This is a genomic window from Vallitalea maricola, from assembly GCF_036985595.1.
Taxonomy (GTDB): Bacteria; Bacillota; Clostridia; order Lachnospirales; family Vallitaleaceae; genus Vallitalea; species Vallitalea maricola.
This window is the reverse complement of record NZ_BTPU01000002.1, coordinates 1-115,343: the sequence shown is the minus strand read 5'-3', so window position 1 is coordinate 115,343 and position 115,343 is coordinate 1. Positions and strand designations below refer to the sequence as shown.

The 115,343-nt window shown below is 30.5% G+C and carries 93 protein-coding genes (1 of these 93 running past the window's edge); 15 read left to right on the top strand and 78 right to left on the bottom strand.

Annotated elements, in window-relative coordinates:
• The 3 genes from AACQ14_RS01000 to AACQ14_RS00990 all read right to left on the bottom strand — a co-directional run.
• Positions 1–820: the beginning of a sensor histidine kinase gene (locus AACQ14_RS01000; protein ID WP_339361701.1), read on the bottom strand. 941 nt of this gene lie to the left of the window's left edge; only the first 820 of its 1,761 coding nucleotides appear in the window; it begins with the start codon at positions 818–820; its stop codon lies beyond the left edge, outside the window.
• Complete coding sequence (locus AACQ14_RS00995; RefSeq protein WP_339361700.1) at positions 821–1,507, bottom strand: response regulator transcription factor; 687 nt, start codon at positions 1,505–1,507, stop codon at positions 821–823.
• A gap of 96 nt (positions 1,508–1,603) precedes the next feature.
• Positions 1,604–3,049 carry a tetratricopeptide repeat protein gene (locus tag AACQ14_RS00990; protein ID WP_339361699.1) on the bottom strand — a complete coding sequence of 482 codons (1,446 nt, stop codon included), beginning with the start codon at positions 3,047–3,049 and terminating at the stop codon, positions 1,604–1,606.
• 294 nt (positions 3,050–3,343) lie between these two features.
• Between AACQ14_RS00990 and AACQ14_RS00985 the strand changes: the two genes are divergently transcribed.
• Together AACQ14_RS00985 and AACQ14_RS00980 are read left to right on the top strand one after the other, a co-directional pair.
• Entirely contained in the window at positions 3,344–4,225 is an 882-nt protein-coding gene (locus AACQ14_RS00985; protein ID WP_339361698.1) for an AraC family transcriptional regulator, read from the top strand.
• A 119-nt stretch (positions 4,226–4,344) separates the two neighbouring features.
• Complete coding sequence (locus AACQ14_RS00980) at positions 4,345–5,094, top strand: sugar phosphate isomerase/epimerase family protein (RefSeq protein ID WP_339361697.1); 750 nt, start codon at positions 4,345–4,347, stop codon at positions 5,092–5,094.
• Positions 5,095–5,308: 214 nt separating this feature from the next.
• Here AACQ14_RS00980 and AACQ14_RS00975 read toward each other — a convergent pair whose 3' ends face one another.
• The 12 genes from AACQ14_RS00975 to AACQ14_RS00920 all read right to left on the bottom strand — a co-directional run bounded on the left by AACQ14_RS00975 (position 5,309) and on the right by AACQ14_RS00920 (position 20,767).
• Positions 5,309–6,604, bottom strand: a complete 1,296-nt coding sequence (locus AACQ14_RS00975; RefSeq protein WP_339361696.1) for a hypothetical protein — start codon at positions 6,602–6,604, stop codon at positions 5,309–5,311.
• Between the two features lie 85 nt (positions 6,605–6,689).
• The gene (locus tag AACQ14_RS00970; RefSeq protein WP_339361695.1) at positions 6,690–8,867 is read right to left on the bottom strand and encodes a S41 family peptidase; all 2,178 of its coding nucleotides are present in this window, start codon (positions 8,865–8,867) and stop codon (positions 6,690–6,692) included.
• A gap of 135 nt (positions 8,868–9,002) precedes the next feature.
• Positions 9,003–10,499 (bottom strand): M23/M56 family metallopeptidase, encoded by a 1,497-nt coding sequence (locus AACQ14_RS00965; RefSeq protein ID WP_339361694.1) that lies wholly within the window; start codon positions 10,497–10,499, stop codon positions 9,003–9,005.
• A 6-nt stretch (positions 10,500–10,505) separates the two neighbouring features.
• Positions 10,506–10,868 carry a BlaI/MecI/CopY family transcriptional regulator gene (locus AACQ14_RS00960; RefSeq protein ID WP_339361693.1) on the bottom strand — a complete coding sequence of 121 codons (363 nt, stop codon included), beginning with the start codon at positions 10,866–10,868 and terminating at the stop codon, positions 10,506–10,508.
• A 112-nt stretch (positions 10,869–10,980) separates the two neighbouring features.
• Complete coding sequence (locus tag AACQ14_RS00955; protein ID WP_339361692.1) at positions 10,981–11,652, bottom strand: PHP domain-containing protein; 672 nt, start codon at positions 11,650–11,652, stop codon at positions 10,981–10,983.
• A gap of 43 nt (positions 11,653–11,695) precedes the next feature.
• Positions 11,696–12,571, bottom strand: coding sequence for an MBL fold metallo-hydrolase (locus AACQ14_RS00950; RefSeq protein WP_339361691.1), 876 nt, complete (start codon positions 12,569–12,571; stop codon positions 11,696–11,698).
• A 43-nt stretch (positions 12,572–12,614) separates the two neighbouring features.
• Positions 12,615–14,885: a glycoside hydrolase family 65 protein gene (locus tag AACQ14_RS00945; RefSeq protein ID WP_339361690.1), complete on the bottom strand. Its 2,271-nt coding sequence runs from the start codon at positions 14,883–14,885 to the stop codon at positions 12,615–12,617.
• 21 nt (positions 14,886–14,906) lie between these two features.
• Positions 14,907–15,758, bottom strand: coding sequence for a carbohydrate ABC transporter permease (locus AACQ14_RS00940; protein ID WP_339361689.1), 852 nt, complete (start codon positions 15,756–15,758; stop codon positions 14,907–14,909).
• Positions 15,758–16,636, bottom strand: coding sequence for a carbohydrate ABC transporter permease (locus AACQ14_RS00935; RefSeq protein WP_339361688.1), 879 nt, complete (start codon positions 16,634–16,636; stop codon positions 15,758–15,760). The genes AACQ14_RS00940 and AACQ14_RS00935 overlap by 1 nt, the downstream gene beginning before the upstream one ends.
• Positions 16,637–16,739: 103 nt before the next feature.
• On the bottom strand, positions 16,740–17,975 hold the full coding sequence (locus tag AACQ14_RS00930; RefSeq protein WP_339361687.1) for an ABC transporter substrate-binding protein: 1,236 nt from the start codon (positions 17,973–17,975) through the stop codon (positions 16,740–16,742).
• 205 nt (positions 17,976–18,180) lie between these two features.
• Entirely contained in the window at positions 18,181–19,152 is a 972-nt protein-coding gene (locus AACQ14_RS00925) for a LacI family DNA-binding transcriptional regulator (RefSeq protein WP_339361686.1), read from the bottom strand.
• Between the two features lie 136 nt (positions 19,153–19,288).
• Positions 19,289–20,767 (bottom strand): sensor domain-containing diguanylate cyclase, encoded by a 1,479-nt coding sequence (locus AACQ14_RS00920; protein ID WP_339361685.1) that lies wholly within the window; start codon positions 20,765–20,767, stop codon positions 19,289–19,291.
• Positions 20,768–21,046: 279 nt separating this feature from the next.
• Between AACQ14_RS00920 and AACQ14_RS00915 the strand changes: the two genes are divergently transcribed.
• Positions 21,047–21,577: a hypothetical protein gene (locus AACQ14_RS00915; RefSeq protein ID WP_339361684.1), complete on the top strand. Its 531-nt coding sequence runs from the start codon at positions 21,047–21,049 to the stop codon at positions 21,575–21,577.
• 182 nt (positions 21,578–21,759) lie between these two features.
• On the opposite strand, the gene AACQ14_RS00910 is transcribed toward AACQ14_RS00915, so the two are convergent.
• The 8 genes from AACQ14_RS00910 to AACQ14_RS00875 all read right to left on the bottom strand — a co-directional run bounded on the left by AACQ14_RS00910 (position 21,760) and on the right by AACQ14_RS00875 (position 32,888).
• On the bottom strand, positions 21,760–22,575 hold the full coding sequence (locus tag AACQ14_RS00910) for an exodeoxyribonuclease III (protein WP_339361683.1): 816 nt from the start codon (positions 22,573–22,575) through the stop codon (positions 21,760–21,762).
• A gap of 161 nt (positions 22,576–22,736) precedes the next feature.
• On the bottom strand, positions 22,737–23,894 hold the full coding sequence (locus tag AACQ14_RS00905; RefSeq protein ID WP_339361682.1) for an ABC transporter permease: 1,158 nt from the start codon (positions 23,892–23,894) through the stop codon (positions 22,737–22,739).
• Positions 23,895–25,235 carry an ABC transporter permease gene (locus AACQ14_RS00900; RefSeq protein WP_339361681.1) on the bottom strand — a complete coding sequence of 447 codons (1,341 nt, stop codon included), beginning with the start codon at positions 25,233–25,235 and terminating at the stop codon, positions 23,895–23,897.
• A gap of 15 nt (positions 25,236–25,250) precedes the next feature.
• The gene (locus tag AACQ14_RS00895; RefSeq protein ID WP_339361680.1) at positions 25,251–26,186 is read right to left on the bottom strand and encodes an ABC transporter ATP-binding protein; all 936 of its coding nucleotides are present in this window, start codon (positions 26,184–26,186) and stop codon (positions 25,251–25,253) included.
• 58 nt (positions 26,187–26,244) lie between these two features.
• On the bottom strand, positions 26,245–27,189 hold the full coding sequence (locus tag AACQ14_RS00890) for a hypothetical protein (RefSeq protein WP_339361679.1): 945 nt from the start codon (positions 27,187–27,189) through the stop codon (positions 26,245–26,247).
• 150 nt (positions 27,190–27,339) lie between these two features.
• A complete protein-coding gene (locus tag AACQ14_RS00885) occupies positions 27,340–27,987 on the bottom strand; it encodes a response regulator transcription factor (protein WP_339361678.1) in 648 nt (215 codons plus the stop codon).
• Positions 27,988–28,214: 227 nt separating this feature from the next.
• Entirely contained in the window at positions 28,215–28,961 is a 747-nt protein-coding gene (locus tag AACQ14_RS00880) for a sensor histidine kinase (RefSeq protein WP_339361677.1), read from the bottom strand.
• Between the two features lie 729 nt (positions 28,962–29,690).
• Positions 29,691–32,888: a S8 family serine peptidase gene (locus tag AACQ14_RS00875; RefSeq protein WP_339361676.1), complete on the bottom strand. Its 3,198-nt coding sequence runs from the start codon at positions 32,886–32,888 to the stop codon at positions 29,691–29,693.
• A 600-nt stretch (positions 32,889–33,488) separates the two neighbouring features.
• On the opposite strand from AACQ14_RS00875, the gene pyrB reads away from it, so the two are divergent.
• Entirely contained in the window at positions 33,489–34,418 is a 930-nt protein-coding gene (pyrB, locus tag AACQ14_RS00870; RefSeq protein ID WP_339361675.1) for an aspartate carbamoyltransferase, read from the top strand.
• Positions 34,405–34,827, top strand: coding sequence for an aspartate carbamoyltransferase regulatory subunit (locus AACQ14_RS00865; protein ID WP_339361674.1), 423 nt, complete (start codon positions 34,405–34,407; stop codon positions 34,825–34,827). The genes pyrB and AACQ14_RS00865 overlap by 14 nt, the downstream gene beginning before the upstream one ends.
• Before the next feature lie 150 nt (positions 34,828–34,977).
• Here the strand turns inward: AACQ14_RS00865 and AACQ14_RS00860 are convergent, their stop codons facing one another.
• The 9 genes from AACQ14_RS00860 to asnA form a co-directional block, all read right to left on the bottom strand.
• Positions 34,978–36,618 (bottom strand): amidohydrolase, encoded by a 1,641-nt coding sequence (locus AACQ14_RS00860; protein WP_339361673.1) that lies wholly within the window; start codon positions 36,616–36,618, stop codon positions 34,978–34,980.
• Between the two features lie 22 nt (positions 36,619–36,640).
• The gene (locus AACQ14_RS00855; RefSeq protein ID WP_339361672.1) at positions 36,641–37,594 is read right to left on the bottom strand and encodes a DegV family protein; all 954 of its coding nucleotides are present in this window, start codon (positions 37,592–37,594) and stop codon (positions 36,641–36,643) included.
• A gap of 224 nt (positions 37,595–37,818) precedes the next feature.
• Positions 37,819–38,697: a DUF2935 domain-containing protein gene (locus AACQ14_RS00850; RefSeq protein ID WP_339361671.1), complete on the bottom strand. Its 879-nt coding sequence runs from the start codon at positions 38,695–38,697 to the stop codon at positions 37,819–37,821.
• Positions 38,698–38,767: 70 nt separating this feature from the next.
• Positions 38,768–39,493 carry a MerR family transcriptional regulator gene (locus AACQ14_RS00845; RefSeq protein WP_339361670.1) on the bottom strand — a complete coding sequence of 242 codons (726 nt, stop codon included), beginning with the start codon at positions 39,491–39,493 and terminating at the stop codon, positions 38,768–38,770.
• Between the two features lie 233 nt (positions 39,494–39,726).
• A complete protein-coding gene (locus tag AACQ14_RS00840; RefSeq protein ID WP_339361669.1) occupies positions 39,727–41,295 on the bottom strand; it encodes a ClC family H(+)/Cl(-) exchange transporter in 1,569 nt (522 codons plus the stop codon).
• A 12-nt stretch (positions 41,296–41,307) separates the two neighbouring features.
• Positions 41,308–41,631: a hypothetical protein gene (locus AACQ14_RS00835; protein ID WP_339361668.1), complete on the bottom strand. Its 324-nt coding sequence runs from the start codon at positions 41,629–41,631 to the stop codon at positions 41,308–41,310.
• A 23-nt stretch (positions 41,632–41,654) separates the two neighbouring features.
• Complete coding sequence (locus AACQ14_RS00830) at positions 41,655–42,848, bottom strand: cation:proton antiporter (protein WP_339361667.1); 1,194 nt, start codon at positions 42,846–42,848, stop codon at positions 41,655–41,657.
• Between the two features lie 127 nt (positions 42,849–42,975).
• Entirely contained in the window at positions 42,976–43,341 is a 366-nt protein-coding gene (locus AACQ14_RS00825; RefSeq protein ID WP_339361666.1) for a Na-translocating system protein MpsC family protein, read from the bottom strand.
• 368 nt (positions 43,342–43,709) lie between these two features.
• Positions 43,710–44,717 carry an aspartate--ammonia ligase gene (asnA, locus tag AACQ14_RS00820; RefSeq protein WP_339361665.1) on the bottom strand — a complete coding sequence of 336 codons (1,008 nt, stop codon included), beginning with the start codon at positions 44,715–44,717 and terminating at the stop codon, positions 43,710–43,712.
• A 246-nt stretch (positions 44,718–44,963) separates the two neighbouring features.
• Between asnA and AACQ14_RS00815 the strand changes: the two genes are divergently transcribed.
• On the top strand, positions 44,964–45,557 hold the full coding sequence (locus AACQ14_RS00815) for an SPOR domain-containing protein (protein WP_339361664.1): 594 nt from the start codon (positions 44,964–44,966) through the stop codon (positions 45,555–45,557).
• Positions 45,558–45,683: 126 nt separating this feature from the next.
• Here AACQ14_RS00815 and AACQ14_RS00810 read toward each other — a convergent pair whose 3' ends face one another.
• The 14 genes from AACQ14_RS00810 to AACQ14_RS00745 all read right to left on the bottom strand — a co-directional run bounded on the left by AACQ14_RS00810 (position 45,684) and on the right by AACQ14_RS00745 (position 67,981).
• Positions 45,684–46,163 carry a methylated-DNA--[protein]-cysteine S-methyltransferase gene (locus AACQ14_RS00810; protein ID WP_339361663.1) on the bottom strand — a complete coding sequence of 160 codons (480 nt, stop codon included), beginning with the start codon at positions 46,161–46,163 and terminating at the stop codon, positions 45,684–45,686.
• Positions 46,164–46,176: 13 nt separating this feature from the next.
• Complete coding sequence (locus AACQ14_RS00805; RefSeq protein ID WP_339361662.1) at positions 46,177–46,848, bottom strand: YukJ family protein; 672 nt, start codon at positions 46,846–46,848, stop codon at positions 46,177–46,179.
• Between the two features lie 64 nt (positions 46,849–46,912).
• Positions 46,913–48,709 carry a MutS-related protein gene (locus tag AACQ14_RS00800; protein WP_339361661.1) on the bottom strand — a complete coding sequence of 599 codons (1,797 nt, stop codon included), beginning with the start codon at positions 48,707–48,709 and terminating at the stop codon, positions 46,913–46,915.
• Between the two features lie 186 nt (positions 48,710–48,895).
• Positions 48,896–49,342 (bottom strand): Hsp20/alpha crystallin family protein, encoded by a 447-nt coding sequence (locus AACQ14_RS00795; protein ID WP_339361660.1) that lies wholly within the window; start codon positions 49,340–49,342, stop codon positions 48,896–48,898.
• A 244-nt stretch (positions 49,343–49,586) separates the two neighbouring features.
• Positions 49,587–50,969, bottom strand: a complete 1,383-nt coding sequence (locus AACQ14_RS00790) for an MATE family efflux transporter (protein WP_339361659.1) — start codon at positions 50,967–50,969, stop codon at positions 49,587–49,589.
• Between the two features lie 43 nt (positions 50,970–51,012).
• A complete protein-coding gene (locus tag AACQ14_RS00785) occupies positions 51,013–52,287 on the bottom strand; it encodes an MDR family MFS transporter (RefSeq protein ID WP_339361658.1) in 1,275 nt (424 codons plus the stop codon).
• Positions 52,288–53,004: 717 nt separating this feature from the next.
• Positions 53,005–54,171, bottom strand: coding sequence for a glycoside hydrolase family 88 protein (locus tag AACQ14_RS00780; RefSeq protein ID WP_339361657.1), 1,167 nt, complete (start codon positions 54,169–54,171; stop codon positions 53,005–53,007).
• Entirely contained in the window at positions 54,164–55,549 is a 1,386-nt protein-coding gene (locus AACQ14_RS00775) for a sulfatase family protein (RefSeq protein ID WP_339361656.1), read from the bottom strand. The genes AACQ14_RS00780 and AACQ14_RS00775 overlap by 8 nt, the downstream gene beginning before the upstream one ends.
• A 21-nt stretch (positions 55,550–55,570) precedes the next feature.
• Positions 55,571–57,826, bottom strand: a complete 2,256-nt coding sequence (locus AACQ14_RS00770; RefSeq protein ID WP_339361655.1) for a glycosyl hydrolase family 95 catalytic domain-containing protein — start codon at positions 57,824–57,826, stop codon at positions 55,571–55,573.
• A gap of 23 nt (positions 57,827–57,849) precedes the next feature.
• Positions 57,850–59,472 (bottom strand): extracellular solute-binding protein, encoded by a 1,623-nt coding sequence (locus tag AACQ14_RS00765; RefSeq protein ID WP_339361654.1) that lies wholly within the window; start codon positions 59,470–59,472, stop codon positions 57,850–57,852.
• A 95-nt stretch (positions 59,473–59,567) separates the two neighbouring features.
• Positions 59,568–60,455, bottom strand: coding sequence for a carbohydrate ABC transporter permease (locus AACQ14_RS00760; RefSeq protein WP_339361653.1), 888 nt, complete (start codon positions 60,453–60,455; stop codon positions 59,568–59,570).
• A 15-nt stretch (positions 60,456–60,470) separates the two neighbouring features.
• Entirely contained in the window at positions 60,471–61,430 is a 960-nt protein-coding gene (locus tag AACQ14_RS00755) for an ABC transporter permease (protein ID WP_339361652.1), read from the bottom strand.
• A 421-nt stretch (positions 61,431–61,851) separates the two neighbouring features.
• Entirely contained in the window at positions 61,852–64,044 is a 2,193-nt protein-coding gene (locus tag AACQ14_RS00750) for an AraC family transcriptional regulator (RefSeq protein WP_339361651.1), read from the bottom strand.
• A 292-nt stretch (positions 64,045–64,336) separates the two neighbouring features.
• The gene (locus tag AACQ14_RS00745; protein ID WP_339361650.1) at positions 64,337–67,981 is read right to left on the bottom strand and encodes a chondroitinase family polysaccharide lyase; all 3,645 of its coding nucleotides are present in this window, start codon (positions 67,979–67,981) and stop codon (positions 64,337–64,339) included.
• A 762-nt stretch (positions 67,982–68,743) separates the two neighbouring features.
• Here AACQ14_RS00745 and AACQ14_RS00740 point away from each other — a divergent pair.
• From AACQ14_RS00740 to AACQ14_RS00725, 4 genes are all read left to right on the top strand, one after another.
• The gene (locus AACQ14_RS00740) at positions 68,744–69,064 is read left to right on the top strand and encodes a helix-turn-helix domain-containing protein (RefSeq protein WP_339361649.1); all 321 of its coding nucleotides are present in this window, start codon (positions 68,744–68,746) and stop codon (positions 69,062–69,064) included.
• A gap of 170 nt (positions 69,065–69,234) precedes the next feature.
• The gene (locus AACQ14_RS00735; RefSeq protein WP_339361648.1) at positions 69,235–69,474 is read left to right on the top strand and encodes a hypothetical protein; all 240 of its coding nucleotides are present in this window, start codon (positions 69,235–69,237) and stop codon (positions 69,472–69,474) included.
• Positions 69,456–69,725 (top strand): hypothetical protein, encoded by a 270-nt coding sequence (locus tag AACQ14_RS00730; protein ID WP_339361647.1) that lies wholly within the window; start codon positions 69,456–69,458, stop codon positions 69,723–69,725. Before AACQ14_RS00735 ends, AACQ14_RS00730 begins: the two co-directional genes overlap by 19 nt.
• A gap of 17 nt (positions 69,726–69,742) precedes the next feature.
• Positions 69,743–70,429: a TolB-like translocation protein gene (locus AACQ14_RS00725; RefSeq protein ID WP_339361646.1), complete on the top strand. Its 687-nt coding sequence runs from the start codon at positions 69,743–69,745 to the stop codon at positions 70,427–70,429.
• 173 nt (positions 70,430–70,602) lie between these two features.
• Here AACQ14_RS00725 and AACQ14_RS00720 read toward each other — a convergent pair whose 3' ends face one another.
• Entirely contained in the window at positions 70,603–72,015 is a 1,413-nt protein-coding gene (locus tag AACQ14_RS00720) for a sulfatase family protein (protein ID WP_339361645.1), read from the bottom strand.
• 251 nt (positions 72,016–72,266) lie between these two features.
• Positions 72,267–73,313 carry a substrate-binding domain-containing protein gene (locus tag AACQ14_RS00715; RefSeq protein WP_339361644.1) on the bottom strand — a complete coding sequence of 349 codons (1,047 nt, stop codon included), beginning with the start codon at positions 73,311–73,313 and terminating at the stop codon, positions 72,267–72,269.
• A gap of 456 nt (positions 73,314–73,769) precedes the next feature.
• Between AACQ14_RS00715 and AACQ14_RS00710 the strand changes: the two genes are divergently transcribed.
• The 4 genes from AACQ14_RS00710 to AACQ14_RS00695 all read left to right on the top strand — a co-directional run bounded on the left by AACQ14_RS00710 (position 73,770) and on the right by AACQ14_RS00695 (position 78,428).
• Positions 73,770–74,744 (top strand): ABC transporter permease, encoded by a 975-nt coding sequence (locus AACQ14_RS00710; RefSeq protein ID WP_339361643.1) that lies wholly within the window; start codon positions 73,770–73,772, stop codon positions 74,742–74,744.
• Between the two features lie 18 nt (positions 74,745–74,762).
• Entirely contained in the window at positions 74,763–75,689 is a 927-nt protein-coding gene (locus AACQ14_RS00705; RefSeq protein ID WP_339361642.1) for a carbohydrate ABC transporter permease, read from the top strand.
• Between the two features lie 112 nt (positions 75,690–75,801).
• Positions 75,802–77,277 carry an ABC transporter substrate-binding protein gene (locus tag AACQ14_RS00700; protein WP_339361641.1) on the top strand — a complete coding sequence of 492 codons (1,476 nt, stop codon included), beginning with the start codon at positions 75,802–75,804 and terminating at the stop codon, positions 77,275–77,277.
• Between the two features lie 161 nt (positions 77,278–77,438).
• A complete protein-coding gene (locus AACQ14_RS00695) occupies positions 77,439–78,428 on the top strand; it encodes a glycoside hydrolase family 130 protein (RefSeq protein WP_339361640.1) in 990 nt (329 codons plus the stop codon).
• Positions 78,429–78,635: 207 nt separating this feature from the next.
• On the opposite strand, the gene AACQ14_RS00690 is transcribed toward AACQ14_RS00695, so the two are convergent.
• From AACQ14_RS00690 to AACQ14_RS00625, 14 genes are all read right to left on the bottom strand, one after another.
• Positions 78,636–79,784, bottom strand: coding sequence for an exo-beta-N-acetylmuramidase NamZ family protein (locus AACQ14_RS00690; protein ID WP_339361639.1), 1,149 nt, complete (start codon positions 79,782–79,784; stop codon positions 78,636–78,638).
• Positions 79,785–79,802: 18 nt separating this feature from the next.
• Entirely contained in the window at positions 79,803–80,696 is an 894-nt protein-coding gene (locus AACQ14_RS00685; RefSeq protein WP_339361638.1) for an N-acetylglucosamine kinase, read from the bottom strand.
• Between the two features lie 184 nt (positions 80,697–80,880).
• Positions 80,881–81,723: a MurR/RpiR family transcriptional regulator gene (locus AACQ14_RS00680; protein ID WP_339361637.1), complete on the bottom strand. Its 843-nt coding sequence runs from the start codon at positions 81,721–81,723 to the stop codon at positions 80,881–80,883.
• 377 nt (positions 81,724–82,100) lie between these two features.
• Positions 82,101–83,072: a C39 family peptidase gene (locus AACQ14_RS00675; protein WP_339361636.1), complete on the bottom strand. Its 972-nt coding sequence runs from the start codon at positions 83,070–83,072 to the stop codon at positions 82,101–82,103.
• Between the two features lie 87 nt (positions 83,073–83,159).
• Positions 83,160–83,906, bottom strand: coding sequence for a nickel pincer cofactor biosynthesis protein LarB (larB, locus tag AACQ14_RS00670; protein ID WP_339361635.1), 747 nt, complete (start codon positions 83,904–83,906; stop codon positions 83,160–83,162).
• Complete coding sequence (larE, locus tag AACQ14_RS00665) at positions 83,899–84,711, bottom strand: ATP-dependent sacrificial sulfur transferase LarE (RefSeq protein WP_339361634.1); 813 nt, start codon at positions 84,709–84,711, stop codon at positions 83,899–83,901. Before larE ends, larB begins: the two co-directional genes overlap by 8 nt.
• Positions 84,712–84,724: 13 nt before the next feature.
• Entirely contained in the window at positions 84,725–85,945 is a 1,221-nt protein-coding gene (larC, locus tag AACQ14_RS00660) for a nickel pincer cofactor biosynthesis protein LarC (protein WP_339361633.1), read from the bottom strand.
• A 53-nt stretch (positions 85,946–85,998) separates the two neighbouring features.
• Positions 85,999–87,108, bottom strand: coding sequence for an iron ABC transporter substrate-binding protein (locus tag AACQ14_RS00655; protein ID WP_339361632.1), 1,110 nt, complete (start codon positions 87,106–87,108; stop codon positions 85,999–86,001).
• A 33-nt stretch (positions 87,109–87,141) separates the two neighbouring features.
• Positions 87,142–87,894, bottom strand: coding sequence for an ABC transporter ATP-binding protein (locus AACQ14_RS00650; RefSeq protein WP_339361631.1), 753 nt, complete (start codon positions 87,892–87,894; stop codon positions 87,142–87,144).
• Positions 87,891–88,988: a FecCD family ABC transporter permease gene (locus tag AACQ14_RS00645; protein ID WP_339361630.1), complete on the bottom strand. Its 1,098-nt coding sequence runs from the start codon at positions 88,986–88,988 to the stop codon at positions 87,891–87,893. Before AACQ14_RS00645 ends, AACQ14_RS00650 begins: the two co-directional genes overlap by 4 nt.
• Positions 88,989–88,999: 11 nt before the next feature.
• Positions 89,000–89,524 (bottom strand): FmdE family protein, encoded by a 525-nt coding sequence (locus AACQ14_RS00640; protein ID WP_339361629.1) that lies wholly within the window; start codon positions 89,522–89,524, stop codon positions 89,000–89,002.
• A gap of 696 nt (positions 89,525–90,220) precedes the next feature.
• Positions 90,221–91,009 carry a carbohydrate-binding protein gene (locus AACQ14_RS00635; RefSeq protein WP_423247980.1) on the bottom strand — a complete coding sequence of 263 codons (789 nt, stop codon included), beginning with the start codon at positions 91,007–91,009 and terminating at the stop codon, positions 90,221–90,223.
• A gap of 140 nt (positions 91,010–91,149) precedes the next feature.
• Entirely contained in the window at positions 91,150–91,872 is a 723-nt protein-coding gene (locus tag AACQ14_RS00630) for an NAD-dependent protein deacylase (RefSeq protein WP_339361627.1), read from the bottom strand.
• A gap of 10 nt (positions 91,873–91,882) precedes the next feature.
• Positions 91,883–92,578 carry an RluA family pseudouridine synthase gene (locus AACQ14_RS00625; protein WP_339361626.1) on the bottom strand — a complete coding sequence of 232 codons (696 nt, stop codon included), beginning with the start codon at positions 92,576–92,578 and terminating at the stop codon, positions 91,883–91,885.
• 228 nt (positions 92,579–92,806) lie between these two features.
• Here AACQ14_RS00625 and AACQ14_RS00620 point away from each other — a divergent pair, with 228 nt between their 5' ends.
• Positions 92,807–93,817, top strand: coding sequence for an SPL family radical SAM protein (locus AACQ14_RS00620; protein ID WP_339361625.1), 1,011 nt, complete (start codon positions 92,807–92,809; stop codon positions 93,815–93,817).
• A gap of 4 nt (positions 93,818–93,821) precedes the next feature.
• Here the strand turns inward: AACQ14_RS00620 and AACQ14_RS00615 are convergent, their stop codons facing one another.
• The 16 genes from AACQ14_RS00615 to AACQ14_RS00540 all read right to left on the bottom strand — a co-directional run.
• Positions 93,822–94,295: an HD domain-containing protein gene (locus tag AACQ14_RS00615; RefSeq protein ID WP_339361624.1), complete on the bottom strand. Its 474-nt coding sequence runs from the start codon at positions 94,293–94,295 to the stop codon at positions 93,822–93,824.
• Positions 94,246–94,968: a putative ABC transporter permease gene (locus AACQ14_RS00610; RefSeq protein WP_339361623.1), complete on the bottom strand. Its 723-nt coding sequence runs from the start codon at positions 94,966–94,968 to the stop codon at positions 94,246–94,248. The genes AACQ14_RS00615 and AACQ14_RS00610 overlap by 50 nt, the downstream gene beginning before the upstream one ends.
• Positions 94,969–95,011: 43 nt before the next feature.
• Positions 95,012–95,590 (bottom strand): TetR/AcrR family transcriptional regulator, encoded by a 579-nt coding sequence (locus AACQ14_RS00605; protein WP_339361622.1) that lies wholly within the window; start codon positions 95,588–95,590, stop codon positions 95,012–95,014.
• An 89-nt stretch (positions 95,591–95,679) separates the two neighbouring features.
• Positions 95,680–96,336 carry a phage head-tail adapter protein gene (locus tag AACQ14_RS00600; RefSeq protein ID WP_339361621.1) on the bottom strand — a complete coding sequence of 219 codons (657 nt, stop codon included), beginning with the start codon at positions 96,334–96,336 and terminating at the stop codon, positions 95,680–95,682.
• A 24-nt stretch (positions 96,337–96,360) separates the two neighbouring features.
• Entirely contained in the window at positions 96,361–97,407 is a 1,047-nt protein-coding gene (locus tag AACQ14_RS00595; protein ID WP_339361620.1) for a hypothetical protein, read from the bottom strand.
• Positions 97,408–97,576: 169 nt separating this feature from the next.
• Positions 97,577–98,737 carry an iron-containing alcohol dehydrogenase gene (locus tag AACQ14_RS00590; protein WP_339361619.1) on the bottom strand — a complete coding sequence of 387 codons (1,161 nt, stop codon included), beginning with the start codon at positions 98,735–98,737 and terminating at the stop codon, positions 97,577–97,579.
• A gap of 21 nt (positions 98,738–98,758) precedes the next feature.
• The gene (locus tag AACQ14_RS00585; protein WP_339361618.1) at positions 98,759–99,877 is read right to left on the bottom strand and encodes a C45 family peptidase; all 1,119 of its coding nucleotides are present in this window, start codon (positions 99,875–99,877) and stop codon (positions 98,759–98,761) included.
• A gap of 41 nt (positions 99,878–99,918) precedes the next feature.
• A complete protein-coding gene (locus AACQ14_RS00580; protein WP_339361617.1) occupies positions 99,919–101,049 on the bottom strand; it encodes a hypothetical protein in 1,131 nt (376 codons plus the stop codon).
• Positions 101,050–101,081: 32 nt separating this feature from the next.
• Complete coding sequence (gene cuyB / locus AACQ14_RS00575) at positions 101,082–101,798, bottom strand: cysteate racemase (RefSeq protein WP_339361706.1); 717 nt, start codon at positions 101,796–101,798, stop codon at positions 101,082–101,084.
• Positions 101,799–101,814: 16 nt separating this feature from the next.
• Positions 101,815–102,057 (bottom strand): acyl carrier protein, encoded by a 243-nt coding sequence (locus AACQ14_RS00570; RefSeq protein ID WP_339361616.1) that lies wholly within the window; start codon positions 102,055–102,057, stop codon positions 101,815–101,817.
• Between the two features lie 23 nt (positions 102,058–102,080).
• Positions 102,081–103,757, bottom strand: coding sequence for an AMP-dependent synthetase/ligase (locus tag AACQ14_RS00565; protein WP_339361615.1), 1,677 nt, complete (start codon positions 103,755–103,757; stop codon positions 102,081–102,083).
• Between the two features lie 32 nt (positions 103,758–103,789).
• The gene (locus AACQ14_RS00560) at positions 103,790–108,265 is read right to left on the bottom strand and encodes an amino acid adenylation domain-containing protein (protein WP_339361614.1); all 4,476 of its coding nucleotides are present in this window, start codon (positions 108,263–108,265) and stop codon (positions 103,790–103,792) included.
• A 273-nt stretch (positions 108,266–108,538) separates the two neighbouring features.
• Positions 108,539–108,790: an acyl carrier protein gene (locus AACQ14_RS00555; protein WP_339361613.1), complete on the bottom strand. Its 252-nt coding sequence runs from the start codon at positions 108,788–108,790 to the stop codon at positions 108,539–108,541.
• Between the two features lie 29 nt (positions 108,791–108,819).
• Positions 108,820–112,215: a condensation domain-containing protein gene (locus AACQ14_RS00550; RefSeq protein ID WP_339361612.1), complete on the bottom strand. Its 3,396-nt coding sequence runs from the start codon at positions 112,213–112,215 to the stop codon at positions 108,820–108,822.
• Between the two features lie 18 nt (positions 112,216–112,233).
• Positions 112,234–113,721, bottom strand: a complete 1,488-nt coding sequence (locus AACQ14_RS00545) for a condensation domain-containing protein (RefSeq protein ID WP_339361611.1) — start codon at positions 113,719–113,721, stop codon at positions 112,234–112,236.
• A gap of 34 nt (positions 113,722–113,755) precedes the next feature.
• On the bottom strand, positions 113,756–115,343 hold a 1,588-nt coding region (locus AACQ14_RS00540), incomplete at its 5' end, for a condensation domain-containing protein (protein WP_339361610.1).

The following is a 115,343-nucleotide window of genomic DNA, read 5'->3' as shown; positions in this document are numbered from 1 at the left end:
TATAGTAGTCACTTAATATACTCATAACCTCACCAACTGGTTGTAATGAGGCAGTAGCATTAATAGATGTTTCTTTTCCGTTATCCATATCTATTGTTTTAACAAAATCAACTTGTTTTACATTAATAAATGGCATCTCATTGATTAGGTAGTACACATCATCTTTTTTATTATACTGTAGAGTCAAATCTTTTGTATTTGCATAACCAATGACATTTACACCGTCTGCTACCTGTATATCTGTACCAGAAGCTATTGTTATATTATCCATCACATTACCAATATGTAAAAGAGTAACATAACCTTCTAAATAACCATAATTCTCTTCACCCAATACATTATACATCTCATAATCATTTATTATAAGAGGGGTCAAAATTTCTGAATTATAGAATACTAATGCTTTCAGATAAAATTTCTTATATTGGGTAGGCATCTCTCCGTCAAATGCTTTTAATAAATCATCTTTGGAAATATACATATCATAATATTTATTAGTATCTATCTGTAATGTTAGAATATACTCTTCAACTTGCATATCACTATAGCTCAATCCATTAACTGTCAAAGTAGCATTATTATTACCTTCAAACTTATTAATCTGTCTTGCAAGTTCATCAAAACTCCATTTTTCTTGTTTATACTGTTTGCTAAAATTATTTATGTTTTTGATAATATTATCTATTTTTTTCGTACTGTAGTATTTATTAATAAACAAACTTTGCACAAGAAAAATTATTGTAATAAGACTCATTACAGAAACAAATGTTATAATGAACATTTTAAAAACAATAGACTTGGTCTTTTTAATTTTTTTCATTTATTGAACCACCTCAAATTTATAGCCTACGCCAACAACTGTATTTATATATTTTGAAGCTTCTCCAAGTTTTTTTCTTATGGTTTTGATATTTGTATCCACAACTCGTCCATCACCATAATAATCATATCCCCAGATATTATTAATAATCCTGTCCCTACTCATAACTATACCTTCATTTTCAATCAAAAAAACTAATAGGTCATATTCTTTTCTTGTAAATATAATTTCTTCACCTTCTACTTTTATAGAATAAGCATTTTTATCTATAAGTATCTCTTTTCTAGAAATCATATTGTTTTTTATCTGCTCACCATTAGTTTCATTAAACCTACTAAGCAATGTCTTAACTCTTGCTACTAATACTTTTGGGCTGAAAGGTTTTGTAACATATTCATCAGCTCCCAATTCAAATCCTAATAATTTGTCATCTTCATCACTACGAGCACTTAATATGATAATAAGCACATTGGATTTTTTTCTTATTCTTCTACACACTGACCAACCATCAAGGCCAGGCATCATAATATCCAGCAATACTAAATCAATATTATTATTTTCAAATACATTCATTGCTTCTATTCCATTATCTGCCTGAAAAACTGTAAAACCATCCATTTCCAGATAATCACATATGATTTCACGCATTCTTTGTTCATCTTCAACAACTAAAATATTCTTATTCATAGTAAACTCCTTATATCAGCAAATGGTATACTTATGATAAGTATACCATTTTTCATATAAATATAATAGGTGGTTATATCTAGGTTAATTAGACTCTTAGATTTCTTTTTCAGTACTTGATTCCATAGTACTTAACTCTTTAGTACTGACTTCAAAAATATCCATTTTATAGATTTCATCCCACACTTTTCTCGCTTCTTTTTCTTTTGCAGTAGCTTTTTCAAAAAGCTCTTTTGCTTTTTCTATAACTTCTGGTTTCAAATCTTTTTTGAATCCTTTTGAGAATTCTTCAAATGTTAATTCCTGCATACCACCTACTATGACTGCTGAATCCAAAAATATATCTTCATCCATATTAACTATTTCAGCATTACCTGCTTTATCAGTGATAATATGACCATTGATTCCCATAGCACCAGTACCATTTATTTTATCTAAATTTACATCTCCCTCAAATGTAATTACATCTGCAACAGCTTCTCCAATTTCTATATGTTTAATTGCTCCCGTTTCATCAAAAAGGTTCATTTCAAATAACTGAATCCATACTTTCACTGCTTCGTCATATTTTTTATCTTTATCAAGTTGTACTGCTTTTTCATATAATTCTTTTGCTTTTTTCTTATCTTCTTCCTTTACATCTTTCTTGAAATTCTTTGAAAATTCTTCAAATGAAGTATTGTTTATTTCTATAATAACATCACCAGGCATTTCAGCAATAGAAAATGATTCTGTACCTATTTTATCAAAACCTACTTCATCATCAAAAGTAATTACTTTTGCAGCATCTTCTCCAATTTCTATATTCTTAATTTCTCCCATCTCATCAAAAAGGTTCATTTCAAATAATTGATCCCATACTTTTACTGCCTCGTCATATTTTTTATCTTTATCAAGTTGTACTGCTTTTTCAAATAATTTCTTAGCTTTCTTTTTATCTTCTTCTTTTAAATCTTTTTTAAAACTCTTTGCAAATTCTTCAAATGACATATTTTCCATTGTTGATGTACCCATAACGATATTATTTGTTTCATCATATAACTCCAATGAATCTAGTTCTTTCCATAATTCCATTGTTTCATCAAATTTTCCTTCTTTTTCAAGCTTTATTATTTTATTATATATTTCTTTAGCCTTATTTTTAGTTTCTGTTGTTATATCTTTCTTGAACATTTTAGAAAATTCTTCAAAAGGCATTGGCTCTACATTACCTAACAATACAGATGTATCAAATAAATCAAGTTTATATAGTTCATCCCAATATTCAGATGCATCATCTTCTAACTTAATAGCTTTATTAAATAGATTCTCTGCTTTTTTATAATCTTCTTGTGATACATTCTCTTTAAACTCTTTACTGAACTCTTTGAAATTAAAATCAAAATTGCTATCAATCGTACATTCAGTTGCATTTGAAGTACATATAGCTATATTTGATTTACCCTTATTTACTACAGGGCCTTTTGCATAAACGCTTGTTAGTGCTGTCATACTAATGGTGGTTACCATTAATCCTGCTAATAATCCTTTTTTAATATTCATACTAATTCCTCCATGTAATTTATTTATTTTTGTTTCATGAGTAAAGTATAGTATCTCTATGTGAAAAACGTGTGAAATGTATTTGAGAATCATGTGTTTTTTAATTAATATCAAATATGTAAAGCTTTATATAAAAAAATGTTGTAAAATCTCCTTATATGATATAAAGTAAAGTAGCAAATAAATAATCATTATAAACCAACAACAATTTATATAATTATTAACAATCAAAGTAGTATTTTAAAAAGTTATCAACAATAGATAATGAATTATTAACAATAAGTAGGTGTATAGATGATACTTTATGAAAGTAATAATACTAGAATAAACGGAAAATATACATTAGATTTTTCATCTCATACCATAGAAGGGGAACGGAGATTAGAAGATGTAATTGATGTTCACAGCAAATTGGAATTATCTATTGTAGGTTATGGAACAGGTAAATATTACATTGGTGATAAAATCTATGATATGCAAAAGAACGATGTTTTTATTATAAGCAATACCGATAAACATGCTTTGGTTATGAATAAAGATGAAACCCTTAAAAATATTGTCATCCATTTTGAACCCAGATTCATTTGGTCAGATAATAATAATTTTGATTATAGATATCTAAAGATTTTCTTCAATAGAAGTAAAAACTTTTGTCATAGGTTAGATAGGCATAATGAGGCAACAGAAAAAATAATATCATTATTTTATGAAATAGAAGATGAATTTAATAATAAGCCTCTAGAGTATGAGTTGATGGCTAAGGTTAAATTGATGAATATATTGGTTTTATTATTGCGACATTATAATTATGTATACGAAGATAAGGATCATTATCAATTCAAGAAAGAAGTACAATCTATAAACAAAGTTACAGATTATATTCATGAAAACTTTGATAAGAAAATAAAGTTAGAAGATTTGGCAGCTATAGTCCATATGAACACAAGTTATTTTTCAACTTTTTTTAAGAAATTCAATGGTCTTGCTCCATCAGAATATATATCACGAATACGGATATCAAAAGCAATGAAATTATTGGAAACAACTGATAAAAATATTATTGAAATATGTGGAATGTGCGGATTCAATAGTACAGCCAGTTTCAATAAAATGTTCAAGAAAATAAAACATCAAACTCCTAGCGAATATAAAAGACAATATTTTAACCAAAAATAGTTTGTATTTATATAAAAATAGCTGAGGAAATATCAGAAATAAACTATTATAATTGATTTAATTAGAGTAAAGTAATTTTATTAAAACACATTTAAGATGTTTATTAGGAGGGTATTAATATGGATAATATAAAAATAGCTTTACAACTCTACACAGTAAGAGAAGAATGTGAAAATGATTTTATTGGTACATTAGAAAAAGTTTCAGATCTTGGTTATGAAGGTGTGGAATTAGCTGGAGTTCATGGTCTTTCAGCCGAACAATTAAAAAAAGAATTGGATAGACTTAATCTGAAAGTTGTCGGAAGTCATATTGGTCTAGATGAACTGGAAAAAGATTTAGATAAAATAATAGATTATAATAAAACAATTGATAATTCAATAATTGTCTGCCCTTATGCAAAATGGGAAAGCAAAGAGGAATTAGATAAATTAGCTTGTAAACTAAATGCAATCAGCAATAAATTGAATAATGCAGGATTACAATTATTATATCACAATCATTCCCATGAATTTGAGGAAATACAAGGTTCGTATGGACTTGATTTGCTATATACTCTTACTAAAAAATCAAATATGTTAATGGAATTGGATACACACTGGGTAAAAAGAGCTGATAAAGATGTTATTGATTATATGAATCAAAATAAAGATATACTCAAGTTAGTGCATATCAAAGATATGAAAGAAATTGATGGAGAAAAGACATTTGCTGCCATTGGTGAAGGAATAATGGACATTCAAGCTATAATTAATAAGGCTGCTGAATTAGGCTGTTCATGGGTAATCGTTGAAAACGACCAACCAGAACCAAATGGAATAAAAAATGTCACTGTTAGTATTAGCAATCTTAAAAAGATGTTTAATTAATCTCAAAATAAATTCTATGAATCTTAGCTTGACATTTATATAAGATATAATAATAGAGATAAAAAAGGCTGTCGTATAATACATTTTTAACGTTAATATCAAGGAATATAGACTAGATTTTAGCATCTTCTTAAAAATGTGTTATAGACAGCCCTTTATTATTTTATAAAGAATTAGTTAATAAAGTTTATATTATTATTTTTATTAATATGTATTATTTAAAGTATACAGTTGATTTTATGCTTCCTTTTCCTTTGCAGGCTTCCCAGAAATTATATATCTCATCATCATATTCCCCTTCATAACATAATAATTTAATTTGGTTATTCATTGATTCTATTTCTTTTTCTGTCATATCATCATAATCAATATTTACAAAAAGTATATTAAACTGTTTTTTTGAATCCTTATAACTTGGTATTCGTTCTCCAATATTTGCTTTTTGATTTTTATTACTGAGAGCACCGCCGATAATCTGATCAATAGTGTATGTTATAGTTTTAATCTTTCCATCTACAGTAATATTTTCTCCATCTATTCTATTCCAATCTGTTTCATTAATAATTCTTGAGGAATAATCCTCTGTAACAGTTATATCCGGAACTTCTTCCTTAGGTATTAAACCCATGAGATATAATTCAAAAGGCGCATATGAACCTTCCCAATAGCGTTTATGTTTTATAATTATAGACCTGCCATCATTTTCTACTATTTTATCATAACCACCTAATCTACCATATATATTTGAATTACCCCAATGACACATTCCATAATCAGAATCCAATATATAATTACCCCATCTATGCATAAATTCATGTAAAATAGGCCCATCGTATAATACATCATTATGAGTTATGTAGATGATACCTTGAAGTTTGCTATTAGAGTCACCATATAGATCTGCGTAATTGAATAATGGCTTCCCAAATCCTCCAGTTCCTATTCCTACAATATCGTTTTGAATAGCTTGATAATACCCGTTCATTGGCAACTTATCTGGTCTAGAATCATTATTCAGAACATAAACGATAAAATCATATTCAGCATTTACAATGTTATAAATAAAGTTGCTCCATTCTTGTGAAATAACCATTCCATGATTTTCCTGATTGGGCATCTTGGAGTAATAATCATTTTTTATAAAAGTATCCCATTGAGTTCTTGGAATTGTTAGACTAACAAAATCATTTCTATCACAATAATTCAATATGTATTTTTTATCTTCTGATTGTTCAGTTATACTTATAGGTTCTTTTGCAATAATACTATCAGATACTTTTTCTCCTTTTTTATCAGCATGGTTATTCTTTTCTGAATCATTATTTTCTACTGTTTCGGATTTATCTACTTTTATAGCTTTAGCATTATCATTTTTGTTATCTTTATGATTATTTATTGGTTCGTTATGTACAATGTTAATATCTTTATTATCATTATCTTTTATATTATTCTGACATGCAGTTAACAACATCAATACTAATATAATCAACCACATTATACTTTTTCTCATACTATGCCTCATATTTTATTTAGTAACCCCAATTATAAAGGGTTTTCTCCTCTCTTAGTTGCTATAAGTAATAACTCAATAAATACTATTTCATAAATTTATCAAAGGGATTAAATATTTGGGTTATAGGTTTTCTATCTATCTTATCATATAAATCCATAATCATATGGCAAAATTCTTCTCTTGTAATGTAGTCCCTAAGATTATCAAACAACTTAAGTATAATTAAATTTTTACTTACAGATTCTTTGATTTCTGACAAAGCCCATTTACTAACTATATTTCCCTGTAATTCACCATCCGTAACATAAGAAACCACGTTCTTCAAAAATATATCTTCATCTGATAATATATCTTCAATGCTTATTGACACAGATATATCAGGTATTACCCCTCTTCCGTAAGGTATATCCTTTGCCTGATTAGCACTTATTGTCTTAACAAGAGGTATCCTTAGCTGTAATCCTGTGTTAGGTAGGACTACATATGCAAACTCAAGACCACACATCATATGATATCCTCCAGCACCTTCTTTTCCAATGATTGTTCCTCTTCTTTTTTCATGAAAAAGACTGGCAAATGATGAAGCCGCAGACCCAGTAAACTCAGAAGTAAGCACATAAACATTACCTTCATAAATGCCCTCAGCATTTGGTTTATAGGTCTTGAATCCATTATCTGAAGTTTCCCCATCTAAGTAATAACAATCTTTATCTTTATCATATATATATTGGGGAAATTTACTGCTATCAGGAATCATATTTTCTGCGTACTCAAAAAAATCGTATTTACCATTGCTTTTTACTTCAAAACGCTTGTCTACGGAGAATTCTTCTTTTGCAAAAAGTGAAAATAATCTTTGAATATTTTTGGCTTCTCCTCCTGGATTTTTACGTATATCCAATATTAAATTTTGTGCTTCTGTAGTTAATAAAAGTTTTTCAATATCTGATAAAACTCTATCATCTAAACTCATTCCATTTATTCTTAGGTAAAGGATATTATTTGTTAACATTTTGCTTTCCCAAGGTATCCATTTTCTTTTTCCTGTATTCTTAATAATGTTTTCTTTTTTCAATACCCATTGAATTTTTTTACCATTAGCAAGGGTCATATCCAAATGTTCTCCAGCATTAGGCATATACACTATATCATATAGAGTTTCAAATCCACTACCATAAGCTTTTGACTCTGTTAACAGATATCTTTCACTAAAAGTTTGAATCAGCCCATCACCTTTACCGGTAGCCTTTTTCAAGTCATTTATAATCTTGTCTATAGACCTTTCATTAATGGCAGTAACCTGATCACCTACATGTAGATTATCAATATCTATATACTCTTTAAGAACATAACATTTCCCATTAACAACACCCAATTGAATTGGAAAATCATAAGGCTTATTGTATAACTTGGTATCATCAGCTAAATAAGTCTTTGTTATATAAGTATGATTATCGCTAATTAAATGAATTATATCATTAAGAATGACAAAAAACTCATTGGCTGTCATTGGTTTTACCAGCTTACTTTCAACTTTATCAAAACTCTTTTCTAATGTGTCTCTATCTACATATGCTGTTAATGCAGGATGACCTTCGTACAATGAATCTTTAAATATTTGAAAAGCTTTATGCTGATCCTCAATTGATATTTTATGGTTTCTGTAATCTTTCTCTTTCAATATGTTATTTACCTTGTTATTTTTATTATTCATCATAGGTTTAATTAATTTATTTTTTGATTCATAAGAAATAATGAGGCTGCATTTTTCTATCTCTTTTGAAGAATGTCCCATCTTTCCTAATAAATCACCAACTTGTATTTTATCGCCTTTTTTAATTTTCTCTGTTCCTGGTTCAATACCTGTATAATATACTTTTACACCCGAACCAATGTTGACACATATTCCCATGGTCAAGAACTTATTGTCAATATTGTGTTTTTCCATGATTTTAATACCTTCTTTTAGAGTATCATATTGGTAACTAGTATAAAAATTAGGATTAAATACAGGTTTTACATATTCAACAACACCTGATTCAACAGCTATTATCTCAGAATTCTCATCTCCAACGATAGCATATTGTAAAAACTTCTCATCCTTTTTCAAGTATTTGTTATAAACCTTATCTTCTGGTCCATATAAAACATTTTCTCCAAAAGCCTTATCTTTAATTGGCCAATTACTTCCTTGTGCATTTAACTTAATCTGAAATACCATTAATAAAAACATGGTTATTATAAATATTCTATTTCTCATTGCTCCTCCTCAAAACTTTTTGTTAGTCATAGTTACATAAGTATTTCTTGTTAATAAAAAAGTCTATTGCAATAAACCTAGAATAAGTTTACTACAATAGACCTTTCTTGTCAACAAATTATATTTATATATTTTTTATTGGAATTCAACATCCATATATTCTTTTGGATTAAGGAATTCCCCTTTATGTATAATAGAAAAATGCAAATGAGGACCCGTTCCTTCACTACCAATTACCGCGATTGGTTCCCCCTTAACAATTTCTTCAGTTTCTTTAACTTTTACCTCCTTACAATTTCCATACCAAGTCTCATAACCGTTACCATGGTCAATCTTTATCAAACATTTAAAACTTCCTGCTTCACCAACAAATGATACTCGTCCACTTTCTACAGCTGTTATCATTTCCCCTTCATATGCTAGTATATCAATACCTACATGATTATCTACATCATAATCTTTTGAAATGACTTTCATACTTACTGGATTATCATATTTAGGTTCTTTAACTTCTAATGCTTCTATCTTGGAACCTTTGTAGAAATAATCTTCGTAGATATCACTCCATTGAGTATAACTACCCTTCCAGTCTTGTGTAATTTTTTTAGCTTGACTCATTGAAGGATTCGTTATAAGACAAAATCCTATTCCAACTACAAACATAGTTACTAAGATTTTCTCAGATATTGACCGCTTCCTAAATTTTAATATATGATTGATTCTCACCACCAAATGACTCTTACCAAAAGATGGATATAAGCCAAAAAAAGCCACCTTTTTTTTGATACCAAAGGAAAGTAAGGTATGAGAATATTCCTTTATGGTATTTTCACCTGATATACTAATAACTTTTTCATCACATGCCATTTCAATATCTTGATTAAATAGTTTTATTGCTACCCACACTAATGGATTAAACCAGTGCATAATAAGTAATAGATATGAAAAAGGTTTTATTATATAATCTTTTCGTTTAATATGTACACATTCATGTGTCAAAATATATGGAAACTGACATTCATCAATACTTACTGGTATATATATTCTCGGAGTCAGGATACCACATACAAAAGGACTATCAATCATATCAGTTTCATATATTTTTATATCTCTCTTTATCTTAAGTACTTTCTTTATATCATTTATGATTGGTACTCTACAAATAGTTGCTGTACGAATATGTGATAATGTTTTTATATATGAAATCATATTATACACAACCAAAACCACTATACCTAATAACCAAACGATACTCGCTATAAGTATTATATTAAAATTCCAATCAATATCTGCGTTATCTATTATATGACTATCTGGTGTGATTGAGTCATAACTAATATCTGAGTGGAATACCATTTTTGTTAATGGCATTGTTGAGATATTATCATGTAAGTAACTAATTGATATATCTTCTTCCATTGCTGGCTTAGCTATATTCATTAAGCTAAAATTATTTGTCATTGAAACAGGACTGATTAATCTAAATAATAAAATCCACCACAAAAAGCATACATAGAACTTTGGCAATCTCTTTAATAATAATAACCTTATGGATATAACAATAACAGCAACAAAAGTTGCTGTTAAACTCATATTAAGGACAAACAAAAAAATATCTTTTATAGTTCCCATAGTATGTTAACCCCTACTCTCATCAATGATACGCTTTAATTCTTCTGCCTCTTCATCTGTAATTTTCTTGTCATTGAGAAAGGTTGCTAAAAACTTTGGCAAAGAACTATTGAATGCTTTATCCAAAAGTTGTTCACTTTCATATTTTCTTACTTCATTAAATTTAACCAACGAAGTTACAATTGCCTTTTCATTTTGCAATATATTACGATTTTGCAATTTTTTTAGTACCGTATACGTGGTAGATTTTTTCCAACCAAGCTCTTCATTACAAAGTTTAACTAATTGAGTTGAATTAATAGGCTCATTCTCCCATATTATTAACATGAATTTGTATTCCGCATCAAATAATTTATATTGTTCATTCATTATTATTGCCTCCTAATTAAATCTATTACAATAGACCTACAAGAAGTTTATCACACCACATTTATATTGTCAAATTACGAGTAAAGTTATTATCAATTTTTATATAATAATATTAATAGTATAACTCATATTCACTATTTCTTAACACTCTTAGCAAATCTTCATTTGTCCTAATACGTTTTGGAGTAATAATCCCTCCATTACTTTCATCACCCAATTCATGATAATCAGAACCTGATGTCATTTTTAGATTATTTTCTTCAGCAATCTTTTGTATCTCATCATTATGGGAATCATGTCTAGGATTACCATTATGTACTTCCACTCCATCCAAAAGATTAATATCAACCAATCTACAATTTTTCCTTAGGGGATGAGCTTGATATAACAGTAATCCATTTTCACGACAAAACTCACTAAGTCCCTCTATTCCTAGTTCTAAAAGATTAGGCATTTCTTTAAGTATTTTTTCCGTAATACCATAAACTAAATAATCATTTCCTGGTTCATCATATTCCATAAAAGCTATTTCCATACCTAAGAGAACATCCATTGATTGTTTCTTACCTTCTTCTTTTGCAGCTCTATATCCTTTTAGAAAATCATCAACTTTTTCTTCCCAAGTATTACCTTCACTGTTTTTAAAAAAGAATTTCTTGAAGTGGTCAGTAATAACAACTCCTTGATATCCTTCACTTTTATATATTTTTATCATATCAGAAGCAGAAACTCTTGCACAAGAACTTGTTTCACTGGTATGAATATGCAAATCATATTTAAACAATTTTTCATCTTCTTTCTATGTATTCGTCAAATTTTAGCCTACGTTATTCTTTTATTGACATACCATCGTATGCAACATTAATTTCACATGGTAAATCAGTATTATTAAATATTTCTACTAAATCTTCATGAGTGGACAAGTGGCAATGATTAATATGTGTCAGATATATCTTAGTATCTTCATCAATGGTATGTTGCTCTAATAGCTTCTTGAAAACTAATTTGCAGCTTTCTACGTCCAAATGTCCATCAGGTTTTAATCCTCTGCCTTTTGCAGTACCAAATGTACATTCACTAATATAATAATCAATATGATATTTCTTCAGAACTTCAAATGTTTCATCTAGATAATAACCTGTATCAAGCCCATAAAATAATATTTTGCCATTAGGAAGTTTCACAATATAATTAGCACTATTTTCCTGCATATTTCCATAATGGTTCCCTTTTAATGGGGTTACCTCTATATTACTTATGGTATATGTGTTATTAAATTCCAATCTATGAAAAGCTATAATATTTCTTTCTATTAATTCATTTACACAACCCTTTAGTATGGGTTTGCTTTTTCTATAGAATTCCAATATATCATAAGCTTTATCGGTCATATAATAATTCAGAGGTCTATCAATTCTATGAGTAGCCATATTTCTTACATTCATCATCATATAAGCAAAATGGTCTTCGTGTGTATGAGTAACTAAAACATGTTCCAGATTAATAAAATCACCATACATTATAGCTTGAACAAAAGAATCTGCTCCTAGGTCTAATGTTATTTCCTCATTTATCCTGAACATAGAACGTTTTCTAACTTCTTTACCACCTTTTTCTCTGGCATTTCTACATAAATAACAGTCACAGAAAGGACTTGGTATCCCTTCCGCAGCACTGGTTCCATAAAACGTTAAATCTTTCATATGCATGTCTCCTTATCAATGACTAACAATTAAGATATCAATTCTATACCACCTTAATTGATTTTTCTTCATTATATATCATTATAGGTTCACCGTGAAGTATTTTAAATTCAGTATTATCCTTAGTGACACAAACTTCTATTATCCTTCCTTGGAAAGAAACCCTGAATCTATAACTATTCCATTGATTAGGTAGATGAGGTGAAAATCTAAGTACCCCATCTTCTACTCGCATACCTGCAAAACCATATATTATCGACATCCAAGCCCCTGCCATATTAGCAGTATGGATACCAGCAGAAGTGTTATTATGTAAATTATCAATATCTGTCCGCACTGAATCACCAAAGTAATCATACGCCTTGTCGTACAACCCTAGTTCATTAGCCATTATACTGAATATACATGTAGATAATGAAGAGTCATGAGTAGTTATCTTTTCATAATAATCGTAATCTCTCATTTTCTGTTCTCTATCAAAATAACCACCTAGTAAAAATTCTGCAAGTATTAGGTCTGCTTGTTTACAAACCTGTGCTCTATATATATTAAGAGGATGGTAATGCATTAATAAAGGATGCTTATCCTCACTATCTATAAAATCCCATTTAGGTTTATCAAAAAAGCTATCATCTTGGGGATATAATTTTCTATGTTCATCATATGGTACATACATTTCGTTTGCAGCCACTTCAAAATTATCTATTTCCGATTCTTCAATATTTATTTTATCTACCAGCTTCTTATATTGTGCTGGATATTTTTTTTGTAGTAGCATAGCTACTTTATATGCATTATGTAAGTTATTTGCTGCCATCAAGTTAGTATATACATTATTATTTACTATAGCTGTATATTCATCAGGACCTGTTACACAACAGATATGGAATTCCCCTTTACTATTGAAATGACCTATTTCAAGCCATAGTCTTGCTGTCTCAATGAGTATTTCAGCTCCTTTTTCAACCATGAACTCTTCATCATTAGTGGCTTCTACATACTTACAAACTGTGTATGCTATATCACCATTTATATGATATTGTGCTGTACCTGCCGGAAAATATGCAGAACACTCTTCACCGTTTATGGTTCTCCAAGGATATAATGCTCCCTTTTTATACTGCATCTCTTTGGCTCTTTTTCTAGCTGAATCTAGTAGATTATATCTATAATTCACTAATTGCTTAGCAATATCAGGGTTGGTATATAGAAAAAACGGAAGTATATATATCTCTGTATCCCAGAAATAATGTCCTTCATACCCCTCTCCTGTAAGCCCTTTTGCTGAAATATTAGTTAATGAATCTCTGCCAACAGATTGAAGTAAATGAAACATATTGAATCTGATACCTTGTTGAGTAGCATCATCTCCATCTATAAGAATATCAGTATTAAACCAGAAATTTTCTATAAATTCTTTTTGCTTTTGTTTATAGAAATCATATTTTTTTATAAAAGCTTCTTCTATTATGCCTATTACCTCTGAGTATAGATTATCGTTCAACTCATTTTCATAGGATTTATATACAATATATTTTTCAAGTTCTATTACCTTGTTTTTTTCTGCTTTTATATTGAACACATGACTTACACTTTTATCATTTTGTTCATAAAATGAATCGTACTGGTCATCACACTTGATATTATTTGCCATTAAACATATTAAACCCAAATTAGAGGATTTTGTTCTAGAAATTATTTCTCCTCTATTATTATCTATCTTACACTCTAAAACCTTTAGTTCATCACCTTGAAATTCAACACCGATTCTTGGATCATTCTCTTTAGTAATGTTCTTGACATCTCCTTCAAGGTATGAAACAACCCTTATATCACCATCAAAATTCAAAGGGGTTATTCTAATCTTTGATATCATAAGATGTTTCTCATAAAAGCTTACTAATCTTTCACTCTCATATAGAATCTCATCACCTTTTTCTGATATCCATGTTACTCTCCTGGTGAGTATACCTTTCTTGAAATCTATTTCTCTAACATAGTCTTTAATAGTACCATTTTCTAGACTGAATCTTTCATCATTAATATATATTTCAATTTTTTTTCCATTAGTTACATTTAACATTGCATGACTTCTGTCTGGATATCCATTATATTTTTCACCATATGATAAATCATAATAATCATAAAAACCATTTATGAAGGTTCCATCATACCCACCGAAATCAGATTTTTCTTCAAAACTTCCTCTAGTCCCAATATAACCATTTCCCAGTGCAAATAAAGTTTCATTTAGGGGATATTTTTCCTTCTGGAAATATTTTTCTGTATATCCCCATAAATTGATACTGCTCATTTATGTCCACATCCTATCTATCTATTTTACTGCTCCAGCCGTTACACCTTGTATAATATATTTTTGTGCAAATATGTAGAATATAATTACAGGTATTACAGTCAATACTAATCCTGCTATAGCTAAGTTCCATTCAATTGTAAACTCTCCAAAGAAATAGAATGTTGACAGCGGAATCGTTCTAAGTGACTTACTGGATAATGCTAATGAAGGTAATAAGAAATCGTTCCATATCCATCTTAAATCCAATATCATTACCGTTACAGTAGTAGGTTTTAATATTGGGAATATTATTTTCCAGAATATCTTCCATTTATTACATCCATCAATTGTTGCTGCTTCCTCTAGTGATGCAGGTATTCCTTTGACGAATCCATGAAAAAGAAATACTGCCATACTGGCTCCGAATCCTATATACATATAGACAAGTCCAAATCGGGTATTAATCATTGGGAAAATTGTATTTCTTGATATAGATCCCATGAACTGCATTAATGGCATCATGATTGATTGAAACGGAATCAACATGGTAGCTATGAATAAGAAAAATACAATCTTGCTTATTACATGTTTTGTCCTAACCAACATCCATGCGGTCATAGATGATAAGATTACAATTAGTGTTATACTTATCACTGCAATGATTGCCGAGTTCATGAATGCATTAGAAAAATTCATTTTTTCCATAGCAATCTTATAGAATTGGAAATCCAATTTTTTTGGTAGGGACAATACATTATCATACATCTGGGCACGATTTTTAAATGAGTTAACTACAATAACATATATGGGAAGCAAATAAATTATACCTATAAGTAATGCCAATAATTCTATTATTATTTTTTTCGTTCTTTTAAATAATTTATTTTCCATTACATCTCAACCTCTCTTCTTTTGCTAAAGTATACTTGAATCAATGTAATCAAAGCTACAAATAAGAAGAACATTATCGCTTTTGACTGTCCGTATCCAAAATTTCTATAACCAAAAATCTCATTATATACATTCATAGCAAACATTTCAGTTGAATTATATGGTCCTCCTTCAGTTAAAGAAAGGTTGACATCATATATCTTGAATGAATTTGATAAACTTAAAAATAGACTGATAGTAAATGATGGCGCTATTAATGGGAACATAATATTTTTTAACCTGCTGAAATAGCCTGCTCCATCAACTTTTGCTGCTTCCAATAATTCTCCTGGTATACTTTGTATTCCAGTTATGTAGATAATCATTATATAACCTGCCATTTGCCATGTACTTACAACCGCTATAGCTAGTAAAGCGAATTTTTCATCTAATATCCAATTGAAAAAAATATCATGGAATCCTGTTGATTCACCTAGCCCAACAAATACTTTCATAAAGATGAATTGCCATATAAATCCGAGAATAAGTCCACCAATTAGGTTTGGTACAAAGAACATTGTTCTAAGACCATTTCTTATTTTCAATTTTGTAGTAACTAATAATGCAAATGCCAATCCTAAAATATTGATTAACACTGCTGCGATTAAAGTATATTTTAAAGTCAATAAGATTGAATTAATATATCTTGTATCCGAAAACATATTTATGTAATTACCTAATCCTATAAATTTCTTAGGGTGTACAGGTATTCCATCCCATTGAAAGAATGAATAATAGATACCCATTAGAAATGGTATAATTACAACAGTAAAAAAAATGAATATAGTTGGAAAAGTAAAAATAGCAAACCAAATCTTATTTCTATTCTTTTTTTTCATAGCTGCCTCCTTTTAGTCGTATAAATACATATCATAATGGTTGAAAAAACTATATGATAATAGTTCTCTCAACCAAAATTAGTTTCATCTTTTATTTATATTTTTATTTTGTTGCATTAGCCCATGCCTTGTCTAATTCTACTAATAAGTCTGAACCATTCATGTTTTCATCAGCAAAGAATTTTTGAGCTACTGATAAGAAATCATTCTTTACTATACCTGATGGCCAACTCTTGAATACCCATGGCAATGTCTTTCCATCAGCTGTATATTCTGCAATTGTTTTTCCTAATGGATCTAATGATTCTGTTTTCATGTTTGTCATTGCTGGGATGAATCCAAATTCATCTATAATGTACTCTTGACCTCTTTCGCTTGTAAATAACCAATTAAAGAAATCAATGGCAGCTTTTATTTCCTCTTCAGAAGCACCTGCATTGATAGCCCAGGCATTAGGTATACCAACACTGATTTTATCATTACCGTTTACTGGCATTGGAAGTATACTCATATCAAAGTTCACATCATAATCTTTGAACATACCATAACACCAGTTACCTTGATGAATCATAGCTGTTTTTCCTGTAGCAAAATCACCAGTTTGAACATCATATTTAATTTCTAAAGGTTTTGTACCATCTTTTCTAATTACCTCCATGAATTTAGCCCATTCTTCAAATAATGGATCTCCACTCATAGTCTTTGTTTTATTGTTTAACCCATCAACAAATGCTGCTGGATCGTCTTGTAATGCAAAAGGTATATTTAAAATATGACCTATCAAGAAATATGACTCACTTGATAAACTTATTGGTTGAACACCTGAATCTTTCAATTCATTTAATTTTGTTTCAAATGAAGTCAAGTCAGTTACTTCATCCGGATTAACTAAAGAGCTATTATAAACGAAACCATATCCTTCTACTCCATAAGGTACACCTATAAGTTTTTCACCATTCATAACAGCTGTTCCTGGAGCTATGTACTTCACAAAATCTTCATTTGATAAATCATATAGATAATCGCTGATTACTTCAGCATCTTTACCAATAGCTGACATAATTGTTGGACCTTGTCCATTAATTAATTTCGCTTGTAATTGAGTATGATAGCCTCCACCAGGTGCTCCCCATACTTCTAATGTTACTCCGTCTGTCATCTCACTATATTCTTTCGCTAATTTTTCTAACTGCTCTGTTATCTCAACTTTTGATTGGAATAATGTAATATTCACATCATCTTTTTTTGATGTTGTGCTCTCTTTTTCTGATGATTTACACCCTACAACCATTGTGGATAATACCAATACCAATACTAATAGCAATCTAATTTTCTTCAATATTTTTCCTCCTTATAAAACGTTTTATTAATAACAACAAAATAATATCACGAATTATTATTGATGTCAATTATTTTTTGTTAATTTTTTATATTAAAACTTATAATATAGCTTTATTTTTGTTATAATTACATGACTTTTAATAATTTATCTGTGTTTATAATTTTATTTTAATAAAACGTTTTATAAAAACGAGTAAAAAATTTTACCTACTGGAATTTCTCCATTTTATATTGGCTTTTATTTTATTAGGCTTAATATTTGTTTTCTCTTCATCAAGAACTTGAAATAATATACTAGCTGCATACATTCCCCATTCGTATTTCGGAGTTGAAATTGTAGTTAGGTGTGGTTCAAGGTAACTCGCTAATTCAATATCATCAAAGCCTATTACGCTTACATCTTCTGGAATTCTAATTCCTGCTTCTTTAAAAGCTTTCATTACACCTATAGCCATATTATCATTCGCACATACAATTACTTCTGAAATATCGTTACTGATAATCATGAGTTTTGCAGCTTGATAACCGCTTTTTTCAGTAAAATCACCATGATAATAATTTTTTGATATAAACTCTATATTACTTTTTTCGAGGGTATCCTTCAGTCCTTTAAAACGCTCAATATTATCCTGAGTATGCTCAACACCACCAACGAATGAATAATTAGTGTATCCTTTTTTAATTAATCCATTAATCAAATCCTCCATAGCTAAGTAATTATCTACAACTACAGAGTAAATGTTTTCTCCTTCAAGCTCTCTATCAAACAGAACAATTGGTAGTTCTTCACTTGCTGTAGATAGTATTAATTCATCTGTTACATTTTTATCTAATACCATAGCACCATCAATAAAACCATTTCTCAGAAATTTTTCTATGGAATGATGAGCACATATAATTAAATCATATCCATTGTGTACAACACAATCATTAATTCCTTTTATGATTTCAAAATAGAAATTTCTATCAAATTGACTAAAACAAAGAGCTACTGTTTTTGTTCTTTTCACCTTAAGATTTCTAGCCATCGTATTAGGATAATAGTTCATTTCTTTGGCTATTTCAATAATTCTTTTTCTAGTTTTCTCACTTACATTTGCTCTACCATTTAGTGCATTAGATACAGATGATATGGATACATTTGCTTTTTTGGCAACATCTTTAATGCTTACCATATAACATCACCTTTCATTTTGTTAGTATTTACTGTATTAGATTATTGTATCATACAAAATATATCCATGTCGATAAGAAAATGAAGCTTATCATTTTAACAAATCTAAGGAATTCATAGAAAGCCTTGCTAATTACTTATTTGATTTTAACTTTGTTCCTACCACTTTTCTTGGCTTCATACATAGCTTCATCAGCCCTTTTTAGAATTCCTTTAAGCTGTATATCACTATTTTTCATACTGGTTAATCCTATACTTACATTAATACTTATATTACCTTTGTCAGTATTTATATCCATATTGGAAATCTTAGTTCTAAGATCTTCAGCAGCTACAAAAGCTTCCTTTTCATCTATATCCATTATGATGGCTGCAAATTCTTCTCCTCCAACTCGTCCAAATATGGCATTATTACCTAATAGTCTAACACTTAGTCGTGCCATATTTTCTAATACAACGTCCCCTATATGATGTCCATAATTATCATTCACACTTTTGAAATAATCAATATCTATCATTAGAAGATTGAACTTTCTATCTTCTTTTTTAGCAAGACAAAATTCATGTTTTGCAAGTTCCATAAAATAACTTCTATTGATTGATCCTGTCAAAGAATCTGTTCTAGCTTGTATCTTCAATCGGTTTTCACGTAGTTTATACATTATTCCTTCAATAATAATTATTATTAATAAAGATATAGCCGCAATACTAAATATAATCAACATGATTTTCAAAAAATCATTTATATCTTGATCAATATCATTTTCAGGGATTAATTGTATTATTCTCCATCCATTAAGATCAATTTCATTGTGATAAATAAAATATTTATTTTTTTTGTATGTAATCTTCCTATAATCTCTATAATCTTTATCAAGTGTTTTAACACGTTCTATCAATTTATTCTTAAATACTATATCTTCATCATTTTCTCCTACATATGAATATATGAATTCATAATCCTTATTTATTAAGAAATTCATCCCTTTTTCCCCTACAATGTAATCTTCCATTATAGTGAATATGTTATCTAATTTGATATCTATGCCAACATAACCAATTATTCTATTATCTTGTTTCAATGCTTTAATAATAGATATAACCTTTATGGAAGTACCATATTCTATATAAGGATCTGTTAATATAACTTCATCGGAACCGGCAGCTTGTTCTCTCCAAGGTCTTTTATAGATATCATAATCGCTGATATTGGATTTTCCAATAGTATCTATATAAAAGTTAGCTTGTTCATTGGCAACCCAAATTGTATATATATCATCATATGATTCCATTATATGTTTAAAATTTTTTATGAATTTTGGATATAAAATATTTGTTGTAATATCTTTTCTATCTTTAACTTCCATCAAATAATTATTAATATCTTCATCTGCCTCAATGATATCTGATATTATTTTTTTATTTTCAAATATATTGGTGATATCTTTATTAACAAGCTGGGATTTTAGACATATTTGTTTTGTCGTATTAGTGTGAAACTTCTTGGTGGTTTGCTGATAAACAAAAATAGAAGATATACTAAATACAGTAAAAATTATTATAAAACTTCTAATAATAATTTTAAAATCTAAGTTAGACTTTAATTTATTACACATATAACCGCCCCTAACCTAGTCTTAATATACTATTATGATTAGGCATAATTCATTATAGTTAGTATTATTTTAGCATAATTTTACAACATCTTCAACTTTATTAAAAGATATATAATAGTAAATTATTACTTAAATCAATATATTTTTCCGATAATTTCCTATATTATATCCACATAATTCCAAATTAACAAATTAAATTTTTGGATAAATTCTGTTGACATATCTATATATTTGAATATAATAATATATAGATATGGTTAAAAGAAGGAGAAATAAATAATGAAAAAAGAAACTGGAAAAAGTCATCAGGGATGGAGTTATATAATTATTATAAGCTTTTTCATATTAGGAATAATTGATATTAGATTCGGCATTCTAGGAATTGTTTGTATGGGTGCCCCTATATATCATGCTATAAGAGGCAGAGGTAAGATTCATTGTTCAAAATACTGTCCAAGAGGTTCTTTTCTAGGAAAGTTCCTTAGAAAGATATCTCTTGGTCATACCTTTCCAAAATGGTTAAGAACCAACAAAGCGAAAAATACCATTTTGACGATAATGCTTTCTGTTTTTAGTATTGTTCTAACTTATGCTATTGTCAATCATGGGTTCCATTTTTTTGTAATAGCCAAAGTGTTCTATAGATTCATGTTGATGTCATTCATAGTAGGTATTGTTATTGGTATTGTCTTCAAACCAAGAAGCTGGTGCCAGATTTGTCCCATGGGTCATGGTTGTACTTTAATTAAAAACAGTCAAGATGCTAAGTCAAAAAACAATACTGTTAAAATACCTGATATGCAAAATTAAGTTAATATATTCAAATAAATTATTTTACAAAACTTTATATAAACAATCTTACAGTATTATATAACTCCAACAAAAACAAGGTAAATATATTAGTATAACTATGTTAATTAATGATTAGTTATATTTAATATATTTACCTATATTAATTTTAGATATTATTTTCACGGATATTTAATAATTCTTTATACAATATCTAATTCTAATTGTTTTTCAGAAGAATTATTATTCATAGATTCATTTACTTCAATATCAAGTTCTAACTGAACAGGACAATGATCTGAGCCTAATACATCAGACAGGATATCTGCACCCTTCAACTTCTCTTCCAATTTTTTAGAAACATTGAAGTAATCTAAACGCCATCCTACATTATTCTGCCTAGCGTTAAACATATATGACCACCAGCTGTAAGCCCCTTCTTTATCTGGATAGAAGAACCTATATGAATCTACGAAGCCAGAATCTAGCAGATTAGTCAGCTTAGTTCTCTCTTCATTAGTAAACCCTGCATTCTTTTTATTGGATTTTGGATTCTTTATATCAATTTCTTTATGGGCTACATTCAAATCGCCACAAATTACAACAGGCTTAATCTTATCAAGTTCATTAACATAGTCTCTGAAATCATCTTCCCAATGCATTCTATAATCAAGTCTAAGCAGTCCTCTTTTAGAATTAGGTGTGTAGACATTTACTAAGTAAAAGTTATCGTATTCAGCAGTTATAACTCGGCCTTCTTGGTCATGTTCTTCAATACCTATTCCATTTTTAACAGATATAGGTTCCATCTTAGAGAATATAGCTGTTCCTGAATAGCCTTTTTTCTCTGCATAATTAAAATATTGATGATATCCGTCTAGATCCAACTCAATTTGTCCTTCAGATATTTTGGTTTCTTGTAAACACATAACATCCGCATCTACCTCATTAAAAAAATCTAAAAAGCCTTTTTTAATACAGGCTCTTATACCATTAACATTCCAAGATATTAGTTTCATTATATCCTCCTTTGCCCACTATGCTACAGTATTGTATATTAACTGCAATCAACTATTTTTAGTATATTATATACCAACTTGAATAGTTAGGCAAAGTTAAATTCTTGCATGTCGGTCAGAAAAAGTACTTATATCTCAAAAACCACATAGCACTATTATATTTATTTACTGACATTAATAAATCTGATACCCAATGCCAGATATATGATTCCCATCAGTAATAATACTAATACAGGTGTGACTATAGATTCTATGCCATGCCCATACATTATCATGTCTTTTATGCCTTCCAAAGCCCATTTTTGCGGTGTAAGATTAGCAATGAACAACAATGTTTTTGATTGTATTATTTCTAATGGCCACATACAACCACCTAGCATTGATGTACTAACAGTAATTACTGGCACTATAGCTGACAATTGCTGTCCAGTCTTGAAGAATGAAGATATAAACAGTCCAAGACATGTAATCGTAAATATAAAAGCTCCTAATAGTAAAAGTACTCCAATATCGCTTTTTCCCCAATCTATATGAAACAGGTATTTGCCTCCATACACCATAACCAATATATTGACAAAACCAGCTATAAATGTTGCAATAACATTTCCTGATAATATAGAAATATTTTTTATTGGAGATACCAGCTGTCGCTGCCATACATAATGCTTTTTCTCATCAACTATATTGCCTATACCGAAAAATACCAAGAACATTGAAAAGAACAATGCAAAACCTGCTAAAGCCTGCTTGAGGTTATCATAACCATACAAATCAGTATCAATAAATTCTGAACTGGTTTTATAAAATGTCTTCTTATCTCTTAACTCTCCAATTTCTTTCATAATATCTTTTTGAATCATATTTTTTTCTACAGCTATTCCTGTCTTATCAAGAAAATTATATGTTATATCTGCAAGTTTCATATCATTTCGGAATACACTTGATATCCCAGAAAGTAAGCTTTTTAACATCATTGTATCTCTGGTCTCATTTATACTCATTAATGATAGTTTTATACCCTCTGTACCTTGTTCTACAACAATAGCCCCAATCCCTTTTGACCTTTCTACGCTTTCTACTGCTTCATCATAGCCCGCTTCTTTTAATTTTATAGCTTTACTCTCTTGTAATTTAGTTATCAACAGTTCACTTACATTGTTCTCTGCTTTATCCACAATATACACCGTTGGCTTAACACTTTTTGAGGAAAAAGATGCACCAAATATATAAGTGAATATTAGCATCATAGCAACAAAACTAAGAAGAAGAGGTAACTGATTCTTATATCCTAAAATTTTGACTTTCAGTACTGCAAACATTTATATAGCCTCCCTTCGTAACTTAACCATAATAGCAGAGACCATAATAAACCCTACTCCAGTACCTATTAATATCGCATAATAATTCCACATATCAGCCAAGCTGTTGTTTCTCATTATGCCAGTATATATTTTTATGGCAACCCCGCTGGTAGAAAAATATGATAACTTGTTCATAAAACTTGGTAAAGTCTCTATTGGTACGAAACTACCACCTATCAATGCCATAAATTGTATTATTCCAAGTTCGAATACATTAGCGAATTTATAATTGCCCACTATCAATGTTATAACAGATATGAATATTCCCAGACCACCAATAGCCAGACCACTGCTTAGTATACTTAACAAGACAAGCCCTATATCTCCCCAGTTTATTTTCAGCACGATACTTGAATAGAGAATCATAACAACTGACTGTAAGATAGCAACTATACATATCATAAAAAAATTACTTATCATTATCTTACTAAGTGGTACTCCAGCAACTCTATTTCTCTGATATGTTATATTCTCTTTTTCTTCCAATAACAATCTACCACCATTGCTGGCACTATAAAGAATAAACATAGCCATCATAGCTACAGCATAATACTGGAAGCTAGACAAATTTTTCTTTCCTTCAACATCTATATCTTTAATATCAAGGTTCTTCTGAACATTCTCAGTTAACTCTTCCATCAAATAAGGAATTCCTTCAAATGCCGACTCCAAATCACTGTATTCCTGAATCTTATTGATAAACACTTCTTTATCAAGAGAATAATTATTCATTGTTCCCATAAAACCATCAATGACAGCTTCTACAATACTTCCTTTTATGCTATTATCAGTATGTTTAAGAATTTTTACATCCACTATATTTCTTACAGGTAAAGCATAATTCATGTAAGTGTTATAAATATAGTTTTCTGGTAAAATAACAACAGCAGTCACTTCCTTGGATTCTAACATTTCTCTTGCTTTCTCTTCATCCTGTACAGTATAAGTCATTACTTCTTGTATGTTGTCTGAATCAAGAAACTCAAAAAATATATTTTCTATGTTATAATCTTTTACAATTGATAATAGACTCTCTCTACTTTTTTCATCCAAATCTTTAGTAAAAAAACTTTTATTCACAGTTTCTTCAAATCTTGCCATATCCTCTAAGGCATCATAATTTTTAACAATGGCTACATTAATGTTGCCTATAGAAGTTCCCCCATCCCCAAACATATTGTTAAGAGAAAAACCTAATATAGTCATAAGTACAATAGGCATTAAAAGGATAATAGCTAATAACTTTTTATCGTAAATAATCTTTTTTACATCTTTGACTATGATATGTCTAAGTTTCAATTAGCCCCACCCTTTCTAATCTCTAAGTGCCTTACCTGTCAAGTGTAAAAATACAGTCTCTAAGTTAGGTTCATTAATATCAATAGAACGGATACCAATTTCTGTATTATTCAACACTTCAATAATTCTTTTAAATGTTGCTTTCCCATTACTGACAGTAACAATAACTGTATTTTCTTCACTGCTGACATCTGTTACTTCTTGAATATTACCTATATCCTTTAATAATACATCATTGACATTATCCACTTTTATAAGAATTCTTTTTTTATCATCAATTAGATTGACCAAATCTTTCTTGGTACCATTGGCAATAATTTTACCATTATCCATAATACATACTTTGTTACAGATATACTCTACTTCTTCCATATAATGACTTGTGTATATTACTGTCATTCCCTCTTTATTAAGCTCTAGAACAGTATCAAGAATATGTTTTCTTGATTGTGGGTCTATACCTACAGTTGGTTCGTCCATGATGATTAATTCAGGTTCATGCAAAAGAGCTGCTCCAATGTTAAGTCTTCTCTGCATTCCACCAGAATATTGACTTACTTTATCTTTCAATCTATCTGTTATACCAATAATTCCAGAGACTTTCTTCATCTGCTTGTTCAGTTTCTTACCTTTCAATCCATAAGCTCTTCCCCAGAACTCAAGATTCTCCCTACCTGTAAGGTTTGGATAAAGAGCTATTTCTTGAGGCACATAACCTAGACTTCCTTGAATGGCTTGTGGACTTTTTACTATATCTTTACCTTTGTATGTTATGACACCATCATCAGGTTTTATCAATGTTGAAAGCATGGAGATAGTTGTTGATTTTCCTGCTCCATTAGGTCCAAGTAATCCTAATATTTCACCTTTTTCTATAGTAAATGAAATATCATCTACCGCTTTTATGTCTTTAAAATATTTTTTAAGATGTGATACATTAAGTAATTGCATATTAATATGCCTCCATTCCTATGATTCTATATCATTATACATTTGGTTACCCTTTGGTTTATAAACCTATTATATTATCTATATTCTTCAACTCATCCAATTCAATAATATCTTCATCGTTGAACTTAGGAATATTAATCTCCTGTTTTTTTCCTATATCCCAATTAGTTTTATCAATAGAGACTTTAATTGACATTGGTTCTCCTTTTTCCTGATCATCCATACTCATTTCTATTGTCATTTTTTCTCTTATAAGATATCCGTCAAAATCAATATAAGCTTTGGCTTCAAAATTATCAAATACCACTCTTTCTAAAATTTCATCTATTCTTTTCATAATCTCTTTTTTATCAATATCATCTTGGTTATCTCTATTTTCTGTTATGAAAATAAAATCTTCAATAATTTTACCTTCTTTTATACTTTTAAATATCTCTTCACTTAAATCTTTTAATTGTTCAGCACTAATCTTTATTGATACTTCTTTTGCTTTTACCTGCCCATCTCTTGTATCAATAATTGTATTTTCACCTTTTAGTACATTTTCTTCTCCCAATAGTTCTAGCCATTTATCTGATACATTAGCAAATATCTTATCATATTTGTTAGTAGTTAACTTCTTTTCATCCAGCTTAACATATTTCTTGAGTACCGGAATTTGTATATACTCCTTATCCCTATCTTTATAAAAATAAGAATCCATGCCTATTCCACCAAAATTCATATAAATATCTGTTGCAATCTTCTCCCTGGTCATATCGTACTGATTAGTAATATTAAACATCATTTCCTTATAATGATTCAGTTGTGTAACTTTTTCTAATGATAAACCTTCTGTATTATAATCTACATCTATCTTTATTTCCATAGATTCTTTACCCATCTTTTCAGAATCCGTTTTTACTACTGCATTATTATAATCTACAAGTGCTTTAGTTGAACATGCAGTCAACATTGCTACTACAATAACCGTCATCATTATTACACTAATCATCTTTTTCATTTTATACACCTCATTTAGCTATTTAGTTAATTACTATACAACTAATATACACCATCACCAATAATATTCCATGTATCTATTGTCACATTATATCCATGACTTTTTGCACATTTATAATATTTCAGATTTTAAAAAACTTATTTAGTACAACTATAGCTTATTCTTAATAGCAAAAATAGCCAATTGAGTACGATCCCTGAGATCAAGTTTTCCCAATATACTAGTTATATGATTTTTAACAGTCCCTTGACTCAAGAATAATTCTTCAGATATCTCTTTATTATTCTTTCCTTTTGCCAATAGACTACAGATATCTTTTTCTCTTGATGTTAAAGTATTTACCTCCTGTACAGTTTCATATTCCTGTTCATTGTTACTTATTTCTTTGAATCTATCCATAACTTTAGTTGCAACAGATGGATTTATCAATGTTCCCCCATTATATACACATCTAATTGCCTCAGATATTTCTTTTGGCATAGCATCTTTCAACAAATAGCCTGATGCCCCATATTTCAGAGAATCAAATATATACTCATCATCATTAAAAGTTGTCAAAACAATAATCTTAATGTTCCCATCATGTTCTTTTATGGCTCTTGTAGCCTCTACTCCATTCATAACAGGCATTCTAATATCCATCAATACCACATCAATATTATCTAACTTACATCTATTTACAGCTTCCTCTCCGTTTTTTACTCCCCCTACTACTTCAATATCTTCCTCTTTTCCCAAAATCATAGTCAACCCCTGTAACAAAATATCCTGATCATCCACCAACAATACTCTTATCATCATCCACATCCCTTTCAAATTTAATCACCTAAATATCAATCTAATTTTACAACCATATATAAATTACGTTATCTTAATCTCACCCAAGATGACCTAATCACTAACCAATACGTACACCGCATTGTGATAAATAGTAAGTTTTACGAAGACCGTTCCTTCAGGAGTAAGGCAAGTAAAACTTACTATTTATCACTACGCTTACTCCCGTTAGTCCCCTTAATTAAAACCTACCCTCTATTAATTTCCCCCATAACTTCAAATCCACATTCATTTCTATACTCAATAAATCCTCCTAATAAACCCACTCTTTCTCTCATCCCCTTTAATCCATACCCCTCACAAACATCATCACATCCAACACCATTATCAATTATAGAAAATCTAATAACATCTTTCTCATATTTAATAACAATATTTATTTCATCAGCTTTTCCATGCCTGACAGCATTGGTCATTGATTCCTGTATAACTCGATACAATGTTATATAAACATCTGGCGATAAAGCCATTTTCTCTCCTTTAACTTCAAAACTAATATTGACACCTGTCTTGCTGGAAAACTCATCAATAAGTTCCTTGATAGCACCTATATCAGTATACATTCTACTTTCATCTTTAAAAGTTTCTACAATCTCTCTAACTTTCTTCAAGCTTTCCCTTGCAGTTATCTTGGATTCTTCCATAAGAACTTTTGCCTCATCTATATCTTTATCCATCATTGAACTTGTCATTTCCAGTTGCATAATAAGCCCTGTCATATTATGTCCAAGTGTATCGTGCAGATCTCTAGCTATCCTATTTCTTTCTTGTGTTGTTGTAAGTTCCTTAATCTTCTGAGCATAGTCTTTTAATTTATAATGAGCATTCAATAATTCCTTATATATATTATCAATCTTGCTTTTTTCTTCTTGATGATACTTAGCGAACCCCAATATAATAATTACCAAAGAATTAATGAGAACGAAAAGAAACATCTGAGATATATTAGAAATACTATTGTTAAAGGATATAAGATTAAGAAATTTGTACAACGATATAATAAATGCCAAGGAATTAATTATCAAACTACTTTTGAAACTAAGCAATGAGGTTGATTCGATTATTATTAATAAATAAACAGCATGTATAAAATAATTTATTGCAAACTTTGAATTGATTTCTATAAACAACAACAAAAATATCTTTAAACATAATATGACCAGTATTATTTTTGAATGTTCTTTAAAGCTATTTTTAATAATAGACAATATGACATAAACTATGAATAATGTTAGTAATAACATATATCTATTGTCCTTAGCTCCTTCGTATATAAACGCAAAATAAAATATTATCACAGCAAGTAAATCTATCAAATAGTAACCTATTTTTCTAATTATTATCATATTAGCACCTTACCTTCTATTTCATATACTATATTCAAGGACTTTCCTATAAGACAAGAAAAGAGGTTGCCTTGTCTTAGTACTATAAGATAAATTATAATCTAGATATCTTATTATTTCAATGTGACTTACATGCTAACTGGATTTTTTAATATTTTATATAGATTAGTAATAAAAAGAACAAGTTAACACAGTGTATCTTTACTGTGCTAACTTGTTTAGGGTGATTATCTTACTTAACAATCATAATTATGTACTATGATTATTAATTATTACTGAACATAGATTATATATTTAGTTTTACCATTAACCTATTATCTATTCACTCATATCATTTTCTACAACAATATTCAATGGAGTAGAAGTAATAACATTACCCCATTCATCAGTAATCTTAATTTGAATATCATGATTACCATTATCTACTGTAGTAGTATCCCATTCAATAACTTCTGGTATTTCAGTGAATTCCATTACTTTATTTTCATCAACATATAATTCAATAAATTTTATAGCTTTGTTCTTATCAACATGAGTATCAATAGTCATAATATCACTAATGATATCTCCATCAACAATAACATCTCTAGGTTCCACAGTGTCTGATGACTCTTCAATTGTATCTGGAGCTTCATCTTGAGTAGAAACAACAGGATAAGTTGCTATCAAGGTAAAACCTGTATCATAAAAGCTGAATATTGAGACTACAATTGAATATGTTCCAGTTTCACTTGCATCATATGATATGCTTGAACTATTAGTAGCTAGCAAAGTGCCACTAGGATCATATAGTCTCATTTTTAGTGATGATGAGCTACCTGATAATTGTAAATCTATTGTACCATTTGCAGTTACATCAATATCAATTTGTGGACTATTAAATATACTTGCACTACCAGTGAAAGTTTCAGTTTTATATTCCACAGTTGGAGCATTGTCTACAGCAACAGTTATCTCATTAGATAGACCTTCATTATCTGATGTGTCTATTGCTTTTACTTTTAAGGTATGAGATGCGTTACTTACTGTAGTTGTATCCCATTGAAAACTATAAGGTGATGTAGTATCTTCACCTATTTTATTATTATCAACATAGAATTCTACTTTATTAACTGCTATATTATCCCCGGCATTAGCAGTAATATTAATTGTTCCATTAACATCATCACCATTAGCAGGTGAAGTTATATTACATGTTGGAGGTGTATTGTCAATAACATTATCAACTGTAACTGTAATTTCATTAGATGTTGCTTCATTATTGGATGTGTCTATTGCTTTTGCTTTTAGATTATAATTACCGTTATTTACAGTGTTTGTATTCCAATTAAAACTGTAAGGTGATGTAGTATCTTCACCTATTTTATTATTATTTACATAGAATTCAACTTTACTCACTGCTACATTATCCAATGCATCAGCGTCAATAGCTAACATACCATTAACTGTATCACCATTATTTGGAGAAGATATATTACATGTTGGCGCTACGTCATCAACTACTGCAGTACCAAAATCAGCAGAAGCAAATAATGCAAAAGATTGAGGTCCTTGTGGTACATTGTAGCCTTTTACTTCAACTGAATAATTACCTGTTTCTGGTGAATCAATATAAATATTTTCAACATTATTCAATCTATCATAACTACTATTATATGGTTGAGTAAAATCGTTACCATAATACACTGTACCTGAAGGAGAAGTAACTTTTATATCCAGGTCATTAACTAATGCTTTAGATGCAGCTGTTGAACCAGGATAATCTGACCATACTAGAGATATAGTTAAAGGAGTACTAGTTGATTCAATAGTGTAAGTAAAGTTTTGTGTAGCACCTGTTGCTAGATTATAAGCTTCATCAGAATATTCATATTCCTTGTTCTTCAATGAATCAGCTAAGTTAACACGTCCCCATCCTTGATCTCTACTTGGGAAACCAAAACCTAAATCAGTACCACCATTGATAATTGCAGCTTTCATTAATGCTGCACTTGGTGTATGATTCCAAACATCCTGCATATATCCACGTGCTGCTGCAACTGCTCCAGCAGTTAATGGAGTAGACATTGAAGTACCACCCATATAAGCATAGTAATTATTATAGTCTGCCCAGAAATTACTTGTAGGAGCTACAGATGATTTAGTAGAAAGAATCCATGTACCTGGAGCTACTATATCAGGTTTTACTCTTCCATCATCACAATTACCACGACTAGAGAATGGAGCAATCTCATTTGGATTATCGCCTATATTACCCCACTTAGTGTTAGGCATGTTAGGACGATTGTTTTCAGTTGCACCTACAGTAATACAGTTTTTAGCTGTACCAGGAGAACCAATTGAATTATAAGCTGTTCCATTATATCCATCGCCTTCATTTCCAGCAGCGAAAAGAATAATCATATCTTTATTATTCCATACATATTCATCAACATCTTGTGAACTTCCAGTATATTGTCCACCTACTGCAGCTCCCCAAGAATTTGTATGAATATGAGCACCAGCATTTTCTGCTTGTTGGAATAAGTCATTCAAATCATTTGGAAGACCGCCTAATCCACCATTAGAATCTAATACAGATTGAAATACAAGATGAGCTTGTGGAGCAATACCTTTAATTTGGCCATTGGATCTAGTACCATCACCTAGAACTGAACCGGCAACATGAGTACCATGACCATGTACATCATCAGCTGTAGATCTACCCAATGGGAATATACTATCAATCCTGCCTTGGAAATCTGAATGCATACCACTATTATTAACACCAGTATCAATACCAGTATCACAAACTGCAACAACTTGTCCAGCTCCATTGTGACCTAGACTATTAATGCTATTTACACCCATAAAATCTCTAGCTTTATCATTGAATAATTCAAATTCAACAACTGGCTCTATATATTTAACTGAATCAAGGCTTGCAAATCTCTCAACATTACTTGGATTCAATTTAACGATTACATCTTTTTCAGTAGAATCTATTTTAGTACCGCCAAATTCTTTTATATAACCATCTAGAATAGAGGAATCGTCAAATGTAAATATTTTAACAGTTATTTCTTCTTCAGTTAATTCTTCTGGAGTAATTGATCTGTTTGTTCTTTTATTATTTTTTAGGACAGGATTTATCTTATATTCAGGCTCGTAACTTACAATATTATTTACGTAAGGAAGTAGTGAAACATCAGAAAGTGTATTAGATTTTATTCTTGATAAAAATGCAAAATCCGGGATATATTCAATAAGTTCTGCACCTAATTTTGTTATATCTTTTTTCATATAATCTTCAATTGGTCCTTCAAAAGAAATAATATATAGACCAGACTCTTCAACTAAAGAGCTTTTTTCTCTTTCAACTTCATCTAAATTCAATTCGACACCTTTTAAATAAATAATGCACGGGTTAGTATTATCTCCTTCAGTATTAGCTAGTGAAGACTTTGGAGACAATATAAATGCAACAAACATAATAGCCAAAAACAACCCAATTTTCCCTTTAAAATTTTTCTTCATTACAATTCCTCCTATTTTTTTATTTTTCAAAAAATTTTATCGTGAGTTACTTACTAAATTACTTGAAAATTATCACCTCTCATCCATACTTTATTTTCATTATGTAAATAAAGATATATTTTAGGTAATATTCAGTTAATTTTACGCGGGAATTTTCGGAATAGACCGTAGAATAAGATATTTCGCATTATATTGAGTGTTTTTTAATTAATTAGATATGTTTGTAACAAGCTCGTACTATAATTTATAAATTATATAACATTATATTAGCATAAACAGTAAAAAAAGTAAATAATTAATTTAATTTTTTTTATATACTAATTAGAAATATTTTTTGCTTGACTTATATAAAACTAAGTGTTAATCTATTGATTGATAGGTATCTTTAATTTAGTCCAAGAGAGGCTAGGAAGGTAACATATAACATGATTATTAGGTGTATCATACTACCTGGTGTCATATTAGCAAGAACATATGCCTTCCTATAGGGAAGTTTTTTTATGTCCAAATATAATTATATAATGGAAGAATCCCCAAAAGATATCCTATAAAATTATAACCTTTAATCTAGTACCGTGATACTAAAAAGGAGGAAATACCATGTTAAAAGGAAAACATTTGATACAACCAGATGATTTTACTGTTGAGGAATTGGAAGAAATTTTTACATTGGCAGATGATATTATTAAAGACCCAGATAAATACTTGGACGTTTGCAAAGGCAAACTATTAGCAACTCTATTCTACGAACCATCTACAAGAACAAGATTTAGTTTTGAAGCAGCAATGCTAAGACTAGGGGGTGGAGTATTCGGATTTTCTGAAGCTTCATCATCATCAGTTTCCAAAGGTGAAAGTATTGGAGATACTATCAGGGTGGTTGGCTGTTATGCTGATATAGCTGTAATGAGGCACCCGAAAGAAGGTGCGCCAAAACTTGCATCTAAATATTCTAATATTCCAGTGATTAATGCAGGTGACGGAGGACACCAGCATCCTACTCAGACATTAACTGATTTGCTTACAATCCGTTCATACAAAAAAAGTTTTTCTAATAATGTCATTGGCTTATGCGGTGACTTGAAATTCGGAAGAACGGTTCATTCATTAGTTAAAGCCCTTAGCAGATATGAAAATATTAAATTTGTTTTTATAGCTCCACCAGAGCTTGAAATACCATCTTATATTACTGATGAACTTACTGACCATGAATTTTATCAAACATCCAATCTAGAAGAAGCTATCCCTGAACTTGATATATTATATATGACTCGTATCCAAAAAGAAAGATTTTTTAATGAAGAAGAATATCTCAGACTAAAAGGTTATTATCTATTAGATAATGATAAATTAACAAATGCTAAGGAAGATATGATTATTCTACATCCATTACCAAGAGTAGATGAAATAAGCACAGAGGTAGATAATGACCCCAGAGCAGTTTATTTTAACCAGGCTAAGTATGGTATGTATGTTAGAATGGCACTGATATTAAAGCTTTTAGGAGGGGATATTAATGTTAAAAATTAATGGAATCAAAAAAGGGATTGTTATAGACCATATAAAAGCTGGACTAGGATACAAAATATTTAAAGAGCTAAAATTAGATGAGGCAGACTGTACTACAGCTCTTATTAAAAATGCGCCTTCCAACAAATTAGGTAAGAAAGATTTAATAAAAATAGATAATGTAATTGATCTCAATCTAGACATTCTTGGATTAATAGACCCGGGACTTACAATCACAATCATTGATGACGAGAAGATAGTAGATAAGATAAAACTATCTATTCCAGAAAAAGTTGTCGGTATTCTTAAATGCAATAATCCTAGATGCGTAACCACTATTGAAAAAAATGAAGATATCACATTTACTTTAGTTGATGCAGAGAAAAAAGAATATAAATGTGAGTATTGTGATACTAGAACTTCTCTATAAAACAATATAAAATCTAAAATCGTTACAGGCTGTCTAAATATATTTAGCAAATTATGCATAAAAATATATTTGGGCAGCCTATTACATATATATATATGAACTTGAACATCTATACATCCATTTCATTAAGTTCAATATATTTCCATGATTTTATAATACCATTTGCTGTTTCATTCTATCATATACAACAACGCCATCAACTATTGTATAATCCACCTTCATATCTTTTATCTTATGGCACTCCATCTCAAATATATCATTATCAAGAACTACTAAATCAGCTAACATACCTTCTTTTATAGTCCCTTTTATATCTTCTTCAAAAGAAGCATATGCTCCTTCTTTAGTAAAAGAACTGATTGCTTGTAGAGTAGTTACCTTTTGCTCTGGCAACCATCCCTCCACTGGAAGACCCTCTAATGTTTTTCTTGTTACAGCACAATATATTCCATGTAATACATTAAAAGGTTCAACAGGACAATCGGACCCATATGGAGTATGTACCCCCATATCAATCAAGGTTTTGAAATTGTAGCTGTATTTGGCTCTTTCTTTGCCTATCCTCTTTTCCACAATAGAAATATCCCCATCCAGAAAAATAGGCTGGATATATCCAATAGCATCAATTTCTTTAAATTCATTGAGTAATTGTTTTGTCGTAATCTGACTATGTACAATACCATGACGATGGTCTTTTCTCGGATATTTATTAATAGCTTTTTTTATGCTTGAAAAAGCCATGTCCATTATCTTATCTCCAATGCAATGAATCGCTATCTGCATGTTATTTTTATGAGCACATAAAACCAGTTGATCCAATTGGTCCTGTGTTAATTTTCCAATACCACAGGTACTGCTATCATCTTCATATGGTTCTGATAAATAAGCTGTTCTAGCTCCTAGAGAACCATCGGCAAGTATCTTCAATGGACCTATCTTGAAAAAATTGTCTCCTTGACCTGTTCTATATCCTTTGTTCAAGAATCCTTGAAAAGTTTCAATATCGCCCAATAAACATTGTTCATATATCCTTACAGGAAGTTCTCCATCATCTCTCAGTTCTTCATATGCTTTTATAATCTTGTCATAATCATTATCAGAAAAATTATCAAGATCATCGGTCTGAATTGACGTTATTCCTTCACTTAATGCTAATTTACAAGCACTTGTAATCATATCTTTTATTTCAGCTATAGTTGGTGAAGGCATATTATCATATACTATGTTCATAGCATTTTCTCTGAAAACACCTGTTGGTTCATTATTTTCGTCTAAATCAAAATGACCTCCAGCTACTTGAAAAGTATCTCCAGTTATATTTAACATTTTGAGGGCATATGAATTAATTACCAGAACATGTCCACAGGCTCTTATAAAACAAATTGGTCTATCCACACTTATTTTATCAAGATCATATCTATTTAACATTCTTGGTTCATCAAAGTTATTTTGATTCCAGCCTCTTCCTTTGATCCAACCAACATTTACAGTATCTTGCTTAATGGATTTCTTAGATTTTTCTATGATTTCATCAACCGAAGTAAGCCCTGCCAATCTAATCATACTACCTGTATAAGCAAAATTTATTAAATGCATATGACTATCATTAAAACCTGGTAAAAGTGTTCTTCCCTGCAAATCTATTAACTTAGTATTTTCTTTTTTGTATTTTAATACTTCTTCATCATTTCCAACTTTATATATTTTATTTCCTTTTATAAATACCCCACTGGCATAAGGTTTATCCTCATCCATTGTTATTACCTTGCCATTATACAAAATAATATCCATCTTTCTCCCCCTAGTGTTTACATTATTTCTTTATCTTTTCAATAAAATCATTAGTCTTATCAACAAATTCATGCATGCGATTAACTAATAGATTATCAAAAACTTGACCTTTCCTTTTCTCCATATAGAACATAGAAACTGCTCCAAGCCCAACATGAGTACCTACGGCAACTCCCATTTGCATTATTAAAATCTCCCCAGTAAATTCAGAATCTCGCTTGATTCTTTCTTTTAGATTTTCTGCATATTTTATATCAGATGTATAGCCTATTATAATAAAATTACTATATCTCATGTCAATTCTTTTATTGAATTCCTTAACCAAGAAAGATAGGACTTTTTTTCTTCCACGTTCTTTTGCTACTATGGCTCCTTTTCCCTTTTTCATGGTCATTATTGGTTTAATTCTAAGTATTTTACCTACAAAAGCACTAGCATTGGTAAGTCTTCCACTTTTGATAAGATGATCCAGATCGTCCACTGTCAAAAAATGTTTTACCTGTTTTTTATGAACCTCTATCCAGTTGACCAATCTGTCAAAGCTAGCTCCTCTATCTCTATAAATAGCAGCTTTCATGATTAACCAGCCGCTACCATGGCTCATACACTTAGAGTCAATTACCTCTATCCTGACTTCTGATTTCTCATTTTCTTCATAGAAATATGCTTTTGCAAGTTCTGCAGATTGATATGAACCACTAGTTGAACTAGACATACATATACATAATATCTCATTGTGTCCTTCTTCAACTGCCTCATTGATGATTCTTAAGAATTCAGATGGATTAGGCATTGAAGTAGTTGGTTCATTTTCTAATTCTTCAATAATTGTATAGAATTTATCTGCTGATATATCTATTTTATCTCTATAAACTTTGCCATTTATATTTATAGTAAGTGGAGCTATTCCTATATCATATTTCTTAATAATATTTGGTGATAGGTCACAAGTTGAATCTGCTATTATTTTTATCATTTTCTTCCTCCTGATTGCTTTCTGTTGTTAATTAAAAAATATGTAATATGTGAATACTCATATTTAGTATACTCCATTTAGTATTAATTTAAAAGAATTGTTATGGTTCTTATAGAAATAAATGGCACAAAAAAATAGACTCTATTCATTAAACAGCCCCTAAACTTTGTTTAAGTTATCTGATTAAGTAAAGTCTATTTTTAATGAGTCTTCTATATTATCTTTTAGTTAATTCTACCATATTGACTTTCCATAATTTTTTCTGTCAACAGTTTTGCATATTCATGTTCTTTAATTATATGTTCAAGAATAGCAAAGAATAATTTTGGCAAGTTATTCTTAATATTAGCAGGTAAATTTTCCACGTTATCTTTCAATCTATCTAACAGTACAAGAATTTCTTTGTTAACATTACAAAATTCTTTTAATATTATACCAAGGTTCATTATATTCAACTTAGAATATATGCAAGAGAGTTTATAATTAATCTTATTGAATCTATTAGCTATATCATTAAATTCATTAATGATTTTTTTAGGTAATTGCTCCATTTCATCAGGGCTGATATTCATAATAATAGATGGATGTTCAGCACCTATAATACTCCAAAAATATATTTGTCCATATATGCATTGTAATGGATTAGTACCTAGAGCCATTCGTCTAAAATTAGAGTTTATTATCACATTATCTGGATCAACATCTCCAGTACACATCAAAGGTCTAAAAATTTCCTTAACATACATCTGTTCATATAAGATATGATATGTAACTTGATATAATATTGGGAAACCATTGAAACCTTCAAATTTTAGCCTTTGTAATAATATGATAAAATGATCATTGGCTATAAGAAATCTCTTTACCATAAAATAAACATTAGTATCTCTCTTAACATCATCCAGTTCATTATAGATGTTTTGGAACGTTTTGTAGAGCCTCTTCAAGTCATTATTAAAGCTATCAAATAGAATTCCTTTGTTTGGAGTTGCAGAATTTAATAAAACATCAATATGCTGGTACGAGTTTTTAGACCAGTACCTGATAGTTTCTATTGTAATAGCATTTACAAAAGAATAAATTCCACAATCAAACATATCCATAAGCATCTCTCCCACATAATATTAATATAACTTAATATCATTATAAGAGAGATAAATGCTTTTTGTTACATTATCCTTGGTAATTGTCACAATAATAGTCCATTGCCTCTTTCATATACTTAGCTAAACCCTGCTTTGTTTTATCAATATTTTTAGTAAAGCGCTCATCATTTACATACAATTGTCCAAGCCCTCTAAAAATCTCCATATTACAGTCATAATAATATGTTGTAATGTGGTTTTTCCACTGACCAATTAATTGTTGTATATAAGGATCGCTTACATCTTTATCCATATTTTCAGCTAGGTTACTATAGATTGTATTAGCTTCGTTCATTATTTCTTCCCATTTCTTTTTACTATATTTGCTTGTTTTTTTGTAGCTATCAACAGCTGTATCTCCATATTTTTCAATAGCTTCTTCTTTATATTTTTCATAATTTTCCATACTAAATAGATTCATCATTTTTTTGTCAAATCCTCTCTTTAAAGTTCTGTCTATAGAACTTATCATATTATTTAATCTTTTTTTCTTTTCCAGTAACAGTTTTTTATGCTGTTTTAGTGCTTCTGCTTTATTAAAACTAGGGTTACTCATTATTTCTTTTATTTTAACTAGTTTGAAATCAAGTTCTTTAAAGAATAGTATCTGAAATAATGTTTCTAGTTCAGCGTCACTGTATATTCTATAACCTGATTCTGTTATTATTTTTGGTTTAAGTAAACCTATTTCATCATAATAGTGAAGAGTTCTTACACTTATACCAGCAATTTTGCTTACTTCTTTTACGGTCATTATAATCACCTTCATTTGTATTAGTAATATTACTGAAATTAATTATATACTATTACGTTACGTAGGGGTCAAGGGTATAAATGAAAAATAATTAAGAGTGTTGTTTAACAGTCGTTTAGATATTATAGATACAAAAAACACCTCACTAAATAGATAAATAATCTTTTGTGAGGTGTTTTTCATTAAAATTATATTAGGGTTTATATGTAAAACAGTTAAGTAAATATAAATATTTATTCAACTGTAGCCATATCAAGTAGTTCCAATTTCATTGTGTCTGCGTCATTGGAATCCGTTAGTATGATTAAAAAGTCACCGGCGTAGATTTTATATTCTCCATTGGGGATCAATTCTTTTTCTCCTCTTCTAATTCCAACTACTAGGCAATTAGAAGGCCATGTTATATTTTTAATCTTTCTATGTTCAATTTCTGAACCAAACATTACAGGTACTTCGAGTATAACTTTTTTCTCGCCTGCTTCTTTCATGTAGTTACCTTTTTTGTTCTTCAATAATTTTTCTAGCAATAGGTCGTATATTGCTCCTGAATTTATTACTCCAGTTACAACTTGTGCTACTAAGCAGATTGTTATAAGTGGTAACAGGTGATTAAAGGAACCTGTCATCTCAGTGACTAGTATACTTCCTGTTATTGGAGCTTTTACAATAGCTGTAAAATAAGCCGCCATTGCCAAAGTTATAAAGTTGAGTATATACACTTCATCTATATTAAATACTGAAACACATACTTGTCCATAAGCTTTTCCGATTAATGCTCCTAGTACAAGAACAGGTAGGAATATACCACCTGGCACACCAGACCCGTAGGATATAACTGTAAATAATAGCTTTAAGATAAATAAAACTATTAATATCTTAATCAACATGTTTTCATTAGTTAATCTGACAATCAACTCATGACCCCCACCTAATATACTTGGAATTGTAAATCCTAGAATTCCAGATATTAAAAGAGGTATTACTGGTTTATATATTGATTTTATTTTTTTTGAACCATCTATGTGTTTAGAAGCTAATAATAGTAGATTATTAAATAGTTTTCCAAGTACAGCTGCTATAATTCCTAAGCCAACAATCATGAGGTAATATTTAAGTGGTAGAATTTCTAAGTTAGTAAAGTCAAATATAGGCTTAAGTCCAAAGAAATTACTTGAAACAAAATCTGCTGTTATAGATGCTCCCATTGCACACATAAGTATAATAGGGGAAAAATTACGGTGTAATTCTTCTAGTGCAAATATAACTCCTGCAAGTGGTGCATTGAAAGCTGCTGCAAGTCCTGCACTTGCACCGGCAGTAACTAGATATTTTTCTTCAAGATGAAATCTCTTGAAAATACGGCTAAATCCAAGTCCAGCTGTAGCTCCCATTTGTACTGAAGGGCCTTCTCTTCCTAATGAAAGTCCGAACCCAATAGATAATATTCCACCAAAGAATTTTAGTACTAGTTCTTTCAACCAGCTGATGCCAAGCTGTCTAACCAAGAAACCTTTTATCTGTGGGATACCACTACCTTTTATCATTGGATATTTTTTGACTAACGCTCCAAGGATGATTCCCACTATTATCAATAGTACAAACCATAGTATAATCATTGCAGTTTTCCCAGACATAAATTCATAGGCTTTATCTCTAATCTCATCTGCATGGCTTAAACATACTCTGTATGAAACGATTATAAGTCCTGTTATGAATCCAATGATGATTCCTTCTAATATGACCTTTAAATCCAGAGTATACCAATGATTCAATGTATCCGTAGTTTTATTATTGTTACTCAAATTAAGCACTCCTTAGGCTAATGAAATAGATTTACAATCTTCTAGTATTGGTAATATGGCATAACTGTCAATACAATCTTCTAGTCCTAATTTCTGTAATTTCCCATATATGTCTTTATATGATTCTTTTTCCATTGTAATTAAACTTGTCAACTTGTATTTGTTTTCGTATAATCCTGAAATAGAACCACCTATTATAGTATGTTTGAGTTTTTTATCTAATCCATCTTTTACTGTTAACCATAAAACACTATGAACTCCATTTTTTGTTGTTAATACACTTTCGAATAGATTCTTTTTGCTTTCGTCATTTATTGTACACAATACCAAATACATTTTATCATGCCTCCAATTATCATCTATGACATACTAACTTTTTTATTGTTTTTATTATTGTAAACTACCTTTAAAAGTATTGGTGTAATTATTGTGGTAATGATAACAACGATAATCAGAGGAGCAAAATACGTATCATTCATCAGTCCGATAGAAGCTCCTTTATCAGCTACAATAAGCGCAACTTCACCTCTGGAAATCATTCCAACTCCAATTTGAATAGCCTCTTTGCTCTCATATCCACACATTCTAGCACCCAATCCACATCCTACCACCTTAGTAAGGATTGCAATGATAAGTAGTACTACTGCGAATAAAATAATCTTCATATCCATATTTTCAACACTTGTTTTTATACCTATACTTGCAAAGAAAATAGGTGATAAAAGCATATAGGATGTAATATCCAACTTCTCTGAAACATAATCGGAATGTGTTACATTAGAAATAATTATCCCTGCCAAGAATGCCCCAGTTATATCTGCTACTCCAAAAAACTCTTCAGCTATGTAAGCTAAAATCAAACAGAATGCTAAACTATATATTGGAAGTCTTCTTTTCTTTCCGTACTTATCAGACATTTTATTGAATATATAGTAGAAAACAAATGCACAGACAGCAGCGAATATAAAGAATAATAATATCCTCACTAAAATGCTTACAATGCTTACACTTGGGTCAGCAAAACTAGAAATGACTGTTAGAATAATTATTCCAAGTACATCATCAATAACTGCTGCTCCAAGAATAGCTGTTCCTGATGGAGATTTTAATTTTCCCATTTCCCTTAATGTTTCGACTGTAATACTAACAGATGTTGCTGTAAGAACCACTCCGATAAATATATTTTCAAGCAATTCTTTTTGAGTCATGTGTGATAGGTTTCCGGCAAATAAGCCCGCTACTACAAGTCCTCCGATAAGTGGCAACAAAACTCCCAATACTGCAATTATTAAAGAAGCTTTTCCACATTTTTTTAATTCCTTCAAATCTGTCTCTAGACCTGCTGAGAACATTAAAACAATAACACCTAACTCAGCCATTTTATCTATAAAATCACTTTCATGGACAACATTCAACAGTGCTGGCCCAAGTATTAATCCCGCAAGAAGCGCTCCTACTACTTGTGGCATACGTATTTTTCTAGTCATTAAACCTAATAATTTTGTACTAAGTAAGATAATCGCTAAATCTAAGAAAAAACCATATGATAACATTATGACACTCTCCTTATAATATATTCTAGTTAATTAATCATATTAATGCAATCATTTATTATCATATTAAAAACTTGAACTTCTTCAATGTTTTAATATATTAATAAATATTGGAATATTGTAAAGATTAATCTAGTTTTAATCTTTCTTCTAGATTACAATCCAATATGAACATATCAATTCGTTCACCTGTTTTGGTACTAATATCATTGTGTATACTTATTACTTTTGCTCCAGTAAGATTCTGCATCAATTCTTCTAATTTTGGACGAATGATACTCTCTAACTGAATCCTTATCTCTTTTATCAAACCTTTACCTTGGTCAGTAATAGCTAATTGCTTCTCGGCTGGTGTCAGGACATTTTTCATTCTTATAATAATCATGTCTCCACTAATATAAGTTTTTGTTCCTTCAGCCCCTCTACCTAATTGTTCTCTCTGGAAAGCTACCATTTTAGTACTTATCAATGCTTCTAATTGTCCTTTAGTCATGTCTGATCCTCCCTAGAAATAAGTTTTTATTAAAAAAATCTATATAAAAGACCAGTTCCATTAAAGCTTATTCTTTTAGAAAGCTGTAAGAGAAACTGGTCCATAAAATTGTTTATCCAAAGATACTCAAACTCATTTACCAATAATATTAAAGTTTTATTACTTTTATTATATTTATACACAATACCTTTGTCAACTTTTTGTTTTTTATATAATACTCTTAGTTTTTTTGTGATAAACATGTATATTTAATACTTAGATTCAAATATAACTGTTAAACTTCCCTAATAAAAAATCCATTATGAATACTACTTGAAAAATTTCAAAACAAATTATTACAAAAAATATTTATCATATCTAAAAATAATCTATAATAAATTAATACCGTGAGATTCACAATCTGTTATCATTTCTTCTGGCCAAATACTAGCTTGTACTTCTCCAATATGTGCTTTTCTTAAGAAGTACATACATATTCTTGATTGACCTATTCCACCACCAATTGTATACGGAAGTGTTTTATTCAATATCATTTGATGATAATTCAATTCTTTTCTTTCCTCTGCCTCTGCAATTACTAATTGGCTTTCAAGAGATTCTTCGTCAACACGGATACCCATAGATGATAATTCAAAAGCTCTATTCAATACTGGATTCCAGAATACAATATCTCCGTTTAATTCCCAATCATCATAGTCTGGTGCTCTACCATCATGTTTCTCTCCTGATTTTAAAGCCCCTCCTATTTTCATGATGAAAACAGCATAATGTTCTTTTGCAGCTCTGTCTTCTCTCTCAGAAGGTTTTAGATTAGGATACAAGTCTTCTAATTCTTGAGTAGTAATAAACTTGATATCTTCAGGTAGATTTTTCCCTAGAAATGGGTATTTCCCATATAAGAAATTCTCTGTATCTTTAAATACTTTATAGATTTTTTTAACTACATCTTTTAGAAATTCTTCATTTCTTTGTTCCTTAGTTACAACTCTTTCCCAATCCCATTGGTCTACATAGATTGAGTGAAGATTGTCCATCTCTTCATCTCTTCTTATAGCGTTCATATCTGTATAGATACCTTTTCCAGATTCAACTTTATAACGATGAAGGGCCATCCTTTTCCATTTTGCTAGAGAATGTACAATCTCTGCAACCTTACCTGTTTCCTTGATATCAAAATTAACAGGTCTTTCATATCCATTCAAGTTATCATTAAGTCCTGTTTCCGGTAATACAAATAATGGTGCTGATACCCTAGTAAGATTCAATACTTTTGATAAAGAATTTTCAAAAAAATCTTTTGTTTGTTTTACTGCTATCTCCGTCTCCATAAGACTCATTTTTGATTCGTAATCTTCAATAATCATTAATCGCTTCATGTTGCCTCCTTGTGTAAGCTTTAACGCTTTGCCTTTTTATTACATTAAACCACGATATTTAAAAAATGTAAATACAATAATATAAATATACTGTTCTACACATAAAAAGTCAACCCTCAAACATATCTACTATTGAAATCGACATATATCTGCTATATAATCTAATATGACATAAGTTATTACAATTATTAGCATATTATCAGTAAAACAACTTATGTATTATAATCATATCGAGGAGGAGAATAAATGATTAAAAAAGTATTAATAAGCATGTTACTACTAACCCTAGTTCTTGTTGGTTGTCAAAAGAAACCATCACTTAATGAAATGGTGAATGATGATACTAATGATGTAAATAAGCAGCAAGAAACTACAGACATCACAACTGGAAATGATTCCAATGAATCAGATGTAGACACTGAATCTATGGACAAAATTAAGGAACTTGAAGACTCTCTAGCTGAAAAAGATAAGATTATTGATGATCTTAAAAATCAAAATGAAGACCTTAATAAGAAGTTAGATGAAAAAGAAGAAGAAGATAAAAAATCTAATACTTCTACAGTAAATACTGGTTCTTCTAGTTCAAAATCCAGTACAACTACAACTTCAAACACTGCTAAAAAATATTTTAGAGTAATTGTAGGTTCATTTGACAAAAAAGAAAATGCTACTAAGCTAAAAGAAGAACTTATCACTAAGAAAATAGATGCTTATGTTTCACCAAATAACAATAAGTATAGAGTTATAGCTGGTACATTTTCACAAATGAAAAACGCTACAAAAAGAAAAGACCTTGTAGATAAAGCAGGATATGACAGCTTTATTGTTTCTGAATAAATATTATAAGTCATTACATAAACAAATATTACTAAACTACATATAGTATCTAAGGGGTAGTTTCCTATATATTTCATGACTAACCAAAGTCAAAATATATTACGGTAACTGCCCCTTAATTTATTATTATCCATTATATTTTCTTTCTAATTTTAATAGCTCATCTTTTGTATCTAATCCTCCAGCATACCCAACCAGTTTTCCACTGCTGCCAATTACCCTATGACATGGAACTACTATAGCTATTGGATTTTTGGAATTAGCCATCCCTACTGCTCTGCAAGCTTTTTCATTCCCTACTGCAACAGCAATATCCTTGTATGAGCAAACTTCACCATATGGAATTTTGGTTAGTGCATTCCATACTTTCTTTTGAAACTGAGTTCCTTGTGGATTTAATTTCAAATCAAATATTTTTCTTTGGCCACTAAAATATTCATCTAGCTGGTTAAAAGTATCTGTGAAGAAATCATCATTTCTAATCCACTCTTTTGATTGTTCAAGTTCATTACCTGATTTAGTTTGAAGATGTAAATAAGACAGCCCTTTTTCATCTCCTACAACAATAATAGGAAATAAAGGCGAATTAAATACTCCATAAAACATGTTTTAATCCCCCCTATCTCTTTTTCTTTTTGTATTTATAGTTAGCTTGACCTGTACAATCATCATTATCCCATGATTGGGATTGGAAGGCAAGGAAAATTCCAATCCACTTGTCTATCTCTTTATAATGTATAAAAAGACACCCGTCTTGCCATACTCCACTATCTTTTTTCCACTTTCTAATATTACCTTGATTCATATGGATATCATGCATACCCATTGAAGGACTAAAGCCAAAAATCCTATCTACTTTACAGTAATTACCAGTTTTCCATTTTGACCCATATATATAAATATCAGTATCTTCAGATGAAATTGCTTTATCTATGTAGTAATTTAGTTTCTCATTAAGGTCATTATTAGGTCCAGCTTTGTCATGAGGAATTTTCTTCATATCATCTCTAGAAAACCCCATGTTTCCTCGTATATAATCAATAGATACACAGTTACTGAAATAAAATCCATATGGTAATTCAGTAATTATTGAAGTTATTCCATGTTCAAAATTTTCATTAGTATAAAAAAGTAATTCGGATAATACATCATTTGACTTTATATTGATTGATATTCTATAGTTTTCTTCATTGGCTTTAACATGAATATGATAATGAGGTCTGTTATTATCTCTTTCTTCTTTTGTTGCTACTGCTTTGCCCTTTAATAGTCCGTAAGCTTGTAAACTCATGAGGTTCCCCTTTCCACCTGATATAGAAAATAACTTAACTCATTTAATTATATCAAAGAAAATCTTATATATCTATCCCAATTTCCTTCATTAAAAATACCGCATTAAATGTATTGGAAACACCTGAATATAATTTATAATCGAATAATATCTTATTATCCTTATAGTGTTCTTGAAAATGATAATTCTTGACTCTAGAATCAGATTCTGATTCTAAATCAGCTAATTCCAAGTCATGAGTTGAAACAAGTCCTAACGTATTTCCTTTACATAATTTTTTAATTAAGGTTCTAGCACCTATATGCCTATCTCTTGAGTTGGTACCTTTAAATATTTCATCTAATAGATAGAATACTTTTTTACCTTCATTAGTAGCCCCAATTATTTTTTTGATTCTTAATAACTCTGCATAGAATGAAGATATTTTGTTATCTATATCATCTTTTACTCTCATAGAAGTATATAAATCCATCATAGGACAGCAAAACTCTTTTGCACATACTGGAGCTCCAGCATAAGCTAATACTAGATTAATTCCTATAGTTCTGAGAAACGTACTTTTACCTGACATATTGGAACCTGTTACCAAAAGAGAAGAATGTCTTCCCCCAAAAGTAACATTATTGCATACTCTGTCTCTTGCATTTATCAAAGGATGTCCTATATCAGTAGCTGATACTCTATATTCTTTAGTAATAGTAGGCATTACCCAATCTGGTTGTTCATAGACTACTGTAGCAAGACTTGCTAGAGCTTCAATTTCTCCCAATGAATCCAACCATTTTGGAAGATTTTTTCCATATTTGTTCTTCCAATTCTCAAGTGAAATAGCACATTGATAATCCCATAATGTAAGTATATCGAATATCAAATAGAATTGAAAATGTCTGATATTGAACATATCCATAATACTATCCAGCTTTTTTATCTGCTGAGAAGTAAGTTCATTATCACTTTCCATTTGTTTCTTCAAGTCTTGTAATAAACTTGATTCAAAATCTTGTGATTCAATTAACTTGATCATCTTATCGTATATGGATATCTGTTTTCTGAAATCGTCGATAGTAGATAACCTTGTATGCCTTTTATTAAGACCTATGAAAGCAACAATTATCTGTATACTTATGAATACCAATCCATATATATGTGAAAAAGATGGTATACAAAAAGGCAGTACAATAGTTAAAATGGAAACTATAGGTAATATCTTTACAAATAATCCTAATAGATTATTTAGATAGAATGGTGCTATATCCTTACTCCATTTTATTAACTCTCCTTCATCTATACTGTCATTATCTTCTAACATGCCCGCTGCTTCTAATTCATGAACCCAATTCATATTTTTAGAAAGCTCTATTATGGCTTGTTGTCTTTTTCTTATTAGTTCAATATTTTTATTGGGTTTTATAAGTGCATCTCTTAACTTCTTCTTACCCATTGGAGTGTTAGTATGATTTATCCATTGAAACAAGGAATTCTTACCGAATAAATCTAAATCCCATGAATAATTATGATCTTCATCAATGAATTCTTTACCATTCTTCTGGAATTTTTTCCATTCTCCCCTTAGACGCTTAATACCGTTTTCATTGATTTTACAAAGTGCTGTCAGCCTAGGCCTTAGGTCAATATTTTTTTGGTGTATAATTATTAAGCTGATAAAAATAACCAGTGTAATAATTAAACTGTTCAAGCTAAGTAGATAAGATTTTCTAGTATATGACCATATAGTAAATCCTAATCCTAAAAGAATTACAATAAGTCTAACATTACCATAGATATTGATTTTATGATTAAGCTTGTCTAACTCCTTATTATACGTATCTTTTCCCTTTATGTATTCTCTTTTTGGGTTCATTATTATTCACACTCCATTTACTAAATTTTATTACTATAATTAAATCCAATAGTTTTTAATACAACAATACCACATATAATAATCTTTTTAAAGTGTGAATATATATAAAAATTAAATAATCTTATAACATATAATTTATCAAATACAGGATATTAATAGAAATAGAGCCTCTATGGGCTCTATCTCTTAATTGACTTCTATATTAAATGTATTATCGGATTTTTCCTTTTTAGGAACTACGATCTTCAATACACCATCTTTTAATTGAGCTGAAATTTCTTCGGGAACGATATCCTTCAAATATATTCCTCTTTGCATAGAAGTTCTTTTTCTTTCCCTATGGATATAATAATCTTTTTCTTCATCTACGTTTTCTTCATGATTGACATTAATTGTTAGTCTACTATCATTATAATCGAGTTTCACATCTTCTTTATTAATTCCTGGTAACTCAGCTTCTACTAAATAATCTTTATCTGACTCTTTCACATCTACTTTAAATGTGTCGTTATACAAATTTCTTACAGGTAAAAAACTATTATTAAAGAAGTCATCAATCATGTCATAAAAATCATTGTTAAACGAGTTACTTTTCCTAATTGGGTTGTTATTAAATGGTGTTAATCCAAACATATTAATTCCTCCTATATCATAATTTATTTTCCATTGTTAGCACTCACTCTAATCGAGTGCTAACAATTTCTATATATAATATATCCCTTTTAGAGATTTTTGTCAAGAGTATATTTAAATTTTTTCACAAAAAAATATTAAGAGTTAAATTGATTGAAATAACAGATAAATAAGCATAAAAAAAGAGGCTATCGGATAATACATTTTTGGTATTATCCCACAGCCCCGTATTCTAATTAATATATTATGCCTCTAAGGGTTCTTTCTTTTCTACAACAACCTTATCCATCCATTTTCCTTTTTTATAGAAGTAATACATAAAAAAGAAACTAACAATGAAAGATAATCCTACTCCTGACCATAATCCTTTTATTCCTAATGGAGTATATGATAGTGCATAAGAAAGTGGAACCCGAAATCCCCATAAGCAGATTAAGCTTAACCACATGGATACCGAAGCAGCTCCTGCTCCTTGGAATACATTGGACATGACAATTCTACAACCTACAAATGCATATAATAATGTTATTCCATATATATAATAACGTCCCATTCCTATTACTTCTTTATCATCAGAGAATATATCAAAAAATACTGTAGGGAATATTGCAAAAATAGCTCCCAATATTATAAGTATGATAAATGATGCTTTCATGGCATATTTACCACTCTTGAATGCTCGTTCCTTTTGTCCAGCACCTAGATTCTGTCCAACTATTGAACTTGCAGCTTGAGCCAGTCCCATTGTAGGCATAGCCAACAGTGATTCCAATCTATTACCAATACCATGTGTTGCTATTGCAACATCACCAAACATATTTACTCTACTGATAATAACCGTTCCACCTAGGCTTATTACAGCTTGTGAAATACTAGAAGGTACTCCAATCTTAAATAATTGTTTAGTAATTTTTAAATCAACTTTTATATTACGTAAGTTCATTTTCAAGAAAGTCTTACCCCTGAGTACTACATAAAAAATGTATCCTGAAGCAAATACTCTAGATATTACAGTTGCATAAGCAGCTCCCGAAATACCTAGTTCAGGGAATATCCCCCATCCAAATATAAGAAATGGGTCCAATATCATATTTATTACACCAGAGACTATACCTGCAATCATAGGTGTTCTAGTATCTCCAATTCCACGTAATATCCCACTCATAATAAAGAATATGAACATGAATATCATACCTACCATTATTATAATGAAATAATCTTTTGCTATAGGTATAATATTATCTGGCGTCTGTAATAGGTCAAAAAGCTGCTTGTAAAAAATTATGCCTCCAGCAACAAAAACCAATGCAATAGCACCAATAACAATTAATGATGTATAGGCTACTTCATCAACCTTCTTATATTCTCTAGCACCATAGTATTGAGCTGCTAATGTTGCTGACCCTATACCCAATCCAGCTGCTAATGAAACTAATACAAATACAACTGAAAATGTAATAGTAACAGCTGCAATGGCTTCAGTACTATTGTCAAGTTTCCCTACCCAATATGTATCTGTCATATTATATATAACCTGTATCAGATTACCTATCATTATAGGCCATGCCAGTATCCACAGATTTTTCTTTATATCACCTTTAGTCGCGTCTATATTTTTATTCTTCATAAGTAAATCCTTTCTATATAACCCTTAATCTATAACTTTATTGTTATGATGCCTCTTTTTCAGAAAGTAATTCCTGAACGTTATCAATGTTTTCATTGTAACGTTTTTCTTTTGTAAATAATATATAAAGCATTATAAATGCTATCACTCCAACAAATCCAGTCAGTATCCATCCTTGTGATTTGCTGTGTGACACTAGGAACATTCCCATGAAGAATGGAGCAAAAGAACGTCCAGCAGCCTGAATCATACCTATAATGGAGTTAAATCTACCACGATGATTAACTGGTGAATGGTTAGAGATATAAACTCCTGTATTGGTTGTAGCAATTATTTCACCTGTTGTCCAGATGAATACAGCAACAAAAAATACCCATAACTCATTAATTAATCCCATCATACCAAAACCTATTATGTATGTTAAAGTTGCAATAGCTACATTAACAACTGGTTTAATCTTTCTTGTATAGTACATTATGATTGGCGTAAAGATAACAACAATCATTGTATTAATAGCCATTACATTACCAAAATATTTTGCTCCAAAATTAGGATATAATTCCTCCAGATGTAATGGCATAATAAATCCATGTTGATTATATACAAAACCAATAACAGAAGATATAATTACGAAGCCTAATAGGAATGGTCTTCTGACAAGTGCTTTAACTACAGAGCCTTTTTCCTCTTTTTCTCCTTCTCTATCAGATTCGTTAATTTCTTTTATCTGGGCTTTTGTTGGTCTAGTATCTTTTATATAAAAAGCAACTAATAATAAACTAATTAATGAAGTTATACCATCACCCCAAAATATCCATCTGGTGTAATGTTCAAATAAATATCCTGCAATTGTCAATCCAAAAGCAAGTCCAACATTCATTCCTAGGTACAATAAGGAGAAACTTTGTTTTCTATTTTCAGGAGTAGTTAAATCCGCTGTCATAGCACCACTTGCTGGGCCTGAAAAACTAGATATAAAGCTTGAAATAATAAGTAAATAAACAACCGTTATTGAATTACCAAGGAAACCACAAATAATAAATATGACAGCTGATAAAGTTCTTGAAACAAGTAAAATTGTTTTTCTATTACATTTATCAACTAGATGACCAGAAATAAGTGAACCAGGTATACCGACTAGAGAACAAACTAACATAAAACTACCAATGACATTTTCTTGCAAACCTAATCTCTTACTCAGAAACAGAGCTAAAAAGGCATAAACAAAACCGCCAATGGAATTAACAAATCTCTGAATAGCGAGAATGTAGATCTCTTTCGGCAAACCTGAATACTGTTTAAACGATTTTATAACCACTACATTATCCTCCTTATTAACTTTTTTTAAACATTGTTATAATATAATGGACTATAATTCGACTCTTGTCAAGTGATTCAATTAATAATCATTCTTTTATTTTTATATGATATCAAGTAAGTCAGAAAAAATGTTTTGTTCTTACTTGGAGTTTGCAAAATAGTATATGTATATGTTTCGCCAGCTACTTGCTCGTCCTGAGCTCAACAAATAATAATGGACATCGAGTCAATTATTATTTCTGACAGTCCAGTAGGGCTGTCAGATTAAATGCTGGGTTCGGCGTCCTGCCTCACTACTTCACATATACATATACTATTTTGCTTTAAGTCTCCATCAATATAGTTACAAAACACATTTTCTTCTATTTTAAATAACTACTGGATATTGCTTTTTCATAGATAAATAAAAATTAAACATATGACATTATCTATTAACGCAATACTTGTAACTAGCAGTATAGATTTTATAGGCTAAAGTCGCATTTTTAAACTGGCTAAAGAGTGGTAAATATAGAGAAAATCATATATAGTGATAATAACGACCTTTACGGCTTGTTGCATCCTTATAAACAGATAGATGCAACAAACGTAACGAGAGTGTATTATCACTATATATGATTTCAATATACGACCGTTGTCTGTTTTCAACTTAATACTTCGTTGGCAGTCTAAAATGAGCAGGCTCGAATATGCCTACTCATTTGTTCTATTCTTTCTACCAATATAATTTCCAATCTCTAGTTAATCTGATGAGGGCTTCCATATAGTAGTAGTCGCCCCATGTATTGCATTCATCTACATTCCTGTTCCTACATGGATTATAAGGGGATTTTCTTGCATAGACACCATGTAGTAATTGACCGTTGGATATCTTAGGATCGCTAACTGCATAGTTATCAATTAGAGATTTTAGGATTTTTAGTGCTATTTCTTTATAGTACTTTGATTTTTCTTCATTAAGGTATTTTGACATTTCTAGCATACCGCATACAGCTATTGCAGCTGCTGAACTGTCTTTTGGTTCGTCACTTACATCGGTGAATTTAAAATCCCAATAAGGTACTAGGTCATTTGGTAAATTCTCGATGAAAAAGTCGGTTATCTTATAGAATTTTTCAATATATTCAGGGTTCTTAGTATACATGTAGCTTAAAGCTGTTCCATATACACCCCAAGCTTGACCTCTTGACCATGAGGAATCATTACTGTAGCCTTGTCTTGTTTCTCCATATAGTGGTTTGCCTGTTCCCTGTTCAAAATAGAACGTGTGATATGTAGAACAATCGTCACGCATAATAACTTTCAAGGAAGTGTCAATATGTTGTTTAGCTATTTTAGCGTATTTATCGTCACCAGTTACATCACTTGTCCAGTATAGTAATGGAAGGTTTAGAAGACAGTCGATAATTAAACGATAGTTATCATCTGCTCCAACATTTCCCCAAGCCTGAATGAATTTACCATCTTCTCTGTAACGTGAGATTAGATTGTCTGCTGCTAATATTGCAGCTTTTTTTGCATTTTTATTACCTGTTAATTTGTAAGCTGCTACACAGGATAGACTATATAAAAATCCCATATCATGATTGTTAGTTTCAATTTTGTTCTCTATCCTATGAAGGAAACTATCTACCTGAATTTCTGCTGCTTTTTTATATTTTTCATCACCTGTTATTTCATATGCCATCCATATCTGGCCAGTCCAAAAACCTGATGTCCATGAAATATTGTCATTAGGCGCATAAAAATTATCGGTAGTTCCGTTTATCTTGAACTTATGTGTAAAATTTTCTAAATCTGTTTCTACTTGTGTTACAGCGTTATTCAGGGCTTGCTCTATTTCTACATCATTAGGCTTTTTGTATTTAGATATATCAACCATTATAATCTAATCCTTTCATTAAGAATGGGTCATTGATCTCTTTCAAATAACCTTCTAGATATTCATCATATTTTTTGCATCGTTCATCATCTGAACTTAATATTACTGGATTCAATTGATAAAGATCATTTTCATTATCATATAGATATCTTTTTTGTTTTTCATCTGGATGAGTACCGTTATCAATAACATAGGTGTGTTTTTTAGTTCTGATTCCTCTCCACCCGAAGGACTTATTATTTAATCCCCTTTTTCTATAAGGTTCAATAAGTTCAGGCATCCCTGGAATCATTGATAAAAATACGGTATCTGGTTCATTCATGTTTTTGCCTTCTATAATATCTTTAAAGCTTTGCCCTTGTACTGTATCTGGAATATCAACTTCTAATAAATCAAGTAGAGTGGGCATATGGTCAATACTTGAGAATAGACAATCGGTTCTTCCAGCTTCTATACCTTTTCCTCTAATCATGAAAGGTATATTGATTGATTCTTCGTACCATATATTTTTTCCATATATTCCTTGAGAACCCATCATATCTCCATGATCTGCTGATAATACTACTATAGTATCATCTTCCAAGTTGTTTTCTCTTAGATAATCAAGTATTCTTTTGAAATTTTCGTCAAGCCCTGTAACAGCTGCAAAATATTCTTTGATAGTTCTTAGAAATTCCTTGTCTTCTCTCATTTCTTCTGGTACATTTTCTCTAAGAGGAATATTATCGTACATATCTACATATTTCTCAGGTACTTTATCGTAAGGTGGGTGAGGTGGATTCCATGAAACAAACATACAGAATGGCTTACTCTTATCCCTGTTTTCAAGATAATCAAGTGCTACATCTGTCTCTACTTCTGGAGACCACTTCCCTGGTTCAATCTTCATTGGTGTATTTCTCCAATAATGAGGATTCAGATGTTTATCCATTGCTCCATACGAGAACCAATAATCAAATCCTTGACGTCTTTCTCCTTCTGGTGTATATGCATCCCAGTTGATTGCACCTGACTCAGGGTTTTTATTGAAGTTTAGTTCACTTGCATCTAAATGCCATTTTCCAATATATGCGGTTTCATATCCATTTTTTTTAAGAGTTTTTCCTATGGTTTCTTCTTGTGGTTTTAACATTACTGTTTCATCTAACCCTATTTTACAATTTGTCCACATACCACAAGAATAAGGATATTTACCAGTCATAAGTGCAGCTCTATGAGGCGAACAAAGTGGATATGTACTAATAGCATTATCAAAAACTTTACTCTCTGTTGCAAATTTATCCATGTTAGGTGTTATTATCTTATCTTGTCCTTCTATTCCTACTGCTATCTTTCTCCATTGGTCAGCAAAAATATATAACAAATTTTTCTTAGCCATGTGAATCTCCTTCCAAAAAACTTACACTAATGTATAGACTTCACCTTTTTTTCCTTGTAAAATAATATCTTCATCTCCATCTAAAAGTCTACTACCATTATCAATTACAATCTTTTCTTCAAATCCCATCTCAATCTTAAGGGATACTATTTTACCTTTTTCATAAGCAAGATCAATTGTGTGACCACCTATGGTTTTTACTCCTGTTATACTTCCTTTCTCCCATGAAGCTGGAAGTGCAGGTAACAAGAATATCTTTCCTTCGTAACATTGTATAATACATTCAATTACTGCTCTTGTCGCACCTAGATTACCGTCAATCTGAAAAACGAATTCTGTATCATCATTTCTTACTGTACATCTAGGAGGTCTAGGATGTAAATCAAGCAAAGCAGAGGATGACAGTTCTGTAAGTAGATAGCTCAATTGGCGGTTAGCTTCTTCACCATCTTGTAGACGTGCGAATAAACATGCTGCCCAAGCTCTACTCCATCCAGTACCTCCACCGTTTTGGGCTAATCTATATTCCAAGGATTTTCTACCTGCCTCAAATTGTTCAGTTCTATTGATTGAGTTGAATAATGTTGATGGAAACACTCCATATAAATGAGAATAATGACGATGCCCTTTTTCAACTTCTATCTTATCTTCATTATCCCATTCTAACAGACGTCCATCTTTTCCCACTGCAAAACTAGGTAATTTATCTCTTGTTTGTTGCCATTTGACACACTCTTCTTGGTCAATATCTAATAATCTTGAAGTATCTATTGCATAAGTAAAAGCATCATAAGCTAATTGTACGTCCATAGCTGATGATATACACATACTTACTGGAAAATAACCAGTGCCTTCAAAACGATTTTCTGGAGATTGACTTGGCATTATCTGAGCTATGTCATTATCATCAATTTCTATATAATCCATATAGAAATCTACGGTTGATTTGAAGAAAGGATAAGCTTCATCTCTAAGGAAATCTTTATCTCCATTATATTGATAATGCCACCAATAATGCTGTCCCATCCATGCTGCTCCACCAATCCATGCTGCATAGTTATATGCCTCAGGTGTTGACACTGCCCAATGATCTCCATTAAGTGATAGTACTATTCCTTTACAACCGTATAATGATCTAGCTGCTTCCCTTCCGCTTTCTGCAAATTTATTGACATAATCAAATAACTGCTTAGAATACTCTGGGTAACCTAATTGTTCTGTAAACCAATAGTTCATCTGAATATTAATGTTAAAATGATAATCACTGAACCAAGGAGGTACTATATCACAGTTCCATTTACCTTGCAGATTCAATGGTAACTTTCCACAGATTGAACCTGATACCATTAAATATATACCGAATTTTGCATATATCTCTATTAGATTAACGTCTTCATTTCCATTTCTAACTCTTTTAACTCTTTCATTTATATATAAATCAGATAAATCATCTGTTTTGTAATCAGCTATACTAATATCTGTTTTGCTCATGGCTCTTAAAAACTTTTTCCTGTGATTTTTTTCCAATTCATTTATATCTTCAACAGGAAAAGGATAATCATTAAGTTCTTTTTCAATATCATTAAATGATACTCCTATATTAGTGAATGTTTTTATATAGGTAGCATTCCTGATATACATTTCTTTTTTACCATATTCTAAAATACCGTCTGTATTTACTTTTACAATAACTTTGAAACTACTTACTGAATCTATTTTACAACTATAAATTATATGATTTCTATCTACTCTTATATCTTCTATGGCACTATCTTCTTGTCTTTCATAATGAAGTGTACCACTAAACTCATTCCTGCTCTTCCATGAGGCAACCATAATTTCTGTCACACAATCTGCAAAAGCTTCTATTATTATATCTTTCCTTATTACTGTTGCTATTCCACTATGTAAATCAAGTATTCTCTCTACAAGATTCTCTTGTTCTTTATCATATGTAAATACTAATTCCCCAGCAGGCTTATATGAATCTTCTTGACGTGGATAGGGGGAAATTCCCCCATCACCACCAAATGCCAAAGAAGCTAAGGCTGTCCCTCTAAAGTAATCTTTTTCTTTTAGAAGTTCTCTTACTTTAGGTAAGTACTCATATGAAGTTCTGTTTTTTCTATTTCCATACTTACCAGTCCATAGACGTTCATGATTAAAACTGAGGATATCTTTACTATTATCTCCCCATAGGATACCATTAAGTCTACCATTTCCAATAAGTAATCCTTCTTTCCAATCCTTTGAAAAGTTATTATACCTAAGCTTCATTTTTATTTTCCATCCTTAATATATTATTTTCCTAAGAAAGTGTCATATGCTTTTTGATTAATTTCAATAGCTCTTTCGATTCCTCTGTTCTTTAATTCTTTAATGAATCCGTCATAATCTTTTTCGAAATCTGAAGCTCCCAATAGCCATTTTTGGAACATTTCATCTACATATGGTCTAACTTCTGACATTATCTTCTTATATTCAGCTTCAACTTCTGAAGAATATTTTAATCCTAATTCACCATCTAGATATGGAGGCATATCATCTCTATACCATTGTGGATTACCATTGTATAATTTTGCAGCTGCACTAGCTTCTGGTGTCATGAAAGCATATTCATATTCAGCATCTTGTAACATACCAATACGATATTGAATACCTAATGAACGTAAGTAACCTAAAGGTGTCTGCTCGTTATTAAGTACTGTATCAGTATAAGATTTAGTTCCATCAGCGTTAACAGTGTATGTTTCACCTTCAATACCCCAGTTCATTAGAGTTGAACCTTCTTCCGTGAACATGAAGTCAAAGAATTTGATAAGAGTTACAGGGTCTTTACATTGTGAAGAAATTCCCCAGCCTACTCCTGGATATCTAGTTGTTCTCTCAATTACCTCACCATTTTGATTAGCTGGTGGAGCAATACTTACATTATTGAATCCTGGTATATCTTCTGCAAGACTTCTGTTATAATTCCCTGTACTTGGCCAGTCATGAGTCACACCACCAATATTTGCACTATATAGAATATCTCTAGATTTTGCACCACGAGTAAATATCTCTGGGTCGATTAAACCTTCTTTATACCATTTAACAAGATTAGTAACACCTATTTTGAAGTTCTCTTCCATTGGTTCAAAAGTCATTTTTCCATCACGAGGATAGAATTCAGTACTTGTATCCCATAAGTATAAGTATTCATCTGGCATTTTCCATCCAGCTCTATCAAATAGAGGTATTTCGTCTTTTTCATCATTTCCGTTAGGGTCATCGTTTCTGAATGCTGTAAGAACATCATATAATTCATCTACTGTAGTTGGAACTTTTAAATCTAATTTATCTAACCAATCCTGACGAACCCACCAAAATTCAGCAGAAACTAATGTTTGATTTTTAGGGATATAGTATATATTTCCATCAAGAGCAGTTGCACCTTGTCTGAATTTCGCATCATTATCAAGTACCTCTTGAATATGTGGTGCATGTTCTTTAATCAAATCATTAAGAGGAATCAAACCACCATCACGACCTAATTTCTCTAATTCAGATGGATTCTTGAATCCAATAATATCTGCAAGTTTTCCTGATGAAAGCATTAGATTAAATGCTTCTTCTTCATTAGAATTAGATTGTGAAATTACACCTTCAAGAGAAATATTTGTTCTCTTTGCAATTTCCTGCCAAATTTGCCATTCTGGATTAAAAGGCATATTATTGAAATTTAAAAATATAGAAAATGTCTTTGGTTCAGCACTAATTAAACTACCTTCTAGTTCTTTTTCTTCAGGTTTATCAGCTGTTGTTTTTGTTTGTGTATCTGTATTGTTATCCTTTTCACTATCATCTTTTTTACCACAACCAATAAATAATGTTCCCATTAAAGTTAACGTTAACAAAATTGCTAATATCTTTTTTGTTTTCATAATCCTACTCCTTTTCTTTTAGTTGTCAAATTTATTTTTTCACAGCTAATATCTATAATGATACCATTAGCTGTGGAAAAATCGTTATGTAAAAATTAACCTTTAACCGCTCCAACTGTAGCACCCTTCTTAAAATACTTTTGTACAAAAGGATAAGCTATCATCATAGGTATTATTGCAATGATAATGATTGCATAAATAACCGTGGTTGGAGAAAATAATGAATTAGCAGTTACAATTGCAGCTTCTGTTTCATTAGCCACTTTATCTACAATAAGTTTCTTCAATAAAACTTGTATAGGTACTTTATTATCATCTTGAAGTAAATTCATTGCCCAGAAATAACCATTCCATCTTGTTACTGCATAGAACATACCAACTGTTGCAAGTGCTGGTTTTGAAAGTGGTAAAAATATTCTTGAGAATATCTTAAGGTTATTTGCACCATCAATAAAAGCTGCTTCTTCAAGTGATTTAGGTATTTGTTCGAAGAAACTTTTCATGATTACAAGGTTATAAGTATTAATAGCAAATCCCACTATTATTGCTGTTCTTGTATCTAATAAATTGAAATCCTTGAAAGTCATATATAATGGAATCATACCTGCATTGAACCACATAGTGAATATTGCCATCAAGGTAAAGAACTTTCTAAATATCAATCTTTCTCTTGATAGTGCATATGCCATTGTTGTAGTAAACAACATATTAACAAATACACCTGCTACTGTATAAAATATAGTATTTCCATATGCTATCCAAATACCATCTTTCATAAAGGCTTGTTTATAACTTTCAAAATTGAAGCCTTTGAACCAAAACATTACATCTCCGTTTTCAACAAATATTGGCTTACTTAGTGAAGCTATCAAAACATAAAATATAGGATATAGTGCAACTATTGATATAATTATTCCTATTACTGTCATTGCACCATTGAATATCTTTTCATTTCTAGAAACTGGTTTATTTGATTTCGTCATGATTTATCTCCTTTCTTACCATAATGATGTCTCAGAAAGACGTTTACTGATTTTATTTGCAAGAACTACTAATATTAGTGCAACAAATGCTTCAAAAAGTCCAGCTGCTGTAGCCAGTCCATAATTACCATTAGTAATACCTGTTCTATATACATAAGTTGCAATTACATCACCAGTACTATATGTTGTTGGTTTGTAAAGAAGTAAAATCGCTTCATATCCTACTTTAACCATTTTACCTATATTAAGTACAAGCATTACAACAACAATAGGTAAAATCCCTGGTATAGTTACGTGTCTAATTTGTTTCCATTTCCCTGCACCGTCAACTTTTGCCGCTTCGTAAAGCTGCTGATCAATACCCATAATCGCTGCAATATAAACGATAGCACTAAAACCAGCTGTTTTCCATAGAGTCATAGTTGTATATATTCCTCTGAAGTATTCAGGTTTTACCATAAAATAAACTGGGTCAAACCCTAATTTCTGTAATATAAAATTGATAACTCCTGTACTTGGAGAAAGAAAGTTAATTGTCATCCCACAAACTACTACTATTGAAATAAAATATGGTAGGAAAGTAGCTGTTTGTGTTAATTTACTTACAAACTTGTTCTTCATCTCTGTAACCGCTATAGCTAATATAATAGGTATAGGGAAACAAATAACCAACTGCCAGAAAGCAATCATCAAAGTGTTTGTTACCGTCCTAGCGAAATCAGCACCTTGTATAAATTGAATAAAATTATCTAACCCTACAAATGTACTACCCGAAAAGCCTTTAAATATATTGTAATCATAAAATGCTGTTCTAAGTCCTATCATAGGTTTGTAAGCAAACATAATATACCATATCAAACCTGGCAATAATAAAAGAAACAAATCCCAATCTCTTCTAAATCGTTTAGTAAATCTACTTTTGCCTTTGACATATCCTTTATTATGCATGGGTAACGCCTTACTTGTTTTGCTCATATTATTGTCTCCTTTTCTTTTTCCTTTCTCAATTGTTTATTTTGCACAATCAAAAGTTGTTTATGAGAGAATTATACATAGTTTTGAATAAAAAATAAATCATCAATTTACAACTCATTTACTTTTTGTACAAAGAGACATTCTTTTTGAGACTTTTTATATCCATAGTTCATTCATGTACATTTTTCAACTATATACATTTTGCTATTTTTCAACCATTTTTCTATTACTTTTTAATGATTTTGGGAATAAAAAATAGAAATTTACACATTTTGAACATGTAAAAATCTATCAATAATTGCTATATGCTATTTTACTAGGTTCTAAAAAATAGACAAAAAAAATTGAGATACAATTGATTTTATATCCATTTTTCATTATGGATTGCAATCTACCATATCTCTTTATTATTATTTTTTACTTATAGATCCTTAATCTGCTCTGCAAAAGCCTTTGGTGTCATACCGGTATACTTGGTAAATACTCTAATGAAGGTATTAGAGCTGTTGAATCCAACCTGTTTACCTAATGTTGAAACCTTAATTTTGGTATTACTATACATTATCTCTTTTGCCTTTTCTATTCTGTAATTGTTTAGGTAGTTTTTATAATTGTCACCTACAGCCTTTTTAAATAAAATTCCGCAATATTTTTCTGATACATTCATTTTTTTAGCCATATCTACTAACATGATATCTTCCCAATAATGTTCATGTATATACGTGAGCATCTCTTCTGCTATAGAATTCTCACTATCCTTTTTATTATTATTTACATATAGTAGGATATCTTCTAATATCTTTCTTAATTTCGGGATAATATCTTTTCTGTTCCATTGATCAGAAAGAGTAGAAAAATCATCATTATCATTTAAGAATTTGTGTGAGTCTATTTTCAACTCTTGTACTATCCTACTAATTGTACCGATTATAGCAAATATTAAATTCTTAAATGCCTTTGGTGATAATTTATCACCTGCACTATTTTCATTAATCAAGTCACTGAATATTTCTACTGCTTTTATATCTCCATTAAGTACACTATGGATAAGTTTATTCTCTACAACCAGAGGATAATAATAGGAATTACGGTCCAAGTCTTCTTTAATCTGTTTCATTGTCAATATTGTTCTTTGATTATATAGGAACTTATATTCTAATATCTTTTTACTTTCCTCAAAACATTCTTTAATCTTTTTAGTGCCATATGCTACATTACTAATAGCTACTCTGATATCATAATCATAATCTATTTCAACAGTCTCTAGAAGTGTATGTATCATAGTAATAGCTTCTTTTACTTTATCACATTGGATAATAATAGCACATGTATAGTAATTGATATTTGCATATCTAAGCTTGTTAATATCTTGCGTATATGCAAGAATTTCATTTTTATATAAGAAAATATTATCGTCCACATCTTCGTAAGGATTATTCAAAAATTCCAATACAGCTACACAGTAGTTGTCATCTCCTATGAGATGGTCTTTATATATAGATTTATTAATGTTGATACCAAATAACAGATCCCTGTTCAATCTCTGTACTATAAGATTATTTCTCTCACTAATAGCCAATTTCAGCTGCTGGTTAAGTGTTTTTATCATATTAGAATTCTGTTTCAGTATCTTGAACTCATCTACATCCTTCTGATAATTACCTTCAGAGAAGAAGTCATCTAATACCTCTTTTATTGGACGGTATAATTTGTTAGTAATAACTCTTGATAGAAATATTGATAACAACGTGAGCATTATAAATGGAATCATAAAATATATAAAAATCATTGCCGTATCAATATTCTTGTCTTTATATGAATACAATAATATCCAATCTATATTATAAAATGATTGTTTAAAAACATTATAATCCTTGTAGATAAATTTGTTGGAAGCTAAATCACTGTTTTGAAAAGCTTCAAAAATCTCATTCGCCGGTACATTTGCATCTTCTTTCATTGCAAATATGCCATTATTATTACATAAATACCAATCTTGTTCTAGATTTTCCTCAACAAAAGAATCGTAATTTATTGTTGTAAAATATAAAACATCTCTTTTTCTATATGCTTTCTTTGTAATATAGCATATCTGTGAAGAACCATCTCTGTTATTGATAGTAAAAGCCATATAACTGGATTTATTTTCAAAATGATCATAAATTTCCTCTACTTTTTCTGTAGTCAAACCAAGATTCTTTTTAAAATAATAGTCTTTTGCTTCACTGGAAACTGGAGTAATAACTAATGAATCTTCATCTAAGAAGGTTGCTGAGATTTGAAAATTAACATTATTTACCTTGGAGGATGATTTCCTGATTTTTTGTTGGACCTTTAATAGTCCCAAGTAAAACATCTCATTGTTATCGCTTTCTGACCAGTTCTTGGCTTCATCACTCTCCATTACCAAATCTAATGCACTATTAATGACTTCTAGTTTTATCTGACTATTGTTAAGTGTTGTCTTGATAGTGTTAATAATGGTGGTTTCATATTCTTTTGACCTCTGGTCCATAACTATTTTCATAAAAATACTCATAAAGCTAACAATGATTAATGTAAACACAAGTAAAAATACTGTATTCAATTTCTTCTTGTATTTGCCACGTACCATAATCTTTCCCACATCCTTTAATCTATATGTCACATTTTCAATTATTTAAGTTATTTAAAAAATGATGGATCTTTTATAGTAAGTATATTGAACTTATTGAAATGGGTGTTTAGCCTGTAATTGCTGTTTTTATATATTATTTATAAATGGTCTTCTAATGCAAATATAATAATAACATTAATGCACAAAAAAAACAAGAAAGGAGTTATAATTGTTCATTATAAACTCCAACTTGTTAGGAAAAACCAGTTATTTTTATAGGTTTTTTCATAGTTTATGAAGTAATGTTGTTTTATTTTTTACTAAGTTCTATTTCAATAGGTTTTGCATCTTGACATGTGAACTCAAACTGAGTTTTTAATGAATCTTTACTTATTATTTTACAGTTTTCATTTACATTCTGTAGATTCCATTCTCCTGAAATTGTTAATTTTACAGTTGATGGTTTACTTTCATTTTTGCACCACTCTCTTGAATAGATACTTACTTCTTTTCTATTACCATCTTCATCATATTGAGAAGCATCTATTCCTTCATATAATCGCAGGTCAGGATCAACAATACTAAGTACCAAATAATCCCCAGTTTCTTTTGTCATAATCATGGTTGGAGTATCTACTCCTTTGACAATACCTTTGTCTATATTGTCATTTGCTTCAAAGATTGCGTAACCAGTTGTATTGGTTAATCTATCTTTTACTATATGAGCATTTTTATCTTTTTGTAATACTTTATATAAAGCAGTGTCAGCATTACCCATTTGTTCAGTGAACTCTTTTATACTTTTAACATCTGTTTTTACAAGAATTGCATATTCATAGTCTTGGTTCTTAGGTGCTTTTCCATGATCTATGACAGCAGTTGCAAAATCTCCTTTTATATCTTTTCCATTCTTATGATTCTTAGAGTCTTGAGTAGAACGAGTTACTTCAACATTATAACCTTTTGGAATATAATATCCATTATTGTTATTGTCCATCACCCAAAAGTCTTTATCTAACTGTAATTCTTGTTCATAAGGGAATTCCTTGACGCTTTCTTTACTGTTAACCCATACAGGCATATCTTTGTTCTCTAAATAATTCTGGAACAATGTTGTTTGTGTTGCATATTTTTCATTGTCATTCTCTATATCTGAACCTAACAATATTATTCTGTCATCAAAGAAAAATACTGATTTTCTCGCTCTATGAGACTCATCATACTTAGGATGTTCATGAAGTTTCATGGCGAACATACCGTTCTCCCCTTCTATATTGAGTGCTCCTGAATATGATTCATCAGAAATTAGCATTTCCTCAAATCCTGAAAATTCATCAAGATTACGAACATCTGATTTCAGTTCATCCATTGGTAATTGAATTGTAGTCGTTCCAGGCCAACGGTTCCAGTTATAGCCATCAGGGTTATAACCACTATCTTTGTTGTTTATTGGGTCGCCTTGACTCATAATCTGAACTTGTCCATAAGTAATATATCGTCCATATAGATTGGAATTAGTGTATGTTTCATTACCCCATAGATATTTACTATGACCTCTAACCCCTACTAACCAGTCGTCTCTTCTATGTAATCCAAGATTAGAGTAGTTCATAGTCCAGTTTCCATTTGGATTATCCTCTGGAGTATATCCCATCTCAAGGAGCATTTTTGCTGTTTTACTTGGTTTTTTAAGGTTAGTTAAACGTAAGTATGCAGCTGCAGCCTCTGGGTCTATTTCATCTTTACCGTCTGGTGAACCTGCCAAAGCTAAGAATTCAAAGGATTTATCTGTTATTTTAGAAGTTCCATCAACTCCACGTCCTGAAAGGCTGATTAACCATTGATATTTATTAGTGTACAATCTTGTCACCATTATCACTTTTTTTAGGAGCTCATGAGCTTGTTCTTCTAATCGGTACTTTGTTCCACTCATGTAATATACAACTGGAGTCAATCCATTAAAAGCAGGATTAGCATATCCTGGATATCCATTTCTATGATGAAATCCTGAACCATCTTCCTTGAATCCACCACTAAGACCAGGCGTAGTTTTCATACATCTATTCATCCAATCAGAGAAACCTTCAAAATCTCTTACTTTATCAGGAGTATCCTCCTTTATTAGTATACTGATTAACATACCTTGTATTGTAGTATTCAATATATCTACATTACCTGGTTCTTTATCTTCGTAATCATAGATTCTTCCCATTCCAGTGAACCAGTATATAGATTTTTGTACTCTATCCAATAAACCTGCTTCTTTTAACTGATCTCTCATAAGAAAAACAGAATTGTAGAATCCTCTGACATTGTAGCCGATGTGGTGTACTGTTCCAAGTATACTTCCCAATTCCCATCCTTGATCAAGCATATGTTCTGTCATATCAATGAATATTTGATTCAACTCTTTTCTATAACCAGCATTATCAGTGGAATGGTACATATTGGCTATGTTATACATTATATCTGTATATTGTTTTCTTACATTAGCATGTCTTAAATCAATATATACAGCATCCATAAGTTCTTCTGGGTAGATTTGTTTTACACTTGGCAAGTCTACTGAATTACCAGTTATTGTACCTTCATTTCTGACTATGCTATAATCAGCAAATTGCTTTCTAATAGCATCCATAGCTTTTTCATCAACATTTTTTTTGATAAATAGATTATCATATAATCTTTGTGATATCAGGTTAAAATCTTCAATATCTTCAACAGTAACTTTTTCTGGGAGCTTTTCTTTGCTCTTTAAGTCATAAAATCTGTATAGAGATACCCAGTGTTTGTTAGCCATATTATCAGCTTCCATATTTACAAAAGGCACTTGAAAATCTCTATTTTGATGTCTTGAATCTACAGGATTAGCTAATACAATTTGATCAAAATAAAGTGTTCCTGCTTCTACATTAGCTGGAGCTTTAATTCTCATAGTATCCATGTCTTCACGTGGTTCACCCTGCATATCTCTCTCGTAAGATACCCATGCAGTACGCCATCCAGTAAAATCAAGACCAAATGTGAAATAACAGTCAACCTTATCTCCTCTTCCGAACTCTACAGTTAATTTATCATCTACTGGCTTTTCATTGTATACCCAAAAAGCAAATGTATCTAATTTATTGGAACCAGAATTTTCATCAAACAAGTCAAAATCTAAAGGTGTTGAGAATACTAAAGTAGATTCTTTAGAGTAATTCCACTCTAAGGATCTATAACCTCCCTTGAAATGTTTTTCGCTTAGTGAAATCTTAGAATCATTATCTGATTCTAAATCAACTGGTATTCCTGACTCAAATGTGTATAACTTAGTATCTATTTCTTCAGCTTTTCTTTCTATAACGTTAGTAATAATAGATGTACCACTGGCATTTCTTAGATTCAATGATTTGTACATCATTCCTGCTAATTCATCTCTGATTAATGGTTTATCAAACTCTTCAATCTGTTGTGTTTTCCAACCATTTTTTTCTCCTAATGATTCTAGCCCTTTCATATCTTCGTTATTTTCATACCCCAATAGCTTTAACAGCATCATGGCAAAATTTTCACCATCTATATTTTTTTTAGGATTGATTTTATATTCAACTATGATTTCTTTTTTGATAGCATATGCAACATATTTCTTAGCCCACGGTGATACAAGATTACCATCAGTGCATTTCCCTAGTTGTTCAACTATATCATCCTCTGTCAAACTCTCTACTTCCTGCTCATTGTTACTTAATCTTAATGCTAATATTATTGCTTCTTCTGTCGTTACAGGGGATTCTAAATCCAACTGCTGATTTACTTCAGAACTCCCTTTTATCAACCCAAAATCATATAATTTTTTTGCCTCGGTTTCGTATTTAGGATTATTCTGTGAATCCGTAGCAAGTACTGGATTAATGGGCATAATACACATACTTAGTATCAGTAACATTAGTACCCCTTTTTTAAATATTCTCATTCTTCAATACCTCCTATATTATTTTATATATCTGAAACAATTCTTAAGGAATTATTGTTCCAGAATACATATTTTTTAAGACAATCACTATGAACAATAATCATCAAATGAAAACAATCATCATTTTACAGTGATTATCCAAAAACCCTCCTATGCTTTGTTCATTTACATTAATATTTACTCCTATACGCATGGATTATACATAATTTTACACAATAATTAAATCATCAATTTACAACTTATATGCTTTTATTACAAAAAATTAATTATAATAACCTTTTTTGTGTACATTTTTAAAAATGTGCATTTCTCAACTATCTACTATTTCTTATATTTTGATTGATTTTTCATTACTTTTCAGTGATTTTATTACCTTTATATAGAAAATTATCCATTTTTTATATAAACTGATATAGTAATTAGCGATTAGTATATTTTTAAAATTCACACAAATAACAATGAAAGCAAAACAAAAAAGATTACTTTGCCTACTAAATAAACAAGTAACCTTTTCTGCATTTTTTATAAAGTCCATCCTATTTCATCTCTTTGACCTTTGCCATTTAAAGAATAAGAGATTATATCAGAAAGGGGTTAGCATGAACCTTATACATTTTTGCGAAGATATCACTGTTATTAATAATATCAATACAAAAGGTGAATAATATTTATTATAACATAAATAACCTATAAGTTCAATATTAACCTATAAGTTCATTAAACTTATCAGTTATTATTGATATATTGAATAGGGTGATAAAAATGATAGATTATAAACTGATTGGTAAGAGAATAAAAGAAAGTAGAAAATCAATGAAGCTGACTCAAGAAAATGTTTCAGAAATACTCAAAGTATCGCCAGAATATATCAGTAGAATAGAAACAGGGGCAACAAAACTTAACCTAGAAATGCTAGTTAAAATGAGCAATGTTTTAAATATTTCTCCAGCTTATTTATTAACAGGAATAAATACAGAATCGGCTGACTATCTAAGTCCTGAAATCAATGCATTATTAAAAGATTGTTCCTCTAAGAAAATTAAAGCAATATCAGAAATGATTAAAATTATCATCGACCTATAAGATGGACAGAATAAATCAACGTGTTTTAACAGCAGAGCTGTTTATATCACGTTGATTTATTTTTTGAAATCTATCTCCAAAGCCAACTAAGTAGCTCTAAACTCTTTAATATTTTTAGTAAATGCTATTATTGTGACAACTAGCTGTCAATATTTAATCGGAGGTACTAAATGAAAAATTACAATTTTAAAATATTAACTGTTATTATTATACTATCCATACTTGTAACATCATGTGCTATTAATTCTAAAGACAAAGCTAAGGAGACTGAAATTAATGATATATGTCAAGATATCTCTGATATTAAAGATGGGTCAAACCCAAGAAAAAAGATATTGAAGATGCGACTACAATTTTTTTACCTGAAAATACTGTTAGAAATTATGGATTTATGGATAACGAAAACTTAATGATTCTAATCCAAAACAGTGAAGATTCAGAGGATAGTTTTTGTCTATATAATATTAATACAAACATATTAAAAGAAATAGATACGGGTAAAAATTTGAAGTTCGAAAAAAAATACTTTATTCTACTAACAATAGTAATACAAGTAAATATCGTAATAACTATATATATGATATTGAAAAAAACACAACCGATCTTATTACTGGTTGGTATAAAGCTATCTTTGCAGATTACAATGGTCGATATGTATTAGGTGATGGTCTTAACAAAATGTTAGATTTAGATACTGGAAAGCTCAAAACTTATGATAATAATCATGGCACATGGACATATTTTTTAGACAATAATTGTACACATCCTTTCCCTAACAATAAATTATATTTTGTAGGAGACCACATAATATACAAAGGACTAGAAAAAGAAATTGATGAAAAACTGGCTCGTCATAATATAGGGATATATAGTTTGGATACAGAAACAATGAACATAGATGAACCAATACTTTTATTCCCTGAAGTAATTTATACCTTAAACAAAAGTCCAAACGAATCATATTATATAAGCCAATTTGATTTTATAAATGATGGAAAAAATATAATATTCTCGGGAACTTACGAAAAACACAGAGGTATATTTATATATGATATTGATACGAAAGAAATAATAAACGTAGTATTTTCATCTAACATCAGTTCATACACTCTATCTAATGACAAAACAAAGATACTTTATTGTATTAATGGAAATCATGGAAACAAAAGTATGTATTTAGCACATATTGATAAAAACACTCTTGTATCAAAAAAATGTTTATATAATGAAGTCCAATTAAATCTATCTTCTTGGTGGTCTCCAGATGATACATTTTTTCTAGTAAATGAGAAAGAATACTCTTCGTCACCAGAAATAGACGGGTGTAGATTTGATAAAATCAGAAAATTTAATATAGCAGAATAAATGATTTATGTATAAATTATTAGTACTATAACTAGTAAAACACATATTCATCGTCTAATAATATCTTTAAAAATCATAAATAAAGGTATAGTTAATATTTACTGATGCTAACAAATAATTAATCTATACCTTTCAGTTTATTACTATATAATTATCTAATCAACCTATTTTTCCTATTTCAATCTTTCTGAATAATCCAATACCGCATTAGGACCAGTGTGATTTTCCATACCAGGTTTATGCTGTCTATATTTTTTATCATATTCACTCTTAAGACTGAAGAAATTATCATTAGTCTTTTCTATGTGATTCTTCAGCTTTTCCCTATACTGTTCTAAAATATGTTTATATTCTGGTTTTACAGCTAAATTGATATTTTCTAATCTATCATTTTTCATGTCAAATAACTCTTCGCTGTTATTTTCTCGATATACGGTATATTTATAATCCTTATCAAGATACATCCTACCTGGAACTATGTAACCATCATATTCATCATACCATTGAGCGCTTACATATTCATTATCTGCAGTATCACTTTCCCCGATAATCTGTTTATATTGACTTATACCTTCTTCCTTTTTATAAGTTGGTATACCTGCATAATCAGCTAGTGTTGGATATATATCAAGAAGTGAAACTAATCCATTAACCCTTCTATTCCCCTTTACTTTATTTCCTGAAAAAATAAGAGGAACCCTGTTAGTTTCTTCATAAAAAGCACCATACTTTGTAACCAAACGGTGAGATGCCATTCCTTCACCATGATCTGCAAAAAATACTATCATAGTATCATCTTTCTTTCCTGATTCTTCTAGAGCTTTCAATATCTTACCTATCTGTTTATCCACAACACCGATGTAATGATAATAGGCATATAGATAGTGTCTAAAATCATCTTCCCCCCAATGAATTGTCTGACTCTGTCGTCTATGACCACAGCACATATATTGTATAAATTCTGGACGATTAAGTGCATCATCAAAATTATAATTATCTGGTAATGGAGGTAACTCATCTTTATTAATACCAAAATCCTTATGTCCTAATTCGTTTTCACCAATATATGAACATATGTTATGAGGATTTTGTAGATCTGCAACCAATAAAAATGGATTATCAGAAGCTTCTTCTTTTAGATAATGAACCATCTTTCTCGTTGTATCTTCATCATAAAATGTTTCGTAATTAACCGTTATAGCCGGATTATCTCTTTCACTCTTTATCTGTTCATAATCCATTATTTTAAAACCTCGTAACGCTCCATAATCATGTCTTTTACCTATATGTACACAATCATAACCATTTTTACTGAATAGATCTCCCAGTGTTTCAATCTCTGTAGAGAATGTATCAAATCCTTGATCAGGTAAATTACTAAGAACTTTTGTTTGATGTGGATATTTGGAACTCCAAAAAGATGCTCTTGCAGGTTGACATAAAGGACATGTTGTATATGCATTCTCAAATATCACACCATTATCAGATAAACTATCAATGTTTGGTGCCTTAACATAATCATTGCCATATGCCCTAAGTGCTGTAGCACTTAATTGGTCACAAATAATCATTAATATATTTTTCATATCTCTTCTCCTTAATTTTCCTTGGTTAACACGCTATAATTGTTATTTTTAAAGTAAAATAAATACTTATAAATTAATTATATATAATAATTAACAAAAATATATCGTTAATTTTCAACTTATATACTTTTTCATTTTAATTATATATTGAAAAACCAAAACATCAGCAAAATTCTAGAATTTTATTAAAATAAATAAAAAACGGTCATTCAACACAATAATAGTGTATGAATGACCTGGTGTGGTTTATTTTAAAAATCTGTAGATTTCTTAAAAAGAATCTTAGGTTGAATGTTAATTGTTTCAGTAGGATAATCAGGATGTTCTATTCTATATAATAACTGTCTAACAAGCCTCTCTCCCAACGCAGCGTTCTTCACTTGAACAGTAGTTAAATCTCCAGATAAATGAGTGTATTCTCTACTATCATCATATCCAGATATAGCTATATCCCCAGGAACACTATAGTGATTCCTCTTAAGATAATCCAGTACAAAATTAGCTATGAAATCACTAGCACAAACAAAAGCTTCTGGCAATTTATCCAATTTAGATAGAAAATCATTTATCTCTTCAGCATATGAATATATACCAATGCTATGGATAAGGCAAAAATCTTTATTAATGGTTAAATCATTTTTTTCCATTGCTGCAACATAGCCTTCAAATCTAGTATGGTTGGTTACAGCATAATTAATATCACCAATGAATCCTATTTCTTTTCTTCCTTTTTTAATAATGTTATCAGTTATGTTAAATAATGCATGATAACCTTCCAGCAAAACCAAATCTCCAGTAAGCTTTGACACTGGTATGGTTGGAACCATATCCAAAAATACTTTTGGGATTGCAAGATTATTTATCAATGACAATATATTATAATCATATACATTAAGTACGATAGTGCCTTGAACTGTTCCATCAACTAGAATATCAGGTAATTTATAATCCTTGCCCACTTTGGCAGGAAGATATGTATACATTAAGTTTATGTTAAGCAACGATAAGGTTTTCGCTATATTATGGATTATATCCATCCAAAAAATTGACGATTCAGGTCTACATACAATTACGGATATAGTCGTTTTTTCTACACTAGAGTAATTAGGGATCTCTGTACCATTATCTTCTTCATCATCAGTAGTTCGTAATTTTTCATATCCCAGTTCTTTAGATTTATCTAGTATTTTCTTGCGCAATGAATCTGAAACTCCAGGATAGTTATTGTGGACTTTCCAAACAGTTACACGAGATATATTAAGTTGGTCTGCGATTGTTTGCATTGTTATTTTTTTCATTTATACAGCCCCTATTCAATACGTTATTTAACATATGAATTAATAATCTTTTAACATTATTATATCAAATGTGTTTAATACCCTAATATACATTAATACTCACGATATTCATTTTTAGTATTAACAATTACTTTATAAATTATAGCATAATGATAAAAAGAGTACAACAATTGTAGCATGTTAATTATTCTAATATTTTATGCAAAAACTCATCTTAAGTACAGTAATGTTAACATTTAGGTTAACATTATTTTTAACATTTTATCAAAATAAATGTTAATTATTCTAATTTCTTCTATTACAGTTATTAATTTTACACTAAAAAACCTTAAAATAACCCATATACTAAGCATATTTAACAATTAAAATAACAAAAATGTTAAAAAAAGTTGTATTTTTTTATTAAACATGTTAAAATATAAATATGTTAAAAATACGGAGAGGAGAAAATGGTTTATGGTAATGGTTAAGGGAACAAAGAAACAGAAAAAGCAGAAAAGTATAAAAAGAAAATGGCGAAAAGATGATTTTGAATTAACATTGTTAGCAACTCCTACTTTAATATGGTATATATTATTTAGTTTTCTTCCTATGTTTGGAATCATTATAGCATTCAAAAAATATGTCACATTTCCAGGCAAAGGATTTCTCTATAACTTATTTAATAGTGAATGGGTTGGCTTTGATAATTTTAGATATCTTATTAAATCAAATACAATATTCATTTTACTTAGAAATACAATAGGATATAATCTTATCTTCATTATTTTAGGAATTATAGTTCCAGTTACTTTAGCAATTATGATAAGCCTTATATATAGCAAAAGAAAATCAAAAACTTATCAAACCATGATGTTCTTCCCTCATTTCATGTCATGGGTTGTAGTCAGCTATTTTGTATATGCTTTTTTAAGTATGGATAAAGGTGTGTTCAATAATGTTTTATCATTTTTTGGTAGAGATACTGTTAAATGGTATATGGAATCTAAATATTGGCCCTATATTCTAATATTTATGCAATTATGGAAAACAATTGGTTATAACATGGTAATCTACTTAGCAAGTATTGCAGGAATTAGTGGACAATTATATGAAGCAGCCGTAATTGATGGTGCAACTAAATGGCAGCAGATAAAGTACATAACACTTCCATCACTTAAAACAATTGTTGTCATGATGTTTATTCTTAATGTAGGTCGTATACTTAATACAGATTTTGGATTATTCTATCAAATAACAAGAAGTATTCCAGGATCGTTATATAATGTGGCATCCACTCTTGATACGTATGTATATACTGCACTCCGTTCTGCTTCACCTATAGGAATGACTGCAGCAGCAACTTTCTTTCAATCAGTAACCGGCTGTATTACTATTCTACTTGCAAATTGGATTGTACGTAAAATAGATAATGAAAATGCTATCATATAGAATGGAGGATTGAACATTATGTCTAAAAAGAATCAAGAAAAAGAAGAAATACTAAAGTTTAATAGAATCAAAAAATCTTCCAATGTCATATTTAACATTATTTTCATTATAACTTCGATTATAAGTATTGCTCCTATTATATTCGTATTCATGATATCTATAACATCAGAAAAATCTTTAGCAAGATATGGTTATCATTTAATACCAAAAGAATTTTCATTGGATGCATACATGTTTTTATACCAAGAGGCAGATGTTATCCTAAAAGCATTATTCATATCAGTTCTAGTTACATGTTTAGGAACTATAATCGGTGTTCTCCTTACAACAACAATGGGATATGTATTATCAAGACCTGATTATAAATTAAAAGGATTTTTGACTTGGATAGTATTCATACCAATGATATTTAATGGTGGAATGATTGCTACTTATGTAGTATATACCAACTTTCTTGGATTAAAGGATTCTATTTGGAGTTTGATATTACCTTTAGCAGTTAGTTCCTTCAACGTTATCATATGTAAGACATTCTTCAGAACAACAATACCAGAATCTATAATTGAATCTGCTAGAATAGATGGAGCTTCACAATTGAACATTTTTGTTAGTATTGTCTTACCTATATCCAAACCAGTAATAGCTACCATAAGTCTATTCTTAAGCTTTGGATATTGGAATGACTGGTTTTTATCTTCTTTATACATAAATGATTCAGACTTGCTTTCCTTACAGGCATTATTGAATAACATACAGAAGAATATTGAATATCTAGCTAATAATCCTACAGCAGGGGTATCTTTACAGCAATATAAAAATCAGATGCCAAAAGAAGGGGTTAGAATGGCTATTGCGATTATTATTGCTTTACCAATCGCATGTATCTATCCATTCTTCCAAAAATATTTTATTACAGGATTAACTATTGGCGCAGTAAAAGGTTGACATTGATATATCATATTATATTAGTTGAAACAAAGGCTTATATAATATTATATATATAATCTAATTATCTAATAGACGAATATGTCTATTTCAAAAAAAGGAGGAAAAACATATGAAAAGAAATAAGTTAGTTTTATGGGTAGTATTAATTGCAATGCTAGTGACTATTGCAGGATGTGCAAAAAAGACAGACACGAAAGATAATAATACAGATGGTCAGACTTCACAAGAAAAAAATAACGATAGCAGCAAAGAAAATATTCCAACTCTTAAATGGTACACAGTAGGTAATGGAATGCCAACAAATTATGATAAGTGGCAAAAACATATTAATGAATATTTAGAAGAAAAGATAGGGGCTCATGTTGATGTAAGTGTAATTCCTTGGGGTGAATGGGAAGATAAAAAGAGTTTAATCGTCAACTCTGGTGAATACTTTGATATACTCTTCACCAATGAGGCAAGATATAATACAGAAGTTTCATTAGGTACATTTAAAGATATTACAGAATTAGTAAAAACAGTAACTCCTGATCTATACAATTATATTCCAAAAGATTACTGGGATGCAGTTTCTGTAGACGGAAAAATATATTCTGTACCAACATATAAAGATAGTTCTGCAACTCAATATTTAGTATGGGATACTGCTATGGTTGATAAATATAGCATAGATATTAAAAATCTTAAAAGCCTTAACCAGTTAACTGACGTTTTCAAAGAAATAAGAGACGGTGAAAATGTTGCACCTTTCAAGTTATATAAAAATGGTTTAGACTATGTATTTTTCAACTATGATACTATGCAAGCAGGTTTACCAACATTAGGAGTTCGTTTTGATGATGATAAAAGAACTGTTGTTAACATTTTAGAACAAAAAGATATACTTGATAAATTAAGTATATTACACCAGTGGTATAAGGAAGGTATAATCAATGCTGATGCACCAGCACTTGATGAACAATCTGGATACAGAGTTGCATTTATTGCACAAGGATGGCCATCAGCTGCAAAAACAACATGGGGACCTAATACAGGTATAGAAGCAGAAGCAGTACAATTCACAAATACTATTGTATCAAATACAACAGTTGGTGGTTCACTTAACGGTATTTATTCAGGTACTAAATATCCTGAAAAATGTCTAAAGCTTATAGAATTAATGAATCAAGATTCATATGTGAGAGATGCATTCTACTATGGACTTGAAGGTGAAAACTTTGAATATACTGATGACGGAAAAGTACATAAATTCAACTCTGATTGGACAATGGCTGGATATACACAAGGTACTTTCTTCAATGTATCTCAACTAGATACAGATGAATTTAATCAATGGGATGAAGTAAAAGAATTAAATGCTAATGCTACTCCTTCAGTTTTAATAGGTTTCAGTTTAGATACATCAAGCATTGAGACAGAGTTAGCAGAATGCAGAGCTATATATCTAAAATATAGAAGTGAATTATTAACAGGAGCAAAAGATCCAATGGAATTAACTAAAACAATAACAGATGAACTGAACGCTGCAGGATTCCAAAAAATAATTACTGAAGCTCAACAGCAAGTTGATGAATTCAGTAAATAAAACATCCTAATTATATGTGACAAATTATTTTAATAATCTTTTATGGCAAGTGTTAAGATTAAGTCAATAATCTTTTAAAGAAGTCATTATCATTAAAGATTAGAGCTTATAGTTGACCCTTGCCATAAATATTAAATAAATAAAGTAAGGGGGACATACTAATGGCAAAAATTATTGGAAATAGTTTATCTAACATTCCATGGCAGGAAAAACCTGAAGGTTATGAAATGCCTATATGGAGGTATAAAAGTAACCCTATAATCAAACGAGATGCTATACCTTCATCTAATAGTATATTTAATAGTGCGGTTGTACCATTCAAAGATGGTTATGCAGGTGCTTTTCGCTGTGATAGCAAATCAGTTAGTATGGATATTTTTGCGGGTTTTAGTAAAGATGGTGTTAATTGGGAAATAGAACATGAACCTATTGTTTTTCAGAGTGACAATATGGAAATATTAAAAAAAGAATTTCGTTATGATCCAAGGATTTGTTTTATAGAAGATAGATATTACATCACTTGGTGTAACGGATATCATGGACCTACAATAGGTATAGGATATACATTTGATTTTAAAGAATTCTTCCAAATGGAAAATGCATTTCTTCCTTTTAATAGAAACGGTGTACTTTTCCCAAGAAAAATCAATGGAAAATATGCTATGCTCAGTAGACCTAGCGACAATGGGCATACACCTTTTGGAGATATTTATTATAGTCAAAGTAATGATTTGGAATATTGGGGTCACCACCGTCATGTTATGGCTACTATACCTGGTAATGATTCAGCTTGGCAGTCTACCAAGATAGGTCCTGGACCAATTCCTATTGAGACAGATGAAGGATGGTTATTGATATATCATGGGGTAATTACTACATGCAATGGATTTGTCTATAGAATGGGTTGTGCATTACTTGATATTAATGAACCATGGAAGGTAAAATACAGATCAAAAGACTATATAATGACACCAACAACAGATTACGAATGCATTGGTGACGTACCGAATGTTATATTCCCATGTGCCGCACTAACAGATGCTGGTACTGGAAGGATAGTATTATATTATGGATGTGCGGACACAGTAACAAGTTTGGCTTTTACTACAGTTGATACATTATTGAATTATCTAAAATCAAACTCACTCTAATAAAGATTATTCATATGAAATAAGATTCCTATATAAAATTTGTAGTTATGAAGCTATACTAATATATGAAGATGCAAAGTCAATTTTTGTCTCTGCATCTTTATTGAATTGGCTATTCATATTTTTATGTACTTTGAATAATAACTTTAAAAGATAAAAAACAGAACCTTAATCAGGCTCTGTATCAATGTCATATGGATTATTCCCTTAACGATAAAGATAGTATTTCTTTAGTACTTTATCAAAATCCATAATCTGTTTTCTCTGTTTTTCAATAAATTTTTCTGCATCAAAATCTTTTTCTCTTATTTCGTCTGTTCCAAGTAGAAGATCAATAAAATGATGTCCACCTTCTTTGAAAGGTTTTAACCATTCAAATGCATTATTGCTATTTTTAATCTCATCCAATAAGTATAAACCAGTCTTAAAAGGTTCAAAGCTATTTCTATCCATTACATGTATCTGTATTCCTTTGCAGTCCATATCTTTATACTTAGAGAAAGTAGGCTTAAAATACGTTTGTCTGAATTTGACACCTTTCAATCTTTTTTTATTCATGGCATCAATAACTTTTTTAGTATCAAGCCAAGGTGCCCCTATTATTTCAAAAGGTTTCGTTGTCCCTCTCCCTTCTGAAACATTAGTTCCCTCAAAAACACAGGTACCTATGTATACCAATGCAGATTGGATTGTTGGTATATTAGGCGACGGCATAATCCACTGTAGATCTGTTTCATCATAATACATTTCTCTCTTCCACCCTGTGCAAGGCACAACTGTCAAATCACAATTAATATTTTTCTGAGCATTTATCAGTTTAGCAAACTCCCCTATGGTCAAAGCATATCTTGTAGGCATAGAATATTTTCCTACAAAAGATTGAAATCTTTCATCTAATAAAGTTCCCTCAACTTTAGTTCCGCCTAATGGATTGATTCTATCTAAAACTACAAAAGGTATTCCTTTTTCCCTACACCCTTCCATAGCATATGTCATTGTATATAGATATGTATAAAATCTAGCTCCTACATCTTGAATATCAAATATGACGATATCTATATCTTTTAACATATCGCTGGAAAGACGCTTATTCTTACCATATAAGGAATATACAGGTTTATTAGTATCTTCATCCACATATGATTCAACTTTCGCACCAGCTTGTACATTCCCTCTTACTCCATGTTCTGGAGAATAGAGGCAACAAAGATTATAGTTCCTGTCAATAATATCGATTGTTGCCTCAAGATTCTTATCTACACCTGTTGGATTAGTTATAAGTCCTATTTTTTTACCCTTTAATAAATTATTTATGTTATTAATATTGTCTATTCCGTTTTTAACCTTAATGTTCATTTTATAACTCCTCCAAGGCTAGATAGAACTCTCTTCAATAAATATGTAATATCCTCCAATAGTAGGAGAACATTGTTTTTCTAGCAATTTTAAGTTAGGTAATTCGTTTTTCATTCTATGAATAATAGTATTTTTGACTAGTGGTATCTTCATGATACTACCTGAAAATGTTATGTAATCATTGTTGAAATTCATAGAGTTGCATAAAGTCTTTATTATATCAAACAAATGTTGCCCTGCCCTTACTAGGATGTCTATAGCTGTTTTGTCATTATTTTCAGCTTCGTCTAATATTACAGGCACTATGGAAGCAATTTGCCCTTTTGGAGAATTGTAAACAAAATCAATAAGATATTTTATTTCGTTAATATTAATATGTTTTAATATCTTCTTACTTAGATTACTGAATTCTCTTCTTTCATCTCGTTCTTTTACAATACGTCTTATAGCTTCCATTGCAATATAATATCCACTGCCTTTATCATCAATTAAATGTCCCCAGCCACCACATCTTTCTATAGTGTTGCCTTTCTTTCCATAACCAATTGAACCTGTTCCAGAAATAAGTAATATTCCATCTTTTCCTTCTAAATAACCATACATAGCTAATTTTGCATCATTAGTTACAATAACCTTTGTATCGTAATATTTAATAAGATAAGATTTAATCTCTTCTAATGCATTGCCTGTTTCTGCTCCAGCTGCACCAACTACAATCCCTTTACATTCTGAAGCTGTCAAGGAACTCATACATTCATCTATTCCTGTTTTAATATTCCTAAGAGCTTCTTTCTTATCTACAACAACACTCCCAAAAGAACTAGTTGCACTAGATAGAAGTTTGCCCCCAAGACTATAAGCTTCACAACTTGTTTTAGTGCCTCCTGCATCAACTCCTATAATATATTGCATATAAATATCACCTTAATCCTAACACAAGTTATTATTTTGAATATTTCTAGTATATTTATTATATAATATATAGAATCTGATTTCAAGCTTTATTTGTATTATATGAAATATTATTTCAAAAATATCTATTATATTGCCCTGCATAAGCTGTAAATTCTTGTTGCAGGGTAATATTATAGTTGATCTATATTCTTAACCTAGCTATTATTTCTCTTGTTTTTTGTAGATACTCTTCATTTTTGTCAAAGTTATCTTTTACTACTCCAACAAATAACAAGTCTACAATAAATAATTGAGCATATCTAGATTGTACTGCTCCAATTCTTATTTCATTTTCTCTATTAGGTAAAAGCAAACACATATCTGCTATAGATGCTAAAGGTGATTTGCCGCACTTGGTAACAGCTATACACTTAGCACCTTTACTCTTCGCAGTTTGTACTGCTATATTTACTTCCTTTGTTTTGCCACCATATGAAAATGCAACTACTGCATCCTTATCTGTAATATGAACAGAACTGGCTACTCCAAGGTTATAGTCTGGATAATATACACATTTTTTATTGATTCTTACAAGTTTTTGAAGCATGTCCTCCGCTACGATACCTGAGGCGCCTATTCCAAATAGATATATGGTTTCAGCTTTCCTTAATACATCGATTGCAGCTTCTAATTGTTTTGGTTTCAACAGATTATATGTCTCATTCAATGTGGATGTAATGTTAAGCATAACTTTTTTAGTCATCTCTTCAAAACTATCATCTGAATGTAAAAGAAAGTCTAGGTATTCACTATTTTGAGATTCAACATCTCTGGCAAGCTGTATCATCATCTCACTATAGCTGTCATATCCTAGTTTACGAGTAAATCTCACAACAGATGCAGGCGATACTTTACTTATTTTTGCAAGTTCATTGGCATTCAATCCCAATACTTTGTTAGTGTTCTTAAGTATATAATTAGATATTTTACTCTCTGAAACAGTAAATTCTTCAGATAACTGATTAATTATTGATAAACAACCCATAATATCACTCTTTCTAATTAAGTTTTTTGCATCATTAATGTGATTTTTCCTATGTCTTATATATTTATTATATTATATAATGATGATTTGTAAATCATTTCTTAATAGGATGCTTGCTGTTATTCACCTTTTTCTATTGTTTAGTTTTATTATATATACTTTTTTAGAATTATGCAATATAATTTCATTGTTTTTTATTAATTTATGTAATTAAATTTCTAAATTCTAAAGAAGCCTCTCATTTCCTATATCAGACTAAGGCTTCTGATATCTCTCATATAACTGATGAGTTCATAAATAATCTAAAACAATAATAATAGCATAAAATCAAAGAAAGCTACTGCTTCATTCATAATAGCAGTAACTTTCTTTGGATATTAACTACTGAATGCCCATAGATTTTTAGATTGTTTCATAAAAACATCTATATCCCATTCTTTATTACTTCTTTCTATACTATTCGGGTCATTTACTGTTATTTTCCCCTCATCTGTTATACCTGTCAACACAATAAAATGACCTGTTGTAGTAAAATCTCCTGGTCTCAGGCTAACAACTATGGGATTACCCTCTCGCAGATTTGATTTAATAGTTTTTTCACTTAACGGTAATACTGTTGAATCTAGTCCAAAGGATTCGGCACCATCTGTCATAAGAGACCAGCTAGATCCGGAACCCTCTATAAAGTACCCGTTCTCATAACTGAAATCCGATACAACTTTTGGATTTTTCTCAGTATCACCAGTAAGTGCCACTATGACCATTGATAAAACTGTTGGTCCGCAACCGGAAAGTCCTATTGGAGAATCTCCGTAATTATAATATCCCCAACGTTGGTCCCATTGTAAAAAAAGTGGTATCTCACCTTGCTTGTACTCTTGAGTGATATCTATTGAACTATCCTCATCTATTGCTGGATATTTAGTTGGATAATCTAGGACAAATTTTATTGTTTCTGGATTTCTTACTATAAGTTCTAAAAGTTCATCTGGGTAATCTTTGACATTTTTTAGTATCGTTTTTACATCTGGATACTCCCCAGCTAGTTCTATGAGTTCTTCTCTATTAGGTATATCAGCCGGATATTCTTCTGGAGGATCAGGGGTAGTTACATTTTCTCTTACTGTAACTTCTCTGTCATATTTAAAATTAATTTCTTCACTTCTAACATTGTTTGTAATAGAGTCACCCTGATTAACTATTTTATAAGCCATAAAAGCTATTAAACCACAACTTAATAAAAAGAGTATAACACCCTTTCCTGTTCGGCGGTTTTGTTTTCTATAAGTATTATTACGTATCTTGCTATAATTATCTGGATAGTTGTCCACATCAATCTTCCCTTTCATGTTTTTCTTAAACTATATCACAAATTCAGTGAGGATAGATTGATTTTTGATAAATTATTTCTTAAGATTTTCTAAAGGTGTTTTTTATTATATTTTATTAATCATACTGGCATTATAAGCTGCACCAAATCCATTATCTATGTTAACAACTGAAACACCAGAAGCACAACTGTTCAACATGGAAAGTAGAGCCGATAAACCATTGAAGTTAGCCCCATACCCAACACTTGTTGGAACAGCTATGATGGGTTTATCTATCAAACCTCCTACTACACTGGCTAATGCTCCTTCCATACCAGCTATTACGATAATGACCTTTGCTTCCCTAATAATATCTAGTCTAGCATATAACCTGTGAATACCTGCTACACCAACATCAGTTATTACCTCTACTTTGTTTCCTAGTATTAACGCAGTTTCTTTTGCTTCTTCAACTACTGCTAAATCAGAAGTTCCTGCTGAAACTATAGCAATATAAGATTCTGTTCTTGGAATTTTATTTGCCTCATAAGTAATGGTTCTGCCTAACTCGTTATATCTTAAATCCCTATGCAAACCTTTAACTTCTTCAAACATTTCCTTACTAGCTCTAGTTGCTAGAATATTATTGTTTTTAGTTAACATAAATTTTATTATTTCTCGAACTTGAGATATGGTTTTATTTTCACAATATATTACTTCTGGATACCCTACTCGAATTTCTCTATGATTATCAATCTTAGCAAAACCAAGATCCTTGAATGGCAGGTCTTTTATTGCTCTATATGCCTCATCTACAGAGATATTATTATTTTTCAATTGCTCTAACAGCTGCATAATATCTTTTTCATTCATCCCTATCACCTGCCTCAATATCTTTTATACTGAAATTACCCATTTTATAACCTTGTAAATCTAATGTAGTATAGTCAAAACCTATTTTTGAAAAATAATCAGTAATATTTTCTCTGATTTTTTCATCAAAAATCTTACTTAAGTCATTCTTAGTCAGTTCTATTCTCGCTAAGTTTCCATGTACCCTTACCCTACATGCTCTCAAACCCTTATTCATCAAATATTTTTCTGCTTCTTCTATCCTAGCTAAGGTAGTATTTTCTATTACTGTGTCATGTGGGATTCTAGTCAAAAGGCAGGCATAGGAAGGTTTATTCCATACTTCTAGTTCTTTGTTCCTTGACATTTCTCTAATATCAGATTTAGTAATTTCACATATAAGTAATGGACTTACAATCTCTAATTCTTTCAACGCTTTCATACCTGGCCTATAATCCTTGATATCATCAAAATTGGTTCCATCAATAATATATCTGTAATTTTCATTTTTAGCCTTTTCTTTAATCTTCTGGAAGATATACTTCTTACATAGATAGCATCTATTTATGGGATTATGCTTTATATCTTCTACAATATCCACCTCTAAAAAATCATGTTTCACTCCTATTTTTTGTGTGAATTCTTTGGATTCTTCAATTTCCCAATTTGCTATATAAGGTGAGTTTATTGTTACAGCCTTAATATTATCGCCCAATGCTTCTTTTGCTGCATATAACAAAAAGGTACTATCCACTCCTCCTGAAAAAGCTATTATTACCTTTTCTAATTTTTTCAAGTATTGTATTAAGGTATTATATTTGTCCATAATCATTCTCCAATCAAGTTAATTTATATATTTCATCATAAATAGTTCTTATTGGTATTTCATGTTCCGTTGCTAATCTTTTACATACTTCGTATTCTGGTTTCATTTTTATGACTTTACCATCTAGCAGCCCTTTTTTTATAGGTATATCTCCATATTTTGTTGAAAGGGTTATAAACTCTCTATCCAGCATTACTTTTTCAACTGTATATTTTCTAAGACCTAAGGTAGTTGTCTCTACTAGTAATACATTCTCTATTTTATGTAAACTAGTTGAATCAACTAAGACACTTAATTTAATGGCTGGTCTTCCTTTTTTCATTATGATAGGTGTTTTATATACATCCAATGCTCCATTTTCAAAAAGTTTATCTTCTATATAACCAAATAGTTCTGAATTCATATCATCAATGTTGATTTCTAACATTGTCTGAACATCTTTGACTTTATCATCAACCTCACCTAGAAAAGCCCTTAATACATTTGGTATTTCAAAATCTTTGGTACCTAGTCCATATCCGATTTTTACTATTTTAAAATCTATTTTATCAGTGAATTCATTAACTATAGTCTTTAATATTGCCGCTCCTGTAGGAGTTGTTGTTTCAGAATTCACTTTTCCCATGTGTATAGGTATATTAGTAAGAATCTCTGTAGTTGCAGGGGCTGGAACAGGAATAATTCCATGTGCACATTTAACGAATCCACCGCCTAACTCTACTGTAGAAGACATAATTCTATCTACCTTAAGATTATCAATGCATATAGCTGCTCCTATAATATCAACTATGGAATCAACAGCACCTACTTCATGAAAATGGACTTTCTCAATAGATTTCCCATGTACTTTTGCCTCGGCTTTTGCTACAGCTAAAAACATATCCTTACTCAATTTCTTCACGTTCTCGTTTAAATTACTCTCATCAATAATTTTATATATACTATTTAGATTTCTATGTTCGTGATTATGTGTATGTGTATCTGTATGCTCATGTTTGTGTTCATATTCTTGTCCATGTACATGCCCATGTTTATTTTCTAAAATCACATCTACTTTTGTTCCCGTAATTCCCATCTTTTGTTTTGTTTGAATCTTAATCTTAAATTCTTGTGATATAGTTAGCTTATTCAGTTCTTCTATAAGATAATCTTTATCTACACCTAAATCTATTAATGCACCTAAGTTCATATCTCCACTTATTCCAGCGAAACAGTCATAGTATAAAATTTTCATTCAAGTCTACTCCTTCTTTTCATAAACATTAATTATTTATCCCCTTTGAATTGTCAATTTATTGAGACTTTACGGAACTCACCAAAATCCTCAGCCATTTTCTTATAAACTTCTTTTCCAAGTAGAAACTTATAAATCTCATCTGCTTTTTTCTCAGGTTCTATATCCTCGAAACTATCTGGGTAAAGAACTTTCCCAAGATAATATGCATCTGCCATTGCAGTACCTATGTTGGTATGATAAAAATTATATGGCAATTGTGAGTACAACTCACCATCTTTGAATGCAGATAAAGTGTTATAAAAATCTGGATTCTTGTTATAATCATCTTTTACTAGATTCAGTCCACCATAGTCAATAAATATCTTATCAGGATTCCATTCAATTAGTTTTTCTTTATCTATCATTATAGAACCTGTTTTTCCAACTTCATCTACAACATTTTTTGCATTTATTGCTTCGAATAGGGAATAATCTCCATAAGTACTTTCTATACCATGACTTCCTTTATATGATAGAGCGCCTATATATGCACTTGATTTTTTACTTTCTTCAATATCTTTCGTTCTTTCATTCAAATCATCATGACAATCTTTCATGAAATTGATCACTTCATCGGCTCTATTTTCCCTCCCCATAACTTTTCCTATGATTTCTAATGACTCATATACAGCAGGGTCAAAAGTCGATACTTTACCATAACTTAATGCTACTACTGGTATTCCAGTCTTAGCTTGCAGTTCATCTACTGAAGCCTTATCATATGCATACATTGAAAATATTACATCTGGTTTTACTGATAATAGTTTTTCAGCATCAGGAGAATTATTTGGTCCTCCTGGACCTATTACCTCTAGTTCTTTTAATGACTCATTAGCAATAGCATAGGGCCTTCCTGTAGGATGGTCCTTTTCTATCTGTTCTATTCCAACTATTTTATCTGTACTATCTATGTAACAATACAACCTTAATGCTCCAGGTCCAATAGCAACTATTTTATTGGCATTGTTATCCATTGATATAGTTCTTCCCAACATATCTGTCAATGTTATTTTAGTAGAGCTTGAATCGTTGTCAGTTGTTGTTTTGGAAGCACAACCAATGAACATAATCGTTGTTATTAAAAATGTTATAGCTATTAATATTTTATTTTTCTTATTCATAATCATAGATCTCCTTGACAATATTTGTATTTATCAGATGGGTACTACAACCATCTTACTGTTCAATTTTTCAACTTTCACTGGAACTGAATAGACAGACTCTATGTTGTGAGAAGTCATGATTTCTATCCCTCCAGCTGCATATATTTTGCCCTCTTTCAACAATATGAATTTATCAGCAAATCTTAAGGCTAAATTCAAATCATGTATTGTAACTAGGGCAGATATTTTCTTATTTTTAACTACATATTTAATTATATTTATTACTTCTAACTGATTTTTTAAGTCAAGACTGCTTGTGGGTTCATCAAACATAAGAATCTTAGGCTCTTGTGCTAATGCCCTGGCTATAATAACTTTTTGCAGTTCTCCGCCGCTTAATTCATCGATATATCTCAAAGAATATTCTTGTAATCCAAGCATTTCTATTGCTCTATTTACGATGTTCAAATCTTTCTCTGTAACATCCCATTTAATATATGGTTTTCTGCCAATAAGAACAGTATCAAATACAGTTGTTCTGAAGGACTGATTACTCTGAGAAACATAACCTATCCTCTTAGCTAAATCTGTTTGGTTTAATTTATGAACATCAGATTCATCTATTAAAACTGCTCCCTTTTGAGGTTTTAGAATTCTGTTTATACATTTTAGGAGTGTGGATTTTCCTGTTCCATTAGTACCTAATATGGCAAGGCATTCTCCCTTTTTTATAGAAAATGAAACGTCTCTCAAAACTTTATTACTTGGGTAACTAAATTCTAATCCTTGTACTGATAGAATCATTTTTTATTATGCCCCCTTAACAGTAAATATAGAAATAATGGTGCTCCTAAAAAAGAAGTTATTGCTCCTACTGGTAATATAACTGGTGCAATTATTGTTCTAGCCAATGTATCTGCAAATAATAAAATTATTGAACCGGTTACAGCGGATATTGGTATCAAAAATCGATGATCTCCGCCAATGATTCTTCTTACTATCTGTGGAGATATGAGTCCGATAAACCCGATTATTCCAAGAAATGCAACAGCTACCGATGTTATCAATGAGGAAACAAACATACCTCCGAAACGGACTCTTTCTACATTTACACCTAGACTTTTAGCTGACTCTTCTCCACTATCCAGGGCATTATAGTCCCATCTTTTTACCATGAAATATATTAAAGCAATACCTATAACAACAGCCATTATTATTACTTCGTTCCATGATACTCTACCTAGATCACCGAATGTCCAGAAAACTGCTGCTGCTACCTGTACATCATCAGCAAAATATTGGATTAAAGTAGTTCCAGCAGAAAAAAGCGAACCTAATGCAACACCAGCTAATATAATTGATTGAGGTGAAAAACTTCTTAATTTAGCTAGTAACAAAATGACAAAAGCTGCTAACATAGATAGAGTAAAAGCCGACAGGGTTACTATATAGGGATTATTAATAATAACTGCATCAGCTCCCAAACTTCGAAAACTTCCTGCTCCAAATATAATTATAGCTAGATTAGCTCCAAAAGCTGCTGCGTTAGATATTCCTAATGTTGATGGTGAAGCTAATGGGTTTCGCAGGTTATTTTGCATTACACACCCTGATACCGATAGACCAGCACCTGCAACAATTGCAGCAATGATTCTTGGTAAACGGATACGTAGAACAACCACATTAGAGACTTCTGTTCCTCGGCCAATAATAGCTCCTAATATTTCATTGAACCTTATATTGGTTGAACCTGCATTGATAGCAATAATTGATAATATGATCATTATAATAATAGAACATATGGCTATAGCTACTTTCTTAGCAGTATAGCTTTTATATGCTTCTATTCCATTGTTTTTTTCAGCTGCTTTAGAATTAATTTTCATCACATCTTTCATATCATTATGTTTTACCAGCCTCTTGTATATTCATCATAACAATCAAGACATAGTTTTTTTCCATTACTTATCCTTATATTACTTTCTTTTGCACCTTCTCCACACTTTTCACATATGACAGTATTAAATATTCTTGCACGAGAAGGTACTTCATAGTTTGGTTTTTTTATACTGAACACTTCTTCTGCTGGAGCCTCTAGTATATGTATTGTTCTCTGTTCTCTAGTCATTTCAGTTTTATTTCCATTTAGTATCAATCTTATACTGTCTCCATTGATACGATTAAAAAATGAAAATGCCATCTTGCCTGTATCTTTATATATTAGATTTCCTTTTCCCATTGTACAACCTGTAATGACTTGAACAGCATCTACTCCACAAGCATCATTTTCTGTAATACATACTAATTCTTCATCTTTAGAGAATGTTAAATTGATTTTTTCCATAGCTATTTCACATGCACGGTATCCAATAGCTAACCCTGGACATTCATGTCCATGAAATTCTTTACATTTTTCCCATAACTTTTTCTTCATGATATTCCTCCTTTTGATATAGCTAGCAATGGCTAACTAATATGGCTAACAGCCGTTCCAATAGTATAGGAGAATATTCTCCTATACTATTTACGCTCGAATTTTGCATTTTGCCTTATGTATGCGTTTAATAAGAGTTTATTATGACGTAAAAAAGCCCATTAAAAGTACTAATTAAATTAGTACCCTTCATGGGCTGTTTGTGTCGTAAACTTAAATTTCTATAAGTCTTTATATTAAGCCTTCATGGCTTATATTCTATAAAGATATTATCATAGGTGTTATTAAAAGTCAAACTTAATTTACACCAGTAAATATACATAAACATTACATTTTGAATAAATCTACTGTTTCAATCAGCCTTCCTGTAGCCTCTTTACTTTCTTCTGGTCGTCTAGGTTATCTACTATACTATCAATATATTTTACTGTCTTATCAAATATGTCTTTTGTATTAACCATATAATCAGCACCTGTACTTACTATACTGTCTATTTGTTCTATGGATCAACTACCGAATATCTTTAGTAGCTTACCAGTATTTTCTGAGAATGAACTAATTTGATTATATGAGGATTATAAGTTTTTATGTTGAATATTGTTGATGATAAAATTAAAGACCGCCTCTATATGCATACTATAAATATTAGTAAAATGCATTAGAGACAGTCCTTTTATTATTCAATATTTATTTTTATTAAGCTTCTACTCCATACACTTCAATTTGTGTAAGTGCTGGGAATGGTGATGGATCATCAGCTTTCTTCAAATCTTTTAGAACCAGCCACTTGATTTTCTTTTGTTCAATTTTTATTATATGTGGTTTATAGCTTTTTTCAAGATCCCAAACTAATTCAGAATCGTCAGAGAAAACAATCTTCACTTGTTCCCACCAGTTATCATGTGGAAAATCGCTTCTTGTATATAATACGATTTTATCAACTGCTACTAATCTTCCAAAATCTAATTTCATCTCGGCATCATCCTGCATATTGATCCCCCATGATTGATAAGGCCAAGGACCATGTGATCTGTTTTCACAAACACCATCAATTGCATTTCTTGCTGCAAAAACTGCTTCTCCTCTTGTTTCTACATTTGCTTTTGCATGAGGATATAATCCTTCAATACCATTTTGATCAATAACATTTTTAGCAAGATTCTTATATGCACCTATTTCTTCTTTAGTAGCAATTCTTAAATGCAGTAGATGAATATTTCCACTAAATACTTTTGGTGAGAAATTAGTTCTTTTTTCTTCAAATGGTACATTATAAACTACTTTATTTTCTGTGAAATATACAAAGGCTTCTCCAAGTGCATCATCAATTTGTCCAATAAAATATTGATTTTTTTCACTTGACTTGAATACAATCTTGTCTCCCTCTTTATATGTATCTTGATAAACTAAATATACTTCATCAGTATTACTGCACTCTGCTAACTTATTACCTGCTTGGTCCAATACTTCTATTGATAGATTAATCATAAGTTCCTCCTATAATATATAATTTCATAGTATATTATATCAATATTCTTAAAAATTTCAAACTGAAATTATAAACCAAGTTACAAAATATAGTAAATAGTAAATTTTTCTACCACTAAAAATAAAAAACTATACTCTTATAACAAAAAATCCTTCATAACTTCTCCAATAGGCTTATTAATAACTAAATCTGCATAGCTGTCATAAGAAGTTTCCTCTTTATTGATAAGAACTAGATATTTCCCATTAAAATATTGTATAAGTGAAGCTGCTGGATAAACTACCAATGATGTACCCCCAATAATTAATACTTCCGCACAGCTAACATATTCCACAGCTTTTTTAAGAATTAATCCATCCAATCCCTCTTCATACAGAACCACATCCGGTTTGACAATGTCTCCGCATTTTGTACATCTAGGAACATCATCACTATCTAAGATGAAATCTATATCATAAGATTCACCGCAAGACATACAATAATTTCTATACACTGATCCATGTAATTCAACGACTTCTTTACTTCCTGCCATCTGATGTAAATTATCTATATTCTGCGTCACTACAGCTTTCAATTTTCCTCTTTCCTCTAACTTAGCTAACGCTTTATGAGCGTTATTAGGCTTGGCATCTCTATATATAAGATTCTCCTTGTAATACTCATAAAAAATCTTAGGTTTTTTCATAAAAAAAGTATGGCTTATTATTGTTTCTGGGCGATAATGATATTTCTGAACTGCTTTATACAACCCTTTTTCAGAACGAAAGTCAGGTATATCACTTTCAGTGGAAACACCAGCACCCCCAAAAAACACTATATTATTACTTGAATCTATTATATCCTTTAATTTATTTAACATAAAATCACCCCTAAATATTATTGAACATGTTAAAAGGATACTCATTACTTGGTTTTAGTTCATATTTACAGATCTTATTCTCTTTGGGATGCTTGAATGAAATGAATCCAGCCCACAATGCAATCTGTGTCCATTTCTTCATTTTCATAAAAATTTCATTGTATTTATTATCTCCCCATATGGGCATAGTAGCATTAGAAAGTTGAACACGTATCTGATGATGTCTTCCAGTTTTGAGATTAATCTTCAATAGACTCAAAGTACCATATTCTTCAGTTTCAATGGTTTCTATTAATTCATATTCTAAAATAGCTTCTTTGGCATCTTCTACGTTTTTAGCAACTACTTTGGATATATTATTTCGACCATTCTTTTTAAGGTAATCTCTTAATTCTCCTTTATCTTGGCTAGGCTTGCCACAAACTACAGTATAATAGTGTTTCTCAAATCTTTTAAACCTAATTTCTTCTGATAATTTCGTATTGGCATATTTTGTCTTGGCAAACACCATCAAGCCACCCACTGGTCGGTCAAGTCTATGAATTAAACCAATATATGGATTTCTAACATTATATTCTTTAATCAAATACTCTTTCAATAATGTTAACATATCCTTATCTCCAGTCTTGTCCTTTTGTGAAGGGACTTTTGGAGGTTTTTTTGCAACAATTATATGTGTATCTTCATATAGTATCTCTAATTCCATTTTAGTCTCCTATTAATTTTATATAAATTTTTTATTAAACAACTTAATTTAGTACTTGGTTATAGTAATAGAATCTCATTAGTCTCTAATAAATGTTTCCATATATTAGTATAATCCATTATTGACCTAATATCCATAGTTAGATTTATAGCTGGTTGGTTAAGAATATTTTATATTGAAATAGAAATACTAAATATATCATTAATTAAATACTATAGAGGTGATATCTTGGATAAATTTATACCAGCAAAAGTACTTTATGAAGAAAAAATTCTTGAATATGAGTTAGGGAAAACCCTTTATGAACGTTATAAAAATTTGAATATTGAAATGATACCCATAGAAAAACATCATGATGTAGAATTCATTAAAAAAGCACCTGATGAAAAATTTGTTGAGTTCAAAAAATATCTGGTTCTTGGTATCAGAAAAAGTTTACAATTAACTCCTAATAAATTATCTGCAGATTTCATTGTCCCTTTTACATCTTCAGGTTGCTCAGCTATATGTACATATTGCTACCTTGTATGTAATTTCTTCAAAGGTTCGTATTTACGCATATTCGTTAATCGAGAAGCAATGATTAATTCCGTAAAAAGAAAAATTAAACAAGTAGGAGAAAGAAAAATATATGAAATAGGCTCAACAAGTGATATGGTTCTTGAAAATACCATTACAGGTAATTTGAGATGGGCTATAGAAGAATTCGGCAAACTAGATAATGCAACTTGTACCTTTGCCACAAAATTTGCTATGGTTGATGACCTTCTTGATGCTGACCACAATGGAAATACTCAGATGAGGATTAGTGTCAATCCAGATTATATTATTAGAAAAGTTGAAATAGGCACTTCTAAACTTGAAGATAGAATAGATGCCGCAAACAAAATGTTTAATGCAGGATACAGAGTTGGTGTCAATATAGCACCTATAATCCTTTTAGATAATTGGCAGGAAATGTATAGAGAATTGTTGGAATCTTTGTCCAAAAAACTTGATGACAAACTAAAGGAACAATTGTTTTTTGAACTTATCTTCATGACTTATGGATATGCCAATGATACCATTAACAGCGCCGCTCTAAAGGGTGTTCTTAATGTATTTGATAGATCAAAAATGTGTCCAAAAGGACGTGGGAAGTTCTGTTATGACCTAGATATTAGAGAAGATGCAGCTAGATATTTTAAAGACCTAATCGCTCACTATTTCCCTAATGCTACAATTAGTTATATTGTATAAGTGCTCACATTATTATTTCTTTAATAGCAATCCATTTATCAACTAATGTAACTACCCATGATTCCGCATATCTTGGTAGTTTTAATGTGAGAGGAAACATATGTTTAACAATGATATCCTGCTCACGTTTGTTTAATTTAAAATGTCTATTAGCATTAGCAAGGGCAATCCTTGGATGGACAAAACCATGCTTGCCTTCTTTTGGTTTTGTTTCATGCCAATCATAGAGATAAAAATCATGTAATAGTCCTCCCCTAGCACCAGCACGACAATCTAGATGTAGGCGTTTGCATATAATAAAACTCTTATAGGAAACATCTAAACAATGATTCAATGTAGTAACATCGGAATGTTGAATAAATGTTTTCATTAATTTTACATTTGGATGTTTTATAATCTCCGAAACACACTCTCTATATTCACTGACATTACCTAAATCTACTAACGATTTGTGTTTTGAATTTCTCAACACCTTCATTAAGAATACTCCTTACGTCAAATTTTAGTGTTCCTGCATTTAATTTTAATAAATCAGGAAAAGCATTAAATATTCTTCTGCATTTTATAATACGCATACGATATTTTTCAAATGGGATTTCAGCGTATTTTCTGATAGCTTCCCTAAGTGATATGACATCTTTAGTTGATAATATCACATCTGTTATAAGATATACTGTAAATATTACTGACATACTTACTATAACACCCTCATTAAAACCGGATAAATAATATGAAATATTTGGATGCAATAGTATTAAGAAAACAAAAATGAATACTCCCCAACCAATAGAGAACTTCAAGCAAATATATCCTTTCAAATTAAAAGGTTTATCAGTATAATCCCACCATTTTTTATTAAATATTTTTTCCATTGCAAAACCAGTCAAGAATTCAAGTGTTGTAACAACCAATGTGGATACTAATACAACTATAAATAAATTTAATATATAATTATTTGTAGTATTTCCTATAATCCTTTGCACCACAATTACAGACAATGCTCCTAATCCATATATAGGAATGAAGAATCCTTTTAGGAATCCTCTATTAACAAATTTTCCCGTGCATACTGATACAAAAGATGTTTCCCATACCCAGCCTAAAAAAGAATATATACTAAAGTAAATCATTAATCTACTTAAATCAACCAATCATCTCAACTCCTTCTTATGTCTTTATAATTAAGCTATGTGTCTATTGAAAAATCACAGATAAAGCGTCTAATGAGTCAAGTATATCTTCATTCTTATTAGCATCCAGAGTATATTCAAATGCTACACCTAGAACACTTCCTAATATCAATCTTGATAAAGTACTGGAAGAAAAATCCTTGAATTCATCTACTATTGAACTGCTTTCGTCAATACATTCTTTTATAACTCCTGACAAATGGTCAAATAGGTCAGATAGCATAAGTTTGAATGAATCAGATCTAAGAGCTAAACTTGATAAATCAAATAGTATCTTAAAAAGTTCAGGATTTCTTTCTAACGCTTCTTTTATGAAGTTAAATACATTTGAAATATCTTTTTTGTCTGATTGACTTTTTTTTATCTGTTTTTCAAGTTCTATTGTATATTTACCAATCATTCGTTTGATTATCTCTTGCAATAACTTCTTTTTGCTTCCAAAATAATAATGTAATTGACTAAGTGCAACATTAGCTTCTTTTGCTATGTCTCTCAATGATATATTGGCATACCCTTTTTCTGAAACACATTTATACGCCGCATCTAGAATTAATTCTGACTGATTAGTTTTACTACTCATCATATACAATCCTCTCTAAATAATTCGGACGACCGTCCTATATTAATTATAATATCCTAATATCGTAGATGTGTCAAATTAAAAAATGGCTACTATTTTTTAATCTTTCTTAGTTTCCTGTATATCCTCAAGCATCCATTCAAATGCAAGAATTGATGTCTTGAAAAAGGCATGAGCAACAAGCCCCTATAATTTTTCTTACACCAATAATCCACAAGCCAAAATGCTTTTTCATCGGTAGATACTGAATTCAATACTATAAGCTTTTCCTTTCTTTCCTCACTAACCTTGGTTCTACTTTCTTTCAGTGTCATATTTTCAATTAACTTGTTAGTGTTTTGGAAAACATCTGTTATATAATTTTTTAATTCATCTATATTCAATTGCTTCGAAAATTCAACTAACTGCTCTCTAGGTATTTCATTACCTGTTGTGGATATAGGAGATTGTATCCTATTTTGATAATCATTTTTATAGAAAATCTGTTCCTGATCTAATATCAATGTATTTGAAGGAATATCTTCAATCCTAGTCAAATGATATAGAAAATAAGCTATTGTCTTATCTTTTGCCAAAGGCATCAAAGAATATTCTTCCTCATTGACATTATCAAAAATGAATTGATATATTTCCCATAATTCCTTTCTAAATTCTAACAAATGTTTTATACCTATTTCAAATTCATCTTTTTTCTTAATTGCACCTTGGAACTCTTTAAAAAGTAACGATAGTTCAGCTTTCTCTTTCATTATTATTTATCATCTCCGTCTTTGTTAAATATGCTTTAGACATTCTATGTATCTAGACGTTACAGCATAATCTTCTGATTTTAACCTTTCCAATATCTCTAATATCTTTGTTACGTTCTTATGCTCTCCCTTCATTGTATACTTTATAGTCAGGTAGAACATATTTCGTGCTTCCTTTTCCAATCTTTTAAATTCATCTATCATCTGACTTATTTCAGTTGAATCACTAGCATAATTTTCACTTACAAATTCAGACTGTATCTTCAGATAATGAAATCTATCCTTGATTAGCAAAAATGGTCTCATATCAAAATGGTAATAGAAATTATTGGATACTATATATTCTATATATATATCACATAAATCATAAATTGCATAGCCATAATATACATTTTTTATGTAATCTTTATTACCGTTATTATCTCTTTTATCAAGATAATTCTGCAATCCAACTATTAATCTATTGATTGTAAATCTGTCCCTATACTCAGTATAACTATGAAGAAGATGTACATCCTTAAGCCATTGCATTTTTTCTTTACTCAAACTATCTTCATCTAATTCTCTCTGGAGTTTATAGAATGCTGCCTCCATCTCATCATATGATACTGTTTGATATGAGTACTTATCATTGGAAAAAGCAAAAAACTCAGAACAATAAAAAACTCTTTCATCGTCATTATATCCATATATAAAAATGTGATGATATACTGGTTTCTTCTTATAATTTATGTAATTACTTATTTCAGATGTTTCAATTGGAAGAAAAATATAAAATTCCTTATCCAATGATTTCTTACAAAAAGTTATAAAATCCATGTCCATATCTAGAATAATATCTATAGGTACTCTTTTTTCTCCTATGCTTGAAAATTGTTCATTATAATGGCACTCCAATTTCATGACTCCATTATCATATGCACACTTCTCAACTCTAAAGTACATAAAATTTTCGTAAATCTCCTTACATAATTTATCCTGTGCAAGGAGTACAGATATTCGTGTTGAATCAAATGGTTTATATGTCAAGAATTCATTAGGTGATTTAACAGGTAATTTTTTTTCATTCATTATTCTAACCTCTCTCTTTATCATTAATTTATAATTAATACTTGATTAATTGTATTTACAACCTTTTTTGACAATTCTATAAAAAGTGGTCTCTTTCAAATGAATAGATATTTGTATATTATTAGTAAATTCCTGTCATCTAAATAGTCTTTCATCCCTGCTTTGCTTACTATAAACACATCTTATATATGTTGACAACATCTTCTTTTTTAAGTGGAACATAAGCAAATGTCAGCAAACCATTGCTCACTGCATTTACTGCCATAGACTCAAATTTTTCATCATCAATTCCTAATTCACCAAGTGTCCCCGGCATATTACATTCATCAAAGAATTTTCTAGTCATCTCTATAGCTTTTTCAGCTTTTTTATACTTATCATCCTCATTAAATATGTGCCATACGTTCTCAGCATATTCCACAAATTTGTCCACTGTTTTATCATTTAATATGTAACGCATCCAATTAGTCATCAATACAGCCATTCCTGCTCCATGAGTAATATCATAGAATGCACTCAACTCATGTTCCATTGGATGACAGGACCATGCCGAAGTCTTTCCAGCACCAGTAAGACCATTGAGTCCAAGAGCTCCTGCCCACATAAGATTGGCTCTAGCTTCATAGTTATCACTTTCCTTTATTGCAATTGGACCATATTTGATACATGTTTTAATGATTCCCTCTGCAATCCTGTCTTGTACAAATGTATCCTTATCCTTTGAAAAATAGCTTTCCATTGCATGGGACATAGTATCTACCACTCCTGCTGCTGTAAGGTCTGCTGACAAAGAATATGTATATACCGGGTCAAGAATTGATACTTCAGGCTGCAACAAAGGAGAATAAGTACCTATTTTTTCCTCTTCTTCTTCATTATTGATTACTGCACTTCCATTCATCTCAGAACCTGTACCAAAAGATGTCAAAACAGTAATTATCGGAAGTACTATCTTGATTTCTCCTGGGCATATAACCAAATCCCATGGATCATCTTCGTAATAATATCCTGCTGCTATGATTTTAGCACAATCAATTACACTTGCACCTCCAACAGCCAGAACTACATCAATCTTATTTTCCCGTGCGATTTTAATACCCTCTCGTACCATTTTTATCCTTGGATTAGGTGTAATGCCACCAAACTCAACCACATTACATTTATTCAAGACCTCTACCACTTCAGAGTAGATTCCATTCTTTTTAATTGCACCTTGACCATATACCAACAAAACGTTAGTACCATAGTTAGTCACTTCTTTTGATAAGTCTACAATCTTTTCTTTACCAAAGTAGACTTTAGTATGTGTGTTAAAAACAAAATTCTTCATATATAACTCCTATCATATTTATTAATCGCATTTCGCCCAAAAATTGCTGAATGCAGTTGGATACTCATTAACATAAGGAATCTTAATGTTAGTTGACCCTTTCTTTTCATTAAACATATCATATTTTTTCCAGCCATTGATATTTGGTGAACCAAAGCATACATGAATATCCAATGTTGTTAAATCAAATATCATGGAATATAATGTTCCCAGCCCATCCTCATAATAATGACAACATACCCCATGAGGCAGTTTATTGCTTAGTATTTTTTTCAGAGTATCTTTACTCACACTTGGAATACTCTTATTCATTGTATCCTGTGCAGCATTATATCTCATAACTGATTGATTCATTTTTGCGACATTATACTTTTTCATGGCTTCTACTGTATAATGATTTGTAGATATTAGATAATCCTCTGCTTTTTTAACCCTCACTTCTCTCTTTCCATTAAAACATGAAACCTCACATAGAACTGCCGTCCCCTGTTTATCAGCAATAATGAAATTTGAATTTGAAGATATGGGCATGTTCTTGAGCATATATACTGCATCTTCTGTATTAGTACAATTTTCTATAATACTCCTTATCGCAACCCAGAATCTTACACCATTAACAGATGTCTCAACTCCTGGTGCAGCTGCTGATACAGTTATTGATAATCCATGTTCATTAACCCCTTCGTATCTTCCAAACAGAAAAACTGCAAATCCAAGATGAGCTGGCTTTCCATTGATTCTGCATATGGATAATTTCTTTTCATCGTCAGGAGTATATTCATAACTTCTTCCAACAAGAACGTGACCATTTTTTGTTATACATGGCAATGCTACGATTTGGCAACAACCATAATTACTCTCAAACAAATTAGTATTAAGTACTATATTATCTGATCTAACCCCGAATGCCTCTGCAAAACCTTCAATTTCATCATTTAGACCAGGGCAATATTCATCATATACTTTTCTGATATACTTTATCTTTTCATTGGAAAGAGGTATATCAGAATCTTTAAAAAGATTATAATAGTATTTGGCATCACCAGGATATCTTTTCAGAGTCTCCCCACGCATTTTACCTACTTCATAACTGCTTCCTTCAAGTACAATATACTCATAATCTGCGTCTACACTTTTCATTAATTATTCATCTCCATCTTTCCCACCCATTATTGTTATGATTATAATTTTCGGAATGTTCGTAATACCTTTACACAGTTTTCCATATCTGTTTCATTAGGATTATTAACATCCAGCCGATTTGACATACCACAAATTCTGCGCCTTGTATCTCCTAATGTGACCCATCTATTATTGGGACATTTACATAATCTTTCTGGTATATGGTTACGATACCACTCAAAAAGCTCCTCATCCATATTTCTAAGAGTATCTGCCATTGCAGTTATGTTTTTTGAATCATTAAAATATATACACACCAGAAGAGAAGTATAATCCACATAGAAACCGATACAGCTTTTACTCTTATAGATGAATTCCACTTTCCATTTGAAGTCTGATGTAATATTTCTCATTGGTTTAACTCGCATCTTAAGGGGCATCTCTTTTAATGTTTCTGTAAGAATATTTATATTATGTGCTGAGTCTTGTGGCATGGTTTCTTTAATATCTGACATTTCTGGTGCAGGTGAATGATATCTCTTATAATCAAGCCTCATATAATTCATCCATTTATACTTACTTTCAGGAGCCCTGCACAAAACAGCAAGTCCCAAAAACATCTTAGGATATTTTTTACAAGAAAATATATAACCGTCTTCATACTCCTGCCTATCAATCCCACTGCTAAGTAGAATGTTGGCTCTTTCATGGGTTTCTCCACGTACTTTAGCTGTCTCAGCATTCTTTAACACATTTTCATATTTGTTTTTAGATATTTTCAAGAAAAAGGTATCTGTACATATGTCAGAGTAAATTCCTAATTCATATAAAAACCTGAAATAAAATGTTACCGACTGCTGAAATTTATTTCTAAGGGAAGATTCTTTTGCATCCTGATGATGCTGTTTTTCTATCATGAATTTCCCTTTATTGCGTTTATCACTCTTCATATACTCATCATATTTGGTTGAATCCAATTTGTACTTTTCATTATTATGATACATATCAAAATACAGATTCTTAACATATTGATAGAACTCAGCTTCTCCCTCTAGATAATTCTTAGTATCAATATTATCATTAAATGAGACTTCTACTTCCTTGAAAGAAGCCAGCATGTATAACATATGATATATAGATTTTTGCAGGGAGCTTTCATTATTATTTCTTGTAAAATCTTCAAAAAACATCTGTCATATCCTCCTAATCAGACCACTTTAAATCAAAACAATGTGTTATATTCTTCTTTTACTTGAAGGTCATTTAGTTCTATACTGCGTTTTGCCAGTAACTCAAGAGTGTCCAAAATCTTATACTCAACCTTATGTTCTTTATTTATCAATGATAATTCTGTGCATCCTATTATAATAACCTCTGCACCTTGTTCTCTTAAGTCTTCAATAACCAAGTCATACTTTTTGGTATCAGCTGGAATGTCTGACTTCACATTATCATATATTAACTCTGTAACATAACATTGCATTCTTTTTGAAGGTACCTTCACATCTATTCCAGCTTTCCCCATTTCTTTTTGAAATAATTGGGAATTAATTGTCCCTTCTGTAGCCATTATTCCCACACTATGTACATTTTTATCAATTAGCAGCTTCCTTGTTTCTTTGATGACATTGATAAATTCTACATTAGTTTCTTTTATTATGTCATCATAAAAATGATGTGCGGTAATACATGGCATAGCAAGATAACTTACATTTAATTTTTCTAATTCCTTTGCTATATTTATCAATACTGGAACTGGATTATCATTTGACTTATCCAATATGTATTTAGTTCTGTCAGGAATCATTGGCATGTTGAAGATTATCATATTCAAATGTTCCTGATCAATTTTAGCATTAGTCATTTTTACGATTAGTTCCTGAAAATAAGCAGTTGATAACGGTCCTACTCCTCCTATTACTCCTAAAACTTTCGTAATGATACCCTCCTTTACTTTAGTTTAGTTTTTTCCCAATATATGTTACGATATCATTGACTGTAATCATTTTAGGTATATCATCATCATCAATAGTAATCATAAACGTATCTTCAAATTTCAGAATCATTGATATTAAAACCATAGAGTTTATTCCTGTATCTACCCTGAGATTAGATTCTCTGTTTATCTCTACATTTTCATCCTCTAGAAAATCCTCTACAATAGAGATTACCTTTTTTTCTATATCCACATTTTTCATTTCATTTCCTCCTATAGTGTAGCTTATAGTCTTTTAATTTTTTTAGTAGATGTCTTTGGAAATTCAGTATCCCTTAACTTCACACTTCCTATCTGCATATAAACAGGTAACGACCTATTTACATCATTCACTTCGTTTTCAATATATTTTTGTACATCCACAATATTGTTTTCTTTTACAAATAGTTCATCTGGAAAAATAATTGCCTGTATCTGTTCTGTGTTATTCTCTTTGTTAGATACTACTTGTACTTCCTTGATAACTGGAAGAAGTGATATCTTCCCTTCAATCTCTTCAGGACTTACATTCTTACCATTACTCAAAATGATTAGATTTTTGACTCTACCTGTAATATACAAATAATTATCTTCATCCATCCACCCAATATCACCAGTCTTAAACCATTCTCCATCAAAAGCTTTATTGGTATTTTCTGTATCTTTATAATACCCAAGCATTACATTATCACCTTTTGCAAGTATTTCACCTACCATGTGACCATTGACCTTTTCATATCTTTCATCTTCATTTATCTTTACCTGACAACAGGAAACTACACAACCAATTGAATATTTCTTTTTAAATCTATCAGGATTTGCTGATAATAATGGTGAACATTCCGTAATTCCATAGCCTTGTACAATATTAACACCTATAGCATCAAAAAAATCAATATAAGATTGGTCCAGGTAGGCACCTCCAGAAACTATAAGTTTCAATTCTCCACCAAATTCATCTAATACACTCTTAAATATTTTCCTGGACAGATTAATTCCTACATTTTTCAATGCAGAGGAAAGCTTCAACATCTTCTTTAATATCTTCTCTTTATTTTTTTTCTTAGCAGATTCCATAATCGTTCTATGGATACTTTCAACTACCATAGGTACAGCATATAGAACAGATGGTTTGTAAAGTTTTAGATTCTGGCTCATATATTTTAAGCTGTCATTCAAACAGACTGATGCACCATAATACATCATCAACAATATATCACATGTCATTTCATAAGTATGATATAATGGCAATATTGACAAGGATGTATCTCTTTCATCCAAACCAAGTATTCGTTTGGCGCTCATTACATCTACGATAATATTTTTTTGACTCAGCATTACCCCTTTACTTTTACCAGTAGTACCCGATGTAAAAACAATTAAAGCTAGTGCCTCTGCATCAATTTTATTTTCGTCCACCGCATTGTCCAAGGACATGTCCTCTTTTTCAGATAGTGTTATTCCATTTTCTGATACTTGATTATCATTAATACATATAATCTTCTTTAATCCTTTTGAATCACTTTTCTCTATATCTGATAAATATTTCTTATCACAGAAAACAAGGTCTACATCGGCACGTTCAAGAAGTTCAAGATATTCTTCTGTACTAAGTAGAATATCAATAGGAACAGCTACCATTCCTGCATACAATACAGATAAATATGAAACTATCCAATCATATGAAGTTTTTCCTATAATAGCGATATGATGTTTTGGTAAATCCAATGATACTAAAAACTGGGATTTCTCTTTAACATCACTCAATAACTCATTATAGGTCTTACTTATTATTTTGTTTCTCAGCTTATATTTGAATACAGCTTTTTCACCGTAATTTTTTGCTGAAAATATCATCAACTCTTTAACAGAACTTAACTTCTCTCCATATTCATAAAAAGGGTTTTTATACGATTTTTTCATATTACCTTTTCTCCATTTATTCATAATATTTTTTAATAAAAAAGATTTTTTATCTCTTCTTCTGTTAATTCAACAGTGTCAAAATCTGATAGTAAAAAATTGATATCCTTATTATCTCTTACAACCTGTATCAATTCATCTAAGCAAGTGGTAATGTGATTACAAAACTCTTCTATTTGTATCTCACTTAAGATGTTCAAACTACAGCATAGGCTGATTTTCAATGTAGAGTCAATAATTATGGCATTTACCTCTATAGGGTTTTCCATATAATTATCTTCACTTATATCTTCACCTGTTTCGTAATCTGCGTACCCAAACAATTCCTTATCCAGTACAGAACTGTAATTACCTAGATAATTCATTTTTAATACTGCTTTTTTATTAATCCTATTCTGACAGTACCATGAAACAAATGTATTATTCTTACTGTATTCCTTAGCTTTCTTTATTCCGTCTTTAATATTTTTCATTGCAGATTCTATATTCTCGGTTGAATTTTCAATAATAATAGGTGAAATAGCTGTAAACCACCCTACTGTCCTAGATACATCTATCTCATCACTTTCATTTCTTCCGTGCCATTCCATATCAGCAATGAAACAATCACTTTTGGTAATTTTATTTAGTGCCATTGTTACAGCTGTCATTACCATATCCAATTCACTTATCATATTGTTTTCCTTAACTAGATTAAGTAACTGGCTTGTCCTATCTTTTGGAAGAATCAATTCTCTTTTCATGCTGTTTTTATATGTAATATTACAATCATACAACTTTAACTCATTTCCATATTTTTCAGTGTTCTCAACATATTCTTCTATCAGTTTATTATCAGTTCTTTCCCCTATGAGATAAGCGCTCCAGTCTTTAAAGGATGCAGACTTATATGATAATTCCATCCTGCTTCCATCCTTAATCTGCTTCAGTACTTTTTCAAAATCTTCAAGGAGAATGCTCCAAGAGATACCATCTATAACAATATGATGTGCTGTCACCAATAATATACTATCCTGCTCAGAAATATGAAAACAGCATGCTCCTATTAACAAATCTTTCTCTATATCAAAACCTGATTTTAATTCTATTCCTTTATCAATAATCATTTCTTTCTGCTGTTCTTCAGTATACTCAGATAAATCATATTGAATGACTTGAAATACATGATTATCATGGGCACCATTATATATGAGCTTTCCAGAGTTTTTATCATAATTCAACCTTAATGAATCATGAAATTTTACTAAATAACTAAAAGCTTTTTCTATCTGCTGGGTACTTATCTCTTTGTTCATCTTTAGAACAACACTTTGATTATAATAATTGCTGTCCTTATGGTTCATATTAAAAAACTGTGATAATATGGGAGTAAATTGAACTTCACCATCTATTTTGCTAAGCTCCCTACTACCTATAGCCTTCATGTTTCTTGCTACATCATTTATTGTTGAACCGGATAAGATATCAGAGGCTTTCAATCTATATCCTTCTTCAAGCATTTTTGAAGATATTCTTATGGCTTGGACTGAATCTCCACCTATCTCATAAAAATTGTCTATTGGTGATATTTCCTCTCTTTTAAGTATACTTCTCATTACATCAAGTAATATATCAACCGATTCACTCTGATTTTCAATTTCATCTGTTGTCCTTTCATTTCTGACCTGTACTTGTAAAAGAGAGTTTACATCTATTTTTCCATTTGTAGTCAATGGTATTTCATCTATTTCTATAAACCAATGAGGAATCATATAATTAGGTAATTTTACTGCTAGATTCTGCCTCAAGTCCTCTATTGTCACAAATGAACGTTTTACATAGTAACAGCATAAACCTTCCATTCCATTATTGTCTTTTCTGCTAATGACAATAGCCTCTTTGACGGCATCATTTTCCAGTAGAACATTTTTTATTTCATCTAATTCAATACGATGACCATGAATCTTGATCTGCATATCTTTTCTTCCAACGTATTCAATGCAGTCTTCTCTAATGAATCTTGCGTGATCTCCTGTTGCATACATCTTTTTCCCATTCTCCAATGGGTTGTCAACAAACTTTTGGGCAGTTAATTTACTTCTATTGATATATCCTGCTGCCAGTCCCTTACCTGAAATATATAATTCACCTATATTGTTGATAGAAACAGGATTCAAGTCAGTATCTAAGACATATATCTTTGTATTGGCTGCTGGTCTTCCTATTGGAACCACGTGTCCATTATCACTATACATATCATATTTGTATATCATACATCCAACTGTTGCTTCGCTTGGTCCATATTCATTATATATCTCAACATCTCTTCCCAGATTCATTGTTATCCTTTTAGCAAGATTCGTAGTGAGCTGTTCACCACCTACAATCATTCTTTTTATGGAAGAATTCTTATAAACCTTGTCTGTCAGCAAAGACATATGTGTAGGAGTTAGCTTTATTACCTGCACCTTATTCTCATTCATAATTCTGTGGAGCACATATTCATCTTCATCATCCCTGTAGATAACTATTTTATTTCCACTGATTAATGGGGTAAAAACAGAAGTCATGGTCAAATCAAAGGATAAAGAAGTAAATAAAGGAAATGCCCCTTCAGCACCATCTACATACATTTTATCTGCCCATATTATGTAATTAGCAAGTCCCCTATGTTCTACCATAACACCTTTTGGTTTTCCTGTAGTTCCCGATGTGTATAATATATATGCTATATCATCTATACTGCACATACTGTCTATATTACAATAATCTTTATTCCAGAACATGTTTTTATAATCTAAATACATTACATCAACTGAGCATTCTTGTAATTCAAAATCATTCAAATTGGTTAAAATAAGATCCATAGCAGTATCTTCAATTATGTACTTAATCCTAGACTCTGGATAATTACTATCAATGGGTATGAAAATTCCTCCCAGCTTCAATATTCCCATTATAGCTATTATAGTCTCCATTGAATGCTCTGTAACTATTCCTACTTTGCTTTTTCTGCCTATACCCTTTTCCCTTAACCAACCAGCAAGCTGGTTTATTTTTTCGTTCAACTGTTCATATGTTAAACACTCATCTCCATCTTCAAGAGCAACTTTATCATGAGCTGTTTTAACCTGTTTATTGAATAAATCAACAACTGTTTTATCAATGGGGTATGTTTCTGTATCATTGAATTGGTTAACCAGCTTTTCATATTCATTATCAGTTAATAATGACACCTGCTGTATTCTCAATTCATTATCACTTATCACTTTCTTGATTACACTAATAAGCTGTTTTCCCATTGAATCTATTTCACTATCTTTGAAATCAGAGACTTTATAGTCAACATCTATACCAAGGCTTGAACTTTCATTCCAATCTCTTATGATAACCTGAAGCGAATAATTTTGTTCACCATTAAAAAATTCTCTACTAACTACTTCAAATCCATCTATTTTATCTAATAGTTTCAAGTTATAATAGTTAAAACAATTATCGTATAGCTTTTCACCTTGGGCACCAGTTAATCCTAGATCCTTTACCATTATATTATATGGGTATCTATGATTAAAAAAACATGCCATCAATTCATTTCGTGCCCTTACTGCCATCTCTTTTATTGTTTCATCATCGTCTATAATAAATCTAAAAGGTACAGAACTCACATACATTCCAAGAGCTTTAAAGTCCTTCTTAGAATTTCTTCCCCAGAAAGGAACTCCAATAATTATATCCTTCTTCTGAGTACTCTTTCTTAGATATATCAAGTAAGCAGTCAACAATACGGCATTCATAGAAATCTTATTACATTTGCAGTATCCATATAATTCTTCTCTTATAGAGTTGTCCAATGTATATGTCTTTCTTCTGGCTGTCGTTTTAGACGTTGATTTATCACTGCTTAAGGAAAGATCTCTCATCTTTTCCATCCAGAATGATTTATTTTTATGGTACTGTGCAGATGTCAAATAACGTTTTTCATCATTAATATATCTTTTATAAGCAGAACACATATCCTGGTTTTTCACATTGTCAGAAGTTGGATTTTCATATTCTCTGCCTATGCAATCAGTCAATAGCTGGAAAGTCCATCCATCTGCAATAACATGATGTAATTTTATAAAATATCCATATGCATTATCATTGAGTTTGAAAACTATAAATTTGTATAAAAGGTTGTCTTCTAGAACAAAGGGGATTTTCCCTTGTTTTTGCACCCATACATCCAAATCTTCTTGACTGGAACATGATTTACTTAAGTCAACATAGGATATTTCATTCTCTGTATAATTTTTCATTCTATTATAATACTGATAATATTCATCACCATCTCTAGTAATGCGGATATGAAAGATAACATTATTATCCATGAATGAAATAATAGCTCTCTTCAATCTATGGACATCCACACTCCCTTTTATTAAAACATATCCACCGATGTTGAACATGACTGAATCAGGATGAAGCATTTGTGTCAGCCATATTCTTTTCTGTGGCAAGGTTAACTCATACAGGCTACCTTCCTTCATGCAGCATTCCTCATTTCTGTATATCTCTTTCATCAAGATTCTGATTATCTGGTTATTATTTTACTCAGTCATTTCACTTTAATCAGATTAATTTATAGCAATTCATACTTATCTCATATACAAAATATCTATAATCAAATAAATTATTGTTTCAATATACAATTAGTTATCTTATATTCTAATTTATTATAATTTTTTAATATTTTAATTTTATCATTAACATTATGTTTTTTCAATTTATTTTTGTATATGGGATTTATGTAAACTATAAACTTATTGCTTTTCGCTGATTTTTTTCTTGATATACTCTAATATCTCTGATAGTGTTTCAAATTTTTCATAATCCAAACATTCGTCGTCAAATTCAATATTAAACAGATCTTCCATACCAACAACCATCTTTATATAATATATTGAACTTACACCTAGTTTGCTTAGAGATACATCAAGCACAATGGCATTTTCTTCTAGCTGAAAAATTTCCATAAGTTTGCTTTTGAATTTTTCTTCAATAGTCTTATCCATCATTTTCCTCCTATCTTCGTAGTAGTAATCTAAATCCCATCACATTTACTCATAAGCTCATCAATAAACTGTTTTTCCATTAGATATAGATTTTCAAGTTTTTCTCCTGTCTTCTGTAAAGATTCTTGTTTGAATCTCTTAGTCAGAATATACTTTCCTATCATATTCATCTCTAGTCTCCAACCTCGTATTATTTCATTCAAGACACTCATATCCATAAGCTGTCCATTGAAGACAGTATCCAATTGAAATTTTCTGGCATGTTGTGCTTTTAATATGTTATTTATACTAAAATACAGCCTATCTACAGCTTCAGCAAAGTTCTGCTCTTCTTTAACCAATTCCTTATATCTGTTGATGAAATTCTGAAGTCTATCAAGTCCCTCCATTACTTCATCTTTGTGGTTTAGCATATGTTTCATCAACATCTTAGCGTATTCTTCATCTGGCTTTCTTGATACTTCCTGTGAGGATTTGAGGCTAAAATCAATGTATGATGGATATTGTTTATCTCTTATGAAATTCTTCTTGGCACCATCATATACATTGATAATGTCATTGTAGCTCATAGTTCTTTCTGTGAAGTCCAATATATTCTTATCACTCTGTTCCAGAACAAATGCGGACTCTAATTCATCATCATATCCATATATTAGTATTGTGTGTGGCCAATGTTCTTTCTCATAAGTATCCTTACGTATTGAACTGTAATAACAGTCTATCTGTATAATAACCAATCTACCTTTTTTAAGTGCAGTTTTTATGTTGCTGATGATATTATTACTGCGAATGATTCTATTAGCCTTCAATCCACATTTATTGAACATAGGAATTAATTTATCCTTAACTAGGTATGCTACATCTAGACTTTCATAGTTATCTGAACCATCATAGATAAACACATCATTGCAAAGTATTTCTTTAATACTCCTATTATAAAACTCAAGGACTGGGAATAAGGCACTATAAAAGCAGTCTTTGTATATTACATCATTAAATGGCTTTATTCCATCAATGTATACTTTTGATTTTTCATTTTGTGCCATATCCTCATTTTTATTATAGTCAAGGAAATTGGCTATATTTTTTCTGAAACTCTCCGTAATACAGTTAAGAGCTTCCTCGTCAATTATCTCTTTGATATAGTTGAAATTAATCCTCAGCTTATTCTCTATAATCAATCCAGTTATATCAAATATGTAATCTAGAAGCATATTCTCATCTATGGTATTACCAAAATCCATATCAGATATTGCAAATAAGTCATGGTTTATATTCTGGTCAAATTCTCCTAGATAATTAAAACGGATATCCGATTCAAAATCCAGCTTTTCTGATATATCACTTTGGGATAAGTATCGCAAAATTCCATAATCAAGTCCACGATTTGGTACTGATTCTATATTATCAGAGACTTTTTCTATGTATTTGAGGATATCATTTTCATCAATGGATAGATATATAGGATAAACACTGGTGAACCATCCAACAGTTCTAGCAATATTTATGTCTTCATCTATTTCACTTCTACCGTGACCCTCAATATCAACAACAAAATTCTTAAAATCAATGTTATTCTTGAGGGCAAGACCAATGCAACCCAATATTACATAATCCATATTTATAAAAAGTTCACCAGCTTTTTGCTGAATTAATTTTGTTTCCTCTTGTGAAAATACTACAGCAAAATCTTTTCTTTCTTTTAATTTAGTCATACATTTATCATGATTATCTTTTTCAGATTTTAGCTTGTCGCCAAGTTTCATCCAATAATCTTGACTTTGTTTTATTTCTTCTTCATTTACATATTGTATTAATCTATCAACCCACTTTTTATAAGGATGGGTTTTATTATTTAATCTCAGTTTTTCTCCATTTAGAAGTTGGTTATAGCCACGTGCAAAGTCTTCAAGAATAATACGCCAAGAAAATGCATCAATCAACAGATGATGTATTACCAAGAGAAGATGATCCCCATCTGATTTATGGAAACATGCCCCTCTTATAAGTGGACCATTTTCTATATCTAGTCCAGCCTGTACATTATTGATAGAGGATAATATATCCTTTTCTTCAATATCCTCAAATTTATCTAAGCGGAATAATTTTTCTATATTCTCTTTATCCGTAGATAATACTTCCTGAACCACTTTATTGTCTTCTAATTTATATATGGCTCTCAACATATCATGATGAGCAATTATCCCTTCCATAACCTCTTTCACTATATCCATGTCAAATCCTTTTTCACTATACAGGAATAATGACTGGTTATAATGAGAATAATTCATATCCTTATTTTCAAAGAAGTTCTTTTGTATTGGAGATAAAGCAACCTCTCCAGTAAACATTTCTTGACTTATTACTTCATCAGATTCTTTTAATACACTACTCAATTTCTCTATTGTTGGATAGGTATATAAATCTTTTACTGAAAATTTATAACCAGACAGCATTGCAACCATTCTAATTGCTTTGATGGAATCTCCACCTAATTTGAAAAAACTGGTTTTAACACTGATATCCTTAATACCTAGAATCTCTTCCCATACTTTTTCCAGCTCTTCTTCTCTATCATTCCTTGGAGCAACATATATATCCTCATCTTCTTCTACTTCATCATCACTCTCTTTTATACTATTTAATCTAACAGCTTCCATTTTTTCTTTCCATGAAAGCAATGTAGGGTCTGACAAAATATCAATATCACCAATAAGAATATTATAATCTCCCATAACACTCTGTATATACTTATTTAAGTCTTCTGCAATGTTTTGTATAGTTTCAACATTATATAATTCTTCTTTATAGATTAACCTAGCACTGAGGCTGTCATTTTCCATTTTGAACCTAAATATCACATCTGAACTTTCTGTGTAGGTATCATCCATGTCATGAAGTCCTTCCATCTCAATTACAATCCCAAATGATGGTTCATCCTTATACATAGGAAGCTGCAAGGATTGAAAAACATGGTATAGTGGATATATTTGATTTTCATATGCTGATTTTATATTCTCCTTACATTCTATAAGCAACTGTTTAAATGTCTTATCACTATTCATGTTATATCTTAGAGCCAACAGTGAATTGGTTCTGCTCTGTTTATCACTGTCAGCAAGTATTGGAAAACCTATCATAATATCTTTTTGATCCGTATACATATGAGTCAGATAAACTGTTCCAGTAGTAAGAAGAATGAACATGGCATATTGAGAGTTATTACATAGTGCCTTCATTTTTCCATATATAGCTTTATCAAAAACATATTCATATTCTTTCATATTGCTATTTTTATTATCACTAATATTGTCATATGGTATTATACTGCTCTTTTCACATCCAGATAAAATACTCAGCCAGTAATCATGTTCTTTCTCATATTTGTTACTGGATATTATTATATTTTTCATATATCTATCCATACTATTCAAACTTCTCCTTTATAGATTTATATCAAGATTGTTCAGCAATTTTTCAGGTTCATCAACGACTTGTTTCAGTATGCTTATATATTCATTCAATAATGTTTTTATGGTCTCTTCCTTGAACAATTCTTTACTATATATAAAACATATATTCAAATGTTTTTCTGATGAATTGAATATATTTATCTGTAGATCAAAACGTCCATCAGTCTCTATGTAATCATGGTATGGTTTCACTTTTATATCACCTAATTCAAGCTCACCATAATCTGTATTCTGCATTATGAACAATGTATTTATCAATGATTTATCCTTAATCTTTGACTTCTGCCTTATCTTATCCGTCAATACGTCAAAAGGATACTCCTGATTAGAATAGGCATTCAGTAGAATCTCTTTTGTATCATTCAAGAAATCAAAGTACTTCTTTTCTCCTGAAGGATAGTTTCTTATGGCAAGAGTATTAACAAACATACCTATCATGTTATAAGCTTCTTTTATTGTTCTTCCCTGACAGCTTAAGCCAGTTACCAAATCATCTTTTCCAAGCCATTTCCATAGTAGTACATGATATACAGAAAGCATAAGCATATTTAATGTGACACCATTACTAGAACAGAACTGTAACAGCTTATCACGATAATCATCCTGAAATTCATGATATAGTGATTTCTCAGTATATTTTCTTATACCTTCCTTTGAAAAATCTGTTTTCAATTCTGTTGACATTTTTCCATCATCAAACTGTTCCAACCAGTATTTTTCTTTTGATAGTCCTATATCCGATTTCAAGAAATTGTTGTACCATTCAACATAATGCTCATAATGAACTTCTGTCTTCGCTGGCTCTATACCTTGATATAGCTGCTGAAACTCATTCATCAAGACAACTATTGATTTTCTATCAGAAATGATATGGTGAATATCCATAAGAAGGACATATTTTTTACTATTATATTTAATAAGCCTTACCCTGAACAAGGGTGCCTTATCAAGTTGAAAACTTCTTACGAATGACCGTATATCTTCTTCTATATTCTTTTCATTTCCTTCAACGGATTCAATTGAGAAATCAGAAACCCCATTGATCTTCTGCATATATTCACCGTGATGAAGATGAAATGATGTTCTTAGGGCATGATGCCTCTCTACTATTGTTTTAAATGTATCATTGATCTTTTCTTCATCTACATCTCCTTCAAGAAAAAGCACACGAGGGATATTATAGGCAGTATCCCTTTTCATGAATTGATGTAGAAGAATCATCTTTTGTGATGGAAGCATTGGATAATATTCTTTTTCCTGTGAATCCTTTATTATATCTTCAAAGTCTGAATGATTACTTTTATCCAAATCCTCTGTTTCACTAATACTAATTTCTTCTTTTACGATATCTTCAGATAATACATAATCATACAGTTCCATAAGCATCTTAGCAGCTTTTTCTTTATCCAAACTGCCTGATGCAACCTGCTCTAGTATATATCTCCTTACTTCTTTCATACGTCACCTCTATACACACTATAGTATTTGTAGTTTAAAAATCAAAATCTACATCAGCTTCAATTATCTTTGTGTCTTGTACTATATCCATATCCAGACTAATATCCTCTATCTTAATAGAATCATTTTGTGAAATGACCTCTAACACTTTTTTATAATCTTCCATCATTCTGCAAATCATGTCTTTCTCTAGATGGTCACATGCATATTTTATTTTTATATTAGTCTTGTCAGGGAGAATCTTAACTATTACTCTCATCTTTTGTGTTTCTACTGTTGTTTTATCATCTTCGTATTCTAATGTGATATTATCACTCTCTATGAATTCTCTATCTAGAATAAACATAGTGAATACTGTATCAAATAAATATGATGTGTTATGATATTGCCCATTTGTCAAATCCTGTATGACTTCATTAACATGATATTCCTGATTATTAATTGCACCAATAAGTGTTTTCTTGACATCATCCATAAATTCTGCAAAAATCTTATTTCCATAAGGATAATTCCTAAGTGGTACACCATTAGCAAAAGTACCAATCATATCACTAAGCCCACCATAATTTCTTCCATGTAAAGGTGTTCCTATTACAACATCTTCTGAAGCAGTATATCTAGAGTAAACAATATTGAAAGCTGAAAAATATACCATAAAAAGTGTGGTTCTATTATCTTTGGCTACTTTGTTTAATCTATTTAATAGAGTAGTATCTGTTATAATCTCATCTATATCATTTCCAGTATACACTTCTGTTTCTTCTGGGTTAAATCCAGCAATTTTACCTTTTTGAGGATCATAATTCTCAAAGTTTTTCTTCCAATATTCTTTTTCCTCTGTTGTATCTATGGATTCCCTGTGATCTACCTGCCACTGTGCAAAATCTTTGTACTGTATATATAACTCTTCCATATTTCTTCCTTCATATAGTGCAGCCAGCTCATTTATCATTAATACTACAGATAAGCCATCTGCCACAGTATGGTGAGAATCAAGAAGCAGTTTTGTACTGTTCTCATTTTGGAATAATGTTGCCCTTATAAGAGGTACCTTTTGTAGGTCAAATGGCTTTACATAATCTCCGATATCATAATTCTCTTCTGTTACTATATTCAACTTGAAAGGTACATCATCATGAATTATCTGCATAATTTCTTCGTTAATCACATCAAAGGATGTTCTAAATATATCATGTCTATATAACATCTTCCTGATAGCATCTTCCAGCCTTACTGCATCAACACTACCTTTGATATCAATTACCGTTGCAATATTATTTCCTGTAAGACTATCCTTTAACTGCTCTTGCATATAGAAACCTAACTGCTCTGAAGTAACTCTATAATATTCTTTCTTTTGAACAGGTTTTATTTCATCAGTATCCTCATTGGCATTATTCCTGATATAATCAGCAATCTTACTTATAACCGCATCATTGAATACCACCTCTAATGGCAATTCAACATCAAAATGATCCACTATCATGGAAATCATTGTCATTACCTTTAATGAGTGACCTCCTATGGCAAGGAAATTATCATCCCTGTCAAAGTTGTCTGTCTCTAGTATCTCACTCCAGATTTCTGCCAGTTTCAATTCAATCTCATCTCTATAGGCTACA

What these genes read in the sequence shown, in the direction of transcription:
- AACQ14_RS00920 (WP_339361685.1), bottom strand. Translation starts at nt 20,767, where the DNA reads ATGTGTAATAAATTAAAGTCTAACTTAGATTTTAAAATTATTATTAGA.
- AACQ14_RS00725 (WP_339361646.1), top strand. Translation starts at nt 69,743, where the DNA reads ATGTTAGATTTAGATACTGGAAAGCTCAAAACTTATGATAATAATCAT.
- AACQ14_RS00790 (WP_339361659.1), bottom strand. Translation starts at nt 50,969, where the DNA reads ATGAAGAATAAAAATATAGACGCGACTAAAGGTGATATAAAGAAAAAT.
- AACQ14_RS00625 (WP_339361626.1), bottom strand. Translation starts at nt 92,578, where the DNA reads ATGGAATTAGAGATACTATATGAAGATACACATATAATTGTTGCAAAA.
- AACQ14_RS00650 (WP_339361631.1), bottom strand. Translation starts at nt 87,894, where the DNA reads ATGATTCTATCAGTACAAGGATTAGAATTTAGTTACCCAAGTAATAAA.
- AACQ14_RS00875 (WP_339361676.1), bottom strand. Translation starts at nt 32,888, where the DNA reads ATGAAGAAAAATTTTAAAGGGAAAATTGGGTTGTTTTTGGCTATTATG.
- AACQ14_RS00685 (WP_339361638.1), bottom strand. Translation starts at nt 80,696, where the DNA reads ATGCAATATATTATAGGAGTTGATGCAGGAGGCACTAAAACAAGTTGT.
- AACQ14_RS00605 (WP_339361622.1), bottom strand. Translation starts at nt 95,590, where the DNA reads ATGATGAGTAGTAAAACTAATCAGTCAGAATTAATTCTAGATGCGGCG.
- larE (WP_339361634.1), bottom strand. Translation starts at nt 84,711, where the DNA reads ATGGACAAATATAATACCTTAATACAATACTTGAAAAAATTAGAAAAG.
- AACQ14_RS00940 (WP_339361689.1), bottom strand. Translation starts at nt 15,758, where the DNA reads ATGGAAAATAAATTATTTAAAAGAACGAAAAAAATAATAATAGAATTA.
- AACQ14_RS00565 (WP_339361615.1), bottom strand. Translation starts at nt 103,757, where the DNA reads ATGAAAAAATCGTATAAAAACCCTTTTTATGAATATGGAGAGAAGTTA.
- AACQ14_RS00925 (WP_339361686.1), bottom strand. Translation starts at nt 19,152, where the DNA reads ATGGTAAGCATTAAAGATGTTGCCAAAAAAGCAAATGTATCCATATCA.
- AACQ14_RS00590 (WP_339361619.1), bottom strand. Translation starts at nt 98,737, where the DNA reads ATGAAGAATTTTGTTTTTAACACACATACTAAAGTCTACTTTGGTAAA.
- AACQ14_RS00825 (WP_339361666.1), bottom strand. Translation starts at nt 43,341, where the DNA reads ATGACTAAAGGACAATTAGAAGCATTGATAAGTACTAAAATGGTAGCT.
- pyrB (WP_339361675.1), top strand. Translation starts at nt 33,489, where the DNA reads ATGTTAAAAGGAAAACATTTGATACAACCAGATGATTTTACTGTTGAG.
- AACQ14_RS00845 (WP_339361670.1), bottom strand. Translation starts at nt 39,493, where the DNA reads ATGACCGTAAAAGAAGTAAGCAAAATTGCTGGTATAAGTGTAAGAACT.
- AACQ14_RS00980 (WP_339361697.1), top strand. Translation starts at nt 4,345, where the DNA reads ATGGATAATATAAAAATAGCTTTACAACTCTACACAGTAAGAGAAGAA.
- AACQ14_RS00595 (WP_339361620.1), bottom strand. Translation starts at nt 97,407, where the DNA reads ATGAATGAAAAAAAATTACCTGTTAAATCACCTAATGAATTCTTGACA.
- AACQ14_RS00965 (WP_339361694.1), bottom strand. Translation starts at nt 10,499, where the DNA reads ATGGGAACTATAAAAGATATTTTTTTGTTTGTCCTTAATATGAGTTTA.
- AACQ14_RS00680 (WP_339361637.1), bottom strand. Translation starts at nt 81,723, where the DNA reads ATGGGTTGTTTATCAATAATTAATCAGTTATCTGAAGAATTTACTGTT.
- AACQ14_RS00775 (WP_339361656.1), bottom strand. Translation starts at nt 55,549, where the DNA reads ATGGCTAAGAAAAATTTGTTATATATTTTTGCTGACCAATGGAGAAAG.
- AACQ14_RS00985 (WP_339361698.1), top strand. Translation starts at nt 3,344, where the DNA reads ATGATACTTTATGAAAGTAATAATACTAGAATAAACGGAAAATATACA.
- AACQ14_RS00895 (WP_339361680.1), bottom strand. Translation starts at nt 26,186, where the DNA reads ATGCAATTACTTAATGTATCACATCTTAAAAAATATTTTAAAGACATA.
- AACQ14_RS00995 (WP_339361700.1), bottom strand. Translation starts at nt 1,507, where the DNA reads ATGAATAAGAATATTTTAGTTGTTGAAGATGAACAAAGAATGCGTGAA.
- AACQ14_RS00700 (WP_339361641.1), top strand. Translation starts at nt 75,802, where the DNA reads ATGAAAAGAAATAAGTTAGTTTTATGGGTAGTATTAATTGCAATGCTA.
- AACQ14_RS00735 (WP_339361648.1), top strand. Translation starts at nt 69,235, where the DNA reads ATGAAAAATTACAATTTTAAAATATTAACTGTTATTATTATACTATCC.
- AACQ14_RS00630 (WP_339361627.1), bottom strand. Translation starts at nt 91,872, where the DNA reads ATGTTAAATAAATTAAAGGATATAATAGATTCAAGTAATAATATAGTG.
- AACQ14_RS00730 (WP_339361647.1), top strand. Translation starts at nt 69,456, where the DNA reads ATGGATAACGAAAACTTAATGATTCTAATCCAAAACAGTGAAGATTCA.
- AACQ14_RS00715 (WP_339361644.1), bottom strand. Translation starts at nt 73,313, where the DNA reads ATGAAAAAAATAACAATGCAAACAATCGCAGACCAACTTAATATATCT.
- AACQ14_RS00655 (WP_339361632.1), bottom strand. Translation starts at nt 87,108, where the DNA reads ATGAATAAGAAAAATAAAATATTAATAGCTATAACATTTTTAATAACA.
- AACQ14_RS00640 (WP_339361629.1), bottom strand. Translation starts at nt 89,524, where the DNA reads ATGAAGAAAAAGTTATGGGAAAAATGTAAAGAATTTCATGGACATGAA.
- AACQ14_RS00905 (WP_339361682.1), bottom strand. Translation starts at nt 23,894, where the DNA reads ATGTTTGCAGTACTGAAAGTCAAAATTTTAGGATATAAGAATCAGTTA.
- AACQ14_RS00695 (WP_339361640.1), top strand. Translation starts at nt 77,439, where the DNA reads ATGGCAAAAATTATTGGAAATAGTTTATCTAACATTCCATGGCAGGAA.
- AACQ14_RS00550 (WP_339361612.1), bottom strand. Translation starts at nt 112,215, where the DNA reads ATGGATAGATATATGAAAAATATAATAATATCCAGTAACAAATATGAG.
- AACQ14_RS00720 (WP_339361645.1), bottom strand. Translation starts at nt 72,015, where the DNA reads ATGAAAAATATATTAATGATTATTTGTGACCAATTAAGTGCTACAGCA.
- AACQ14_RS00970 (WP_339361695.1), bottom strand. Translation starts at nt 8,867, where the DNA reads ATGAGAAATAGAATATTTATAATAACCATGTTTTTATTAATGGTATTT.
- AACQ14_RS00795 (WP_339361660.1), bottom strand. Translation starts at nt 49,342, where the DNA reads ATGTTTGGATTAACACCATTTAATAACAACCCAATTAGGAAAAGTAAC.
- AACQ14_RS00545 (WP_339361611.1), bottom strand. Translation starts at nt 113,721, where the DNA reads ATGAAAGAAGTAAGGAGATATATACTAGAGCAGGTTGCATCAGGCAGT.
- AACQ14_RS00850 (WP_339361671.1), bottom strand. Translation starts at nt 38,697, where the DNA reads ATGGATATGTTTGATTGTGGAATTTATTCTTTTGTAAATGCTATTACA.
- AACQ14_RS00835 (WP_339361668.1), bottom strand. Translation starts at nt 41,631, where the DNA reads ATGTATTTGGTATTGTGTACAATAAATGACGAAAGCAAAAAGAATCTA.
- AACQ14_RS00960 (WP_339361693.1), bottom strand. Translation starts at nt 10,868, where the DNA reads ATGAATGAACAATATAAATTATTTGATGCGGAATACAAATTCATGTTA.
- AACQ14_RS00990 (WP_339361699.1), bottom strand. Translation starts at nt 3,049, where the DNA reads ATGAATATTAAAAAAGGATTATTAGCAGGATTAATGGTAACCACCATT.
- AACQ14_RS00745 (WP_339361650.1), bottom strand. Translation starts at nt 67,981, where the DNA reads ATGAGAATATTTAAAAAAGGGGTACTAATGTTACTGATACTAAGTATG.
- AACQ14_RS00800 (WP_339361661.1), bottom strand. Translation starts at nt 48,709, where the DNA reads ATGAACCCAAAAAGAGAATACATAAAGGGAAAAGATACGTATAATAAG.
- AACQ14_RS00805 (WP_339361662.1), bottom strand. Translation starts at nt 46,848, where the DNA reads ATGAGTTTACAAGCTTACGGACTATTAAAGGGCAAAGCAGTAGCAACA.
- AACQ14_RS00690 (WP_339361639.1), bottom strand. Translation starts at nt 79,784, where the DNA reads ATGAACATTAAGGTTAAAAACGGAATAGACAATATTAATAACATAAAT.
- AACQ14_RS00600 (WP_339361621.1), bottom strand. Translation starts at nt 96,336, where the DNA reads ATGAAAGAGAAAGCTGAACTATCGTTACTTTTTAAAGAGTTCCAAGGT.
- AACQ14_RS00950 (WP_339361691.1), bottom strand. Translation starts at nt 12,571, where the DNA reads ATGAAAGATTTAACGTTTTATGGAACCAGTGCTGCGGAAGGGATACCA.
- AACQ14_RS00885 (WP_339361678.1), bottom strand. Translation starts at nt 27,987, where the DNA reads ATGATAAGAGTATTGTTGGTGGATGATCAGGATATTTTGTTACAGGGG.
- AACQ14_RS00585 (WP_339361618.1), bottom strand. Translation starts at nt 99,877, where the DNA reads ATGAAAAGTGTAGACGCAGATTATGAGTATATTGTACTTGAAGGAAGC.
- AACQ14_RS00780 (WP_339361657.1), bottom strand. Translation starts at nt 54,171, where the DNA reads ATGGTTGATATATCTAAATACAAAAAGCCTAATGATGTAGAAATAGAG.
- AACQ14_RS00760 (WP_339361653.1), bottom strand. Translation starts at nt 60,455, where the DNA reads ATGACGAAATCAAATAAACCAGTTTCTAGAAATGAAAAGATATTCAAT.
- AACQ14_RS00855 (WP_339361672.1), bottom strand. Translation starts at nt 37,594, where the DNA reads ATGATAAAAATAATAGCAGATTCAACTTGTGACCTATCACCAAATATT.
- asnA (WP_339361665.1), bottom strand. Translation starts at nt 44,717, where the DNA reads ATGAAGCGATTAATGATTATTGAAGATTACGAATCAAAAATGAGTCTT.
- larC (WP_339361633.1), bottom strand. Translation starts at nt 85,945, where the DNA reads ATGAAAATTTTATACTATGACTGTTTCGCTGGAATAAGTGGAGATATG.
- larB (WP_339361635.1), bottom strand. Translation starts at nt 83,906, where the DNA reads ATGAATGAAAAAGATATTATGCAGCTGTTAGAGCAATTGAAAAATAAT.
- AACQ14_RS00890 (WP_339361679.1), bottom strand. Translation starts at nt 27,189, where the DNA reads ATGAAAAAGATGATTAGTGTAATAATGATGACGGTTATTGTAGTAGCA.
- AACQ14_RS00710 (WP_339361643.1), top strand. Translation starts at nt 73,770, where the DNA reads ATGGTAATGGTTAAGGGAACAAAGAAACAGAAAAAGCAGAAAAGTATA.
- AACQ14_RS00910 (WP_339361683.1), bottom strand. Translation starts at nt 22,575, where the DNA reads ATGAAACTAATATCTTGGAATGTTAATGGTATAAGAGCCTGTATTAAA.
- AACQ14_RS00560 (WP_339361614.1), bottom strand. Translation starts at nt 108,265, where the DNA reads ATGAAGGAAGGTAGCCTGTATGAGTTAACCTTGCCACAGAAAAGAATA.
- AACQ14_RS00935 (WP_339361688.1), bottom strand. Translation starts at nt 16,636, where the DNA reads ATGAAAAAAAAGAATAGAAATAAGATTTGGTTTGCTATTTTTACTTTT.
- AACQ14_RS00750 (WP_339361651.1), bottom strand. Translation starts at nt 64,044, where the DNA reads ATGGTACGTGGCAAATACAAGAAGAAATTGAATACAGTATTTTTACTT.
- AACQ14_RS00815 (WP_339361664.1), top strand. Translation starts at nt 44,964, where the DNA reads ATGATTAAAAAAGTATTAATAAGCATGTTACTACTAACCCTAGTTCTT.
- AACQ14_RS00880 (WP_339361677.1), bottom strand. Translation starts at nt 28,961, where the DNA reads ATGTTTCTTTTCGTTCTCATTAATTCTTTGGTAATTATTATATTGGGG.
- AACQ14_RS00615 (WP_339361624.1), bottom strand. Translation starts at nt 94,295, where the DNA reads ATGAAGGTGTTGAGAAATTCAAAACACAAATCGTTAGTAGATTTAGGT.
- AACQ14_RS00755 (WP_339361652.1), bottom strand. Translation starts at nt 61,430, where the DNA reads ATGAGCAAAACAAGTAAGGCGTTACCCATGCATAATAAAGGATATGTC.
- AACQ14_RS00675 (WP_339361636.1), bottom strand. Translation starts at nt 83,072, where the DNA reads ATGAAAGGGAAGATTGATGTGGACAACTATCCAGATAATTATAGCAAG.
- AACQ14_RS00580 (WP_339361617.1), bottom strand. Translation starts at nt 101,049, where the DNA reads ATGTTTTTTGAAGATTTTACAAGAAATAATAATGAAAGCTCCCTGCAA.
- AACQ14_RS00830 (WP_339361667.1), bottom strand. Translation starts at nt 42,848, where the DNA reads ATGTTATCATATGGTTTTTTCTTAGATTTAGCGATTATCTTACTTAGT.
- AACQ14_RS00945 (WP_339361690.1), bottom strand. Translation starts at nt 14,885, where the DNA reads ATGAGCAGTATCAATTTATGGGGATATACAGAAAAATATTTCCAGAAG.
- AACQ14_RS00645 (WP_339361630.1), bottom strand. Translation starts at nt 88,988, where the DNA reads ATGAAAGATGTGATGAAAATTAATTCTAAAGCAGCTGAAAAAAACAAT.
- AACQ14_RS00765 (WP_339361654.1), bottom strand. Translation starts at nt 59,472, where the DNA reads ATGAAAACAAAAAAGATATTAGCAATTTTGTTAACGTTAACTTTAATG.
- AACQ14_RS00555 (WP_339361613.1), bottom strand. Translation starts at nt 108,790, where the DNA reads ATGGATAAGACTATTGAAGAAAAATTCAAAAGCAAACTTATGGAAATT.
- AACQ14_RS00740 (WP_339361649.1), top strand. Translation starts at nt 68,744, where the DNA reads ATGATAGATTATAAACTGATTGGTAAGAGAATAAAAGAAAGTAGAAAA.
- AACQ14_RS00810 (WP_339361663.1), bottom strand. Translation starts at nt 46,163, where the DNA reads ATGTTTTATGGAGTATTTAATTCGCCTTTATTTCCTATTATTGTTGTA.
- AACQ14_RS00860 (WP_339361673.1), bottom strand. Translation starts at nt 36,618, where the DNA reads ATGGATATTATTTTGTATAATGGCAAGGTAATAACAATGGATGAGGAT.
- AACQ14_RS00570 (WP_339361616.1), bottom strand. Translation starts at nt 102,057, where the DNA reads ATGAAAAATGTGGATATAGAAAAAAAGGTAATCTCTATTGTAGAGGAT.
- AACQ14_RS00865 (WP_339361674.1), top strand. Translation starts at nt 34,405, where the DNA reads ATGTTAAAAATTAATGGAATCAAAAAAGGGATTGTTATAGACCATATA.
- AACQ14_RS00705 (WP_339361642.1), top strand. Translation starts at nt 74,763, where the DNA reads ATGTCTAAAAAGAATCAAGAAAAAGAAGAAATACTAAAGTTTAATAGA.
- AACQ14_RS00915 (WP_339361684.1), top strand. Translation starts at nt 21,047, where the DNA reads ATGAAAAAAGAAACTGGAAAAAGTCATCAGGGATGGAGTTATATAATT.
- AACQ14_RS00975 (WP_339361696.1), bottom strand. Translation starts at nt 6,604, where the DNA reads ATGAGAAAAAGTATAATGTGGTTGATTATATTAGTATTGATGTTGTTA.
- AACQ14_RS00770 (WP_339361655.1), bottom strand. Translation starts at nt 57,826, where the DNA reads ATGAAGCTTAGGTATAATAACTTTTCAAAGGATTGGAAAGAAGGATTA.